The following is a 115343-nucleotide window of genomic DNA, read 5'->3' as shown; positions in this document are numbered from 1 at the left end:
GCTGCATATAAATTCAATAACATACCTAGTTTTGAAACTGTAATGCTATGTTTAATTTAAAAATGTGGGGAGAAGTCCGTAGATAGGCTTTTCTCAGCATTTATGTGATAAAATTTAAAATAGTACATAAAGGGAGAAAAGCCTTAATAAGTTTATTATACTAATGTTAAAGTATATTCAGTTGCAAATGTAATAGTACAAATTGAGATTTTTATTTTTATATTATCATTTGCAACAAAGTTAACTCCTGCAGCATTTACTTCAGTAATTTTAACTCTTAATTCTCCTTGGTTAATAAGAGCAACAATACTTTTTGTTTTGACAAATGGAATATTAGTATCACTATTGGGTACTACTAAATCTGCACCAATAGTGAATGAGTTTTTAGGTTCGCCAATTTTAAAATTACGTAAATTAAAACTACTTAAGGTAATTTCACCAGCACTAGGTAAAATAGACGCAATTATTCCAACAGTTGGTTTTCCTAAAATGTTTAATGTATAATCAGCACCTAATTGTTCTGTTCCTTTTTTTTAATTGTACAACTGCTGTTCCACCACTAATAACATAATCTGTAGTTCCTACTTTAGCAATAGTAGGTGATCAAGTTTTAACTAACATAGCAATAAGTTCTGCTTCAGAACGTGTGAATGTTCTATCTGCTCCTGTTCTAGCAACTACTTTTAGTTTAAATGCATTAACTAAAAAATCACCAGCAGCAACAGAAACTGCTTTAGGAGTATCTTCACTACCAATTGCTAATAGTTTTGCTGCTGTAATAGTAGCTAATTGAAGTGAATTTCATGATGCAACATTTCCAGCAAAACTTACTGTAACTTCTACTTTTGAAGTACCAGCAGCATCTACAAATCCAAAATATTGTGACACTTTTGCATTCATTGCTACTCCTGAATTACTATTCTTGCCACCCCTACAAGCAGCAACTGTTGTTAAAACTCCTACCCCTAATAATCTTAATAATGTTTTCATACTCGCCATACTTTTCATGTATGTATACCCCGTTATATGATTCTTTTGAATTAACTTACAATGACCATTGTTTTAACTTTATATAGATAAACAAAATATTGCAAGTAATTCCTAAGTAGTATTATATCAACATATTCAAAGTATAAAGAAAGGCTCGTACATTCACACTTTTAATAAACGTGAAGAGAAAGGAGTCTAACTGCTCTAATTAATAGTATGGTATTACGCTAGTTAAATTGAAAATATTAAGAAAATAAAAAATGATACAGCTAACTGTATCATTTAGTAGTTATTATATTTTAATAAGTTTATTATACTAATGTTAAAGTATATTCAGTTGCAAATGTAATAGTACCAATTGAGATTTTCACTTTTAAAGTATCGCTATTTGCAAAGTTAGTTTCTGCAGCATTTACCTCAGTAACTTTAACTGCTAATGCTCCTTGTTTAATAAGGTCAACAATACTTTTTATTCCCTTTCCTGGAGTTGCATCAACTTTAAAATTACTTACTAAGTCTTGACCAACTGTAATTCCTGTTTTAGGTTTACCAGCAGCAAAGTTAGCTATTGTATTAAAATTAGATAGAGTAATACCAGCAGTGGCAGGTAAAAGAGATTGGATTATTCCATCATTTGGTTTTGCTAAAATATTTAATGTATAATCAACACCTAATTGATCTGTTCCTTTTTTGAATTGTACAACTGTTGTTCCACCATTAACAGCATAATCATCAGTTCCTTTTTTAGCAATAGTAGGTGATCAAGTTTTAACTGACATAATAATAGGAGTAGCATCAGCATGGTTAAATGTTCTATCTGCTCCTGTTCCAGCAACTACTGTTAATTTAAATACATTAACTAAAAAATCTCCAGCACCAACAGAAACAGCCTTATCAGCAGTATTTCCTCCCGTAGTTAATAACTTATCAGCAGTAATACCAGTTAATTGAGTTGAACTTCATGATGCAACATCAGTAGTAACTACTACTTTTGTTTCAACAGTTGAAACACCCTTATTATCTGTAAATCCAAAATTTTCAGAAACTTTTGCTTCCATTGCTGTCCCTGGGTTATTAGGACCACAAGCAACAACTGAAGTTGCAGCAACTGTAGTTAAAACTCCTGCCCCTAATAATCTTAATAATGTTTTCATACTCGCCATACTTTTCATATGTGTATACCTCCGTTATAAAACTTTTGAATTAACTTACAATGACCATTGTTTTAACCTTATATATAATAAACAGAATATTGCAATTAATTCATTAACAATATTATATCATCATATTTTTTCGTTATCCAAATAAAACTAAAAAATTCTTTTAGTATTACATACTGATCATTTTGTTCAATCTATGAAAGCATTAACAATGAATAACATCATAAATAATTCATTAATAGTAATTATACACCTTTCTAAATAAAAATTAATTTTTATAAAAAAAGCATTAGTTTTTAAACTAATGCTTTTTTAATTTATTCTTCATCCTCACGTCATTCGCCTTCTGATGCCAATAATTCATTACGGACATTTTTAGCAAAAGCATAATTAGGATTTTCTTTATTACCATTAATAAGAACATTACGTTTTAAGTAATTTTCAATTTCACTTTGCATATTTTTAGCAACAAAAGCTCAGTCATCTTTAACTCTAAAGTCTTCATCTAACACCGCTTGCGTTTTATTTGCTAAGCGAACTTTCAATTTAGGAGCATAATAAACGAAATATCAAACAATAGCGAACATAATAACAGCAAGTAAATAAACAATTTGTAAGATATTTGATGTTAACTGTGTAACACCACCAGCACTAACTGTTGCATTAGTGCTACTAATATCGTTAATTGATTTTATAAATCCTTCAATTAAACCAATAAATCACATTACTAACTGTCAACCTAAGAAAACAAATGCTAAACTTCAAATTGTAAATTCAAATTTATTATGACGCATTTTCTTTTGTCAAGATAATTTTAAAGCAATGCTAATAACAAACATATAAATTAAAATCATAATTAGTGATGCCTCCCCAGTAATTGTACCATAGTCAATAACAGCACTTGGTGATGTTATTCCTTTGCTCGTATCACTAATAGCTTGGATTAAATCTGGAATAATTAGCCACACAAGTGCAAAGGCAAAAGTAACAATTAAATTTAAAATAGAAGCACGGAACGGAATATTATCCTTATTTAATTGTTTATATTTAGCAGGTATATATCCTTCTATTGATAACGGTTCTAAAATACCACCACTATATAAAGCATTTTGCATTCCTGCATTAGCTTTTAGCGAAATAGTACAAACTAACATAATTAAGATACCTATAACTCCTAATCATGGAGCATTAGCTTTCTCGCCTAATTGATGAAAAATTTGTAAGTTAGGGTTATCACCAAAAATACCCGTAATTCCACCAATCATTAAAACAGTAACTAATACATAAAATAATGTTGATAAAGCCATAACAATAACAATAGAAAGACTAATATTCTTTTGTGGATTACGAACATTTTTCCCAATTGTCGAGTATGTTTCAAAACCTAAAAAAAAGAAGAAACAAGTAGTAAAGGCATTAGAAAAAGAACTAGTTGTTAAACTTTGATGGTTAATAACTTCTTTGAAATTACTTGTGCCTGCAATAATAAATAAAATAATAACAGCTACCATTAGTAAAGCAGTTGTTCCTCACTTTAAATAAGCAGAAATATTAACAAACTTTTTAAAAGCTCTCATTCCTAAGAATAGAACACAAGAAGCAAAACCATAAATAATGATTCCAATTAAGTCTAGTCCAAAGTTGCTTCATGCCCCTCAGTTAGCAAATAAAAATGAAGTTGAATCTGTAAAGTTAATTCTAATCATTGAAATGATTTGTGAAGTAACAATAACAGGTAATGTTGAATACTGAATAAACGCTATTAGTCAACCTCAGAAACGACCATAACTACTACGTACATAGATATAAGCAGCACCATTATTACCAGGATGAACTCGTGATAAACGAGCAAATGCTCAAGCACACGTACCAGCAATTAAACCTTCAACTAGAAAAATTCAAATCATATGCGTTCCCAAAGTAGCTCCTACTTTATTACTATATAACAAAGCAGCAAAAACAGCAGTAAATGTAACACCAACTGTATAGTTAAAACCAAATCAAACTAATTCAGGTAAACTTAACTTTTCATTAGTCTTTTCTTTTTTCTTGAATAATTTCAACATAAATTTTCTCCTTTCGATTTTATCTTATATTTCATCTGTATATCCTGAAAATTGACTTTATAATTTTAATAGAATCAACCTATTAATAAAATAATATGACAAACTAGATATGTTATTTATAATACCCAATTTTATGAAAAAATACTACTATTATTGAGTTTATTTTAAAAAAAGTGAAAAATAAACTTCAAAACCTTTTAAATAGCACAATAGATAGTGTATTATATAAAGTAATATTCTAAGATATATATTTTTAAAAAAGGAGGTATTAAATCTATTATGGGAAATATTAAAAAGAAGAAATTTCAGTTATTCCCTTTTAAATTACCCACTGCGATTACCATTTTATTTTTAATTACAGCATTAGTTATTGTAATTTCTTGAATTCCTGGCACAACAGGTAGCTGAGGTGGAACTACTGGCCATGATAAACCAGGTGGACCATTAGGAGTATTTGACTTATTCTTTGCTCCAATTCAAGGTTTCTTACGTAGTGATAGCATTATTGTTTTTGTTCTAGTAATTGGTGGATACATTGGTATTGTTACGAAATCTGGAGCTTTAGATGCAGGAATTGGTCGTTTAGTTAAACGTTTAAACGGGAAAGAAATTTGAATTATTCCTTCAATTATGACTATCCTTTCAATTGGTGGTACGGTAGAAGGAATGTGTGAAGAAACAATCCCTTATTATCTTATTATTATTCCTGCTATGTTAGCTGCTGGCTTCGATGTTGTTACTGCTGTATTAATGATTTTATTAGGCGCTGGAGTTGGAGTTATGTTCTCAACCCTTAATCCGTTTGCCATTGCTACAGCTTCTGCTGCTAGTGGAATTAGTCCTGGTAGTGGGATTATCTGACGTTTGCTTGGTTGAATATTAGCAACAACGGGAACTATTTGTTTTGTGATGTGATATGCGATTAAAGTTAAACGTCATCCAGAAAAATCAATTGTTTTTGATTTACAAGGTGAGCACCATGCTGAATTTATTATTACTGAAGAAATACCTGAGTTTACGAGAAAACGGAAAGTAATTCTTACGCTCTTTGGTCTTACATTCTTAATTATGATATTATGTATCATTCCTTGAGATAGTATTACTGGCACTACTACTTTTGCTGATTTAAGTGCTAATATTACTAAACATTTTCCTTACTTTACAAGCCAAATTGGTCAATTCGGGGGATGAGATGTCATGACATTAGCTTTCTTATTTTTCTTTGCTTCGATTGTCATTGCGATTATTGATTGAAGAGGTGAAGAACAATATGTTCGTACTTTTGTTAGTGGTTCTTCAGAATTACTAGGAGTTGCTTTAATTATTGCTGTTGCTTCTGGAATTGGTTGAGCAATTGAAACTTCAGGAATGCAACAAGTAGTGGTTAATGCGCTTGCAAGTAAAATTACTACTTTACCAAAATTATTAGTAGTTGTTATTGGTTTCTTTGCTTTTATTGTTATTGCGTTCTTTATTCCTTCAACTTCAGGATTTGCTTCTGCTGTCTTTCCAATAGTTGCACCACTTGTTAAAACAATCGGTTTATCATCAGGAGTGATTACGGCCTTTGTTATGGCTAGTGGTTGGGTTAATTTATTTGCCCCAAGTGCTGGAGTGATGATGGCTGGATTGTCAATTGCTAAAGTGCCATTGGGTCGATTTTATAAAGTAATATGGCCTTATGCTGTCGGTATTACTGCTTTTGCTGTTGTGATGTTAGCTGTTGGTTCATTATTACCGACAACGATATTCTAAGTAAATATGAAGGAAATTCCCTAGTTCATACAAACTAGGGAATTTTATTTAACTAATATGTTTACAAGGGAATTGCAACTGCTGCTGTAATACCTAATATAGCACCTACTACTGCTACTTTAAAGTTATTAATGCTCTTAATGTCATTTTCGGTTAATGATTTTATTTTTTTAGCATCTTTTGAATGTAATAATTTGGTTAATTTTTCATCTTCCATTCCTTCTGAATAAAATAATGCACTAGAACCATATGAGGGTGAATCGATTATTATATCTTTGTATTCACATAATTTATAAATCATTCTCTTATAAGGTATAATATCACTTGCTGTATTTTCTTTATTTGATAGTAATGCAAATGTAGCCATAATTGGTGTCATTCCAAATTTAATATCTTCATCAAATGCTTCTTTTTCATTAATTTTAATATTACAATAAGTTAATAAAAACTCTGCAACCTCAAAATATTTATAATTCAATGCTATAAAAAATAATGGCTTTTCTCCCTTTATGTACTATTTTTAAATTTTATCACATAAATGCTGAGAAAAGCCTAAAAGTTTTCTACTAATATTGGTCAAGCCATTTTTCTTACTCCTTAATTAAAATTATTAGTTTAAAAACAAAAAAATACTTACTACTTATAAACATAAATAGTTAAGTATTTTAAATACATTTCTTAAACTAATAATATTATAAACTATTTGTTGAATAATAGTAAACTTATTCGGTTACTTTTTACTTGACAAGTTGATTATTATACTAATCTATTCAAAAAAACTTTATTTTTAATACAATTACGTTAATAGTTTTATCAAGGAGGACATCAAATATGAAAATAGCATTATTTATCGCAACCGGATATGAAGAGGGAGAAGTAATAATTACTGGTGATTTATTACGTCGTGCCGGAATTACCGTTGATTTAATCACTATCAATGACCAACCATTAGTTACTAGTGCTAATAACTTTGTATTAAAAACAGATACTGCTTTTACTAGTGCTAAATATGAAGACTACAATGCCTTTATTTTACCGGGTGGCATGACAGGTGTTAATAATTTAAAAGCATCACCTAAATTAAAACAATGATTATTACAAGCACACAAAGAACAAAAAACCATTGCTGCAGTTTGTGCTGCACCAATTATCTTAGCTGAATTTGGAATTCTAACAAAAAAGACAGCATATGCTGTCTATCCTTCATGTGAAGAATTAATTACTGTTGGTAAACTAAATACGAAACTAGCTGTTGTCATTGATAAACATATTATTAGTGCCCCCTCTTTAGGATGTATTTTTGAATTTGCTTTAGCATTAGTAGAAATATTGCATAGTAAACCTCGTGCTACCGAGATGAAACATAATTTATTGTTTAAATAGTTATGTTTACATATTAGGAAAACTAACAATATTTGTTGATACATTTTCTTGTAAATTAACTAGGCTTTTCTCCCTTTATGTACTATTTTTAAATTTTATCACATAAATGCTGAGAAAAGCCTATCTACGGACTTCTCCCCACATTTTTAAATTAAACATAGCATTACAGTTTCAAAACTAGGTATGTTATTGAATTTATATGCAGCTTCTTTGGCATATAAATGAATATGATGTTTTGCAACTTTGATATGTGTTTTAAATGTTCTTCGTATATGTTTTCATACTGACTCAATTTGGTTGGTATTTACACCAGTTTTTGAAACATAGCCATCTTGATGGTTAACTGTTTCATGCTTAGTGAAAACCGATTTCAAATCGCGATATCCTTTTCAAGAATCAGTATGTACATCACACTTTGAAGAAATGTGGTTTATTGCAAACTGCAAAAGATTTTTACTGTTTGCGTTTTTCAATACTTTCACAATCAGATTGTTGGTTGTTTTTTCATAAATACCAACAATCAAGGTTTTGTTCAACAAGGATCTTCCTTGTTTTTTAAACCCATATGTGAAAGATACATTTCATCCATTTGCACTATGCCCTCAACAATGAATTGAGGTTCTTGTTTAGCAATGGCACTTCGGATTTTATGACCCATTCTTCAAGCTGTTTTCAAGGTCACTCCCAATTCTTTTGCAACATCAGTTGATGGAATTCCATGTTTGGTGTTTATTCATCTAAAGATGAGATAAAACCAAGATATTAAAGGTGTTTGTGACTTTGAAAATATAGTGCCCGTGAGAATACTGAATGTTTGATGACATTTCAAACATCTCATTTTTCTTAAATTAGAAGTATTCAAATTAAAACTAGAACACCTAATACATTTGCTTTGTTTCAAACTTGCTATATATGCAAGACATTGTTTTTCAGTTTGAAAAGTATTATTGAACTCATTCAATTTCATTGTTTCCTACACAAGTACATGTGGGGAGAAGTCCGTAATTTTCTTTTATAAATTGCTCCCTTCTATAAATAAAACAAACTTATTTGTTTATAAATAAGTTGGTTTCCATTTTTTATGTTATAACTAGTAACACTAATAATAGTATGAATATAATAATACCATATCTACAATAAGAAAAATATTTTTTTAATACTATACTTCGTCTTTATAAGCATTAACATTATTAAGCTGCATAGCAGTTATTTTTAATAATTGAAACTGCTCATGAACAGCAGCTTCAAATTCTAATACCACACCAACTTTGAATTTAATAAATGATTCATCAATAAACTTTTTATTATTTAAAATTAATGAAGCAAATTGATCAAAAGCATAATATAAAATTCGTTCAGAATTAGGTTCTAAAGCCAAAAAACAAAATACTTGTTCATTACGTAAATATTCACTAATCCATAGAACATTATTTAATTTACTCATTTCTTTTCATAACTTTGCTGTTAAAATAATTTTGCTAACACCTTTATCATTATAATTAATACCATATTGTTCGTAAGATAAACCATTATTAAAAATAATAGTATTCATTCCCATTTCACGATTATTAATACTATACTCAGCTTTTAAAGCACTAAAACTATTATTATTACCTACTCAATCAATTTCGATATTTAAATTTTTTGTTGCTGTGATAATTAAACCATACTTAATGGTTTTAACTCATTTCAAAAATAGATTTCATTGTTCAATAAAAACAAAAGCAATTTCTTCTGTTAAATTAATAGGAATAGTTGTAACTTCTCCTGCTACTGAGATTTTAGCAACAGTATTACTATTTAAAAAATTAGAAATAGCGCGTACTTGATCACTTTTTTCATACTTGCGATGCTTTCTATAAATTTTAATAATCTTTTTGCAAGTATTCTTTGTTATAACTAACTTCGCTGCGCCTCTATGTTGCACTGGTAAATATACAAATGTTAGTAAATTATAACCAAATTCTTTTGCCATAATAATTGCCCCTTATCTACTATAGTGAACTAATTAATTCTTCAAAATTAAACTAATTATCTTTATTATAACAGAACAAGAAACAGGAATTTTATTTGAACAATTTAAATTAGATTTTTTTTATAAAATCTTTAAGTGTAATTAGTGTAAATAAATAACACTTTATCGTATATAAATTAGTTGCATATAAATTTAGTGATTTTTACACAACTAGTTTGTATGAAATATAAAATTGACAGACAAATTTTAAAATTTCACACTAAAATTTGTTTGCGGATATTTTTGAACAGGCGCACAACTTTTGCGATGGTATTGACATGCACCATATTTTTCTAAAGCTAAAGCATGGTTTTTCGTATAATAACCTTTATGGTTTTTAAACCCATAAAGGGGATATTGTTGTTCATACTCAATCATCATTTGGTCTCGTACTACTTTTGCAATAATCGAAGCTGCAGCAATATTAAGTGATTTTTGGTCACCTTTAACAATCCCTTCCACAATTCCAGAAAAATTAGAAAACTGTGGTTTTTCAAAATCAACTAAACAAACTTCTGGAATAATTGATAATTTAGTAAATGCTTCTATCATTCCTAAAACACTACTTTGTTTGGGATTATGGATATCAACAAACTAATGAGATTTAATACTAACATTAACAGCAATCGCATTTTCACGAATGATTTCACACATCATAATACGTTGCTTATCACTTAATTGTTTAGAATCTTTAATTAATTGGTGACTAAATCCTGATTGTAAAATCACACAGGCAACTACTACCGGTCCAGCAATTGCCCCAAGTCCTACTTCATGAAATCCAGCAATTAATTGGTAATTTGGATAGTTTTCTAATTCATATTGTAAAATATTACTCATAAACAATTACCTACTTAGGAGCAATTTCAAATGAAATTAATCCTAATTTTCCTGATTGTAAATCACTAATAAATAAATTCATGGCACGATGCGTATTATCACCAGCATTGGCAACTTTTAAATGATACTTTTGCGCTAATAAAGTAAAATATTGTAATAAGGTTGTTTCATTAATATCATTAACTTCAAAACTAATTTCATAATATTTCATTAATCTTTCATAATAGTTGGTTAGTAAAAATACTAAAGCAAAATTAGCCATTTGTTCTAAAAATAAATGTTTAACAGGAATTGCTTTAATTAAGGCTAAAATCATTGTCACACGATTATCGTCCATTTTTGGTGGTAAAATGCCTGGACTATCTAATAAATCAATCATAGGATTTAATTTTACTCATTGTTGACCACGAGTAACACCAGGGGTATTAGCAGTTTGCGTAACTTTTCGTTGTAATAAATTATTAATGAATGTTGATTTACCAGTATTTGGTAATCCCATAATTAAAACTTTAATCTTCGGGTTAACAATTCCTTTGATACGTTGTTTTGCTACTTGTTCTTCCATCAAACTAGTAATAAGTGCTAGTAGTTGCGGTTTCATTTTGCTCGTTAAACTACGTGCTAACAGTACAGCACAACCACGGTTTTCAAAATAAGTAACTCAATCTTTGGTAATATTACTATCAGCTAAATCAACTTTATTCAGAACAACAATTCGAACTTTTTTTTCTAATAATCGGTCTAATAAAGTACTTCGCGTTGCTAAAGGGGCACGGGCATCTAAGATTTCAATGGCGACATCGATGATTGGTAATTTAGTTTCAATGGCTTTAATCGCTTTCATCATGTGACCAGGGAATCAATGGATTTGATTATGGGTATTATCGCTTGACATTTTATCGTGTCTCCTTAGTGTTAGTATGAATATGAGCAAACATTAATGTTGTTTCAATTAATGTTTGATAGTGAAGATGGCTAGTTTTAGTATGTTGCGCTTGGTCTAATAATAACAATTGACTAAGAGGTTGGGTTTCATATTTAATTTTAGTTTCATAAATATGTTTTCCCATTTCATGAATAATAAAATCATCATTTGTACTATGGATTACTAATAATGGTAAATGACTAATAGTGTCTAAATTAGCAATTGGTTGACACTTACTAGGAGCAAAACCATAGCATAATTTAGCAAATATTAGCATGCCATAAATTCCCATAACCGGAAAACAATGATATTTTCGTTTGACCATTAATTGGTATTGATGGGTTAAAGTAGTAAATGTACCATCAACAATCATAAAATTAATATTAGTAGGTTGATAATGCTTAGCATATTCAATAATTGTAGCTGCCCCCATACTATGCCCCATTAAACCAAAAGTTGTTGGCTGATAGTTATTAGTAATATAATTGACAATCGCATGTAAGTCATATTTTTCATTAATACCAATTGTGGTAATGCTAATAGTACTATTACCATGACCTCGGGCATCATATGTACAAACATTATAACCATTCTCGCGTCAATATCAAGCAATGTTTAAAACTTGATAGCAATTTTCAGTTCATCCATGGGCAATAATCATTCATTTTGTTGATGGAGTTGTTGCTCTTAACAATAAACCGTGGAGTTTAATTTTTTCATTATTAATGGTAAAGGTTTTGATGAGAGCATCATGAAACTGTTGATTAGTAATATTTAAATGGTGAAATGATTTAACATTATCTTCGTGATATTTTTGTAATTGTTGATTGTGCGTTTCATCATGGCATTGATAACGATAATGTTTAGTTTTGCTTTGTGTTCAAATGGAAAAATGAATACCAATAACAATATTACTAATGATAATAACTGGTAAACTAAGTGGTAATAAAATAATTATGATGGTAATTACTCATCATGGTGTACTAATTCGCGACATTATTGAAATTATTCCTTTACTATAAAAACCACCATCAGGTTAATAATGGTGGTTGTAATATTATTTAAACTGCTACTTGTTGTTTAACAGGTCTTGCTGTTTTAATTTCTTTAATTCTAGCTGCTTTACCGCTTAATTTACGTAAATAGAAAATACGAGCTCTTCTCACTTTACCTTTACGGACAATCGCAATTTTAGTAATTAATGGTGAATGTAAAGCAAAAGTTTTTTCTACACCTTTACCATTAACAATTTTACGAACGATAACGTTTTCCGTAATTCCTGAACCTTTACGGACAATTACTACTCCTTCAAACATTTGGATACGTTCTTTTTTGTCTTCTTTAATTTTGCAGTAAACTTGGATTGTGTCTCCTGCTTTAAAATTGGGAAGATCATGATTTAGTTGGTGTTTGCTAACTAATTCGATAATTGCATTTTGCATGGGTTATTGCTCCTTTCGTCGTGATTTTTTAATTGATAATTTGTATTGTTCAATAATTTGTTTATCTTTAACAGATAATGGGTACTTTTTTAATAAATCTTTACGTTTTTTGTAAGTGTTAAGTAAAGCTTGTTGGTGACGGTATTGTGTTATCTTTTCATGATGACCACTAGTTAGAACTGCTGGTACTTTCATACCAAGTACTACTTCAGGACGTGTATATGTGGGATAATCCAATAACGAATTGTTAAACGAATCATTAAGATGAGAATCTGTAACAATAACATCAGGAATAAGTCGTGTTATGCAATCTATTAATACCATTGCTGGTAATTCACCACCCGTTAGGACATAGTCGCCAATTGAGATTTCAACATTAATATAGGGCATAATACGCTCATCAATACCTTCATAATGACCACAAACTAAGATATAATTAATATCTTTTTGACTATATGAGTAGGCTAGTTGATGATTTCATTGTTGACCTTGGGGACTTAGTAAGATGACTTGGGCTGTGGGATGAATAGCTTTAATACTATTAATAGCTTTAATAACTGGTAAGGCTTGTAATACCATACCAGATCCACCACCATAGGGAGCATCATCAATTTGTTGCTGTTTATTATCAGCAAAAGTTCTAATGTCAACAATGTCAATATTGATTTGCTTTTTACTAATAGCACGTTTGACAATTGATGTTTGCATAAAATCATTAAAAGCATTGGAAAATAAAGTTACAATGGTAAATTGATTTTTAGTCATGTTGGATTAAACCTTCAATCATATTAAAATAAGCTTTTTTTGCTGTTTTATCAACTTTACTAATAAAGGCTTTATTGTTAGGAATAAAAAAGGTATTACCATCAATCATTTCAATTTCTCATAATCCTTGATGATTATTATCAACAAAGTCAATAACTTGTCCTAATGATATATTATTACTAGCATCAAATGCTTGGTAATTCATAACATCATTATAAGTTCAAGGTAAAGAATCAAGATTAATTTCATCAGTATCAATTACTATGTCTTTGGTTTTCATTGTTTCTACTAATTCAATTTTGTCATGCTTGGCAAATGTTAACAATAAAAATTGTTTATGATGTCGAACATTAGTAATGGTTAAGGGTTGATATTCATTGTTGGAATGTAAGTAAATTATTGATTTTGGCTGTCATGGAAAGTTATTACCATAATAATTACATAAAACTCTTACTTCACCTTTTAAACCATGGGTATTAACTATAGTTCCTAATTTTAAATATTTCATAATTATAACTCACTAATTACTAAACTAATAGTATTATTTTCTAGACGAGCCTTACTTTCAATAATTGTTGTAAGTGCATTTTTGGTAGTACTTTTTTTGCCAATTAAAATTGGTAATAATGATTTTGGTGCCATAATAATTAATTCATAATGTTGTTTTTCTGGTAATTCACGAATTTCAATTTCATCAATTTTTTCAAACAATATTGGTTCTATTAATTGTGTTAAAAGTGTTATATACATATTTTAATCATTTCAAGTTCTTAGTTTTATTAATTAGCAGGTGCTTCTTTTACTGTTTTTAATTTTTTATTTTTTGTTACTACTGTTTTAGGTGTTGTTTTTTTAATTGTAGTGACCTTTTTAGCTTGTTTTAATTCATGAAATTTAGTCATGATACCTAGTGTTGATAAAAGACTACGAACAGTATCAGTTGGTTGAGCACCAGTTGATAAGAAGTAGATTGCTTTTTCTTCGTTGATTGTTGCTTTTGCATCTGTCTTACTTGGATTGTAAGTACCTAAGATATCAATATAACGACCATTAAGTTTAGATCTTGCATCAATAGCAACGATTCTGTAACTTGGTTGTGCTGATTTCCCTGTTGGTATTAATCGTAATTTAACCATTAAATTACCTCCTTCTACAAAGTTTGTGGTAAGTAAACCTTCATAATGATAGCAATAAATATTAACTATGTCAAGTTTTTTTACTTAACAGATTAAAAATTATTTTGAGTGTGTCGTTATTTTATGATAATATCCTAATAGTTATCTTTTGATTATTTTAAACATGTATGGTGCAAAAGGAAAAAAAATAAAAAATCATGGTTAAGTCCTGAATCTTGTGTAAATTTATTTTTACAGAGCAAGATTTCTCATATCAAATAAATTTAGTTTAATTTATTGTACCATACTTAAAAGTTGGTAGGTTAATCTTATCTAAAATTAATTTTAAAATTCTTATAGTTAATAATTTTACAAAGTTTATAAATTATTTTTCGGACTTCTCCCCACATTTTTAAATTAAACATAGCATTACAGTTTCAAAACTAGGTATGTTATTGAATTTATATGCAGCTTCTTTTGCATATAAATGAATATGATGTTTTGCAACTTTGATATGTGTTTTAAATGTTCTTCGTATATGTTTTCATACTGACTCAATTTGGTTGGTATTTACACCAGTTTTTGAAACATAGCCATCTTGATGGTTAACTGTTTCATGCTTAGTGAAAACCGATTTCAAATCGCGATATCCTTTTCAAGAATCAGTATGTACATCACACTTTGAAGAAATGTGGTTTATTGCAAACTGCAAAAGATTTTTACTGTTTGCGTTTTTCAATACTTTCACAATCAGATTGTTGGTTGTTTTTTCATAAATACCAACAATCAAGGTTTTGTTCAACAAGGATCTTCCTTGTTTTTTAAAACCCATATGTGAAAGATACATTTCATCCATTTGCACTATGCCCTCAACAATGAATTGAGGTTCTTGTTTAGCAATGGCACTTCGGATTTTATGACCCATTCTTCAAGCTGTTTTCAAGGTCACTCCCAATTCTTTTGCAACATCAGTTGATGGAATTCCATGTTTGGTGTTTATTCATCTAAAGATGAGATAAAACCAAGATATTAAAGGTGTTTGTGACTTTGAAAATATAGTGCCCGTGAGAATACTGAATGTTTGATGACATTTCAAACATCTCATTTTTCTTAAATTAGAAGTATTCAAATTAAAACTAGAACACCTAATACATTTGCTTTGTTTCAAACTTGCTATATATGCAAGACATTGTTTTTCAGTTTGAAAAGTATTATTGAACTCATTCAATTTCATGGTTTCCTCCACAAGTACATGTGGGGAGAAGTCCGAAGAAATATTAGATTATCTTAATGATATGAATTTAAAAGATAAATGATTAGAAAAATTTTATAAATTTGGTTTACAAAATTCACTAATGGGTAAAGTATTTATTATGATTATAATTAATGAAGATAATAGTAAATCACTTAAAATATTACCTAATAGTTTTTGTGGTAGAGTTGCTAAATATAATGAACAAGAACAATCAGCAGAATTTTATTTTATTAATGAACAAGCAGATAGTGCTACTTTAACATGAGTAACAATACAAAATGGAAAAGTTAAATATGAAACATATAAAGATAATAATAAAGATATTATTTTAGGTTCTACAAGAACAAAATTAAAACCAAATATAACACCATTAAAAACTTATGAAATTAAAAATCCATTTAATTATATTCCTATTTTTGAAATAACTAATTTACCAATTATAAATTTATATGGTAATACAACTACTTTAAATGCATATCCAGATTGTACAGCAGTATGAGATTTAATATATGATTTAAATCGTGTTATTAGACAAAAAATATTAGAAAGAGAATTAAATGTTACTACTTTATTTGCTTCATTACCTAATGATGTAATTAAAGAAATGCAAGAAAATGGTAATATTGCAGAAAATCCTAAAAAAGATATGTTTGTTAATGTTGGTAGTGCATGGTATGATAAAAATGGTAATGGTGGTATGCAAATTATTCAAGGTGACCCTAAATTTAGTGAATATTGATTAGATTATAATGGTACTGCTAAAGCCATATTTAATGGTGCAGGTTATGATTATGATGAACATGGTAATGATGTTTATACAAATAAAACACAAAGTATGTTTAATAATAAATTTGATATGGAAACAACAGAAATTAAAATAGCATTTTATAGTGCTTATTTTTATCGTATATTTGATTTACTTCTTATTAGTGAAAATTTATGAAATGGTATTGGTGAAAGACCTTATTCATTTAAATTTATACCTATAGCAATGACTGACCAAATTATACAAGACCAAATTATTAATTCAAGATTAAATAATGGCACAATGACAGTAAATGAAGCCATTGGTGAATATGATAATATTGACCAACTTATGGCTGAAAATAAATTAGAAACTATTATTACAGAAAATAAAAAATTAAATAAAGAATTAGGAGATAATGAAAATGAGCAATCATCAAAGAATTCAATTAATGAAACACGCACATCTACATCTAAAGAGACAACAAGCAATAATTAAACGTTTAAGTCATTGAAAAATATTTCCATTTATAATTAATAATGGAGCAATACCTTTAACTGAAACTGGTTATAAACCTATTAATAGTAAAATTAGTGATTTTGGTCAATATGAATTAATACTTTCTGGTAATACTCCAGTTGTATGTATTTGAAAAAAAAGTACTAATATATATCAAAAAAATAAAGGTATTACAGACCTAACTACTCATAAAACAACAGGTCAAAATCAATATTATACTAAACAATATAAAATTGGTGATTATTGAAATGCTTATTTAATTGATAATACAAGTGGTGTAGATTTTGGTGGTTTAACTAATAATAGTTTATTTAAAACAATTTCTACTACAAGACAATATACATTAGTTATGTTTGAAGAACAAATTACAGTAGATGATTATTTACAATTTTTTTGTGTATTTAATGATAAAAATGAAAATATTGGTGGTAATACAGGTAAAAATAAAGATAGACAATTATTATATATTTCAAATGTAACTAATTATTATAGTCCTTATAATTGTGAATTTAGTATGCAAGTATGAACTTTTAGTTCAGTTAATGATAGAGCAGTAGCAAGTGGTCAAAATACACTTGATTATGTACAATATGCAAGTCCTGGTAGTGGTTATGCCTACTATTCAAGAAGGAGAAGTAACGTTTAATCGTACTTTAATGCGTGATATTGGAGTAAGATATAGTCATAGACAAAGTTATGGTTTAGAATTATTATCAAGTTGTTGTTATTATGGTAGACCAATAATACAAGGTCAAGCACCAATACAACAAGAAAATGAAGAAATATTTGAACAAAAAGTATTTGCTTCAAGAAGATTATTTATTGCTGGTAATAATGACCATTCAAGTACATCAGTTAAAAATATTGGTGGTTTATTAGCAGGTATTAATGATAAAATAACTACTAATAGTCATCCAGAAACTACATTTTATAATTTAATGGATGCAAAACCTACTGGTTATCTTAATTTTAAAAATTTTACAGAATGATTAAAAACTTCATTAAATTTTCAAGATAATTTATTTGTTACAAAAGATTTTAAAGGTATGTTAGCATTTGATAAAACAAAAGCAACTAATAGTAATGGTACAGCAATTGGAGAAGCTAAATTCTTTTGAGATAGTGAATGAAATATTAATAATTTAACTGGTAGCTATAATGTTGATATGTCTAGTAATTTTAAATATAAAGACCCAGATACTAATTTAATTATTGGTTCACCAACTGTAGATTATTCAAAAATAAGTCAAAAATATATGAGTGCTATATTAAATTTTAATTCAGTAGTATTTAGTAGGTTAATTCAAATGCCTTATGATTCAAATCAATGATTACCATTTGCATTAAGTGATATACCATTAATTGGTAAATTATTAAATGCTTTAACATTAGGTATTTGAAGTAGTTGAGTTATTACTCAAAATGTTCAACAATATAAAAAAATGTTATATTTTAATGGTTTTATGTCTGCATTTTTTACAAGTAATTTAGAAAATATTATCGGTAATGGTGGTTTAATTCCATTAAATGTATTTACAAATGAAAATGATTTTGCTATTGGTAAATTATTAGGTGCAAATGTTAGTACAACTGCTATGACTATGAAATTAAGTGATAGAGTTAGTGTTTATCCATGAGACCCTACTACTGGGAAGAAATTAAGTGTAAAAGAGCAAATATCAACTGTTGATTTATCACAAAAGAAAAATAATAAAGTTTATATTTTAGCAGAAGATACAGAGTTTTTAGATATAGCAAGTCCATTTACTAATGAAGATAAAGATTGTCAATGAAATCCTACCCCTAATGGAGTTAGTGATGGTTCAAATTATGCTTATATTATTGATACAATTGTAACTCAATCATTACATCAAGGTGAAGAAAGACATACATTTTATAGTGATAATCCATTTACTTATCAAGGTGATTATAATGAACTTTCAGTTGCACAATTTAGATATAAAAATAAATGTGCTTTAACTGGTAATGCTTTTAATTGAACTACTTTATATAAATTAAATCATGATGAATATGAAGAAAGTGAAGCAACTACATTTAGTTATCCAGCAGAAATATTACCACCAAGTCCACAAAACATAGCAAAATCAATAATTATTAATCCAGATTAAAAATAGAAATGACAGCAAATAATACACCACTAACAGATACAACAGATGTTCGTGAATACAAAAGTAATGATTATAATTGATGAATTAATAATAAAAATATTAGGCTTTTCTCCCTTTATGTACTATTTTTAAATTTTATCACATAAATGCTGAGAAAAGCCTTATTTTTTTATAATCATTAATTGCTTCTTCTAATATGTTAATTTCAGTAAATTTAAAACAATTCTCAATATGTAAATCAAAATCTCTATCAATTTTGATATCATGTTTTCTATATTTTTCATTAAATTCATTTCTAGTCATTTTATTTCTCCTTAAAAATTTTCTAATTGTAATTCATTAATATAATAGTTATATAAACTATCAGAATTATCACTTGTTAAATGTATATCTTCTTCAATCATTTCATTAATATCTTTATTACAATAATAAGAATTATCTATTTCACTAATTCAAATATATTTTTCATTATGAATATTACATTTCATTATTTTCACCCATTAATTTATAAAAACATTTATTACAAGTTCTATTAGCAACTGAAGATTGTTTATGACAAATATCACAACTATTAGTAATAATATTATTTAAATAAGTTTTTTTATATTCAAGGTTTTCTTTTCAATTAAACATTAGAATTAATTCCTTTCTTAATAAAATTATTTTTTTCTTGTAATTTTTCTCAAAAATTATTTTCAATTGGTAAACTTGTTTTTAATTTTTTTAATTTTAAAAGTAATTTATAACCTTTAATATTTTCTAATTTTTTATTTGTTTTATTTTTTAAATCATATTCATAAATAGTAAATTCATAATTTCTTTTAATACTTATTCTAATTTCATTTTTATCTTTACTTTTATGAATAAATTTTTTATTAATTCAAACTCCAATAATATTAGAATTATTTTCATTTAATAATTTAATAAAACTTGCTGAAGTAGTTTCATTAATAATTGCTATCTTTGATAAAAAAATAGAAGTAAAATTAGTTCTTGTTTTTTCTAATAATTCATTTATTTCTGGATTTGATAAATCTATCTTATATTTTTCATTTTGAGTAATAATATTATCTTTATCAAAATCTAAAAGTAAATTAGTAATTTCTTCTTGTGATAAATCTTTTTTAATATTTTCTTTAAACATAAAATATAATCCTTTCTTTAATTTAAGTCTTATTTAAAAGAAGTCTTAAAAGAGAAAACTTCTTTTCTCTTTCTTTTTGAAAAAAGAGGGGGTGTGGGGGAGAAAAAACTTTTTCTTTCTCTTTTCTTAAAAAGAACACACTAAAAATTACTATTAGTTATATCTGCACTATAGCCTTTAATAATTTTTTATCGGACTTCTCCCCACATGTACTTGTGGAGGAAACAATGAAATTGAATGAGTTCAATAATACTTTTCAAACTGAAAAACAATGTCTTGCATATATAGCAAGTTTGAAACAAAGCAAATGTATTAGGTGTTCTAGTTTTAATTTGAATACTTCTAATTTAAGAAAAATGAGATGTTTGAAATGTCATCAAACATTCAGTATTCTCACGGGCACTATATTTTCAAAGTCACAAACACCTTTAATATCTTGGTTTTATCTCATCTTTAGATGAATAAACACCAAACATGGAATTCCATCAACTGATGTTGCAAAAGAATTGGGAGTGACCTTGAAAACAGCTTGAAGAATGGGTCATAAAATCCGAAGTGCCATTGCTAAACAAGAACCTCAATTCATTGTTGAGGGCATAGTGCAAATGGATGAAATGTATCTTTCACATATGGGTTTTAAAAAACAAGGAAGATCCTTGTTGAACAAAACCTTGATTGTTGGTATTTATGAAAAAACAACCAACAATCTGATTGTGAAAGTATTGAAAAACACAAACAGTAAAAATATTTTGCAGTTTGCAATAAACCACATTTCTTCAAAGTGTGATGTACATACTGATTCTTAAAAGGATATCGCGATTTGAAATCGGTTTTCACTAAGCATGAAACAGTTAACCATCAAGATGGCTATGTTTCAAAAACTGGTGTAAATACCAACCAAATTGAGTCAGTATGAAAACATATACGAAGAACATTTAAAACACATATCAAAGTTGCAAAACATCATATTCATTTATATGCCAAAGAAGCTGCATATAAATTCAATAACATACCTAGTTTTGAAACTGTAATACTATGTTTAATTTAAAAATGTGGGGAGAAGTCCGTAGATAGGCTTTTCTCAGCATTTATGTGATAAAATTTAAAAATAGTACATAAAGGGAGAAAAGCCATAATTAATTATAATTGTTTAACAATTAAAAATGAGAGTATTATCTCTCATTTAAGTTCTTATTAAATTATAACCATTAACTTGATACGCCCTGATGGACATCGAAAGTTTTGAACGTTTAAACGTAAAGCTGGTAAATATTCTATGAGACTAGTAACATGATATACAGATAATATTAATCACAAATTAGTTAATAAAAGAGTGAAAACTATTATCAGACCAAATAAAACAAAAATCGGAGTTAAAAAAACTGCTGAATTTATTAAAGAACATGGTAAAAATTTTTTTGAAAATTTTGAACAAGCAAAAATCATTATTTGTGGTGATAGTGCAGGATGAATTAAAGATGTTGCAGATTTTCTTGGTGCTGAGTTTGTTTTAGATAAATTTCATTTAATTAGAACACTATATATTGGAATAATGGCTGGAAATAAAGACAAATATTTACAAGAATATATTAATTGTAAAAAATTAATTGCTAATGGTCAATATGATGAATTAATTGACTATTTATATAACAAATTAGATAATCATAAAAAATTAAAGAAAAGATATTTTAAAAATAATAAAAAAGGGATTGTTAATCAAGGTGCTAAATGAAATAAAGGTTGTTTTACTGAGACTAATATTTGACATATTTTAAAAGAAATGCTTGGTAATATTATTTACTCATTAACAAAATAAACCTCATTTTAGGGCTTGCAATATGTTACTGGTTATACATACTACTGCAGATACTATCTTGCCTCAATCCTTCAACATAATACCATTTTAATAATAAAACTACTGGTGTTAACTTTTACAAGTTAACACCAGTAGTTAATATTTATATTAGTTTTAAGAATTCTAAAATACGATTTAAATCATTATTATTAAGATAACTAATTACCAATTGATTATTTTTAATAATAACACGTGTATTTAAAGTTCTAGTTAAAGTATTTTCTAAATTTAATAAATGTATATCATCAGTTTTAAATTTATTCTTGTCTTTGTTCATCCTTACTTGTTGCATTTTAACAAAATCTTCAACTTTACGAACACTTCATTGTTCAGCTAATGCTTGTTTGGCAATGCTTAACATTAATTGAACATTAGCACCTAAACTTAATAATGGTTTTACATGTCCCATTGTTAATTCATTACGTTGTAACATTTGTAAAATTTCAACTGGTAATTGTAAAGTTCGTAATGTGTTAGCAATATGACTACGTGATTTATTAACTTTTTGTGCTAATTGTTCTTGTGTTCATTTCATTTTGCTAATTAATGTTTGATAAGCTTGTGCTTCTTCAAAGGCATTTAAATCAACTCTTTGAATATTTTCAATTAAAGCGAATTCCATTAGTTGTTGGTCATTTGCTTCAATCATAATAGCAGGAATTACTTCTAATCCTGCTAATTTCGCAGCCTTAGTTCGTCTTTCACCAGCAACTAATTGATAAATGCCATCTGTTAAAGTTTTTTTAACAATAATAGGTTGAATTAAACCATGCTCTTTAATTGATTGACTTAGTTCTAGGATTTCTTGATTGTTAAATACCATTCGTGGTTGATAAGAATTAGGAATAATTTTACTTAATAAAATAGTTTGCGCATAAGAGTTGGCCATTTCTGGTGAACTTTCAATGTTAGTTATTAATTCTGTTAAACCTTCACCAAAAATAGAAGATAAACCTTTAGTTGAAATACGATTTTTTTTATCATTACCCATTGTTTAACACCTCATTAACTAAATTTTTATATGCTATTGCTCCAACACATTTCGGGCGATAAGTGAAAATATTTTTACCATGACTAGGAGCTTCGCTTAATGTTACATTACGTGGAATGTAAGATTTATAAACTTTTTCACGAAAGTTCTTTTCAATCTCTTTTATAACTTCTACTGAGGATGTTGTCCTAATATTAACCATGGTTAATAAAATTCCTTCAATTTCCAAATTTGGATTAAATAATTGTTGCACTAATCTAATCGTTGATAATAATTGTACTAATCCTCCTAAAGCATAGAATTCAGCTTGTAAGGGAATAATAACTGAATTAGCAGCAGCTAATGCATTACGATTAACTAATCCCAAACTGGGAGGACAATCAATAATAATATAATCATACTTATCTTTAATAGGTGCTAATTTTTCTAATAAAATGTTACGTTTATTACGTGATTGTTCTAATAGGAAAATTTCAGCACCAGCTAGAGAAATTGTCGAAGGTAGTAAGTCAACACCCTGACAGACATCAGTCTTAATTACTTTTTCAACTTCAACATCATGAACTAAAACATCATAGATATCTTCTTCAATCGTATCACCAGCAAAACCAATTGAAATGGTAGCACTACCTTGTGGATCTAAATCAATTAACAATACTTTTTTATTTTCTCTGCCAATTCCAGCAGCTAAATTAGTAGCAGTGGTAGTTTTTCCGACTCCACCTTTTTGGTTAGCAATTGCAATAATTTTTCCCATAAATTTTACCTTTCTAAACCTAATTATTTAATATTTTATTTAGTAGTACTATTTAAGTTTAACACTAAATTAAACTAATATTCTTTACAAAGGTTTACTTTTAATTTGTTGGTAGGTTCTTGGGTATTTTAAGGCGCATAGTTTATATTTTTGACAGTGGACAAATGTTCTTTGACCATAATCATTTGGTAATTGATAAGTAAATTGATTAACTACTTTGGCACCCATAGTTTTAATGCTATTTTGGGCAAGAGTTAATTCTTCATCAACTTTTAAACCTTTATAGGCAATAAATAAACCGTCAATTTTTACTAATGCTAAACATAGCTCGCTTAAAACATTTAATGATGCTAAAGCTCTTGCTGTAACAATATCAAATGTTTCACGATATTGGTGGGCGAATACTTCTGCTCTTTGATTAATAATATAAACGTTTTCTAATTTTAATAGTGTTACTACTTGTTGTAAGAATTGGCATTTTTTACCATTAGATTCAACAATTGTTAATTGTAAACTTGGAAAACAAATCTTTAAAACAATACCAGGAATCCCAGCACCACTACCAACATCACAAAGGTTTTGGTCAGTTAAAATTATGTCATTAGTAATTAAAAGAGCATCATAAAAATGTTTATAATAAACATCAATTTCTTTAGTAATGGTAGTTAAATTATATTTTTTATTTTCGAAAATTAAGATTTCATAATATTGTTTTAATTGTTGCTCCATGATTGGAGTTAGATTTAGGCTAGTTAGATCTTTTGATCAGTTGTTCATTGGTTTACTCCTAGATTTTCATGAATATTTTTTGGATATCAGAACCTGTTATGGGTTCTATTTTTTATAATTCTTTTTTCTTTTAAAATTTTATTAACAAAATGAAAAAACTATGTAATTTGGAACTTATGCAAAATTAATTATTTAAATAATTTTTCTAAAACTCCATTTTCTAAATCAAGTAAAGTATAAAAATTTTCTATTTCATCATATGCTTCTTTTAAATTAGGTTTAGCTGTTTTTCAACCTATACCATCAGTTATTCACACAAAGGTTACATTATCCAATTTACTAATAGTTTTAGATAGCGTTTTAAATCTTGAAGCTTCGCTATTTAATTTTGAGCCACCAGCATTATAAAAGTTAACTTCTATTAAAAATAAACGCTCTTTTGTTTTAACAACAAAATCAATTTTTTTTCTGCTTCTTTATTATTTTTATCTACTAGCAACTTATTTATATCTATTCCATATTTATTAGCAATATCTATTTTTTTAATTTGTTTAAAAAAATAAACATAATTTGTTTTTTTAATAAAATTTTCTACTATCTTTTCCATAATAAAACCAGTTCTATTTTTTCTTGCATGAGAATCTAAACCAACAACAATGCCTGTAACATAATCTACTAAATTTTTGATTTTGTTGTTTTCAAATAAATCAAATAACTTAGTTTTTTTCATGAAATTAACATATTCATTATTTGACATACTTTTTGTTTTAAAATTATATGTTATTAAATAATGATCAATAACTGGTATATCAAATTTTGTAACTGCTAATAATAATGGAAGAACTGAAATTACTTTCGGATAATCGTTAATAATTTTTGGCTTTTCTCCCTTTATGTACTATTTTTAAATTTTATCACATAAATGCTGAGAAAAGCCTATCTACGGACTTCTCCCCACATTTTTAAATTAAACATAGCATTACAGTTTCAAAACTAGGTATGTTATTGAATTTATATGCAGCTTCTTTGGCATATAAATGAATATGATGTTTTGCAACTTTGATATGTGTTTTAAATGTTCTTCGTATATGTTTTCATACTGACTCAATTTGGTTGGTATTTACACCAGTTTTTGAAACATAGCCATCTTGATGGTTAACTGTTTCATGCTTAGTGAAAACCGATTTCAAATCGCGATATCCTTTTCAAGAATCAGTATGTACATCACACTTTGAAGAAATGTGGTTTATTGCAAAATGCAAAAGATTTTTACTGTTTGCGTTTTTCAATACTTTCACAATCAGATTGTTGGTTGTTTTTTCATAAATACCAACAATCAAGGTTTTGTTCAACAAGGATCTTCCTTGTTTTTTAAACCCATATGTGAAAGATACATTTCATCCATTTGCACTATGCCCTCAACAATGAATTGAGGTTCTTGTTTAGCAATGGCACTTCGGATTTTATGACCCATTCTTCAAGCTGTTTTCAAGGTCACTCCCAATTCTTTTGCAACATCAGTTGATGGAATTCCATGTTTGGTTTTTATTCATCTAAAGATGAGATAAAACCAAGATATTAAAGGTGTTTGTGACTTTGAAAATATAGTGCCTGTGAGAATACTGAATGTTTGATGACATTTCAAACATCTCATTTTTCTTAAATTAGAAGTATTCAAATTAAAACTAGAACACCTAATACATTTGCTTTGTTTCAAACTTGCTATATATGCAAGACATTGTTTTTCAGTTTGAAAAGTATTATTGAACTCATTCAATTTCATTGTTTCCTCCACAAGTACATGTGGGGAGAAGTCTGTAATTTTTATAAAATCTTCCTCAATATTTTTTGAGCCAATTAGTAAATTCAAAATATTTAATTCAACAAGGTAATTTCAAACTTGATAGTAAATTTTTTCAAAGTTAACATAATATTCATAGTCAACTATTGTGGTTTTAAGATTATCAATAATACTTGTAAATGCTCTTTTCATATCTATTATCCCTTCATTAATAGTTGTATATAATAGTCTCTATTCCCACTCTGCCTTCTCCATTAGAGTTAATCATTCTTTTTACAGGAACTACATCAATAGTAAATCTTTATATAACTCATTTATTAATGGTGTATTGTGGTTTGTTATCATAACATAACAGCCTTTTTCTTTTAACTTATGAGCCAAATTAGATAGTCTTTTTTGACCTTCAATACCAAATTTATCTTTTGTATAATTATCAAAAGTATCTTTCTTTATTAAATCATATGGCGGATCGAAAAAAATAAAATCTCCTTTTTGTGCATAATTACAGACATTTTCAAAATCACTATTTAAAATCTCAACATTACTATTTAAAATTCTACTTAAATTTAAAATATTGTTTTTTTCATATAACTTAATTTTTTCCTTTTTATTTCAAGGAACATTAAAATATCCAGATTTATTAACGCGATACAAACCATTAAAGCACGTTTTATTTAAATAAATTAATCTAGCAGTTTTAATAAAAATATTTTTTTTATTTCAATTTATATCCCGATCTTGCTCTCTAATAAGAAAATAATATTCTTTAGAGTTTAAACCATGATTTAGTTCATGTTCATCTAATAATTTCATTCATTTTTGTGGATTTTCTTTTATTGCTTTATATGCATTAATTAATTCAGAAGAAATATCATTGATTATAAAAGGCTTTTCTCCCTTTATGTACTATTTTAAATTTTATCACATAAATGCTGAGAAAAGCCTATCTACGGACTTCTCCCCACATTTTTAAATTAAACATAGCATTACAGTTTCAAAACTAGGTATGTTCTTGAATTTATATGCAGCTTCTTTGGCATATAAATGAATATGATGTTTTGCAACTTTGATATGTGTTTTAAATGTTCTTCGTATATGTTTTCATACTGACTCAATTTGGTTGGTATTTACACCAGTTTTTGAAACATAGCCATCTTGATGGTTAACTGTTTCATGCTTAGTGAAAACCGATTTCAAATCGCGATATCCTTTTCAAGAATCAGTATGTACATCACACTTTGAAGAAATGTGGTTTATTGCAAACTGCAAAAGATTTTTACTGTTTGCGTTTTTCAATACTTTCACAATCAGATTGTTGGTTGTTTTTTCATAAATACCAACAATCAAGGTTTTGTTCAACAAGGATCTTCCTTGTTTTTTAAAACCCATATGTGAAAGATACATTTCATCCATTTGCACTATGCCTTCAACAATGAATTGAGATTCTTGTTTAGCAATGGCACTTCGGATTTTATGACCCATTCTTCAAGCTGTTTTCAAGGTCACTCCCAATTCTTTTGCAACATCAGTTGATGGAATTCCATGTTTGGTGTTTATTCATCTAAAGATGAGATAAAACCAAGATATTAAAGGTGTTTGTGACTTTGAAAATATAGTGCCCGTGAGAATACTGAATGTTTGATGACATTTCAAACATCTCATTTTTCTTAAATTAGAAGTATTCAAATTAAAACTAGAACACCTAATACATTTGCTTTGTTTCAAACTTGCTATATATGCAAGACATTGTTTTTCAGTTTGAAAAGTATTATTGAACTCATTCAATTTCATTGTTTCCTCCACAAGTACATGTGGGGAGAAGTCCGTAAAATTATTATTACTATTATGCATATTAAAAAACAATGCCCCACCACCTATGAATGGTTCTAAATAATTGTTAAAGTTTTTTGGCATTCTTTTTTCAATTTCTTTTATTAACTGTGTTTTTCCTCTAACTCATTTTAAAAAAGGTCTAATTTTCATAAAGCACCAACTTTCTTAAATTATCTTAACATATGATTTTTAATATAATAAATTATTAATTACAAAGCTTTATTTATAATTCTTTAAGACAAATTATAATTAATCACCCCTTAACAAACCTACTAGTTTTGACAGTTTTATCCTAACTTGTATTTTTTACTGTATTGAGTATCTAGTTCAAAGACAATAATTGTAAATGGAAAATACCAACAAAAACAGGGCTAATAATGATTAGTAGTATAATGCCATCTTTAATTTCTTCTAGAAAACTAGCGACAACAGTTATACTATCAGGAGCATGTGGTTCAATCAACCTTAACAGAGAGTGATTATAAATAAATTCTAACAATATATAACTAGCATGCTGATTATTTAATACTTGAACATTTTCTATTCTTTGGTTAGGCGAAAAGAATAAGGTTTTAATGCTTTCACCGTGAAAAAACGCTTTTGTTAAAAATATAAAACCATTACTATTATTATATAGTAAATAATCTTTTTTAATATCTAATTTTATTGAATAATTGAGAGAAACAATTTATTCTTTAAATTCAATAACAACATGCTATTGTCATCTTCGTCCAGTTTTAACATATGGTACACCTCAAGATGGTGGTAACATCGTATCAGGTCGAAATATCATCAGTGCCCCTAAAGCAATTAAGTACGGCAGCATACCTCATAGTCAAGATGGAATATTTTTACTAATCAAACTAAAACTTTGTGTTGCATTACCAACTTGATAAATAAAAGAGAAAATTAAACAAATAATAGTTGTTAACACAAATCTACTACGTGCCATCATTCATAGCGGGATTACTAAAAACCCAATGCCATTAAAGTTATTAGTATCAATAAAACTACTAGGTAGTATATAAACAAAGAATGCTCCTGCAAAACACGCTAATGAACTAGAAATTAAAGAAATATACATTCGTGATCTTCTAACATGAATATAGTTCAAAGCAACTGCTGTAGGATTTTCACCAATACCTCTAATATATAATCCCAGTTTTGTTAAAAATAACAAAGCAGAAAATAAATAAATAACTATCAATGTTACTAAAAATGAAGGTCATGGAAATAAAGGAATATAAATGCTTGATAATGAATAATTAATTGTGCCTGTAAAAGATAATGGTAAAACAACTGCTAAGCCATATCCTAAATAATTAATCACCATAGAAACTAGAAACTGATTAGCACGAAAGATTAATGTGGCCAAACTATGTAATAAACTAAAAACCATACCGACAATAATAGCAACAAAAAAAGCTAGAATCGCAACAGAACTACCCATACTGCTCTTTAATTGAGAAACAATAATACAATAGAATGTTGCACCAACACACATGATGCCATCAAATCCTAAATTAACAATTCCAGCACGCGTATTTAAAATACCACCTGTACATAACAATAATAATGGACAAGCAAATAGAATAGTATTAATTAAAACAGTGGAATATGAGAAAACCATAATTATTTTTCCTTTTCTTTCTTACGTATAATCTTATCTTTTAATGATGATAATTTATTTTTAGAAAGTTTTTTATTTGCAGTTTGCAAGTGAATTACTGATATTTTTTTTGGGGGAATTTTATGTCGTGATGCTTTTTTCTTAAATTGCTCTCACCGTTCTTTAATGAAAACTGAATGCCGTAAATAATGTCAAATAAATGGATAAATACCCATTAAATATATTGTTATTCCTAAAATAATTAACGCCACTTCAGGATTTTTTAAATAAATAAAAGCATTATGTTCAATAGGACTAACAAATAAACTAACAAAGATAGTAGAAGGTAAAACAAGCAATGGTGCATAACCTGCCATGGTCGCCACAACAATACTGTAAAATCCTTCTTGAATAGTAACTGATAACACTGGCAAATGATTATTAATTCCTAAAAAATATAAGTAACCAGCAACACCAGAAATTGCTCCAGAAATTGGTAGAATAATTAATCCTTGAAATTGCGGATTTAATCTTGCTTGTTTTGCTGCCATCGGATTTTTAGCAATCGCATTAAGTTTAAAACCTAAAGTACGATTATTAAACATAATAAACGCCATAATGAAAATTAATAGGGCAATAATAATGGCAGACGAAAATAAATTAGTGACACTAAACGGTCCACTAACTAATGAAAACCGTAAATTAGTAATAGCAGTAGGAATTTTTAAATCTTCATATATCTTACTACTAATAATTCCTTTGTATCCTTCTCAAGCAATGAAATTAAATAAAATGGTACTAATTACTTCATGAACTTTAAAATAAGCTTTTAAAACAGCAATCATTAAACCTGATAAACCACCAATTACAATCGCAACTAATATCAAGAAAGGAGTAATTCATTGGGTATGACCACCACTTTTAGCAATCGTAACAGCTAAGACATACGCAACCATAGCACTGAACATCATCTGCCCCGATACACCTAAATTATAAATTCGATATTTAAAAGTAATAGCAACAGCTAATCCTGTCAATAAGAGCACACAAAATGTTTCCACTAAATTACTAAAAGTTACTAAATTACTTAACGGCTGAATAAAAATGGTATTTCAAAATGATAAAGGGTTAACTTTAGATATCAATAAAATTAAACTAACTACAAAAATCGTAGTAATAAATAATACTCCACCTACCAATCAAAAATTCCATTTTTTAAAATTCTCTAACATAGTTCTAACCTAACCTTGACTTAATATTTGCCAATTTCTTATTAATTCAATTATGCAATTTAACCATTGGCTTACTAATATAATTAATAAACTTTTTTAATTTTTCCTTTTTTACTGACCATTTTGTTTGTGGTAAGCGATACATTTTATCAGTCTTAATAACTATTTCATTAGTGATAGGAAATTCTTGTCATCGTGCTGGATTATTCATAATTTCCACTTTAACACTATTATTTGCTAACTTACAAACAAATTGTTTATGATACATAACAGCCACACGCTGACATAACAATTGTAATAAATAAGGATCTGTATCAATAATTAAAATACTAGAGCCTGCTTCTCGTAATGCTATTAATTTTTCAAGAATTAATCTTGCTGATTTTTCATCTAAGTCACAAAATGGATTGGATAAAATTAATAATTGAGGATTTTCTTCAATACTACGAGCTAATACAAATTTTTGTAATTCACCTTTTGATAACTTTTGAATTTTTATATACATATCATTGTCATCAAAGATTTTATAATCTTTAATAATTTCTCTTACTTTTTTATTAACAATAGTAGTCTTTACAACGCCTGATTTAGTTACATATTTGGGGTTATTATAATTTCAAAATGTAAAATTTTCAAATAACGTTGAATCAGGAATAACCCCTTTATGGATATATTGGCCTGATACTCAATCAATACCTAAATTACTAATATCTTGTGGTTTCAATTTGGTTATTTCTGATTCTTTAAAAAAGATACGTCCCGTTTTAGTTTTATTAATTCGCACTAAACTATCAATTAACACTTCACTATAAAGGTTTTCAAAATCATAAATTCCATAAATTTCACCAGGAGCAATTACAAATTCAATGTCATGAAAATCAGAAAGATTAGGGTTATTTTCTGCTAAATTATCAACATACAATAATGGAACACCAGTAACTGCTTGTGGTTTATGATAGTTAATAACATTGCTTCAATAATCAGTGGCAAACATTTTAGTGTTTTCACTCAATTTCATAATTTTGGTATTAGTAATTTGATAATCTTTAATCCAAGAAACACGATCAGAAACAGCTTTGGCAAATTCTTCATCTCTAGTTGTAAATATTACCGTTATTTCTTCACTGCGTAATGTTTTAAAAATCATTCAAAATTCTAATTTTTGACTATCTGATAAACCAACAGTTGGTTCATCTAGTAATAAAATTTTTGGTTCTTTAAATAAGGCTCGTAGTAATGATAATTTTTTTAATTCTTCAATGGCAAGTGTTGATACTTTTTTATCTAAATTAAGTTTAATTTTATATTTAGTCATTAAACTATTAATTCTAAATTCTGCTTCTTTTCAATTAGGAAAGATTTTAGCAACTAATGGTTCATTACCTAAAACAATGTTTTGTTTAACATTGAAATCATTTAAGAAAAAATCATCTTGACCAGCATATGCCATTTTAAACTTTGACATTTCACTAAGATCGCGGGGATATGACGTTCCTTTTTTAGCACTTGAAATTATAATTTTCCCTTTGGAAGGACTATCAAATCCAGCAAACATTTTAAGCAATGATGTTTTGCCAGCAGCATTGCTCCCGACAATGGCATGAACTTCTTGACCAATTTCTAAATTAACATCTTTAAAAATAGCACGGTTATTATAGTACTTAGTAAGATTAGTTAATTTCAATATCGCTTTTCCCATAATTACATCCTTGTCTTACTTAATAAAAATTAATAAGATTAACACCATAGGTCTGAGTTTTGCTTTCTGGTAATCCCAAGTTGGGAGTAATTTTGTACTTAACATCAATTTCAGATTTTACTGTTTCATCAATAATTTCTAATCCTGCACTAAAACTAAATGCTAAATAATTGTTATTATCATAAACATAATCATTTTTATTAATAACATCATAACCGATGAATTTAATAGTTTTACTAAATGTTGATCTTGTGGCGATTAAACTAGCAGAATGAGAAATGATATTATTATATCAAGAATTAGTATTAACAATAAAATTAACACCATGATGTTCATATAATTCTTGGGCAATTTCACCCACAGCACGGATACCATCGGAACTATGAACATTGCTAGTAACAAAATTATTATGAGTATTAACTTCAATGATTTTATAAATAACAGACCTACTAGTAGTATTAATAATCTCAATTTCGGTTTTAAATTGTTCTAAAATTTTCTGATCATAAGCAATGCCAATATTATTAATAACTCCAATTTTTACAATGGAATGTCCGTTTAAATCACTATCAAAACTATATTCACTATTAGCAATTCCTGCTTGAATATTAGCAACAAAATGTTGTGCTAATTGTTTTCCAAAGTCTGGATTGATAGGACTAGTAGCGTTAGCACTATTAAATCTAATGTCATAAACATTATTGTTTACTTTTACTAAATCAGCAATGATATTTTTGAAAAAATAAAATCTTACATCTTGAAATTGTTGCATAACACGAACGATATTGCTAGTGTAATAAACATTTGTATCATTACTATGAGGAAGATATTTTTGAAAACTAGGATTTAAAACAAAAACCTTTTTAATATTGTAAGTTGTTAAAAAATTTCTTAACATAGTTGCATATTGATTATCATCTTGGGAAGTAAATAAAGTTACAACATGATTATTTCCATAAATTGTTTGTAGTTTTTTAAAAATAATCTGATCGCTATCATTTTGATATTGGGAGTTTTCATAACTTGATAGCATTAACACTGTGGGTTCTAAATTCCAACTACAAGCAAAAAGACTACTAGCAGTGGTAGTTAATGTTGGTAAAGTTATTGCTACTATTAAAAACCGACGAAACATGCTAACACCACCAAATATTACTTATTAACATTATACTAGAAAACTCGTTTTAAAAGAAATGAAGCACTAATTGTGTGAAATGTAAATTCAATGATTTAGTTTAGGTTTAAGTTTAGTTATTGACTTTAATGATATTAAGTTTAATTTAAAGATGGATAAATTACAAATCTATTTTTTAAGTAAAAAGCAAACTGGTAGTAAAGTAACTAAAATACTGCCAACAAAAATAGCACCATTAATTATTCAAAACTCAACAAGATTAGAACTATAAACATTATTTAGTCCATTGTGGCTACTAAACTGTAAGTTAAAATAAATGGTAGGTACAACACTAAACAAAAAAGCAATACTACTAATTATTGTTCCTTCAATCAAACAAGCACTAACAACAGTTTTTTTTACAATAACCTAAAATTCGTAATGTTTTAAATTCTTGTTTTTTTTCTAAAAAATATTGACAAATACCATTAAGGGCAGTAATTGAATTAAATACACTAATAATAATTGCTAATAAGGAAATAATTCGTATATTTGCACTGTTGTCAATCTTAAATAAATTAGGAATAGTAATAGTATAATTCACAAATAAACTTAAAGATACTAATAACGCAATAGGAAAGAAGATTTTTTCAATATTATCTAATATTGATTTACTAGCAACTCTAATTAAATAATAACAGCCTACAAATTGAAACATAAAAACTATCGCGCCAATTAAATATTTTCCTAGTAATCCAAAGGCAATAATATAACAAAAAATAGCACATAAAACCATACCCTCGCCTAAACCTGAAACCATTAATTCTGGAATAACAGTTAATGCAATTGCGCCTAAAAATGAAACAATTCCCAAACTAACTCTGATAATACTTTTATATAAAACTACTTTTTGATAAAAATTATCAATACTACTAATCTCAATTTTCTTAATCGGACTTCTCCCCACATGTACTTGTGGAGGAAACAATGAAATTTAATGAGTTCAATAATACTTTTCAAACTGAAAAACAATGTCTTGCATATATAGCAAGTTTGAAACAAAGCAAATGTATTAGGTGTTCTAGTTTTAATTTGAATACTTCTAATTTAAGAAAAATGAGATGTTTGAAATGTCATCAAACATTCAGTATTCTCACGGGCACTATATTTTCAAAGTCACAAAAACCTTTAATATCTTGGTTTTATCTCATCTTTAGATGAATAAACACCAAACATGGAATTCCATCAACTGATGTTGCAAAAGAATTGGGAGTGACCTTGAAAACAGCTTGAAGAATGGGTCATAAAATCCGAAGTGCCATTGCTAAACAAGAACCTCAATTCATTGTTGAGGGCATAGTGCAAATGGATGAAATGTATCTTTCACATATGGGTTTTAAAAAACAAGGAAGATCCTTGTTGAACAAAACCTTGATTGTTGGTATTTATGAAAAAACAACCAACAATCTGATTGTGAAAGTATTGAAAAACGCAAACAGTAAAAATCTTTTGCAGTTTGCAATAAACCACATTTCTTCAAAGTGTGATGTACATACTGATTCTTGAAAAGAATATCGCGATTTGAAATCGGTTTTCACTAAGCATGAAACAGTTAACCATCAAGATGGCTATGTTTCAAAAACTGGTGTAAATACCAACCAAATTGAGTCAGTATGAAAACATATACGAAGAACATTTAAAACACATATCAAAGTTGCAAAACATCATATTCATTTATATGCAAAAGAAGCTGCATATAAATTCAAGAACATACCTAGTTTTGAAACTGTAATGCTATGTTTAATTTAAAAATGTGGGGAGAAGTCCGAAAATTAATTTGTAAAGGAGCTGTTGAAGAAGTTATTAAAAGTTGTAATCGTATTTTTTACCAAGGTAAAATTGTACCCTTAACATCAGATTTATTAATAATGGCTAATGCAACGATTACTAACTTAAATCAAAAAGGACTACGATTATTAGGAGTAGCTTATGAAGATCAAAATCTTACTGCTAGCAAATATAATGAAGAAAACGAAAAAGATTTAATTTTCTATGGATTTGTAAGTTTCTTAGATATACCTAAACCATCAGCAGTTAAAATGATCAAACTCCTAAAAGCACATGGTGTAGATTTAAAAATTTTAACTGGTGATAATGAATTAGTAACACGTGCTATTTGTAATCGTGTTAATTTAGAAATTAAAGGTTTAATTTCCGGTGAACAATTAATAGGGCTAGCAGAATACGAATTAAAACAAATTGTTGAAAATAATAATATTTTCGTTAAACTGAACCCATTACAAAAAGCTAAAATTATTGAAGTATTAAAAAGTAATGACCATGTTGTTGGCTTTATGGGTGATGGTATTAATGACGCTTTAGTGCTACGTCAAGCTGATGTTGGTATTTCTGTTGATAATGCTACTGATATTGCTAAAGAAGCATCTGATATTATTTTATTGGAAAAATCAGGATTAGTATTAGAAAATGGCATTGTTGAAGGTCGTCGTATATTTAAAATACATTAAAATTACGATCGCTTCTAATTTTGGAAATGTATTTAGTATACTAGTATCATTAGCATGATTTAGTTTCAGCCCCATGTCTCCAATTCAAATATTATTTCAAAATCTATTGTACGATATTTCACAATTTGCTATTGCTTTTGATCGGGTTGATGATGCATTTTTATTAAAACCACAACGCTGAAATGCGAAAGATATGTTACCATTTGCCTTTGTTAATGGACCAATAAGTAGTATTTTTGATCTTACTACCTTTGCCATTTTAGGAATTGGATTTGGAGTATTCGCTAATCCTACTGAACATAATGTTAATATGTTCAATTCAGGATGATTCATTGAAGGCTTATTAACACAAACATTAGTTGTACAAATGTTTAGAACTGAAAAAATTCCATTTATTCAAAGTCGAGCAACTTGACCTGTTAATGTCATGGCCATTTTCATTTGTATGACTGGTTTAGTTCTACCCTATACTTACCTTGGTAATCAAATGAATATGGTAGGACCACCACCAATTTATATTCCTATTGTCTTAGGAATAGTTGCCAGTTATTGTTTATTAAGTCAAATTATAAAAATGGGTTATATTAAAGTATTTAAAACATGATTATAATAATACAATAATAATTTTTATGTATCTACTTACTAAGTACATATAATAAACTTGATTTAGAAAAAATATTAATTGCACCAAAAACAAAAAGTTGTAATCTTATGATTACAACTTTTATTATTAACTATTTAAATGAGGATATTTACGTTTTAAGAAAAATAATAAAACTTGAATATCAGCAGGACTAACGCCAGAAATTCTAGTGGCATGGGCAATGGTTAATGGCCGTACACGCTTTAATTTTTCACGTGCTTCACCAGTAATACTTTCTATTAAATCATAATCTATATCAGTAGGAATCTGTTTCTTTTCTAAACTATTAGCTTGTTGTGCCATTTTTAATTGTTGATTAATATACCCTGAAAACTTAATAGTAATTTCTAATTCCATAAGTTCATGATATAGTAAATTATTTAATTGTGGTAAAACATCACTTAACATTTTTAGACTAACGCCAGGACGTTTTACTAATTCATAAGCCACAATATGATTATGAGGAATTGGTCCTAAACCATTACTTACTAAGAATTGTGCTAATTGTGAATCAGGACTAATTTTAGTATTTTTTAAATCTTCAGTAATACTATTCATTAATTGTTGTTGTGATTGGAATTTAGCATAACGTTGTTCACTAATTAAACCAACACAATACCCATGTTTAATCAAACGTGTTTGGGCATTATCGTTACGTAATAATAAACGATGTTCTGCTAATGATGTTAATAAACGATATGGCTCAATAGTACCTTTTGTTACTAAATCATCGATTAAAACACCAATATAACCTTCATCACGTTTTAAAATTAATGGTTCTTGTTTTGTTAATTTTAAATGGGCATTAATAGCAGCCATTAAACCTTGACAGGCAGCTTCTTCATAACCACTAGTCCCATTAATCTGACCAGCACTAAATAAGTTTTTAATAATTTTAGTTTCTAAAGTTGGTCATAGTTGTGTTGGTTCAAAAGCATCATATTCAATCGCATATGCTCATTTTAATACTTCACAGTTTTCTAAACCTGGTAGTGTTCTTAACATTTTATCTTGAATATCAATCGGCATTGAAGTTGAGAAACCTTGAACATAAATAGAATCTAAATGTACTGATTCAGGTTCTAAAAAAATTTGATGGCGTGGTTTATCAGAAAAGCGAACAACCTTATCCTCAATACTTGGACAGTAACGAGGACCTGTCCCTTGAACTTCGCCATTGTACATTGGTGATTTATCTAAACTATTATTAATAAGGGTATGAGTTTTATCATTTGTATACATCAAGTAACAAGGTAATTGTTTACTTAATGGTAAGAAGTCAACAGTTTCATGAGAAAAAGCTAATGGTAAATCACTACCTAGTTCAATACTAGATTTACTAAAATCAATACTATCTTTTTTAACACGTGGAGGAGTACCAGTTTTTAAGCGAATCATATTAAACCCTAAGGTTTTTAATTGATTTGAAATACCATTACTAGTTCTTTGACCATCTGGGCCTTCAGTTTTCTTATTATGGCCTTGTCATGTTAAAGCAGTCATATAAGTGCCAGTTGTTAAAATAACAATTTTACTTGTAATTTGTTTTCCATTTTCTAAATTAACGCCTTGTACAATACCCTCATTAATAATTAATGATTGAACCATTACTTCTAAAACAGTTAAGTTTTTTTGGTTACTAATAATGTCTTGCATATATTGTGAATAAGCGATTTTATCAGATTGCACACGAATAGCTCACACAGCAGGACCACGAGAATTATTTAATAGTTTCATTTGCAAAGCAGTAGCGTCTGCTGCTTTAGCCATTTCACCACCTAGGGCATCAATCTCCCTAACAACAATTCCTTTGGCAGGGCCACCAATAGAAGGATTACAAGGCATTAAAGCAATTTTAGTTTTATCAAGGGTAATTATTGCTGTTTTATGTCCAGTTCGAGCAGCAGCTAAAGCAGCTTCAACACCAGCATGACCAGCACCAACCACAATGATTTCATAATTGTATTTCATAGATTTCACCTCCAATTAGATGAGTTAGTATTTTAAAAACTGATAACATTAAAATTAACTACTGTTAATAATAAATTTCAATAGTAATGCTATCATAAAATTTAAAAATATAATAGATGGGTATTTAAGAATTTGTTAAAATTATCGGTGTCTTTTAGAAAAAATAAGATGGGATAAAGTATAATTTTTAACATAAGAAAAACTATGCTATTTTACATAGTAAAATATTTTTGTTTTATATAATTAAACTAAAGTCTTAACTTTCAAATAATTTATTAATTAAATCAAGATGAGTTTTAATTGAGTAAATACTTTTATTTTTTTTATCAAGGTTTTCAGTAAATTCTAGTTTAATAGCAACACGGTAATTCACATCTTTTTCCATAATTTTATCCTCTTGTATTCTAAAAATTTTTTCATTTAAATCCCTATACATATTAATTATATTACTATTTTTATAATTTGCAAATAAGTTTTACTATTAAATACACTTATTGACTTAATTTAAGGGAAAAATTTTGTGGAATAAAAATATTTTTTTATTTTTATTAAAAAAATATTGCCTAATTTTCAATTTTATATAAAATCATGACAAAAAATTAAAAAAATGTATAAATGAATTAGTGTTGTATATGAGATTAATTATCCTAAGAGAAGAAAGGGACGGAGATTAATATTTCATGAAAAGCAGTGATTATAAAAAAATCAGAAAAAATATCATTAAAACAAAATCAACTTTGTATTACTACTGACAAAAAAGAATCATTATTTAACTTAAATGATATCAATTGTATAGTTTTAGAGAATAATTATACTTACATTACAACACAGATTTTAGCTAAACTAGTGACAAATGATATCTTTGTTATTGTTTGCGATGATAAATATGATCCAGTAGGTATTACTATGTCATTAAACCAACATTGACAACCACTAACAGTATTCGAAAAACAAATAAACATGAAAAAGAATTTTAAAATATTCAAAAACTTATGCAAAAAATAAAAAATACTCTAATCATTATGAAATATTTAAAGTGTTCGGAAAAAAGCATTATGATGATAGAAAATTTCTATAATGATATTGCATTTGGTGATGCTAATAATCGTGAGGGATTAACTGCCAAGATTTTTTTCCGTGAATTATATGGTAGCGGTTTCATTAGATTTAATGATGATGGTATTAACAGTGCACTAAATTATGGATACAAAATTTTAATGAGTGCTATTTCTAGAACAATTAGTAAATACGGTCTAAATAATTATTTGGGCATTTTCCATATTGGTAAAAGTAACCCCTATAATTTAGCTTGTGATTTTATTGAACCATTACGACCAATAGTAGATTACTGAGTTACTAAAAATATTGATACTATCAACAACAGTATTTCATATAATCATCGATTAGAATTAATTAAGGCTTTTCTCAGCATTTATGTGATAAAATTTAAAAATAGTACATAAAGGGAGAAAAGCCATTATAAATTTCAAATTTAACACGTTCTTGTAGAATTTTAGTAGCAAATTTACTGTAAAAACACTGCCTTCAATAATTTTAATTAAATTAGAAAGTAAGAAATATATAGTATTAAGTTTTTCTTGGTCTTTACTTCAAACAAAGTCATACTTTAATATCAATTTTTTCATATCAAAACGGCCTTGATAAAATTCTTTGCTGTAAATAACATTGAAAGCATAGTTTAAATAAGTATAACTATTATAAAACCAATCATGTCACCAGAGATAGTATCTGTTACTTCATATTCTTTAGTGGATTTAACAGTAATAAAGTTAGTGAAATCTTTAATTGCAATTTTTAAGTTGTATAGAAATACATTATTATTTTCTTTCATTGTTACTCCTTGGTTTATAAAAATTACTATAAACATATAATACCAAATATGACATATAATTTGTATCATATTTGGTAAATAATGTTTGATATTAAGGAGTTAATTTAGAAAAAAATTGATCTTTCTCGAGATGAGTTAGAAGCTTCTTTTCAAGAATCGTTAAGATTGGACAAGTCTTGTAAATTTTGTGTACGTTTATTATCTTTTTTTAAACTAGTAATATTGAATTCATCTTGTTTGATCAAAGATTCAAACTCAAAAATACTTTTTTCTTTTTCATTAATATCATCTTCTAATTGTTTAGTTCTACTTAATTTTTCTTCTTTTAAACTCTTGATTTTTTTGCTTTTTCAAATACCAAAAGTTAAAATTTTAATTATTTTATATGAAAATTTCTTTTTTATTATTTTTTGATTTTTGTCATTTTCTTCAATGTACTCAATATGTTTTTGTCTTAATCCACTAATTTGTTTTTTAAGATCTGTTTTTGTCTTAAGATTTAATATTATCTTTTCATTTAATTTTTCTATTTTCTCTTTTTTTTGTACTAAAATATTTAAATCAGTAATTTTTGCTTCTAATTCTACTATTTTTTCTTCATTTTTGGCGTTAGTTTCATTTAGAGATTTTATAGTATTTTGAACAGTTTGAAGTTGTGAAGTTAATTCTTTATTTTCTTCTTCTAATTTTTGACTTCTCTGTTTTTCTGTTTCTAGTGAAGTTGAAAGATTATTACATTCTGCTGTTTTTGAAATAATTTGCTCTTTTAAGTTTTCATTTTCTTCTTGTAATTTTTGATTTTTATCAATGAGTTGACCATTAGGGTTTGTTGCTAAAGTACGTTGAAAACTTTCAGCATTTAAACTAGTAGTAATATTATCTTTATTTTCTTCACTAACTTGTGTTTTTTCCATGGAAGAAACTTCACTAGTATTTTTTTCGTATGTGACACTAACTTCATTATTAGTGATCTCTAAATTTCTTTCTTTTTCTTTGGTGTTAGTTTTAATTTCTTTAAAAATAATTTCTACTTTTGTTGTTCTTACTAAGTGGTTAGTTAAATCTGCAACATTAATATTTTCATATGAAACTCTAGTGTCATTATTACTTCTTTTTAAATCAAAAAATTTTATTTTTTTAAGTCTATCCTTCACATCATAACTATTGTTAATGCTAATCTTTCCTTTACTCTCATCTGATATTGTAATTTGATATTTTTTATTAATTTCACTAATATTATCATCTTCAACAACAAAACATGTTTCACTAGAGTAATCTGAATTATTACAATACCTAATATTGTATTCATCAAGTTCATTTTTATTCTCTGCTTTTTTTATCTCAACTGGTAAAATAAGCCATTTCTTATTTTTATCAACTGTACATTGCATAAATAAAGCATCATAAGTAACACTGTCCTTAGTCACCTTATAAATACTTAAATGTTGTAAATTTGCCATATCTTTTATACCTCCGTTTCATTCAAGTTAAACAAAAAATAACCTATTTTAAAATCAACGTTCTAAAGCAGGTTATTAATTTAACAATTATTCTATTCTACGTAAATATTACCACTTTTTATTATTTATGTATACTTTTTAATTTTCATAAAGGCTTTTCTCAGCATTTATGTGATAAAATTTAAAAATAGTACATAAAGGGAGAAAAGCCTTAATAATAAACCTTTAAAAGCAAAAAACAAGATATTATGACCCATTACATTGAAAAAATTTTAATTATAAGGCAGTTATTTTCGCACTTGGAGAGAAAATACATTAGACACTAATATGTATAACAATAAAATAGTTAATTGAAAAGTTGTTTTTAGTAAAAAATTCTAAAACTAAAAATGAATAGTTCACAATTAATAACTAAAATAAGATAAAATTATACCAAATGGTTAATAATAAATTAGAATAGGTGGGATTAACCAATGAATGCCAAAGAACTAATTGAAAAAATATCTGACAAAACAAACTTTAATCTTGAAGATATAGAATTAGTTTTTGCAACACTAATTGAAGAAATTATGAACACTAATCAATTTCAAAAAAATATTACAATAAAAGGCTTTGGAACTTTTAAAATCAGTCGTGTTAAATCATTCGTTAGAACATGTAAAGCAACAAATACACAACATACTGTTAGTAACTATAAATATGTTAGATTTGTACCTCATAAAAAATTTAAAAAACGTATTCGTACTAAACCACCAACCGATTAAAAATAATGATTTTATTTACAGATATGAGGAAGTAAATGATGAAACAAAGTACTATCAATCACTGAAAACTAAAAACTAAAGTTGACATTAATTCTATTTACATGTTTAAAGCTTGTTTAGAATATAACTCACAATTTCAACCTAAAGTTAAACTTGAATTAGCAAAATGACCTATGTACTTAGAATATTGACAATATTTAGAAAACCATCAAAATGTTATTACTTTTACTATAAAAACCTCAACTGACAACCTAACATTGCGTGGAGACTTTATTAAAAGCCCTTTAAACAATGATAATAAAAATAAAACTATGATTCTATTGCATGGAATTACTAATACTAGATTTTGAATTTTTAAACAAACCTTTATTTTTTTACAGGATGGCTACAATGTCGTTTGATATGATGCTCGTAATCATGGCACAAGTGATGCTTCACCAACTACTTTTGGTTTAAAGGAATCGCAAGATTTACAAGATATCATTAACTATGTTACTACTAATTATGAAACTGCTACCGATACAATTGGATTATATGGCTTTTCTTTAGGGGGTGCCACTGTTATTATGTGAGCTGAACTTTATTTAAAATATGAGGTTAATAATAAAGTTAAACTAATTATTTCAGACTGTACTTTTAGCCGTTTAGACCGCATTTACAGCGAAAAACTAAATAACTATGCATTTTTGCCTACTAAATTTATGAATAATTGAGCTCTTAAAAAAGTTCAAAAACAAATTGGGGTAGAAAAACTTCAAGAGTTACAACCGATTAAATATTTAAAATTTATTCCTAATGTACCAATGTTATTTTTACATGGAGAAACTGACCATTTCATTAATTACACTAATACCAGTGAGTTATATCAAGAAAAAATCCGTTATGAAATAACCATTAAAAGTGTTATTTATACAATTCGTAATGCTAATCACGGTCAAACCTTTTTAATTGGTGACCAAGAAGATTCAGTTGTTAATGAACATAAATTATTATTAACACAAACAATAACTAATTTAGTACTAGAATTCATTCATAAATGAATTAATTCATAAAAACAAGTTATTAATTTGTTTTTTAGAAAATAATGATTTAGAATTAATATAACTGATAGTTAACAAGAATGGGGCGATGATTTAGAATGATGATAAAAGTTGTTATTATTGGCGCTGGTGCGACCGGAATGGGGGTTGCTAGTAAATTACTCCGCAGTGGAAAAAATAGTAATAAAGAATTTGATATTCATGTTTATCAAGACCAAAATTATATTTCTTTAGGATCATGCAGCATCCCTTATTTTATTGCCAATGAATTTAAAGATGCTAAGTTATTAAATGCGCGAGTTAAAAATGATTATTTATATAAAACTAACGGTAAAAACAAGATTAAGATTCATCTAACCCAGAGAGTTGTAAAAGTAGATTCATTAAAGCAAGAAGTTCATGTTAGTAACGTTAAAAATTTAAATAATAAAGTGAAACCTAAAGTTGTACATTATCAAGCATTAGTAATTGCTACTGGAGCACTACCTAAAATACCACCACCATTTAGTCATGGTGCTTTACCGCACAATGTTTATAATGTTTTTACAAAACAAGATGCAATTAATTTAAAAGCTGCTTTAAAAACTGCTAAGAAAGTAACGATTGTTGGGGGTGGATTTATTGGTTTAGAAATGGCTGAAACTTGTTTAAAACAAAATAAAGATGTTACAATTATTGAAATGAAAGACTGTTTAATGGCCGATGTTGTTGATAAAGAATTTAGTCAACTAATCCTTGATGAACTTACTGGTAAAAGTAAAATTGTTAACCCTAAGAAAACAATAAATCATGCTCGTGTGATACTAAACAGTCAAATTGAAGAGTTAATGATGACACACAATAATATTAAAGATTTACGTTTACGAAATCTAGAAGATGAACAAAAGGGTACGACTGTTCCTTGTGATATTGTAATTTTGGCGGTTGGTTTTGCTCCTAATACCCAGTTCTTGCATGATAGCAATATTCTATTAAATAAAAATAAATCCATTGTTATTAATGAGTATTGTCAAGTTCCTTCTCAACAAAATATTACAAAAAAGATTTCCAATATTTACAGTGGTGGTGACTGTGCACAAGTATTTAGCCAGTTTGATAAAACACCACAATATATTCCTTTAGCAACTAATGCCAATAAGATGGCCCGTATCATTGCTGAAAACATTCAAAATCCAATCCATAAATATTCAGGAACACTAGGTTCAAGTATCGTCCGTATTGGTAATTTAGAAATTGCTAAGACTGGTAGTTTTGGCACAATTAATAAAAATGATATTGGTAGTGTTTATATTGAAGACTATGACTTACCAAAATATTTACCACAATCTCGTAATTTATATTTAAAACTGTTTTATCATAAAACTACTTTCCAACTACTAACTGCCCATATGGCAGGGTACAATCATGCTACATTGAGAATCAATGCTTTGGCAACTGCCATTTGAAATAAAATGGATGTTCGTGACTTACAAAACTTAGATTTAGTATACTCACCACCATTCTCACGTACTACTGATATTATTCACTTAGCAAGTAGAAAAGTAAAATCATAAGAAATTAAATGAGGAATTAACAATGAACACTTTAGCTTCTAATAATATTAACCTCTTACGAGATTTCATTGGAATCTCACATTGACAAAGTCTTGTTGCCATTATTATCTTTTTTGGTGCCATTATTTGTCTTAGTATTTTTATTAGAAAAGTTAAACCTAAGTTCCCGATTCGCATTTTTATTGGAATGACATTAGGTTTAACTTTCGCCATTGTTATTCAAGCCATTACTGGTTTTAAAAGTAATAAGATTAGTAACCATGGAGATGCTACTAATCCTAATCCCTACTATATTGAATGAGTAGGACAAATTGCTTGTTGAATTGAGTTATTACGAAATATCTTTATTACCGGTATTACGATGTTAACAATTCCATTAGTATTTTTAGCGATTGCACGCATTACTAGTAAGAAAAATAGTAATTCTAAAACCATTGCCAAAGTATCGGGAATTGGAATTACTATTTTATTAGTAAATGTAGCCATTGCCTTTTGTATTGCCTTTGGTTTAGGCATTTTTTTCAAAATTGGTCAAGGATTTGATTTATCTGGTAGTGGTACTTATGATAAAACTGCTGCTAAAACGATTCCAGAAATTATTGTTAGTTATATTCCTAGCAGTTTAATTGGTGTCTTTACCCAAGCATTAATTATGCCTTTAATTGTGTTGGGAGCATTAATTGGGTTTGCTATAAAAAAACTAACTAAACATAATGAAGAACGGATGGATAAAGTTCGTCATAGTTTAGAAACTATGTGAAAAATAGTTATTTCCATTTTAATGATGTTTATTAAAATTATGCCGTTTGCCGTTATGAGTATGTTAGCAGCAGCTATTATAAACCAACCAATTGGTGCCTTAGCTAATATCGGAATTATTATTGGTGTGGCTTACTTAGCATTACTATTAACATTCTTATGACATTTATTATCACTATACTTATTTGGAATTAATCCATATCGCTGATTAGCAAAAGCACAAAGACCAATCATTGCTGGATTTACATCACAATCTTCTAATGCTGCACTACCAATTGCTATGACTACTTTGAAAGAAGATTTAAAAATTAAAGACGAAGGCGCAGATACAGTTATGCCACTTTCAACAACTATTGGTTTAAGTGGTTGTGCTGGTGTGCAAGCAGGAATTATTTTATCATTCTTATGATTCAGTGTTATTATTCCTGGTAATTTTAGTAACTGAACTATTGCTATCCTTTTTATTAATGGTATCTTTGTAACTTTAGTAGCATCTTTAGGGATTGCTGGAGTTCCTGGAACTGCTGCTGTGATGACAGCTGGAGTATTAGGTGGTTTAGGATTTGGTGGCTTTTATTTACCTGTCTATGGGGTAATTGGTGCATTAGATGGATTGTTTGATATGGGAAGAACGGCCGTTAATATTTCTGGTGGATTACAAGCAACCGTCATTGCCTCGCGCAATCAAGATTTAATTGATGATGAAAAACTATTATTAAAAAGATATCCGTTTAAACCTTTCCACATGTTTACTAAAAAAGTAGGTGCTAAGTTGATATTTAGAAATGATAAAATAAATCAAATTCAAACTTTAAAACGAGATACTAAGATTAAAATTGAAGTCTTGAAAAAAACTAAAAACAGTGAGAATGATATTAAGTTTTTGAAAACACAATTAAAAAGTCAAATTAAAGATATTAAAAATCAAAAAGAACAGAGTAAGTAATGGGTATTAAATTAATCAAATTTTAACATTGAAAACTCAAAATTTTCAGATGAGAAAACTCTATTGTTTGTTTTTAGAAAATCTTTTGCCTTATAAATTTCTTTGGCCGTATTGCATTTTAAAACAACCAGTTATTTTAAATTGATATAATGCATCTATCGCAGGAACTCCTTTAACTGGTAATTTTACTAATAATGCGAACAATTATTTATCAATTAATTTTGGAACTATACTAGTTACTACTAGTAGAATTGATTGTAGCCAAAAACTACTACTTAATCATATTATTAGTTTATTTTACTTATTAGTATTAAATTTAGGTTATTTTTCTAAATTCTTCAGTATAATAGTTTTAGAGTGAAATTAATGTAAAGTAGGAACTAAATCATGGTGGAAATCTTAAATATTAATAATAACACTATATTTATTAAGATTTTAAGTAACAAAAGAACTATTTTAGATAGTTTAGGTATCAAACCTGATGGTAGCAATGAATTCAACATCTATACTAATTTGTTTGCTATTAAAACCCTACTTAATTATTGCAATAACAATAAATTAAAACTTAAACATGATGAACTACTAACCACATGAACAAATTTACAAAAAGCAAAAAGTTTAAGTGATACTAGTGGTAATCCTAAACTAAGACATTACCAACGAGTTGATGTAGCGATTTTAAAAAATAACAAAAGATTTGGTTTATTTAATGAAATGCGAACAGGGAAAACGCCTAATATTTTAACTGCTCTATCAGAAATGAAAGTTAATAAAGTTTTGCTTGTTGTCCCCAAATCAACAATTTTGCTAACTTGAATTCCTGAGCTTAAAAATTGAACTAACTTTGAATGCATTGCTATTAAAGATGACACTATTAAAATTAGAACAAAAAAATATTTAGATTTTGCTAATAGTACTAATTGTGCCTTAGTAGTTAGTAAAAATACTTTTAAAATGACGTTAAGAATCAATTATTAACTAACTTTGATTTTACATTAGTTATTGATGAAGCTCATTTTTTACGAAATTATAAAACTGCTCAAAGCGAATCAATTTTAGATATTGCTAATCATGTTTCATCAGTTTACTGTTTAACAGGAACACCTGCCAATAATCATCCCAGCGATGTTTTTGGAATTTTAAAAGTCATTGATAATAAATTGTATAAAGATATAGATTATTGAGATTTTGTATAACGTTATTTTGGTATTATTAGAAAACGAATTACTAATTTTGTTACTATTAATCTACCTAAACCAAATATTAAATCACAACTTGCTGATGAATTTGATTATTTAGTTAAAAAAGTATCAATCATGCGTAAGCAAGTTGATGTTCGTGATGAAATGCCAACTATTATGAAAAATGATTTAATTCTAACTATGCCCAAAGAGCAAATGAATCTTTATCATGAAACATTTGAAGGCATGAAAGAAGATTTATTTTATAATAAAAAAACAAAAATCACTTTCTTACAAATTTTTACAAAACTACGAACAATTTGTTCAACTCCTATTAACGAAGGTATGAAAGAATTAGGTGCTAAATTTGATTGAGTATTAGATTATTCAACAGATAATGAAACTGATTCTGTTATCATTTATAGCACTTTTAGTGATAAAGGTATTCATATATTAAGTGAAATTTTAACTAAACACAAACTAAAACATCAAGTTATGACTGGTAAAAATACTCAAGATCAAAGAGTAAAAGCTATCAATGATTTTCAAAATGGTGCAGTTAAAATAATATTATGCAACATTAAAACAGCTAATGTAGGGGTTACATTAGATAAAGGTGACGTTATGATTTTCCTTGACCGCGAACTAAATCCGACAGAAAACGAACAAGCCGAAAGTCGTTTTTTTCCAACTCAATTAAATGACAACAAACCACGACAAATTATTAACGGACTTCTCCCCACATTTTTAAATTAAACATAGCATTACAGTTTCAAAACTAGGTATGTTATTGAATTTATATGCAGCTTCTTTTGCATATAAATGAATATGATGTTTTGCAACTTTGATATGTGTTTTAAATGTTCTTCGTATATGTTTTCATACTGACTCAATTTGGTTGGTATTTACACCAGTTTTTGAAACATAGCCATCTTGATGGTTAACTGTTTCATGCTTAGTGAAAACCGATTTCAAATCGCGATATCCTTTTCAAGAATCAGTATGTACATCACACTTTGAAGAAATGTGGTTTATTGCAAACTGCAAAAGATTTTTACTGTTTGCGTTTTTCAATACTTTCACAATCAGATTGTTGGTATTTATGAAAAAACAACCAACAATCAAGGTTTTGTTCAACAAGGATCTTCCTTGTTTTTTAAACCCATATGTGAAAGATACATTTCATCCATTTGCACTATGCCCTCAACAATGAATTGAGGTTCTTGTTTAGCAATGGCACTTCGGATTTTATGACCCATTCTTCAAGCTGTTTTCAAGGTCACTCCCAATTCTTTTGCAACATCAGTTGATGGAATTCCATGTTTGGTGTTTATTCATCTAAAGATGAGATAAAACCAAGATATTAAAGGTGTTTGTGACTTTGAAAATATAGTGCCCGTGAGAATACTGAATGTTTGATGACATTTCAAACATCTCATTTTTCTTAAATTAGAAGTATTCAAATTAAAACTAGAACACCTAATACATTTGCTTTGTTTCAAACTTGCTATATATGCAAGACATTGTTTTTCAGTTTGAAAAGTATTATTGAACTCATTCAATTTCATTGTTTCCTCCACAAGTACATGTGGGGAGAAGTCCGATAAATAATTAAAGCCATTTTCCATTAATTTACTTTGAAAAACAACTTTTTTCATTAACTGATCAGATAAAACTAAAGCAAAATTACAAAGTTCATCAACTATTAATTTATTAGTAATTATTATTTTAATCATTTCATTTTCTTTAATTTTATCTTGATAGAACTTTTCTTGTTTTTTCTTTTCAATTTCATCAAGTACTACTTGTTTGTGCATCAAAGTGATTTAATTCTGACTTATCAATAATAAAACATTTAAAAAGAATATAATATTAAACTTGATAATAATTAAATGATTTTGAAGTTAAAATTTTAACAACTTCTCTTTTTGATAAAACTACAGCATTAGTGACTCTTTTAGTGTTAGGATTATATAGTCTTACCTGTTTTTCTCTTGGTCAATAGCCTACTACAACGAGGTATTCCACTTAAATTCAGTACCTGGTATTGAAAAATAACTTTTAAATAAAACAAAAAGTCAGAAAACATGCAGATTTTGTCCTTCATTAACATAATATTTTAATCTTTCTATTTTATTTTATACCAAAAGTATAGCATAATTATTATTTTTTATATATAAGTATGGTTTTTCTTTTTGCGTGAAAAAACTAATAAACTGTTATTTTAACCTTAGGTTAAGACATAATCAAAAGATAACAACATTCCTGAAAAAATCTTTTTGATAGTTTTTGAATATACTATAAAAATTTAATGGAGTCATATACTCTCCTTATCAAATATAATTAGTTTGAAAATAAAAACTAGATAGGATGAGAAATATATGACTCCATTAAATTTTACAATAGATTCTGAAATAATTAAAAAATTTCTTTAGATAAAAAACATTAAAAACTATAAAAAATATTATTAATTAAATTGCAAATAAACATCTATTTAATAATTTCTGAAACATGAGGTAAATTAAAAGCTTTTCATGCTAAACTATCTGCTTCATCGTTTAAAACATTACCGGAATGCCCTTTAACTCATTTAAAATAAATGTTTACATCTTTAGCAGCTTTATCATAAAATGCTTTATAAGCTTTAGTTTCTGGTTTTGTGGTTTTTCACTCACCAGTACATCATTTTTTAATACCATCATAATCATGACAAATAAGCAATGATTTCACATTATTTTTTAAAGCTAACTGCATAGCTTTTTGCGCACCCATAATTTCACCAGCAACATTTCTTAATTTTACTCAATTCTCATCATTAAATTTTTCACAATAAGTAGTTTTTTTACCTTTGTTAATAAAAACTAATCCATATGAAAATTGGTTTAGTTCTTCATTAAAACTCCCATCAGTATAAGCAACTACTTCATAATGATGATTATAACTTGGTTGATTGTGGGAAATTGGAGATGGTTTGGTATCATCTATGTACCCTTGAGCATCAGTTGCATTATCAAATCGTTTGTATTGTGCTCCAGAGAAGCCACTTACTTGTTCTAAACATTCTTCTCATGTTTTATAGATTCCAATTCTACGACCTTTTTTTACTGCATAAAATTTATTTGCCATCTTAGTTACTCCTTTTCTACTTCTTCTTGATTAATACTATTTAAATTAGCGTTTTTTGTGATTAATCCTAATTTAAATTTAAATTGCTTCTTTAATTCTTCCATTTCTTTTTCCAAATTAGCTATTATATTTTCTTGTTGCTTATACCTTTGTATATTTATGTCTAAGCCAAGATTTTCTTTAATTTCCATTTCTTGAACTTTGGTAAAGAATGTACTGTTTTTATTTAAAACTATGGGTTGATTTGCAAAATCTTTTCAAATATCAGTAATTTCATTAAATTTAATTGTCCTACAATAAATTGGTCTTATATGTTGAATTTGATTATCAATTTTTATTTTAAAGTAATCATGATGACTTGATTCAGTTGTCATTAATTGTACTTTTACATGACTGGGATAAGATTTAATAACAATTGCTGGACGGTATTTTTGTGTATTAGAATCTGTACCAATATCGCCTTGAATACAAACTCTAATTCCTGTTCCTTTTTGTAATTTTCTTCATTGTTTTTTGTCATTATTTTCTCCTAATAGTTGACTTTTAATTTACATAATATATACTTATATATGTAAGAGAGAATAAGCTCTCGAGTTCCCAACCCTAGCTGTTGGGGTTTTGATTTTTAAATTGCTCATTTAACTACTCCTCTTCTACTTCTTCTTGATTAATACTATTTAAAATAATGTCTTTTTCAATTAAACCTAATTTAAATCTAAGTTGATTATTTTAGATTTTTAAAATATTAATTTGTTCTTCTAATTGATAAATATCTTTTTCTAAATTCTTAATTTTAAAATAAGGATTTTGTTCAAAAGTAAAACTAACAAATTTAGATATTAATCCTTGCTGTTCTTTACTATTTAATTGATAAACATCATTTGTTGAATAATCAACCCATTTAGATTTTAAAAATATAGTTTCAACTTTTTCAATTCCACTTGAGTAAAAATATCCAGTAACATTATTTATTTTTAAAATGAAGGGATTTTCATTTTTTTTAAATCTATTTGAGTGGTTCCATATCAAACCAAAGCATTTTTATTTTTAAATTTTAACAAAATAGAAGGTCTACCTTTTTTATGATCTAAATTATTGGAACGATGTAAAGTATAAACGTGCATACTTTTATAAATAATTTTTGACATTTTAAATCCTTTCAAGTTTACATGTGCAATTACTTATAAATATCTTAATATTTTATCAATATAAAATATTAGTTATGTTACAATAATTATGTACAGTTTCATTATTCATGTTCTCCTGTACTTGATATGGCAAAGCAGTTATGTGTGATGTCTTGCTGGGTAACCAAACCTAGTGCAAAACAGATAATTAGAACCGCAAGGTTCTTTTTTTATTTTATAATTTCATTCAAAAACCCACATGTAATCTATTAAATCTTATCATATCATTATCCTATTTTATGAAAAAACAAAATGTTTTTAATTTACATTTCCATTTTTTGTAGTATGATATTCTTACAACTAAATAAACCTAAAACTTTAGATGTTCGGGAAAAGGGTGAGAATCCCTTGCTGTCCCAGCAACTGTAATGCTGATGAACGTTATATAACCATTGAAGATAAATCTCTTTGAGAAGGGTAACTAGTAAAATGAAGCTAAGCCAGTAGACCGGTCTAAATTTTTAAATAGTAGTTATTCCTGGGGATGAATCAACGATTGTTATAGTAACGATATTTTCATACTTTAATAGTAAAAAAAATGTATCTTTATTTTTAATAATTAATGATAAATTTGTGCAAACACCGACAGGAAACTTAGGTGTTTTTTAGTTCTTTTTTCTCTTATATAGGGGTTATTAAATATCAAACTGTATTAATTTATTTATAAATGAAAGGAAAAATATATGACAAAAGGCAATAAATATTATCAAAAATCATTATCACCTTTAGCATATGCTATGAATAATTTTCAAGGAAAAATGCGTTCTATAAATTGAAATGTTATTAATGATGATAAAGATTTAGAAGTATGAACTAGAATTACACAAAACTTTTGATTACCAGAAAAAATTCCTGTATCAAATGATTTAACATCTTGAAGAACATTAAGTCCAGAATGGCAACAACTCATAACACGAACTTTTACTGGTTTAACATTATTAGATACTATTCAAGCAACAGTTGGTGATACAGCCCAAATTCCTAACTCATTAACTGACCATGAACAAGTTATTTATGCTAATTTTGCTTTTATGGTTGGTGTTCATGCACGATCATATGGAACAATATTTTCAACGCTATGTTCAAGTGAACAAATTGAAGAAGCACATGAATGAGTTATTAATACAAAAAGTTTACAAGCTCGTGCTCGTGTTTTAATTCCTTACTATGTTGGTGATGATGCTTTAAAATCAAAAGTAGCTGCATCACTTATGCCTGGTTTTTTACTATATGGTGGATTTTACTTACCCTTTTATTTATCAGCACGTGGAAAATTATCAAATACCTCAGATATTATTAGATTAATTTTAAGAGATAAAGTTATCCATAATTATTATAGTGGTTACAAATATCAAAGAAAAATTGAAAAATTACCATTTGAAAAACAAGTAGCAATGAAAAAATTCGTATTTGATTTGTTATTTGAATTAATAGAATTAGAAAAAACTTATTTACTAGAACTTTATGAAGGATTTGGTTTAGCTGATGATGCTATTAAATTCAGTCTATATAATGCTGGTAAATTTTTACAAAACTTAGGTTATGATTCACCATTTACAGAAGAAGAAACAAGAATTAAACCAGAAATATTTACCCAATTATCAGCCAGGGCAGATGAAAATCATGATTTTTTTTCGGGAAATGGTTCATCTTATGTGATGGGGGTAACAGAAGAAACAACCGATGAAGATTGAGAATTTTAATTAAAAAGGAGAACAAAAAATGCATGATGATGTTATAAAAGTTTCAAATGAAAACATAGTAAAACCAATTGGTGAAATTCATCTAGTTTATTTTTCATCACTTTCAAACAATACTCACAGATTTATTCAAAAATTAGAAATACTAAATTCACGAATTCCTTGTGATTTAGAGGAAGAAATTGAAGTTAATAAAGACTATGTTTTAATAACACCAACATATAGTGGTGGCGGCGATATAAAAGATGGTGCTGTTCCCAAACAAGTAATTAAATTTTTAAATAATAAACAAAATCGTAATTTTTGTCGTGGTGTCATTGCTTCTGGTAATACTAATTTTGGTGAAACATTTGCGATTGCTGGACCAATCATTTCTAAAAAGTTAAATGTTCCTTTGCTTTATCAATTTGAATTATTAGGAACCCAACATAACGTTAATAACATTAAAGATATTTTAATTAATTTTTGAGGAAAAAATACTAATAATAAAGAAAAAAAAGAAATAACAAATACCCTAGATTCTGAAGCATACATTACTCTTAATGCTCAAGCAAAACTTTTTACTAAAGGCCAAGACAATTTTCAACTTGATATTGTTGCTGCAAAATCATATATGGAACATCATGTTATTCCTAACTCAAAAAAATTTAAAAATACTAAAGAAAGAATTGAATACTTAGTTACAAATCAATACTACGACGAACAACTAATTAATAAATATACGATGGAAGAAATTGAACAATTAACTAAGTATGCTTATGAATTTAAACATGAATTTCCTAGTTTTATGGGTGCTTTGAAATTTTATAATGCTTATGGTTTAAAAAGCTTTGATGGTAAACAATATTTAGAACATTACGAAGAACGTGTTGTTATGAATGCATTATTTTTTGGTGATGGAAATATTAAAAAAGCTCAAGCAATTCAAAAGCAAATGATGTTAGGTAGATTTCAACCTGCCACACCAACATTTTTAAATGCTGGCAAAAAACAACGTGGTGAATATGTATCTTGTTATTTATTGCGAGTTGAAGACAATATGGAATCAATCGGTCGTGCTATTACAAGTTCTTTGCAACTCTCAAAACGTGGTGGCGGTGTTGCTTTATGTTTAACAAATTTAAGAGAATTTGGAGCCCCCATTAAAAATATTGAAAATCAAGCAACAGGAGTTATTCCAGTTATGAAAATTTTAGAAGATTCATTTTCCTATGCCAATCAATTAGGACAAAGACAAGGTGCAGGTGCTGTTTATCTAAATGTTCATCACCCAGATATTATGCTATTTTTAGATACAAAACGTGAAAATGCAGATGAAAAAATTAGAATTAAATCACTATCACTAGGAATTGTCATTACTGATATTACTTTTGAATTAGCTAAAAATAATGAAAAAATGGCGCTTTTTAGTCCCTATGATATTCAAAAAGTTTATGGCAAACCAATGACTGATATCGCTATTACTAAAGAATATTACAATATGTTAAACAATCCGCAAATTAAAAAAACTTTTATTAGTGCTCGAAAATTATTTCAAACAATTGCTGAATTGCATTTTGAAAGTGGTTATCCTTATTTATTATTTGATGATACAGTAAATAATCGTAATGCCCATCCCGGAAGAATTGTGATGAGCAATTTATGCAGCGAAATTGTCCAAGTAAGTTCTGCTAGTGAATTTAATGCTGATTTAAGTTTTAAAAAAATTGGTGATGATATTTGTTGTAATTTGGGAAGTGTCAATATTGCTAAAATGATGGAAAGTGGTGAAGAATTTTCACAAACAATATATGATGCCATCTATTCATTAGACCATGTTTCACGAAATAGTGATTTTGCTAGTGTTCCTTCTATTCAACAGGGTAATAGTAAAAATCATGCTGTTGGATTAGGTGCTATGAATTTACATGGTTTCTTAGCAACAAATCATATTTTTTATAATTCCAAAGCAGCAGTTGATTTTACAAATATTTTTTTCTATGCAATGGCATTTCATGCTTTTAAAGCATCAAATAAACTAGCAATTAATGTTGGTGCTTTTCATGGATTTAAAAATTCAAAATTTGCTGATGGTTCATATTTTGATAAATATACTAAATGCGAGAAGGAAAAATGAACACCAGAAACAAAAATAATTAAAGAACTATTCACCAAGTATAATATTAAAATCCCTTCACAAGCAGATTGACAATCGCTAGTTGCAGATATTAAAAAAATAGGAATTGCTAATTCACATTTGATGGCTATTGCTCCAACTGGTTCAATTAGTTACTTATCTTCTTGTTCTGCTAGTTTACAACCTGTTGTTGCACCAGTTGAAGTCAGAAAAGAAGGTAAATTAGGGAGAGTTTATGTACCTGCTTATAAAATTAATTTTGAAAATAAAAAATATTATATGTTAGGAGCGTATGAAGTGGGACCAGATGCCATCATTGATATCGTAGCAACAGCACAACAACATATTGATCAAGCAATATCATTAACCTTATTTGTGGATGGTTCAGTTACAACTCGTGATTTGAATAAAGCCTATATTAAAGCTTTTAAACAAGGGTGTTCATCTATTTACTATGTTCGTGTCCGACAAGAAGTTTTACAAAACAGTGAAAATTATGAATGCGATGCTTGTATTATATAAGAAAGGAAAGCAAAAAAATGAAAAAATTTTACAAAATTATAGCAATATTTTTAACAACTAGCTTACCAGTTTTAAATGTTTTAGCTTGTGACAATGATACCAAAAACATAAAACCAATGATTGCTGAATCTTGGGTAGAAAAATGATTCAAGAACAATCAACAACATCCACAATTGGGTATGACCATTATTTCTTAACTAATAAAACTAATGATGATGATAGTTTTAATCAACATGATTGAATTGATTTAGATAGTAAATCAGAAATGTATATTTACTTGCCTGATGTTAATAATATTAAAGATGCTATTTCACTACTAACACTTACAGATAGTGCCAAAACTATAAATTTACCTAATCCTATTAGTTGAAAACAAGTTAATAATACTACTTACACCAATAATAATTTCATTACTGAAGATACTTCTGTTGGTACTAGTAGTTTAATGGATAGTGAAAAATTTAATCAAATTTTAGCTAGTAATAAAAGTAAAACTTGAACTAATAAAGAAATGAATAAGGCTTTTCTCCCTTTATGTACTATTTTTAAATTTTATCACATAAATGCTGAGAAAAGCCATTTTAATTTTATCAATATGAGTACTATTTTTATTAAATCAAATCTTATTTAATCTTTTATATTCTTTATTATCTTTACTTAATGGATTAATAGTATTTCATATACCAATTGGTTTAATTGGTTTATCTAATTCAATAATAATTACCACCTACTTTCATGTTTTATATTTACTTTTATTTTTATAAATAGAAATGCCAATATTTTTATTTAAATTATTAGTTTTATGAAAAGTTAAATATTCTTTTCTTTCTACTCTTCATGCTCTACTACCTAATTCAGTTTTTGGTAATGTTTTAAATTCTTTAAGTTTAAAAAATCCACGTTCTAATCTATTAATAAATGCAGTTGTTTTTAATACATTAATATTCGTTGATTTAAGCACATTATAACGTTGTTTACCTTTACTAATACCTTTCTGTTCTTTAAGTTGTTTCTTAACATATTTACGTATCTGTGATGGTAAAAAACCCCTTAAAAAATATCTTCAAAATATTGTTCCAGCACCACTACCATTTTTACCTTTTTGAACTTTCATTAAGTTTCAAGTTTCTTCACTTACATTAGGATAAGTATATGGTCCATATCAACGTTTATTTTTACTTGTATCACTTTGTATTAATACTTGTAATAAACCTAATTTTAATGATTTATTAGATTTATAAAAATTACCTTTTTTTAATCATGAACTAGATAATACTACTCAACCTTTTTCATCTTTATTATTAGTTTCTTCTATATCTTTATCATTTAAATCTTTAGTATTATCTTTTAATAAATTATTAATTTTTTTAGCAGGATTAACAAATAATTTATTTAATTCATTTTTTAAAATAGTTAATTCATTAGATTTTAATATAGATAATAATTTTTTAGCAATATTTGGATTAAAAGTGGAATATGGTTGGTCAAGTTCTTCTTCACTAACATTTTCACTATCTAAAACTGCTTTTAATCCTGTATCTTTACTATAATTTTTTAATAAACTAACAATTAATACACGAATATCATCACTTGCTAATGCTGAGTATATAAGTCTAATAATTAAAGGTAACATTATAAACTCATATGGTTATAATCTCAATTTAATGAAGCATTATCATGATTTAATGGTACTTCACTCATATTATCACTACCATATTGACTAGATGTTTCACTATTAATAGTAAATCTATTATCATTAATTAATCTTGCAGTTTCATTATTAAATGGTGTTTCTTGCATTTCTTGGTTATGATGTGTAATTTCAATAGGTAGTAAATTATGGATAATTTCAGAAGCACCAGCAACTATGGTAGGTACTGCATAAGCATTATTAAAATCATTATTAATACCCATTGCAACACCACTTGAAATCAAACATCCACCATTTGCCATATTTGCTACTTTACGAATAGTTTCAAATCTATTAGGTATTAATTCAGTAATTCCTGCCATAAGATTTGAAATACCATAAACATTTAATGAAATATAAGTATCTCAATCCATTAAATGATTATCATTATTAACTAATAATACATTATCTGGAAATGGGTCTACTGTTGTTGTAGTTATTGGATTTTCAGTTGGATTTGGATTAATAGAAGAGTTAGTAAATTTACTATAATTTACTAACCCAATTATTCCTAAACCTAATAATATTTTTTTAGAACTATTAATTAGTTTAGTTTTAGCAGAAGGTCTTTGATTTAAATTTCAAATATCTAAACCTAATTTTTTACCAAATAATAAACTATTAATTGAACCTAATATTGGATTACCTATTAATTGACCATAATAAGCACTAGTTCCAATCATTGCTGAAATTGGACTTATACCAGTTCTCATTAATTTAGTTAGTGTATAGTTATTTGATTGTGTATTCTCAACATGTGGCATTTTTAACATCCTTTAAATTAGTTTGTTTTTTAACTTGAATTCTAACTGTTCCTTGACAATTTATATTATCTCCAACACATATAGCAAAATTATCATGAACATCACTTACTATAAAATAATCATTTCTTAATTTAGGATATTCATCTAATAAAATTGTTCTTATATCATTACTTGTAGTTAAATCTTCTGGTTTGGCTGAATAAATAGTAATATGTGCTTTTTCATCAAAATATTTATAAATATATTCCATAATTATTTTTTAGTAAATTCTAATTTTACTGTTCCATAATATTCTTTATTATTACCAGTCATAGTAGCACTTGTTGATGTAATATTACTAAATTCTGCTTTACCTTTTTCATAGCCATTATTACCAATATTTACTATTATAGTTTCTAATTCATCATTAGTAGGTATTGCACCAGCCATAGTAATTTTTCCTAAATTTTTATAATAAATTATATTTTGTAAATCTAAAATATTCATATTATCATAATCTGTTGATTGATAAGTAGCATTAACATTAGTTGGTTCTATTTTATAATTTTTTGCTCTTGCTGTTTTAATTTCATCAATTGTTGGCATTTTTTCTTGAATAATATACATTAAATCTGGTCTAATTGCACTTGGTAATGCATATAATGCTTTCCCAATAATACGAATATTATCTGTTGCATTATCTAATTTATTTCTTACTTTAGTAAATGAAATAGGCATACCTCACATATATCTGTTATAAACTACACCAAATAAATCTAATAATTTATCGGACTTCTCCCCACATTTTTAAATTAAACATAGCATTACAGTTTCAAAACTAGGTATGTTATTGAATTTATATGCAGCTTCTTTTGCATATAAATGAATATGATGTTTTGCAACTTTGATATGTGTTTTAAATGTTCTTCGTATATGTTTTCATACTGACTCAATTTGGTTGGTATTTACACCAGTTTTTGAAACATAGCCATCTTGATGGTTAACTGTTTCATGCTTAGTGAAAACCGATTTCAAATCGCGATATCCTTTTCAAGAATCAGTATGTACATCACACTTTGAAGAAATGTGGTTTATTGCAAACTGCCAAAGATTTTTACTGTTTGCGTTTTTCAATACTTTCACAATCAGATTGTTGGTTGTTTTTTCATAAATACCAACAATCAAGGTTTTGTTCAACAAGGATCTTCCTTGTTTTTTAAAACCCATATGCGAAAGATACATTTCATCCATTTGCACTATGCCCTCAACAATGAATTGAGGTTCTTGTTTAGCAATGGCACTTCGGATTTTATGACCCATTCTTCAAGCTGTTTTCAAGGTCACTCCCAATTCTTTTGCAACATCAGTTGATGTAATTCCATGTTTGGTGTTTATTCATCTAAAGATGAGATAAAACCAAGATATTAAAGGTGTTTGTGACTTTGAAAATATAGTGCCCGTGAGAATACTGAATGTTTGATGACATTTCAAACATCTCATTTTTCTTAAATTAGAAGTATTCAAATTAAAACTAGAACACCTAATACATTTGCTTTGTTTAAAACTTGCTATATATGCAAGACATTGTTTTTCAGTTTGAAAAGTATTATTGAACTCATTCAATTTCATTGTTTCCTCCACAAGTACATGTGGGGAGAAGTCCGTTAAATAATTTATAAGTGTTTTTATAAGAAAAATAAGATTTGAATATAAAAATCCTTCATAGTTATAAACTATGAAGGAAATGTATTGTTATTTATTACCCATGAATAAAAAGAATGAAAATATTAGTTTTCAAAGTTATTTTACGGTGTTTTTGGAGTTGGTCCAACCTTACTTTCACTACCTGCATCTAACACTATATTTCCTGCTTTAAATTGAACAACCATAAAATCTGTAAGCTCAACTCTCGTACTATTAACTGTTGAACCTGCTTCAATTGTAGTAAAAGTAGGAGTTTGATTAATTAAACCCATAAGTAAATTTAACTTTTTAGCCTTATCACTATTACCTATTTCAACTGGTTTGCCAGCTAATGAAGCTGCTGTGACACCAGCAGCTTCTTCAACAAATCCTGGAATATTAGTCTTAAATCCATTTTTTGAAAAGCAATATCACTCGCCAGAGCGGTATTAATAGCATCCTTAACACCAGCACCTATTTTAATACTAACAGTGTAAACAGGACCTATGTTTTCTTTATTAGTATAATTATTAAATTGTAAATCAAAAGTTCCACTAGTAATAGTAAAGTCATTTGCTGTTGGTGTTAGTTCAAGAACTGTATTTGTTGAAGTGGCCCTAATCTCCCTTATTTTTCCCGCTGAATTAAAAAGACCATCAGCAAAAGTAGAACCATAATCAGGTTGAATTTTTAAAATAGTAGTAATAAAATCAAATGACTCTTGATTTTGTGCTTGTGAAAGATCAGCACCTAAAGTTTTTAAAAGATGAGAAGCACTTACAGTTAAAACATCTCATTTCATTTCACCATTAACCGCAGGTAATTTAATCCCTTTTGTGCCATTATCAGTTGTTAATCCTAAAGTATCAGAAACTACACCATTCATAGTTGTAATCGTAGCTGTTTTAACAGGACCACAAGCAACAACCGTTGTTACAGATAAACCCGTTAAAGTAACTGCACTCAATATTCTAAATAAATTTTTCATACTTTTCACAATTTCTACCTCCTCTATATTACGTATATATGTTTTAAAAAAAAGTTTTTTTATCTACAAAAAACCTTCATAATTATGAAGGTAAGAATTATATTATCCAATTTTTGTTTTTGTTTCAACATTAGCAGCAAGTACTGTATCAAGCACATCTTGACCACCGCGAATTTGTTGTTGGTCTGGGTCAATACTATGTAACATAATAATAACTTGATGAGCAACATTAACTTTCATACGATTAAATAATTTTGATGCTTCTTCAATATAAGCTTGTAATGGGTTTAATTGGGCATAACCACGTAAGTGAATTCCTGCACGTAGTTTACTTAAACTATCAATATGATCAGTTCAATATTGATCAAAAGTTTGAAGGATAGCATTATGTTCAATTTGTCTAATAATTACTGGATTTAATTTTTCTCGTTTTTCAAGATAAAAGGTATTAGATTTATCTCTTATTAAATCAATAACGTCTTCATAACTCATGCGTTTTAATTCATCAATTTTTAAATCATCAGGTTTAATAATGCGTTTTTCAATTCCTTTAACTAACTGTTCGTAATCAACAAACTGTTCTTTACCAACTTTTTTATTAAAAATATTTAACAAATCTCTGGCTACTGTTCTATGCATACTTTTAATTAAATCTAAAAGAATCTCAGAAAGTAAAATATTATCACGTTGATGATATGTTGCTTCACGATGTTGGGCAATAACATTATCATAATCTAACAAGTTTTTACGAGCATCAAAGTTTAAACCTTCAATTTTTTGTTGTGCTCTCGTGATAGAACGTGTTAACATTTTGGATTTAATAAAATCCTCACCTAAACTGGCAAAAACTTTTTTTAATTTCTTACCACCAAAACGTAACATTAAATCATCTTCGATTGAAACATAGAAACGTGAAAATCCAGGGTCACCTTGTCTTCCAGCACGTCCTCGTAATTGACTATCAATTCTTCTTGCTTCATTTCGTTCTGTTCCTAAAACTGCAAGTCCACCAACTTCAATTACTCCCTCACCAAGTTTAATATCTGTTCCACGTCCTGCCATATTAGTAGCTAGGGTAATAGAACCTTTTTCACCAGCACGACCAATAATCTCAGCTTCACGGGCATGGTTTTTGGCGTTTAAGATTTCATGTTTAATTCCTTGTGCTTCTAACATGTTGGCAATTCGTTCTGAAACATCAACATTAGCAGTACCAATTAAAATTGGTTGTCCTTTTTCATGACGTTCTTTCACTTCAGCAATTAATGCTTTAAATTTAGCATTTAATGTAGCAAAGACATGGTCAGGCTTATCTTCACGAATAATTGGTTTATTAGTTGGTATTCTAATTACACGCATGTTATAGATTTTGACAAATTCTTCTTCTTCAGTTTTAGCAGTTCCTGTCATCCCACTTAATTTATTATATAAACGAAAGAAGTTTTGATATGTAATAGTAGCAACAGTAGTTGTTTCTTGTTGAATGGTAACATGTTCTTTTGCCTGTAACGCTTGGTGTAGCCCATCACTGTAGACACGTCCTGGCATTAAACGACCAGTAAATTGATCAACTAAAACAATTTCGCCATCTTTAATAACATACTCAACATCCAGTTTAAAGACGTGATTAGCACGTAATGCATTTTGAATATGGTGAAATAATTCAGAACTATCAATGTCAAATAGGTTTTTTAAGTTAAAAGATTTTTGCGCTTTATTAACACCACTAGTTGTTAGGGCAATTTGACGTGATTCTCAATCAATTTTATAGTCATCAGGAATTAATGTTTTAGCAAAGACATCTGTTGCTTGATATAAAGGCGTTCTATTTTTTGCGCCTCCAGAAATAATCAATGGAGTTCTTGATTCATCGATTAACACCGAGTCAGCTTCATCAATAATCGCAAAATTAAGTTGACGTTGTACTTTATCATTAAAATTTCTAGCCATATTATCACGTAAATAATCAAATCCTAACTCAGAGTTAGTTGTATAAGTTACATCTTGTAAATATGCATCACGTTTTTGTTGAGGATTATTATCACGCAAACTAACACCAATAGTAATGCCTAAAAATTCTAAAATTGGTCGGTTTAGTTCTGCATCTCTGGCAGCTAGATATTCATTAACGGTAATAACATGAACACCTTTACCACTTAAGGCATTTAAATAAATAGGCATAACTGCAGTTAAGGTTTTACCTTCACCAGTTCTCATTTCTGCAACATCACCGTTGTGTAAAACAATTCCACCAATTAACTGAACCGGATAGGGATGCATACCACTAACTCTTCGTGCAACTTCTCTAATTGTAGCAAAAGCTTCTACTAAAATATCCTCTAGTGTTTCTCCTTCTGCTATTCGTGTTTTAAAAACAACAGTTTTATTAGATAATTCTTCATCACTAAGTTTACACATAGTTTCATCAAGAACAACAATAGCTTTTACTTGTTTATTAATTTTTCGTAAAATTTTACGGTCTCACATAGATTAAATCACCATTTATTTTCTGTATTACTTTCTAATAATATTTATTACTTTTTGTAATAAAACCTTTATCATTTTAACATAAAAATTAGGAAATTTTTAGTGCTGAGACAAATTATTTTGTTTTCATTTAATTACTATACTACAATTATTAATTAGTGTTCATTAATAACGTTAATTATTTTTTTACTAACATTATTTTCTTTAACAAACTGGTAAATTTTTGTTGGATTAACACGTGCTGCATTTCGTAATGCTCATCCAATACTACGAATTAAATAAAAATTATTTGTTAATAACAATGGTTTAATTAATGTAAAAAGTAAATCAATATCAGTTTTTGTTTTAAACATTAATTGTGACTGAATAGCAATTCTTTTAATTCAATCATTTTCATCATTAATTAATTTACATAAATATTCATTTCTAACATTTTTTAGTATCATCACTACTAAAAATTAAGACTCCAAAAATATCATCAAAATAATCAGTTGCATCTCATCAAATATTATGTTTAATAATTGTTAATAATCAATTTAAATCATTAAAAGTTAAATTTTTCTTTCATCATAAATTTAAAAATTCCATAGCTTTAGGTTAAGTCTAAGATTGTGTGTAAATTTAAAAAAGTAATAAAAAATGAGCCATATACCCCTCCTTATCAAATATAATTAGTTTGAAAATAAAAACTAGATAGGATGAGAAATATATGACTCCATTAAATTTTACAATAGATTCTGAAATAATTAAAAAATTTCTTTCAAAAGAGACTAAAAATGAAGGCATAAAATTGCTTATTGAATTATTTTTCGGACTTCTCCCCACATTTTTAAATTAAACATAGCATTACAGTTTCAAAACTAGGTATGTTATTGAATTTATATGCAGCTTCTTTTGCATATAAATGAATATGATGTTTTGCAACTTTGATATGTGTTTTAAATGTTCTTCGTATATGTTTTCATACTGACTCAATTTGGTTGGTATTTACACCAGTTTTTGAAACATAGCCATCTTGATGGTTAACTGTTTCATGCTTAGTGAAAACCGATTTTAAATCGCGATATCCTTTTCAAGAATCAGTATGTACATCACACTTTGAAGAAATGTGGTTTATTGCAAACTGCAAAAGATTTTTACTGTTTGCGTTTTTCAATACTTTCACAATCAGATTGTTGGTTGTTTTTTCATAAATACCAACAATCAAGGTTTTGTTCAACAAGGATCTTCCTTGTTTTTTAAACCCATATGTGAAAGATACATTTCATCCATTTGCACTATGCCCTCAACAATGAATTGAGGTTCTTGTTTAGCAATGGCACTTCGGATTTTATGACCCATTCTTCAAGCTGTTTTCAAGGTCACTCCCAATGCTTTTGCAACATCAGTTGATGGAATTCCATGTTTGGTGTTTATTCATCTAAAGATGAGATAAAACCAAGATATTAAAGGTGTTTGTGACTTTGAAAATATAGTGCCCGTGAGAATACTGAATGTTTGATGACATTTCAAACATCTCATTTTTCTTAAATTAGAAGTATTCAAATTAAAACTAGAACACCTAATACATTTGCTTTGTTTCAAACTTGCTATATATGCAAGACATTGTTTTTCAGTTTGAAAAGTATTATTGAACTCATTCAATTTCATTGTTTCCTCCACAAGTACATGTGGGGAGAAGTCCGATTAGGAATTAGTGGATATTTGATTTATATTGCTAATGATAATCTATATTTTCAATTAGTAGATATACAACAAAGAAATTATGATATTACTGGTAAATTAATTTAATGTACTATTTTTTATGAGAATTATCAAAAAAATGCTCAAACAGTAAGATTATTTGAAATTTATACTTTAAATAATGAACAAGTAACTATTAATCGTGCAATTTATAGTATTAGTGATAATAAAAAACAATTTGTATTAGATTATAGAACATTTAATAATAATCCTAATTTAGAACAAGAACAAGTATTAAACATTAATTATATACCAATAGCAATTATGCGTAATCGTGCTAATGAAGAACCTGACTGTAATAAAGTAATGGATAAAATTAAAGTATTAGATATTTTCTTTGAACAAATCATTTTAGATGTAATATTAAACTCACCTAAATTTGTTTTTAATAATATTTATGGTAATAATCAACAATTAATTGATGATGCTATAAGAAAATTAATTGCTAAAAAATATTTATTTACTGATAAAAGTCCTAATGATGCTCCTAATGGTTTAGTAACTATTATTCAAGGTAATTTTAAAGGTAAAACATTAAGCGATGTTTATGATTGATTAATTAATGAAATATCTAAGCGTTGTGGTTTACATATACCAAGTCAAAAGAAATCAGCACAACAATCAGTTCCTGAAAGTACTGCTGTAAATATTTCAACAGTTAATTATATTGAACAAAAACTATGACAATTTAATATTGATACTCTTAAATTTATTCAATTATTAATACGAATTGATAAAGATTTATTAGATAGTAAAACATTTGAAATTAATGATGAACAAGCAATTGAAAATTTAACTGTTAAATTAACTTTATTTAATCCAGTAAATAACCAATTAGTAGGAGAAAATGACAATGGACAACAACAAACCACAAACTAAGTTTCCACAAAAACAAACGAAAATTAATCAAACAGAAAATGATTATTTAATAGATAATATACCAAATGATTTTTCAAACCTTATGGGCAATACTAGTGACCCTGATATTAATAGAATATACGATAAATTTAAAAAACGAACAATTTATATTTATGAAATTGAACGTTTATTCAAAAATAATGAGAATAATACTTTAAAATTCTCACCTAATACTATTAAGATTGGTTTTGTTGATATTGAGAAAGTATTAACTACTAATGCTGTTGAAACATCAGACTTTAATATGCAACTAAACCAAAGGGCAAGCACTAATATTAATGATAATGCCATTGAATATAGTATGACTGATATTAAAAATTTAATCTTTCAAGAAATAGATTTATTAAATCAATTTAAGTTATATGCTGTTAGTATAAATGAAACTTTAACTGAAAGTAATATTGATAACTTATATATCATTAATAGTTATTCACAACCTTATCAAAATCCAAAAACAAGAAGTACCAAAAGCATTACTATCATAAAAATTAAAGATTTTAAAACAAGAGATGGTTATCATATTATTATTAAATTACAAAAACCATTAGATAAAGATACTAAGGTTAAGAGTATAACCTTAAAATTTCCTAAAACAATGTTATTTGGTAATATAAAAGTAAATGGTGAAATTAATGGATTAAAAGTATCACCAAATTTATTAATTGCTGATGATAACCAATTATTTCCGTTATATGCTTTACCAATCCAAACACAACCAAAAGTTAATATTTTACAACAATGATTTAGTGACCAAGTTTTATCATGAGATATTGCTAAAAATTTCATGAATCAAAATTCAATTTTAGATTATTTAGATATTGGTGAGATTTTACCTAATCAACCATCACAAGAATTTAAACATGTTAAAAAGATTGAATTAAAACAAGTTAAAGCAGTAGCTAATAGTTACTTTAAAGAAACGGGATATGATATTAATAAAAACTTTGATAATATTTTAATTAGTAAAGATGATAATAGTAGTTACTTATCAGGTTTTTGAAATGATAACATACAACAATACGATTTAAGCGAAAAACAAGAATATAGTTATGTTGGTGAAGTTAAAAGTGGAACTTGAAAATTAACAAGTGTGGATAGTGTAGTTTTAACTTATGACAAAGTAAAACCTAATACAACATTAGGTAAAGTATTATTGGATATGTTAACTTATACATATAATTACCAAAGAAATTTTGATGGAATATCTTTTCAGACAGACCCACAAAAAATTACAGATTTAGATAAATTACATGCTAAATTTGAAAATCAAAAACCACATGATGTTATTACTAATCTTTTTGAACATTGAAAATTAGATAATCCTGATTTTGTTAATCATCCAAAAATTAAAACATTTAAACAAATAGTAATGATGTTATCTAATTATATACTTTCTTATTTGTCAATAAATAAAGGTTTAGATGATGATTATAAAATTCTATTACCTTACTATTTTGAATTAAAATCAAAACCTACAAGAACATCAAGCTATAAAATTTGAGGATTTGAAAATGTTTATGTTATTTTAAAATCTGAGTATTTTGATTTTACAGATTTAAATAATATTAAAATAAAAAATAAAAATATTAGTCAAAATGAATGATTTAAATTAAATGATAATCAATATAATTGATTATCATTAACGAATGAATTAGAAAGTAATAATATACCGTCATTATTACCACAAGATATGAGTTTAAGTAATGGTGAATATGGAAAATATATGCTTAAAGGTATAGTTAATAATGTCTTACAATTATTAAAACTATTTAATACTCAAAAACAATATTTTTCAAGTTGAGATTGATTTAATTTTACGGACTTCTCCCCACATGTACTTGTGGAGGAAACAATGAAATTGAATGAGTTCAATAATACTTTTCAAACTGAAAAACAATGTCTTGCATATATAGCAAGTTTGAAACAAAGCAAATGTATTAGGTGTTCTAGTTTTAATTTGAATACTTCTAATTTAAGAAAAATGAGATGTTTGAAATGTCATCAAACATTCAGTATTCTCACGGGCACTATATTTTCAAAGTCACAAACACCTTTAATATCTTGGTTTTATCTCATCTTTAGATGAATAAACACCAAACATGGAATTCCATCAACTGATGTTGCAAAAGAATTGGGAGTGACCTTGAAAACAGCTTGAAGAATGGGTCATAAATCCGAAGTGCCATTGCTAAACAAGAACCTCAATTCATTGTTGAGGGCATAGTGCAAATGGATGAAATGTATCTTTCACATATGGGTTTAAAAAACAAGGAAGATCCTTGTTGAACAAAACCTTGATTGTTGGTATTTATGAAAAAACAACCAACAATCTGATTGTGAAAGTATTGAAAAACGTAAACAGTAAAAATCTTTTGCAGTTTGCAATAAACCACATTTCTTCAAAGTGTGATGTACATACTGATTCTTGAAAAGGATATCGCGATTTAAAATCGGTTTTCACTAAGCATGAAACAGTTAACCATCAAGATTGCTATGTTTCAAAAACTGGTGTAAATACCAACCAAATTGAGTCAGTATGAAAACATATACGAAGAACATTTAAAACACATATCAAAGTTGTAAAACATCATATTCATTTATATGCAAAAGAAGCTGCATATAAATTCAATAACATACCTAGTTTTGAAACTGTAATGCTATGTTTAATTTAAAAATGTGGGGAGAAGTCCGTTAATTTTAATGTTACTTTCTTTTGTACCAACATTTTTTCATTTAATAACATTTAAAGATTTTATTTTTTCATCAACATATTTTTTATTTGGAATATCATTATCATCTGTTACTGAAGGACCACTTTTATTTTTATAAATTAATGTTCTATTTCCAACATTTATAACATCATTAACTAATCTTGTTGTATTATCTTTATCATTTTTATTATTAAATATTCTATTTTCATCAACTGAACTACCACCAGTAGCACTAATTTTATTATCTTTATCAATAGTTATATTAGTACCAGCAATTAACTTATTTTGTAATTTATCATCTGCATATTTTTTAGGAATTAAAGTTCCATTTAAATAACTTGAGTAATCTTCTGTAAAAGGATCAAAATTTTTATAAGCAACTCTCATTTATATATAAAATTAGGTACTAAAGTATGTTTTAAAATTTCAATAGCATTTTTTCTATCATCAAGGTCATCAAAATAAATTACTTTATCACTAACATCACTATTAACTATATGAGTTTCTTTATCATATTTAATATCAATAGTTTCTTTTGGAATTTTAAATTCAGGTACTGTAGTAGATGTATTAATACCTCTAGTATCAATATTAATAACCGGTCTTGATCTATTTTGTGGATGAGTAATAGTGATTTTAGTTCTAGTATCTGATGATTCTAAATTAGTATAAGGAATATATTCATTTAAAGGACTATCTTCACCACAATTTGAAATAAATTTATTAAAATAATTATTTTTTTGTGGTTCTATTCCTTTTAAATCAAAACCTTTAATATTTGGATATTCTTTAATTTTTCTTAAATAATTAAATACTTCTGGTGGGATAAAATAAGGGTCATCTGGATTAGTTTCACTATAAGTTAATCCACCTTGACTAATTGAACCTTGACCACGTAAATAATCTACATCTTTAGTTAATAAAAATCTAACATAATTAGTAGTTGCTGTTTGAATATTATCTGTAAAATCTGTTGGTGTTATTTCTGGTCATTTTTTACTAATAGTAAAACCACTTAAATAATCAATATTACTACTAGCTACAGATATTGCAAATCAAATTTCATTATCTGGAGTAGTAACTTTATCAAATAATAATTCATTAAAATATTTAGAATTTTTAAATTCTTCAACTGTTATAAATAAAATTGGATCTTTAATAGCCATAATTTACTCCTTAATGTAAAAATAAAGGGTATTTAAACCCTTTAAATTTTAATTTTAGTTACTTTTTTCTTATCTTTATTTGTTAATGCTTGACGTTTTGCTTTTTGAGCAATAATAAAATCTTCAAAATCTTTTTCATCAACATCAAAAGCATCTAATTTTTGTGCAATAGTAGTTTCTGTTAATTGTAATTTATCATTTAATTGTTTAGTATTTAAAATAATATATTCAATTAATTTATTAAATTTAAGTTCTTTTGCAACTATATCTTGTTTATTTTTTTTAATTTTTTTTGAAATAATAGATAATATAAAAGTAATAATAACCCCACTAGTAACTGCTCCTCCTATAATTCCACTTAATAAATATACTGTTAAATTCATGATTTATTCCACCTTTTCTATTTGAATTTTATTTGAATGTTGTTTACATAAATTACATTCTTTTTTATGTTTTTTAATTTGTTGATATTGATAAATTAAATAAGGACTTGTAATAATAATTGGTATAGTAATTAATCCATATTTAATTTATTTAATTCAGTTTTTAAAGTGGTTAATTCATTAGGTTTTAATATAGATAATAATTTTTTAGCAATATTTGGATTAAAAGTTGAATATGGTTGGTCAAGTTCTTCTTCACTAACATTTTCACTATCTAAAACTGCTTTTAATCCTGTATCTTTACTATAATTTTTTAATAAACTAACAATTAATACACGAATATCATCACTTGCTAATGCTGAGTATATAAGTCTAATAATTAAATGTAACATTATAAACTCATGTGATTATAATCTCAATTTAATGAATGATTATCTAAAATTACATCACTCATATTACTACCGTATTGACTACTTGTTTCACTATTAATTGTAAATCTATTATCATTAATTAATCTTGCTGTTTCATTAGTAAATGCTGTTTCTTGCATTTCTTCATTATGATGTACTGTTTCTATTGGTAAAAGATTATGTATAATTTCACATGCACCAGCAACAATAGTAGGTACTAAATAAGAATTAATAAAATCATTATTAATACCCATAGCAACACCAGTTGATATTAAACATCCACCATTTGCCATATTTGCTACTTTACGAATAGTTTCAAATCTATTAGGTATTAATTCAGTAATTCCTGCTATAAGATTTGAAATACCATAAGCATTTAATGAAATATAAGTATCTCAATCCATTAAATTATTATCAGCAGTATTATTACTAAATAATAAATCATCTGGAAATGGGTCTACTGTTGTTGTAGTTATTGGATTTTCAGTTGGATTTGGATTGATATTTGTATTAGTAAATTTTGCATAATTTACTAAGCCAATTGTTCCTAAACCTAATAATATTTTTTTACTACTATTAATTAATTTAGTTTTAGCATTTGGTCTTTGATTTAAATTTCATATATCTAAACCTAATTTTTTACCAAATAATAAACTATTAATTGAACCTAATATTGGATTACCTATTAATTGACCATAATAAGCAATAGTTCCAATCATTGCTGAAATGGGACTTATACCAGTTCTCATTAATTTAGTTAGTGTATAGTTATTTGATTGTGTATTCTCAACATGTGGCATTTTTAACATCCTTTAAATTAGTTTGTTTTTTAACTTGAATTCTAACTGTTCCTTGACAATTTATATTATCTCCAACACATATAGCAAAATTATCATGAACATCACTTACTATAAAATAATCATTTCTTAATTTAGGATATTCATCTAATAAAATTGTTCTTATATCATTACTTGTAGTTAAATCTTCTGGTTTGTCTGAATAAATAGTAATATGTGCTTTTTCATCAAAATATTTATAAATATATTCCATAATTATTTTTTAGTAAATTCTAATTTTACTGTTCCATAATATTCTTTATTATTACCAGCCATAGTAGAACTTGTTGCTGTAATATTACTAAATGTTGCTTTACCTTTTTCATAACCATTATTACCAATATTTACTATTATAGTTTCTAATTCATCATTAGTAGGTATTGCACCAGCCATAGTAATTTTTCCTAAATTTTTATAATAAATTATATTTTGTAAATCTAAAATATTCATATTATCATAATCTGTTGATTGATAAGTTGCATTAACATTAGTTGCATCAACTTTATAATTTTTTGCTCTTGCTGTTTTAATTTCATCAACTGTTGGCATTTTTTCTTGAATAATATACATTAAATCTGGTCTAATTGCACTTGGTAATGCATATAATGCTTTCCCAATAATACGAATATTATCTGTTGCATTATCTAATTTATTTCTTACTTTAGTAAATGAAATAGGCATACCTCACATATAGCGGTTATAAACTACACCAAATAAATCTAATAATTTATAATCTTTTTCTAAATGCATACCAGAAACAGTATCATGAATAAAATCTTGTTCTAAATAAAAACTTTCATAAAATTCCATACCCATAATTTGATTTGTATATCTTTTACCAGTTGCTAAAGTATTTGCTGCAATTTGACCATAATTTAATAATGTAAATGCTTTTGCTAAATTAAAACTACTATCAATACCACAAGCACCCGTTAAATCTGCTTTATTAATACCAACTGTAATATCATCTACTTTTTTAATTAATTTATTATTTCTTTCTCCAATTATATAATAAGCATTTAATGCTTGTTCTTTAGTCATATTATTTAAATTTAAAGGTAATACTAATGATTTAGCAATTGCATAATCTTTTGTACCTTGTAAAAATATTAATTCAAAATTTTCTCTTAAATTTCTCATAAATGAACTTGTTAAATTTGAAACAATTTGAGTTGCTACATTTGCTGGTGAAGTCATAAATCTTTCAATATCAAATTCTGGAATATTAAAATCAATTGTTAATTCTTTATCAATAATTAATGTTGTTGTTTTAACTGTTCCTTTTTGTCTTTTAGTACCTGTAAATTCATCTCATGTTGAGCCTCATAATACCCGTACTGTTGCTCTATATATTGCCATTGCTACACCACTAATATTTGCTATTTGGTCAGCATTAACAGTATTTCTCATAAATAAAGTACTTAATTCAGCAGTTAATTCACCACGAACTTGTGCTTCAAGTACACTTAAAACAGCATTTTCAGTAAGTGTATTACCACCAATAATAAATGCTTCTGGAATTTTTGGAATTGCCATTTTATCCTCTTTCTATTTAATAGATTTAAGTGCAGTTCCTCTTGCTAAATTTACAAGTTTTTCTAATTCGTTAGGGTCAGTAATACCTGTAGTTTTAGCTTTTTCATTTAATTTTCTTTCTAATTCTTCTGGATTAATACTATTTGTATGTAAATCTAAAAGAGTTTTAGGATTAAAATCATTTGAATTAGGTTTATTTTCTTGTTTAATAGATTCTGATGTTTTATCAATAAGAAATTCTTTATAATCTTCATTTATTTTATTAAATGCTTCTTGTTTAGATAAAGATTTATAATTATCAGTACTCATTAAATTTTTAATTAAATTTACTTTTTTAGTATCTTTAATATTAGAAAACGGACTTCTACCCACATGTACTTGTGGAGGAAACAATGAAATTGAATGAGTTCAATAATACTTTTCAAACTGAAAAACAATGTCTTGCATATATAGCAAGTTTGAAACAAAGCAAATGTATTAGGTGTTCTAGTTTTAATTTGAATACTTCTAATTTAAGAAAAATGAGATGTTTGAAATGTCATCAAACATTCAGTATTCTCACGGGCACTATATTTTCAAAGTCACAAACACCTTTAATATCTTGGTTTTATCTCATCTTTAGATGAATAAACACCAAACATGGAATTCCATCAACTGATGTTGCAAAAGAATTGGGAGTGACCTTGAAAACAGCTTGAAGAATGGGTCATAAAATCCGAAGTGCCATTGCTAAACAAGAACCTCAATTCATTGTTGAGGGCATAGTGCAAATGGATGAAATGTATCTTTCACATATGGGTTTAAAAAACAAGGAAGATCCTTGTTGAACAAAACCTTGATTGTGAAAGTATTGAAAAACGCAAACAGTAAAAATCTTTTGCAGTTTGCAATAAACCACATTTCTTCAAAGTGTGATGTACATACTGATTCTTGAAAAGGATATCGCGATTTGAAATCGGTTTTCACTAAGCATGAAACAGTTAACCATCAAGATGGCTATGTTTCAAAAACTGGTGTAAATACCAACCAAATTGAGTCAGTATGAAAACATATACGAAGAACATTTAAAACACATATCAAAGTTGCAAAACATCATATTCATTTATATGCAAAAGAAGCTGCATATAAATTCAATAAAATACCTAGTTTTGAAACTGTAATGCTATGTTTAATTTAAAAATGTGGGGAGAAGTCCGTAGATAGGCTTTTCTCAGCATTTATGTGATAAAATTTAAAAATAGTACATAAAGGGAGAAAAGCCTTATTTTTTTCTAAATAATCACAACAAAAAGTCATTTTAAAGAAATGCAGTGGAAAGCTTAAAATTGCTAAAGCATCATCAAATCCATTTTCAAGAATTCGTAATGCCGAGTCTAAAAGATGGGAATAATTATCTTTCATTTCTTTAAGAATTATTCTAGCCATTTTAATACTACTAGCGTTGAAAATGGCATTAACATCTCTTTCGACTTTTTCTCTATCCTTTTTAGGTGTTTTATCCAAGATATTACTCATAAAATGTGCTTGACATCTTTGTCATTGCACGCCTTGAAAATGTTTTTGAACTGCTTTAACTAACCCTTTATGTGCATCAGAAACAACTAAATCAAGACCAGTTAAGTTACGTTCTTTCAATGAAGAAAAGAATTCACTTCATGTAGTTTCTGATTCTGAATCACCAACCATCATTCCTAAAATATCTCTATGACCTTGGTCATTTATACCTAGGGCTATAAAAACTGCTTTAGAGATTACTTGATTATTTTCTCGAACCTTAACATGTACTCCATCAATAATTATAAAAGGATAGGAATTTGCGCTTAAATCACGGTTTTTTCATGTGCCTATTACTTCAGTTAATTCTTTACAAATATTAGAGACAGTAGATTTAGAATAATTAATACCGCACAATTCTCTTGTTATGTTATCAACTTTCCTTGTTGATACACCGTCAATTACCATTTGCATCATGGTAGATAATAATGATTGTTCTGAACGTTTAAACTTTTCGAAAATTTCAGTTTCAAAAGATTTATTACGATGTCTAGGGACATTTAAATTCAAAATTCCATTTACAGATTTTAAATCACGCTGATAATAACCGTTACGGCAATCTGTTCTTGCTTCATTTCGTTCATAATTATTAGCACCAATTTGATCATCTGATTGATTTTTTAAAAGTTTATTTAAAAATAATTCAATAAGCAATCTTATGCCTTCATTTTTAGTCTCTTTTGAAAGAAATTTTCTAATTATTTCAGAATCTATTGTAAAATTTAATAGAGTCATATATTTCTCATCCTATCTAGTTTTTATTTTCAAACTAATTATATTTGATAACGAGGGGTATATGGCTCATTTTTTATTACTTTTTAAATTTACACACAATCTTAGACTTAACCAAAATTGAAATTAAATCACTTATTTCTAGTGGTATAGAAAAGAAACGCCGTAAACTTGCGCCTAACGTCCATTCATTTTTTAAGTTGTATTTTTCATATAAACATTTAAATGCCATTTCTTTATATTCAATACAATATAAATAAATCAATTCATTATCTTCCATGTTTGCTACCTCCCTTTTTACGAAGATACACTAATTATGAAACAAGAAAACAATAATCAAAAAAATTTATGAGATATTAGTATTTAATTTTACAGTTTGAATGTAAATATGATTGGCAATAATACCACAAGCGACACTAGCATTAAATGATTCAATGTTATTAGACATCGGAATTTGGACAACAAAATCAGTATGAGTTAATAATTTGGGACTAATCCCTTCTCCTTCATTGCCAATAATCAATCCTAAATTACTATCACATTTCACATCAAGGTAATCAATAGCTTTATCAGTTTTAGCTGCTGCTAAAATCCAAAAATTATGTTCATTTTTCAATTTATTAATAGCTGTTGTTAGATTTTTAACTTGACAAATAGGAATGATACTTAAAGCACCTGCTGAGGCTTTAGCAACTGCACCATTAATTTCTGATTGATTACGGTTCAGAATAATTACGCCATCAAAATCATTACCAGCACCAATCCTTAACATTGAACCAAAGTTATGAGGATCAGAAATACGGTCTAAAATTAAAAAACGAGCAAATTTATTGATTGGTTGTAAACTTAATAATTGATCTAAAGTAAAATAATCATAATTTTTAACATAGGCAGCAATATTTTGATGTTTTGTTGTTTTTAACAAATTATTCATTGCTTCTAAACCGATAATTTCATATTCAATTTTATTTTTGCTTAATTCTGGTTTTAATTCACGATATTTATCTTGAACTAAAAAAACCTTTCGAACTTTAATTAATGATTGCGGGTTAATTGCTGCAACAACGGGATGATAACCGTAAATGTATTCTAATGCCATGTTTTGCTCCTTAAATAATGTTAAGATTTTGTAGTTTTTTTCGAATTTTATCGGCTGCTTGGTAATCTTTTTGTGATTTTAATTGTTCTCATAATCTAATTTGGGTTTTAATCTCTGGTGTATAGTCACCAAATTTAAAATCAAATCCTAAGATTTTTAGAGTGAAAGTAAAGGTATAAAAAATATTTTGGTTGATTTCACTAAAGTCTTTTTTAACCATTGCTTCATTAATCTGTTTAACCATAGTTTCTAGTAAGGTTATAGTATTAGTGGTATCAATACTATTTGATAAAAACTTAATAACTTGGACATAATGAGGTTTATGATGTTTTTTATTTGTTTTAATATTATTGATAAATAATTGATAGGTTCATTGTTTTAATACTTGCTCGTATTTTTTCATTGATGATAAACCATTAACAATGGTTTCATCATTAAAATCTATGGGTTGTTGATGGTCACGATTTAAAATTAAGTAACGTAAAATATGAGGATGATATTGTTGACAAAAATCTTTTACTAAAACGAAATTGTTTAATGATTTTGACATTTTTTCATTGTCAATATTAACATGACCATTGTGTCATCAAATATTTGCTAATTCTTGATTATGACATCCCATAAATTGCGCACGTTCATTTTCATGATGAGGAAATTTTAAATCAATACCACCACTATGTAAATCAATCGTTTTTCCATTAAATATAGTTTCAATAAAAGTAGTACATTCTGTATGTCAACCAGGGCGACCTTTGCCTCACGGACTTTTTCAATTCATACCAACAGTTGTTGCCTTTCATAATACAAAATCTAAAATATCAACTTTAGGATTTTGATTTTTAACACGAAAATTAGGAATTAAATCAATAATTTTTTTATGCGCTAATGAACCATAGTTTTTAATTTTATTAACTTTAAAATAAACATCATTATTAGTAACATATGCATAATCGTTAATTATTAATTGTTCAATAAACTTAATAATGCTGTCTATATATTGACTTACTTTTGGCAAACTATTAGGCAAAATAATATTTAATGTCTTTAAGTCATGTAAATAAGCATCACTATACTTACTAGATAATTGCGATTCTGTAGTTTTTAATAATTCTGCTTGCTTAATAATTTTATCATCAATATCAGTAATGTTATGAACATAATTAACTTGATATTTTTGATGAATTAATAGACGATGTAAAACATCCATGACAATCACACCACGAACGTTACCAATATGGACATAATTATAAACGGTAGGACCACATAAATATATATTTACTTGGTTATCATTAGTTACTAGTGGTTTTAATGTTTGTGAAAAACTATCATAAACTTTAATCATATTATATTTTTGCTCCTCAATAGATAAAGTATTAATTATTATCTACTATATTATATTCTAAAGTTTGCGGATTAGTAGCAAATTGGCGGTTTTGAAATTGGTTTTGTAAATTTAGTGATTTATTTAATGCTTTATAACAACTAATAATTAAAGTTGTATTTACAATTAAATCAATAGGGTATTTTATAATTCTTAGAAAATACATTGGTAATATTGGCATTGCATACATTTCACCTAAAATAATAGTATCGGTACTAGTAATTAGTAAAGAAGTAAGACCATAAGCAAATGGTAAATAACAATAAATTGTTCATTTACGATAGTATATTTTACTTAAATTAGTAACAATATAATATGGTAGTACACACCATAAAACACTAGTAAAAGTAAAGAATAAAGTAGGTACAGCATTACCTGCAAATAAAAGACCTAAAAAGTCAGCAGCAATACCACTAATAAATCCTAACATTCCACCACAGAAGAAACCAATTAGCACTAATACAAAGTCACCAATTCTAATTTCAAAAATTTTAAATGGTAAAATAGTACCTAAAACAGCACCACCAACGCCATTTAAAATAACAGCTAATGAAACTAACATTCCACTTAAACAAATTAATTTAATTTGTTTTAATTTAATTTTATTATTTTTATGATCTAAAATAGCAATTAAAGCAAATGTACCTAAAATCAACACTCCACTTATTACATTAATTAATGCTAATGCCATTTAGTTATTTTACCTACCTTTTTTAATATTTATTCAAGACATCTATTCTGCATATAATTATAAACATCTGCTAAAAAATAACAAGAACCTGTAATCAAAATAATTTTATTTTTACTATTTTTTATCATACTTTCATAATTAAATTGCATTGCATTGATACTTTGTACATGACTGTTTTGACAAACAGTGATATTATTAGAGATTTTTTTTAAAAGAGTAAGTAATTGATTAGGATACTTATTTTTTAAACAAGAAAATATAATCTCATCAGGAACGATATTGTTAATTTTTAAAGTTTTGATTAAAGCATTAATACCTTCACGATTATGAGCTGCATCAAAATAAACTATTTTATTATAAATCTTATATTTTTCAAAACGAAATTTGATTTTCAGATTTTTAATAATCCTATTTGCACTAACAAGAGCAATGTTAGGAAAAGCATTTTTAATAACAGTTAATGCTAATGATTTATTTTCTTCATAATAGGATTGATTAATTAATTTTGGTGAATAACAAGGTTGATACCCTTGTTTGCGAATCTCATGTTTTAAATTACTATTTAAATTTCCTGACACAAATAGAATCTTGGTGCTTGGTTTAACAATTCCAATTTTTTGATATAAAATCTGCTTTAATGTATTACCTAATATTTCTTGATGGTCTTTACCAATTGAAGTAATAACAGCATATGTAGCATCAATGACACTAGTAGTGTCGTATCTACCGCCAATACCTACTTCAATTACTGCTCATTTTACTTTTTGTTCTTGAAAATAAATTAAAGCAATTAATGTTAAAATGGCAAAAAAACCTAATTGATAATGTTCAATATCATGATTAATTAGATTCTTAATGCGAATTAAATCGTGATTACTAATCATAGTATCATTAATAATAATTCTTTCGTTTATCACAGTAATATGTGGTGAAGTAAAAAGACCAACTTTAATATTACTAGTTTTTCATAATATAGCATGAATCATTCTTGAAACAGAACCTTTACCATTAGTTCCTGTTACTTGAATATATTTAATATTATTATTTAAATATTTAGAGGAAAGTAATTTTAATTTAGTTAAACTTTCAATTCCTGGATATTTATATATATCTTCTAAAAATTCATCATTCATAGTTAATCAACATCTAATTTAATAATTATTATTGTCAATATTAATTAATGGACTTACTGTTCTTCATGTAATGTAAATAATAATTGAGTTAACAATAATTTTAAATGGTGCCATAATAATTCGAGCCATTGCTGTTAAACCATATTCTTTGACATTAGAACTAAATAAGGTCATATCGGCATATGAAGCAATTAGTACAGTAACTACATATTCTGCTACAACTGCTAACAGTATAATTGGCAGTATTTCTTTAATTCTTTCAGATTGTCTTTGCCATAAGTAATAAAATAAAACACTATAAATACTTAGTAACGCAAAGGCGCCACCACCAGCAATAATACCAGCAGTCGCATATTTATTAAAATTAATACCTGAAACAGAATATGAAGATTGATCACCACATAAAACAATATAAGCACCACCAGCAGCAAAAAATATAATAAAAATATTAATTAAAATAAATATAATTCATGGATAATTTTTTAGTTTAACATTTAAAATGCCAGCAACACCAGCTAAAAATCCAGTGAAAACAATACAAAACATGTAGACTGGACTAATATAAGATGGGACAAATAAAGTTACTAAAATATCGGTTACTGCAGCACAAATAATCCCAATGACAGGGCCAAAAAGATAACCAGTAATCTTAATCATTAATCCTTCAATGGCAATCCTAATCGGAGGTAACACAGTAAGCGGGATAGTAATAGAAATAATAATAGTGGCTACTACAGATACTGAAGACAGCATGGTAATATAGGCAATATTTTTAGTAGTAAAGCGAACACCCTTATACTTATCTTTTTTAAATAATTTTCAAAAACTATTTAATAAAATATAGGATAACATTGTAGCACCCAAGGCAATAATTAAATAAATAGCAGTGCTTTTACTAAATAAAGGTAGTGTTTCTGTTGCTACTTTGGAAACTAAGTTATTTATTATTAAATTATTTGGCATTTAAATAACCACCATTCCCATATTATTATTTAAAACTAGATTAATTTTAACAAATATATCATAACATTGTTTATTCATTTACACACAAATAATATTGGCAAAAATATACTTTTATCATAATATAGATGAAATAGATTTTGATATTAATCAATCATTTGTTTTACTGAAAGGCTTAGAATTAAAGAATCCTCCATATGCGCTTAAAGGTGAGGGGTGAGCACTTTCAATAATATAATGTTTAGCATTATCAATAAATATTTTTTTACTACGAGCATTTTTACCTCATAAAATAAAAACCAAATTAGAACAATTTAGATTTAAAAATGATAAAACATGGTCAGTAAAGATTGTTCATCCATATTGTAAATGACTATTTGGTTGGCCTTGTCTAACTGTTAAAGTTGTATTTAATAAAAGTACGCCTTGTTTAGCCCAACTTGTTAAATTGCCATTATTACCCTTTTCAATATTTAAATCATTTTTTAATTCTTGAAAAATATTTTTTAAACTTGGTGGTAAAGGGATTTTATCTTTTACACTAAAGGCTAAGCCGTGAGCTTGTTCTGGTTGATGATATGGATCTTGTCCTAAAATAACTACCTTTACTGTTTCTAAAGGGGTTAGTTTAAAAGCAGTAAAAATCTCTTCTCACATGGGAAAACAAGTGTAAGTTTGATATTCATTTTTAATGTCTTTTAGTAATTTTGGAAAATATAATTGATTATTTTCATTTTGAAAAAATTTCATTCATGATGTATCAACAAATAAAGTTTTATTATACATAGTTTTCACCTGCGCTTTTACTTATGATAGGGTTGATTATTAATAATTTGTAATGAACGATATATTTGTTCTAACAATACTACATAACACAATTGATGTGGTAAAGTGATTTTGCCAAATGCAATTTTAATTAATTTAGAATTAGCCTTTAATTCTTGGTTAACACCATTACTACCACCAATGATAAAACCAATTTTACCTTGTTGATAATTTTGATTTTTAACAATGATTTGTGCAAGTTGTTCACTTGTTACAAGATTTCCAGTTAAATCTAATAGCATTCATTGATAATCAATATTTTTATCTAAATATTCAATAATTTTATTTGATTCAATATTAATATTAACAGTTATTAAATTTAATTTAGATTCTTTTATATTTTGTATAATAATATTTGCTTGTTTTTTAACTCTTGTTAAATAATCATTGGTCGCTAATTTTCAATATTGTTGTGATAACTCACCAACACAAATAATTTTAATACTTAACATTTTAACTTTTAGAAATAACCATATCGCTAATGCGACCTGCTTTACCATTATAATCATCAAATGTTCTTTCTGGATGATAAAAATCAACATGTCCTAATGAATATTGAATAGTATCTGGGTCCATGCGAACTATTTCTTGACTATTTTTATCTGAATATAAAACAAAACCAAAATCAATTCTAATATTAAAATCAATTCTAAAGTTACCCATTGTTAAATCCAAGTGGATTCATCCTTGACGAATAATTTTTTGATTATTGCTTGTAAATTCATCGATTGTTGGTGCTACGATACTAGTAACAGCATTTGGATCAGCTGGTGCAACATTTGCTTGTGCAGCTGAATTAAAAGTAACGAATCAGTAGACAAATTGTGGTTTCTTTATATCATTATCAACCAATTGAGCAGCAATTGGTACACTGTTTTTATCAGCAAAAGTAAATGGGTGTGTTAAACTATCTGTGCCTCAATTATTATAATCAAAACTATCAAAATGTCATGATTTATAGTTTTTGCTATTATAGAATTCATTAACAGTCTTTTGACCAGGATCATTAGGATTAGTTGTTTTTAAAATTTTTTCATCAATTCTAAGTTTATCTACTGCTAATTGTTGGTATGCTTCTAAGGCAACATATATTCCATTTGGTTTTTCAAAGATATAGCTATCATTATAAACATAGTTTGTTAGTGGATCTTCATTGGAAACTTGTTTTTTTGGTTCATTAATAAGATTAACCTTAATTTGAGTACCATCTCCAACACCACAGGCAAATATAGTACTACTTGAAGTAGCAAGTAGCCCAATCGCTGAAAAAAGACTAATTATTTTACGCATTTATTTTTATTCTCCTTACATTAAGAAATTATTTATAATAATTAAATATTCAATAGCAATTGTAACTTATTTTTGATGAAAAAGCAAAAAGTAATTTTGAAAAGATTGAATAAAGTTTTTGGTGCATTAAGAATTGTTAGCAAATATAACTAGTTTAAATTAGTTATATTTTAGAATTTATTAACTTAACATATTCCTTAATCCCATTTAAGTTACTTATATTAAACCACACTTTAAGCAGTGATACAATATTTTAGATTATTTTAAGAATAAAAATAATACAAAAATTGATATCTGATTTCAATATCTTTAGTAGGAATATAAAATGGCTTTTCTCCCTTTATGTACTATTTTTAAATTTTATCACATAAATGCTGAGAAAAGCCTATCTACGGACTTCTCCCCACATTTTTAAATTAAACATAGCATTACAGTTTCAAAACTAGGTATGTTATTGAATTTATATGCAGCTTCTTTTGCATATAAATGAATATGATGTTTTGCAACTTTGATATGTGTTTTAAATGTTCTTCGTATATGTTTTCATACTGACTCAATTTGGTTGGTATTTACACCAGTTTTTGAAACATAGCCATCTTGATGGTTAACTGTTTCATGCTTAGTGAAAACCGATTTCAAATCGCGATATCCTTTTCAAGAATCAGTATGTACATCACACTTTGAAGAAATGTGGTTTATTGCAAACTGCAAAAGATTTTTACTGTTTGCGTTTTTCAATACTTTCACAATCAGATTGTTGGTTGTTTTTTCATAAATACCAACAATCAAGGTTTTGTTCAACAAGGATCTTCCTTGTTTTTTAAACCCATATGTGAAAGATACATTTCATCCATTTGCACTATGCCCTCAACAATGAATTGAGGTTCTTGTTTAGCAATGGCACTTCGGATTTTATGACCCATTCTTCAAGCTGTTTTCAAGGTCACTACCAATTCTTTTGCAACATCAGTTGATGGAATTCCATGTTTGGTGTTTATTCATCTAAAGATGAGATAAAACCAAGATATTAAAGGTGTTTGTGACTTTGAAAATATAGTGCCCGTGAGAATACTGAATGTTTGATGACATTTCAAACATCTCATTTTTCTTAAATTAGAAGTATTCAAATTAAAACTAGAACACCTAATACATTTGCTTTGTTTCAAACTTGCTATATATGCAAGACATTGTTTTTCAGTTTGAAAAGTATTATTGAACTCATTCAATTTCATTGTTTCCTCCACAAGTACATGTGGGGAGAAGTCCGTATAAAATTAATGGTTATGATTAGAACTTTTCATCAAAAACTAAGTTATAAATGAACGTTCTTAATTTGGAAACTTTAGTTTGGAGAATGGGGAATACTGCTGGTTCAATTATTTCTTGGTAGTCTTCTGGTTTATTTTTTCATCAAATATTTTCAGAAAAATAAGCTTTCTTAATTTCAGCATCTTCCATAACTCTATCAAATAGGGCGTATCAAGTTAATGGTTAGATTAATAAGAACTTAAATGAGAGATAATACTCTCATTTTTAATTGTTAAACAATTATAATTAATTATTTTGATAAATCTGTACTTTATGAAAGTAATTAATTATTACATAACTAAATAAAAAATTATTAAAGGCTATAGTGCAGATATAACTAATAGTAATTTTTGTCATGCTCTTTTAAAATTTAAGAAATTTTGGTTCCCTTCCCCCTACAACCCCCTACCCTTGGCTTTGCTACTTACAGTAGCATAAGCCTTACGTAGTAGTAGAAGATATAAGTATTTAGTATATAAGCCTATTATCACTGTAAGTGATAAGGCTTATACGTAATAGAAAGGAAATATATATGACAACTATTAATTTAGAATTAAAAAGTAAAGTTAGAGAAACAGAGAAAGGTATATTATTAGAAATTGGTGAATATGAAACATGATTTTCTACACAATATACTACTATTGATAATAAAAATAAAAAAATATTAATAAAAATATTTGAAGATTGAAATTATAAATTAGGTAAAAAATCTATTACAAATGATATTTCTAGTATTAAAGGTAGTGAAATTTTAAAATATGTAAAAAATATACCAAATGTTACTGATAATGAAAATGAATTAATATCTTGTGAATTTTATGAACAATATAATGGTTATTATATTTTTAAAAATGATAAAGAAGAAGAATGTTTTAAATATAACATTACATGAGAACAAGATAGAAAAAGTTTTAAAATAAATAATCCATATAATCATAATGATTTATTCATAAATTATATAGTAACACCAATGAAAGATATATTAACTCATAATGAAAAAATATTTTATTTAAAATATTAGAAAGGAATGAATATCTATATGTATTTATGAAAAGAAAACCTTGAATATAAAAAAACTTATTTAAATAATATTATTACTCATAGTTGTGATATTTGTCATAAACAATCTTCAGTTGCTAATAGAACTTGTAATAAATGTTTTTATAAATTAATGGGTGAAAATAATGAAATGTAATATTCATAATGAAAAATATATTTGAATTAGTGAAATAGATAATTCTTATTATTGTAATAAAGATATTAATGAAATGATTGAAGAAGATATACATTTAACAAGTGATAATTCTGATAGTTTATATAACTATTATGTTAATGAATTACAATTAGAAAATTTTTAAGGAGAAATAAAATGACTAGAAATGAATTTAATGAAAAATATAGAAAACATGATATCAAAATTGATAGAGATTTTGATTTACATATTGAGAATTGTTTTAAATTTACTGAAATTAACATATTAGAAGAAGCAATTAATGATTATAAAAAAATAATTAATGAAATGCCACAATTAGTTAAAGATTGATTGTTATTTTTAAAATAATTAAGAAAGGAGAAAAGATAATGCAATATGCTTATTTATTAAAATATAAAGTTAATTATACTGATGAAATAAAATATAAAGTATTTACTAAAATTGAAAATGCTATTAATTTTCATAAAAATTATAAACATCCTATATTAAATGATACTTATGAAAGAATAGTTACTACAAAAGCATTTATTACAAATTATGAAATATTAGTAATGGAATTAGATATTAAAGGAGTGAATAATAATGGATAAATTAAGAAATTATTTAGAATTACAACTTACAGTGAAAGAATATATTAATATTAAAGATTTATTAAAAGATATAGAGGATGGTGATTTTAATGCCAGCACATAAGAAAAAAATAGAAGATTTAATTAATAAACAAATTTTTGTTAGATTAACTAAAGAAGAACATTATGAATTAAAAAAACTTTGCTTAGAAAATAATAATATGTCAATTACTAATTTTGTAAGGAATTTAATTAAAAATGCAATTAAACAATCAAAATAATAATTTAATTTTTAAAAAAGATACACATCAATATTTTTTAAATAATCAAGAAAAAATATCAGTATCTAAAATTATTCAATATTATTTATATAGTAATAAAAATCCTTATGAAAATGTACCTTTTGATAGATTAGAAAATGCTAGATTAAGAGGAGAAACTGTTCATAAAGTAGCAGAATTATATTTTAAAAATATAAATATTAATAATATTAAAGATAAATTAATAAATAATATTAAATATTTATTTAATGAAAATTATTTACAATATTGTGAAAATTTATTAAATAATTTATAAGAATTTAAAGTAAATACTAAATATATATGTGAACAAGTATTTACTTATGATATTGTTGCTGGAACACCTGATTTAATTTATGAAGAAAATAATTTATATACAATAATTGATTTTAAAACATTATCAAATATGTATAAAGAAAATAAAGAAAAATCAATATTACAATTAATTGCTTATTATTGAATATTAAAAAATAATGGTTTTAATTTATCAAATATACATTATATTTATTGAATTCAAAAAGATAAAGTAGAAAAAATATTAGTAGAAATAACAGATGAATTATTACATGAATGAGAAATGGCAATTGCCCTTTGAAAGGAAGATAAATATGGCAAATGAATTAATAATTAAAAATATTAATAATGGTAATGTAGAAAAATATATTAAAAATAAAGGAATTATTAATAATTTAGAAATACAAAAATTTAAAAGTAATGTATTAGCAATTTCAAATCAATATGGTTTAGATAAAGCACATCCAGAAACTATTATTAATAGTTGTTATCAAGCAGTATTATTAAATTTACCATTAGACAAAAACTTTGGTTATTGTTATGTTGTACCTTATTGAGATAATAAAGAAAAAATTAATAATGCTCAATTTCAAATGGGTTATAAAGGTTATATTCAATTATCATTACGTAGTCAACAATATAAAGAAATTAATGTAAGTGATGTTAGATTAACAGAAATTGAAAAAGTAGATAGACTTAAAGGAATTGAATTTAATTGAATACAAAATGATTTAGAAAGATTAAAACAACCTATTATTGGTTATGTAGCATATTTTCAATTAATAAATGGTTTTGAAAAAACTTTATATATGTCAAAAGAACAAATAGAAAAACATTTTTTAAAATATTCTAAAACTTATGCTAAAAATAAAGAATTTATTGTTAGTGATTTTGATAGTATGGCATTAAAAACTGTATTAACTCAATTATTAAGAAAATGAGGAATTATGAGTACTGAAATGCAAATAGCATATGAAAGTGACCAAGCAATTATTACTGAAACTGAAAAAATATATATTGATAATCCAAATAATGATAATAAAGAAATTAAATTAAAAGAAATTGAAGAAACAAAAGAAGAAATAAATATTAATTATGAACAAATACAAAATAATATAAATAATTTAGATAAGTTGGTATTTAGTAATGAATAAATACTTATTATCAGTAGACCCAAGTATGAAAAATACTGGGTTTACATTATGAGAAAAAAATATAAGTAAAGATTGAAAAAAAATCAAGATAATACACCATATGAATATTGAAAACCAATATTAATAGAAAGTTATAGTTTTAATAAGAAAAGTGAAGTTAATTCTTTTATTACAAATAATTTTAATGATTTAATTAATGATTTTATTTTTTCAATGTTAACTGTTAAAAAAAATACTTTTTTACAACAAAGTGATATTGATAATATACTGAGTAAATTAACTTTAATTATTGAACGTGGTATATTTAATCCAAAAATGGGTCGTGGTAAAGAAACTTTAGACCATTTAAGAGGTTTTATTGCTGGACAATTTAATAAATTATTAACTAAAGATATGTTAATTAGTAGTAGTGAATGAAAAAGTTGATATAGATTCAATTTTAATATTGACGATAATTTTTTAATTAAATGAACTAAAGAAATATCAATTAAATTAGCAAAACAAATAATTAAAGAACAATGTTGAAATATAACAATATCAAATCATGATGAAGCAGAAAGTTTATTAATTGGTTGATATTATATAAATAAGGAGAATAAATAATGAAATGTATTAATTGTAAATTATGTAAAAAACATAATATTATTGAAGATGATAAACCAGAATTAGATTATATGACTGTTGCACGATATTTATATAATAATGTTGAAAATTGTAATAATATGAAATTACAAAAACTTATGTTTTTTGCTTATATTGAATATTATAAAAAATATAAAAAAGAATTATTTAAAGATGATTTTGAAGCATGAGTTTATTAAAAATTAAGGAGAATAAATAATGAAAGATTTAAAAAAAGTAACAAGATTTGAATTAATAAATAAATATGAAAGACAAATTGTAATTTATAGTAAAGAACATAAAAATGGTAATAAAAATATTAATAAAATTGAATATGATTTACAAGATAATGAACAAACATTAAAAGTAGTTATTAGTTAGGAAGTGAAATAATGCAAAAACCAAAACAAGAAAAAGTATTATTAAAATGTATTGTTAAAGATTGTAATAAAAAAGTATTAATTAAATTACAATCTACAGATTTAGAAAATACTTCTATTCAATTTTTTAAAATGTGTAAAAAACATCAATTAGATTTTAATAATAAAGTAAAAGAAATAAAAGAATATTATGATAATAAAATTAAAATTAAGGAGTAAAAAATGAAAACTAAAGAAAAAATTGTAAATATTAATAATATTACAAAATATAAAAATGATATTGAAAATTTATATAATGATGGAATTAAAATTATAAATAATTTACAAAATAATAATTATATAAATAAAATTGATTATGAAATTATGAGTACTATTTTAAGGATGTTTAAAACTCAAGAAGATTTAATTTGTAATATTTCCATAAAACATAATAAAAAAGAACATAAATAATTAAATTATACATATTTAATAAATATTTATGATATAAAAGTAATATAAACTTAATAATAGTTTTTAACTCATTATTTTAATAAAAAAATAAATGAGTTTTTTTAATTTAGATAAGGAGAAAAACATGGAAAAAAAATGAGCATTTTAAAATCCGAAATATCACGATTAGAAAGTCAATTACTGCATTTAATAAATTAATTAGATAGTGTAAACCAAGAAATTAATAGATATGAATGTGAAATAAAAAATATTGAAAATTGAGAACGTAAATTCTACTATTATGCTACTCATGCGATTAGTATGAGTTCAGAGAAATCAATAGTAGATGATATTCATAGACCAGATGAAATACGAGCAAAAGAAATAGAGAACACTAATAAACAATATGAAAAACTGAAAATAAAATCTGATATTGATGATTTGAAAATAAAAATTATAATCAAAAAATGTGAATTATCAAGGTTAGAATATGATTATAAAAATAAAAATTCATTAAACAAATATAAATCACGTTCACCACAAATGTAAACATAAAAAAAGTTACCAATAAGGTAACTTTTTAATTAGGTGCCAACCTAATGAGACAATGAATTTAACACTTACATAAGTAAGTGTTTTTATTATATATTACTTTTATAGATTTTAAAATAAATTTTGGAAAATAAAAAGTTATCATTTCTGATAACTTTTAACCTTAAATTAATCTATTGTCTAATCTAATAGATTACTTAAATTATACATTAATATTTAAGATTGTGGGGGAATATTAGTTTCAAACAGTAAATGAAGCAACTAAAAGAGCAATAACTACCAACAAAACTACTACGGAAACTATAGAAATAGTAATTAAGAAAAATGTATTATTATAAATTTTATCAATAAATTTATCTTTTTTTATTTCATGAATTTTAACATTATTTTTTTCTGTATTCATAATTTACTCCTTTGTTAATTAACTTAATAATATAATATCATAATTATCTTACATTTAGTATTATTTTATATATTTTTACTTTAACATTATTAATGTATAATTTAGCATATGCTTTATCATCAGCTCCTATTTTTTCTTGAATGTATCACATATCTTCAATTTTTCCTAATGTTGCTTGCAAATAAAAGTTTCATTTTAAATTATTATTATAAATACAAAATCCTAAAAATTTATTATTTTCATAGTTTTGATTTCATCCTCCAACATTTCCATTATCATTTATAGAAAATTTATAACTATTTAAATTATAATTAGTATTTGTAATTCCATAAGCAGAAGATATACCGGTTTCATTTTTTAATTGTATTGGGTCGCCTTGAAAATTATAACCTCAACCATTACTAGATAAATCATTACGTGGTGGATTATCTTGGAATATTAAATCTTTTAAATCTATTTCTTGAAATACATCATGTTTTTTTGGGTTGGCAAAGTTTTCTATAATAGAAAATTTAGTAAAATAACTATCTAAAATAGTAGGTATTGAGTTATCATGTATTTCTTCTTTTGTCCCAATATCATAATCAAAATATATAGTTATGCTTTTATAATATCTTTGTAAATCATTAAAAGTATTAATTAATAACGTTGGGTCTAATAATGATTTTAAATTAACTTCATAGTTAACTAATTTATTTGGATTAACATTTCCTCAGTTATTAGTATTATCCTTTACTGGTATTGAACTTGTATCTGTTAAAGGAATATTATTTGCTGTCATATCTATTTTTAAATCTGGATTAATAATTATTGATTTTGCTATATTTTGTGGACTTGGTGGTAATATTTCTGCTGGATAACTAAATGTAGTTTCTTCAGTTTCTTTATATTCATCATGATTTAATTTATATAAAGTAGTTCAATTAAAAGCATTACTAGTTAATGCTCCTTTATTTTTATATCTAAATTGTGCAACTGAAAGTTCATTATAATCACCTTGATAAGTAAATGGATTATCACTATAAAAGGTATGTCTTTCTTCTCCTTGATGTAATGATTGAGTTACAATTGTATCAATAATATAAGCATAATTAGAACCGTCAGATACACCATTAGCAGTTGGATTTCATTGACAATCTGTATCTTCATTAGTAAATGGACTTGCTATATCTAAAAACTCTGTATCTTCTGCTAAAATATAAAATTTATTATTTTTCTTTTGTGATAAATCAACTGTACTTATTTGTTCTTTTGTAGTTAATTTATGACCTGTTGTAGGGTCTCATGGATATACTGATATTCTATCACTTAATTTCATAGTCATAGCAGTTGTAGAAACATTTGCACCTAATAATTTACCAATAGCAAAATCATTTTCATTAGCAAAAGCATTTAATGGAATTAAACCACCATTACCAATAATATTTTCTAAATTATTTGTAAAAAATGCAGACATAAAACCATTAAAATATAACATTTTTTTATATTGTTTAACATTTTGAGTAATAACTCAACTACTTCAAATACCTAAAGTTAAAGTATTTAATAATGGCTTTTCTCCCTTTATGTACTATTTTTAATTTTATCACATAAATGCTGAGAAAAGCCTATCTACGGACTTCTCCCCACATTTTTAAATTAAACATAGCATTACAGTTTCAAAACTAGGTATGTTATTGAATTTATATGCAGCTTCTTTGGCATATAAATGAATATGATGTTTTGCAACTTTGATATGTGTTTTAAATGTTCTTCGTATATGTTTTCATACTGACTCAATTTGATTGGTATTTACACCAGTTTTTGAAACATAGCCATCTTGATGGTTAACTGTTTCATGCTTAGTGAAAACCGATTTCAAATCGCGATATCCTTTTCAAGAATCAGTATGTACATCACACTTTGAAGAAATGTGGTTTATTGCAAACTGCAAAAGATTTTTACTGTTTGCGTTTTTCAATACTTTCACAATCAGATTGTTGGTTGTTTTTTCATAAATACCAACAATCAAGGTTTTGTTCAACAAGGATCTTCCTTGTTTTTTAAAACCCATATGTGAAAGATACATTTCATCCATTTGCACTATGCCCTCAACAATGAATTGAGGTTCTTGTTTAGCAATGGCACTTCGGATTTTATGACCCATTCTTCAAGCTGTTTTCAAGGTCACTCCCAATTCTTTTGCAACATCAGTTGATGGAATTCCATGTTTGGTGTTTATTCATCTAAAGATGAGATAAAACCAAGATATTAAAGGTGTTTGTGACTTTGAAAATATAGTGCCCGTGAGAATACTGAATGTTTGATGACATTTCAAACATCTCATTTTTCTTAAATTAGAAGTATTCAAATTAAAACTAGAACACCTAATACATTTGCTTTGTTTCAAACTTGCTATATATGCAAGACATTGTTTTTCAGTTTGAAAAGTATTATTGAACTCATTCAATTTCATTGTTTCCTCCACAAGTACATGTGGGGAGAAGTCAGTTAATAATTTACCAATTAAAGGTATATCACTTAAAGCAAATGGTAATCATTGAGTACTATCATAAGGCATTTGTATTAATGGAGAAAATACTACACTATTAAAATTTAAGATAGCAGACATATATTTTTGAGATATTTTAGAATAATCTACAGTTGGTGAACCAATAATTAAATTAGTATCTGAGTCTTTATATTTAAAATTACTACTCATATCAACATTATAATTACCAGAGATATTATTAATATTTCATTCACTATCTCAAAAGAATTTAGCTTCTCCAATTGCTGTACCATTACTTAATCTTGCTTTATCTTTATCAAAAGAAAGCATACCTTTAAAATCTTTTGTTACAAATAAATTATCTTGAAAATTTAATGAAGTTTTTAATCATTCTGTAAAATTTTTAAAATTAGTAAATCCAGTAGGTTTAGCATCCATTAAATTATAAAATGTTGTTTCTGGATGACTATTAGTAGTTATTTTATCATTTATACCAGCTAATAAACCACCAATATTTTTAACTGATGTACTTGAATGGTCATTATTACCAGCAATAAATAATCTTCTTGAAGCAAATACTTTTTGTTCAAATATTTCTTTATTATCAATTTGATTAGGTGCTTGACCTTGTATTATAGGTCTACCATAATAATAACAACTAGATAATAATTCTAATCCATAAGATTGTCTATGACTATATCTAACTCCAATATCACGCATTAAAGTACGATTTAAAGTTACTTCTCCTTCTTGAATAGTAGGGAAAGCATAACCACTACCTGGACTTGCATATTGTACATAATCAAGCGTATTTTGACCACTTGCTACTGCTCTATCATTAACTGAACTAAAAGTTAATACTTGCATACTAAATTCACCATTATAAGGACTATAATAATTAGTTACATTTGAAATATATAATAATTGTCTATCTTGATTTTTACCTGTATTACCACCAATATTTTCATTTTTATCATTAAATACACAAAAAAATTGTAAATAATCATCTACTGTACTTTTTTTTCAAACATAACTAATGTATATTGTCTTGTAGTAGAAATTGTTTTAAATAAACTATTATTAGGTAAACCACCAAAATCTACACCACTAGTATCATCAATTAAATAAGCATTTCAATAATCACCAATTTTATATTGTTTAGTATAATATTGATTTTGACCTGTTGTTTTATGTGTTACTGGGTCAGTTATACCTTTATTTTTTGATATATATTAGTACTTTTTTTTCAAATACATACAACTGGAGTATTACCAGAAAGTATTAATTCATATTGACCAAAATCACTAATTTTACTATTAATAGGTTTATAACCAGTTTCAGTTAAAGGTATTGCTCCATTATTAATTATAAATGGAAATATTTTTCAATGACTTAAACGTTTAATTATTGCTTGTTGTCTCTTTAGATGTAGATGTGCGTGTTTCATTAATTGAATTCGTTGATGATTGCTCATTTTCATTATCTCCTAATTCTTTATTTAATTTTTTATTTTCTGTAATAATAGTTTCTAATTTATTTTCAGCCATAAGTTGGTCAATATTATCATATTCACCAATGGCTTCAGTTACTGTCATTGTGCCATTATTTAATCTTGAATTAATAATTTGGTCTTGTATAATTTGGTCAGTCATTGCTATAGGTATAAATTTAAATGAATAAGGTCTTTCACCAATACCATTTCATAAATTTTCACTAATAAGAAGTAAATCAAATATACGATAAAAATAAGAACTATAAAATGCTATTTTAATTTCTGTTGTTTCCATATCAAATTTATTATTAAACATACTTTGTGTTTTATTTGTATAAACATCATTACCATGTTCATCATAATCATATCCAGCACCATTAAATATTGCTTTAGCAGTACCATTATAATCTAATCAATATTCACTAAATTTAGGGTCACCTTGAATAATTTGCATACCACCATTACCATTTTTATCATAACCTGCACTACCAACATTAACTATCATATCTTTTTTAGGATTTTCAATAATATTACCATTTTCTTGCATTTCTTTTGCTGTTTCATTAGGTAATGAAGCAAATAAAGTAGTAACATTTAATTCTCTTTCTAATCTTTTTTGTCTAATAACACGATTTAAATCATATATTAAATCTCATACTGCTGTACAATCTGGATATGCATTTAAAGTAGTTGCATTACCATATAAATTAATAATTGGTAAATTAGTTATTTCAAAAATAGGTATATAATTAAATGGATTTTTAATTTCATAAGTTTTTAATGGTGTTATATTTGGTTTTAATTTTGTTCTTGTAGAACCTAAAATAATATCTTTATTATTATCTTTATATGTTTCATATTTAACTTTTCCATTTTGTATTGTTACTCAAGTTAAAGTAGCACTATCTGCTTGTTCATTAATAAAATAAAATTCTGCTAATTGTTCTTGTTCATTATATTTAGCAACTCTACCACAAAAACTATTAGGTAATATTTTAAGTGATTTACTATTATCTTCATTAATTATAATCATAATAAATACTTTACCCATTAGTGAATTTTGTAAACCAAATTTATAAAATTTTTCTAATCATTTATCTTTTAAATTCATATCATTAAGATAATCTAATATTTCTTTTTTACTTGAATTAAATAAAAAACCTTTACCTAATCATAATTTAGTTGATTTTTGAGCAATAATCATTGGTATATCAATATATCATTTTGATTTATCACAACTTAAATATTCCATTGTATTTATCATATTAATCACCACCAAAATTATTTTTATGGCTTTTCTCCCTTTATGTACTATTTTTAAATTTTATCACATAAATGCTGAGAAAAGCCTATCTACGGACTTCTCCCCACATTTTTAAATTAAACATAGCATTACAGTTTCAAAACTAGGTATGTTATTGAATTTATATGCAGCTTCTTTTGCATATAAATGAATATGATGTTTTGCAACTTTGATATGTGTTTTAAATGTTCTTCGTATATGTTTTCATACTGACTCAATTTGGTTGGTATTTACACCAGTTTTTGAAACATAGCCATCTTGATGGTTAACTGTTTCATGCTTAGTGAAAACCGATTTCAAATCGCGATATCCTTTTCAAGAATCAGTATGTACATCACACTTTGAAGAAATGTGGTTTATTGCAAACTGCAAAAGATTTTTACTGTTTGCGTTTTTCAATACTTTCACAATCAGATTGTTGGTTGTTTTTTCATAAATACCAACAATCAAGGTTTTGTTCAACAAGGATCTTCCTTGTTTTTTAAAACCCATATGTGAAAGATACATTTCATCCATTTGCACTATGCCATCAACAATGAATTGAGGTTCTTGTTTAGCAATGGCACTTCGGATTTTATGACCCATTCTTCAAGCTGTTTTCAAGGTCACTCCCAATTCTTTTGCAACATCAGTTGATGGAATTCCATGTTTGGTGTTTATTCATCTAAAGATGAGATAAAACCAAGATATTAAAGGTGTTTGTGACTTTGAAAATATAGTGCCCGTGAGAATACTGAATGTTTGATGACATTTCAAACATCTCATTTTTCTTAAATTAGAAGTATTCAAATTAAAACTAGAACACCTAATACATTTGCTTTGTTTCAAACTTGCTATATATGCAAGACATTGTTTTTCAGTTTGAAAAGTATTATTGAACTCATTCAATTTCATTGTTTCCTCCACAAGTACATGTGGGGAGAAGTCCGATTTTTATTAATTAATAATTTATTATTAATACCATTAATTAATCATTTCATTTCATGCATTAAAGCATACATATCACTATCTCAAGTATCATCATGTAAATCTAACATTTGCGGAGTATTATTAGCATTATCTATTTTTACTTTAGATAATCATTGCATTAAATTATATTGTCTTTTAGTTTCTGGACATCTTTCTCAATTAAAACTAATAATATTTTTAAGCATACAAATTGTTGTAAAATCAATTCTATCATTTAAATATAAAGTTGATTTATCTACTGCTATAAATTTTAATCATGTTATATTACGTTTTTTAACTCAACTTTTTAAAACATCAATAAATACTAATCCACCATTACCATAATCAACATAACAAGTAAAACCAAATAACATTGCTATATAACGTTTACTTTCATTTATATAATAATTAATAATATCATTTGCTAATGTATCAGTATCTTTATATTGCATTGTTACATTACTATGATAAAATTCACTTTCTTTATGTGCTCTTCTACCATTATCATTTTCACCAATAAATCATAAACTAGCACTTGTAGGATGACCACTTGGACTTGTTGCCATACCTATATCTAAACCACCAGTTAATCTTTGTACTTGAAAATCTAATTTAGTACCAACTTTATCAAGATATCTTGCAAATATAGCACCAGTAAGAATACTTGGTACACCATAATATCAAGATTGTGCTTTAATTGGATCTAATACTTTTAATTCTTCTAAATCATTAATCATATCTAATGTAAGATTATGAGCATTTACTTTTCAATTACTATAATGAAATAATTTAAAAATATTATTATCAAATATTGATTTAATTTGTTCATTTTTTTCTTTCATTATTTCTAAATTAAAAGGTACAATTTTATTCATATATTCAATATAATATTGATAAATATTATCTGGATTACAACTTTTTATTTTTATTCTTTTTTTAGCATTACCTAATGCAAATGTTATTGCTTGAAATTCTTGCTGAGTAAATTCATTTGCTTCTTCACATCATTCAATTGCTAAATCAAAACCTTTTATTTCACTACGAGAAAGCCCTTTTAAAGGTATTCTATCATTTGAATTACTATATACACCCATTACTCTTATAAATGATTTAGAGCCTTTAAAACGAAAGTCTGCTTGCTTATTAGGGTATTTTAAAGTAAAATCTTTATAATCATTTAAACATATTGTTATTAAAGCATTATATATTTCTTTTACTAAATCATTAATATCTTTATTTAATTTTCTAAAACAATATATAGCAATTGATTTATTAACTTTAATTGAAATAGCTATTAATATTGCTAATTCTTCTGCAATACTATATGTTTTACTACTATATCGTGAACCACTAAGATTATATTCACTATGAGTAAAATCACTTTTATTTAATAATCAATAACTAATTTCATTAAGATAAGTAAATTCTTTATTCATAATATTATTCCTGTAATTCTTCTAATTTTAAAATATTACCTTTATATACACTAGTTGCAGTAACTATTCTAATTATATTATCCATAACTTCTAATCTTAATAATTCAATTTTTAAACCTGAATTTAGATTTCAATTTCTTACACAACTATCTAATATATATACACAATCATATTTATTTGATAATAATTTATTAAATTCTTTACTTATAGAATAAGCAATAGGTTGCGTATCTCCATCCCATATATAAGTAACTCTATATTTTTTCCCGGAAAAAAATTTATAATTAATTTGGTTTTTTGTTATCCTTGTTCCTACTTCTTTTCATTGTGGAACACTTGGGTTAGGAGGATTTGGTGTTGGATTATCTTTTAATTCAATATCTCAACAATTGTCTTCTATTTCATTAGTTTCTAAACTTTTTGAATTAATTTTAATTGGTTTATCTATATTAATTATACTTGGTGAAGTAATATCTAATGTATTACTAGTGATTTTATAAGTATTTTCTTTTAATTCTTCTTCTAATGAATATATTTTACCTTCATCATCATTAAATCTATCCATTGCAATAGCATTTGAAATAACTACTAAATCAACATAAGATTCAGTAATTCTTTTACCACTAATTCCTTTAAAAAAACTAGCTAATACAGCACCTTCACCTTGTCATAAAAATTGCATATATATAATTGGACTTTTTTCTACATTTTTTCAACAATAACCAACTCTATATAAAGTATTTACTTTAAAATCATAATTAATTTTAATGTTACTTTCTTTTGTACCAATATTTTTTCATTTAATAACATTTAAAGATTTTATTCTTTCATCAACATATTTTTTATTTGGAATATCTAAATCATCAGTTATAACTGGATTATTTCTATAAATTAAAGTTTTACCACCAACATTAGTTTTAATAATATCATTAACTAATCTTGTTGTATTATCTTTATCATTTTTATTATTAAATATTCTATTTTCATCAACTGAACTACCACCAGTAGCACTAATAACATTATCTTTAATAGTTATATTAGTACCAGCTGTTAATTTATCTTGTTTTAAAACTAAAACACCTTGTACATTAGTTACTTCAGTCTTAATTTGACTAATATGTAAATCTTGTGTATCATTACATTTTTAACTTCATTAATAGCACCAGTAATAGTTTTATCTGTTGTTATTAATGCATTATCAGTTTTATCTTGTTTTTTATCTAATAGTTCATTAGTTTCTTCTTTTTTATAATAATCAGTTAAATCAGTTTTACCACCAGTAGCACTAATTTTATTATCTTTATCAATAGTTATATTAGTACCAGCAATTAACTTATTTTGTAATTTATCATCTGCATATTTTTTAGGAATTAAAGTTCCATTTAAATAACTTGAGTAATCTTCTGTAAAAGGATCAAAATTTTTATAAGCAACTCATTTATATATAAAATTAGGTACTAAAGTATGTTTTAAAATTTCAATAGCATTTTTTCTATCATCAAGGTCATCAAAATAAATTACTTTATCACTAACATCACTATTAACTATATGAGTTTCTTTATCATATTTAATATCAATAGTTTCTTTTGGACTTTTAAATTCAGGTACTGTAGTAGATGTATTAATACCTCTAGTATCAATATTAATAACCGGTCTTGATCTATTTTGTGGATGAGTAATAGTGATTTTAGTTCTAGTATCTGATGATTCTAAATTAGTATAAGGAATATATTCATTTAAAGGACTATCTTCACCACAATTTGAAATAAATTTATTAAAATAATTATTTTTTTGTGGTTCTATTCCTTTTAAATCAAAACCTTTAATATTTGGTTATTCTTTAATTTTTCTTAAATAATTAAATACTTCTGGTGGGATAAAATAAGGGTCATCTGGATTAGTTTCACTATAAGTTAATCCACCTTGACTAATTGAACCTTGACCACGTAAATAATCTACATCTTTAGTTAATAAAAATCTAACATAATTAGTAGTTGCTGTTTGAATATTATCTGTAAAATCTGTTGGTGTTATTTCTGGTCATTTTTTACTAATAGTAAAACCACTTAAATAATCAATATTACTACTAGCTACAGATATTGCAAATCAAATTTCATTATCTGGAGTAGTAACTTTATCAAATAATAATTCATTAAAATATTTAGAATTTTTAAATTCTTCAACTGTTATAAATAAAATTGGGTCTTTAATAGCCATAATTTACTCCTTAATGTAAAAATAAAGGGTATTTAAACCCTTTAAATTTTAATTTTAGTTACTTTTTTCTTATCTTTATTTGTTAATTCTTGACGTTTTGCTTTTTGAGCAATAATAAAATCTTCAAAATCTTTTTCATCAACATCAAAAGCATCTAATTTTTGTGCAATAGGAGTTTCTGTTAATTGTAATTTATCATTTAATTGTTTAGTATTTAAAATAATATATTCAATTAATTTATTAATTTTAAGTTCTTTTGCAACTATATCTTGTTTATTTTTTTTAATTTTTTTTGAAATAATAGATAATAAAAAAGTAATAATAACCCCACTAGTAACTGCTCCTCCTATAATTCCACTTAATAAATATACTGTTAAATTCATGATTTATTCCACCTTTTCTATTTGAATTTTATTTGAATGTTGTTTACATAAATTACATTCTTTTTTATGTTTTTTAATTTGTTGATATTGATAAATTAAATAAGGACTTGTAATAATAATTGGTATAGTAATTAATCCATATTTAATTAATTTTCCATAATTACCTAATTTAGTAATAACATTTAATCCTATATGACTAAACATTGGAAATAAAGTTAATGCTACATGATCTGGTCAACTAAAATTATATTGAGTAGTATAATTACCTATTCCCATTTCTATTGGTATTTTAGGTATTAATCATGGTGTTATTGTAAAAAATAATGTTATTAATATACCAATAATATGACTAGTTATTTTTAAAATATTTGATATTAAAATTTTTATTTTATCAATATGAGTACTATTTTTATTAAATCAAATTTTATTTAATCTTTTATATTCTTTATTATCTTTTGATATTGGATTAATAGTATTTCATATACCAATTGGTTTAATTGGTTTATCTAATTCAATAATAATTACCACCTACTTTCACGTTTTATATTTACTTTTATTTTTATAAATAGAAATGCCAATATTTTTATTTAAATTATTAGTTTTATGAAAAGTTAAATATTCTTTTCTTTCTACTCTTCATGCTCTACTACCTAATTCAGTTTTTGGTAAAGTTTTAAATTCTTTAAGTTTAAAAAATCCACGTTCTAATCTATTAATAAATGCAGTTGTTTTTAATACATTAATATTCGTTGATTTAAGCACATTATAACGTTGTTTACCTTTACTAATACCTTTCTGTTCTTTAAGTTGTTTCTTAACATATTTACGTATCTGTGATGGTAAAAAATCCCTTAAAAAATATCTTCAAAATATTGTTCCAGCACCACTACCATTTTTACCTTTTTGAACTTTCATTAAGTTTCAGGTTTCTTCACTTACATTAGGATAAGTATATGGTCCATATCAACGTTTATTTTTACTTGTATCACTTTGTATTAATACTTGTAATAAACCTAATTTTAATGATTTATTAGATTTATAAAAATTACCTTTTTTTAATCATGAACTAGATAATACTACTCAACCTTTTTCATCTTTATTATTAGCTTCTTCTATATCTTTATCATTTAAATCTTTAGTATTATCTTTTAATAAATTATTAATTTTTTTAGCAGGATTAACAAATAATTTATTTAATTCATTTTTTAAAATAGTTAATTCATTAGATTTTAATATAGATAATAATTTTTTAGCAATATTTGGATTAAAAGTTGAATATGGTTGGTCAAGTTCTTCTTCACTAACATTTTCACTATCTAAAACTGTTTTTAATCCTGTATCTTTACTATAATTTTTTAATAAACTAACAATTAATACACGAATATCATCACTTGCTAATGCTGAGTATATAAGTCTAATAATTAAAGGTAACATTATAAACTCATATGGTTATAATCTCAATTTAATGAAGCATTATCATGATTTAATGGTACTTCACTCATATTATCACTACCATATTGACTAGATGTTTCACTATTAATAGTAAATCTATTATCATTAATTAATCTTGCAGTTTCATTATTAAATGGTGTTTCTTGCATTTCTTGGTTATGATGTGTAGTTTCAATAGGTAGTAAATTATGGATAATTTCAGAAGCACCAGCAACTATGGTAGGTACTGCATAAGCATTATTAAAATCATTATTAATACCAATAGCAACACCACTTGAAATCAAACATCCACCATTTGCCATATTTGCTATTCTACGAATAGTTTCAAATCTATTAGGTATTAATTCAGTAATTCCTGCTATAAGATTTGAAATACCATAAGCATTTAATGAAATATAAGTATCTCAATCCATTAAATTATTATCATTATTAACTAATAATACATTATCTGGAAATGGGTCTACTGTTGTTGTAGTTATTGGATTTTCAGTTGGATTTGGATTGATATTTGTATTAGTAAATTTTGCATAATTTACTAAGCCAATTGTTCCTAAACCTAATAATATTTTTTTAGAACTATTAATTAGTTTAGTTTTAGCAGAAGGTCTTTGATTTAAATTTCAAATATCTAAACCTAATTTTTTACCAAATAATAAACTATTAATTGAACCTAATATTGGATTACCTATTAATTGACCATAATAAGCACTAGTTCCAATCATTGCTAAAATTGGACTAATTCCAGTTCTTATTAATTTAGTTAAAGTATAGTTATTTGATTGTATATTCTCAACATGTGGCATTTTTAACATCCTTTAAATTAGTTGGTTTTTTAACTTGAATTCTAACTGTTCCTTGACAATTTATATTATCTCCAACACATATAGCAAAATTATCATGAACATCACTTACTATAAAATAATCATTTCTTAATTTAGGATATTCATCTAATAAAATTGCTCTTATATCATTAGATGTAGTTAAATCTTCTGGTTTGGCTGAATAAATAGTAATATGTGCTTTTTCATCAAAATATTTATAAATATATTCCATAATTATTTTTTAGTAAATTCTAATTTTACTGTTCCATAATATTCTTTATTATTACCAGAAATAGTAGCACTTGTTGATGTAATATTACTAAATTCTGCTTTACCTTTTTCATAACCATTATTACCAATATTTACTATTATAGTTTCTAATTCATTATTAGTAGGTATTGCACCAGCCATAGTAATTTTTCCTAAATTTTTATAATAAATTATATTTTGTAAATCTAAAATATTCATATTATCATAATCTGTTGATTGATAAGTTGCATTAATATTAGTTGCATCAACTTTATAATTTTTTGCTCTTGCTGTTTTAATTTCATCAATTGTTGGCATTTTTTCTTGAATAATATACATTAAATCTGGTCTAATTGCACTTGGTAATGCATATAATGCTTTTCCAATAATACGAATATTATCTGTTGCATTATCTAATTTATTTCTTACTTTTGTAAATGAAATAGTCATACCTCACATATATCTGTAGTTCCTAAAATAAACATGTTACTATTTTTACGTTGATTATTACGAACATTAATATCAAATAAAGTACTACTGCCAACTGAATTTAAACCTAAGAAAAAACCAGTTTCATCATTTAGTTCTTGGTTTAAAAATGGGAAAGAAGCACCTAATGTTTGTGCTGGAATTTCACGGCCATTAGTATTCAATAAAGGGTCATTAGGAATGGGAATAAATGATGTAAATACCTCTTTTTGTTGATATGAACATCTATCTGCTAAACATACCATGCTGGCGAATAACACTATTTAATTCACTATTAATTTCATTTAAATCCTCTTGATTATTAGCATAGGTCATTATCATTAAGTTAGTAATTTTTAATTGTTCTTCTCCTGCAATAATACTATTTAAAAGATTTTGAAAACTATCTTGATGTTGATTATAATTAACATCTTCAGAAGCTTTTGATATACTATGAGTTTTTAAATGACCCATGGCAGTATCAATTTGTTTTTTAGCAGTTGCTATGTCTAAAGTTTTTAAATTTAAAATGAACGTTGTATTTTTTAAAAGAGCTAGTGGCGCAAGTCAACCATCTAAAGTAGTTAAAGGGTAATCATATACATTTTTAATTTGAGCAATTGTAGATCCTAAATTAATATGGTTCTTAAAAAATTCAATTTTAGTTGGTGAAAGAAAGTCTTTTAATGAACGGTCTAAATATAAGTTAGGATTAGCTACTTCTCCTGGATTATATAAAGTATATAAAGTTTGAGCGATTTCAGTACCTGAATTTAATTTGGGATTTAAACCAATTTGTTTTAATAAAAATTCAAGGTTGGAATACAAACTAAGCAACTGTTTAATATTTTTCGCATAGATAAATAAATAAAATTTACTTTTAGATAAAGTACTAGATGTACTAATTTGATGATTAGTTAAAATTTGATTATCTAATTGTTTAACTCTTGAAGTATAACCTTTATCACTAATATTTTTATCAATAAATTGCTGTGATAAATAGGATTTTAAATCTTTTAAGTGATTTTGATTTTTTTGTAAATCAATGGGCATTTCAACTTTAACTAATGTGGCACCCTCTTTGATTGTACGAAAAACCTTTGATAATAAACCTATTTTATTATCACGTTCCTCATTAGAAAGTAAACTAATATCGAAACCATTTAATTCAATACTAATAAGATTAGTATCATCATCTAGGATGATTGATTGTTGACTAATTGCTTTATAAGGAATTAAATTTTTAGAACTTGTTTCTTTTTTGATTAACATATTATGAACATCCCTTTCATATGTTTTTAATTCTAATTTAAACTGAAAGATTATTAAGAATGAGTGTCATCCTTTCTTTCGTGGTAATATTGGCATTAGTAATAAAGAAACAACAATTAATGTAACTAGCAAAATTGGAAATTTAACATATATTGATAAATCTTTAATAAAAATAAAGATAATAAAGTCAATGATTAAAGGTATTCCAATAATAACTATAGTTTCTTTATCTTATATAATTTTTTCACATATAAAACCTTATGAAAAAAATGAATTAACAATAAAATTATTGAAATTAGATTTTTTTAATAAATTAGAATTAAAAAGTAAAAATCGATATCCAAGATATCAAAAATTAATTAAAGGATTAGTTAATAAAACTTTTGTTGAGTTGAAGAATGAGCAGAGTCAAGAAGTTTTAGGAAATGTTATTACTGCTTCAATATGAGATGATAGCTCTTCATTTTTTGAGGTTGATTTAAATCATAGATTTATGCCTTTTTTAGAATTATGAAAGGATAAATTTACTAAAGTAGATTTATTTAATATTTTAAGTTTTCAATCTAAATATTCATTAACTTTGTATAAATAAATACTTGGATAAAACACCTAAAAAGGATAGAGAAAAAGTTGAAAGAGATGTTAATGCCATTTTCAACGCTAGTAGTATTAAAATGGCTAGAATGATTCTTAAAGAAATGCAAGATAATTATTCCCATCTTTTAGACTCGGCATTACGAATTCTTAAAAATGGATTTGATGATGCTTTAGCAATTTTAAGCTTTCCACTGTATTACCATAAAAAATTAAGAACTAGTAATCACATTGAACGCCTAAACCTTGAAATTCGAAGAAGAGAAGGTGTTGTTACCATATTTCATGGAGTTGATAGTGTATATCGAATAATAGGTTCAATTTTAATGAAATTTAATGAAAAATGAATGATAAATCGTGTTCATATTAATATGGACGAATATAATAATTTTAAAATTAATTTTAGATAAGATTAACCTAGCAACTTTTAAGTATGGTACAATAAATTAAACTAAATTTATTTGATATGAGAAATATTGCTCTGTAAAAATAAATTTACACAAGATTCGGGACTTAATCTATAGCTGTATATTGTCATTCACGATTTGGTTGTTTATACATTTCTTCAAATAAATTTTTCTTTTCTTGCAATGTTAAAATTTTATTATAATTAGTAATAACGGGTTTTACTAATGATTTACGTTTACTAGTTAAAATACCATAAAAAAGAAAATTATTTACTAAAAATTTTCTTGTTTGATTTTAGTGGTGCTATTAGCATTATTATTAAAAATAGTTGTTAATTCATTTATGGTATTAGTAAATTTATCCATTTTATGTTTCCTTTCAAATAATTTCTACTATAGATACTAATTATAATACGGACTTCTCCCCACATGTACTTGTGGAGGAAACAATGAAATTGAATGAGTTCAATAATACTTTTCAAACTGAAAAACAATGTCTTGCATATATAGCAAGTTTGAAACAAAGCAAATGTATTAGTTGTTCTAGTTTTAATTTGAATACTTCTAATTTAAGAAAAATGAGATGTTTGAAATGTCATCAAACATTCAGTATTCTCACGGGCACTATATTTTCAAATTCACAAACACCTTTAATATCTTGGTTTTATCTCATCTTTAGATGAATAAACACCAAACATGGAATTCCATCAACTGATGTTGCAAAAGAATTGGGAGTGACCTTGAAAACAGCTTGAAGAATGGGTCATAAAATCCGAAGTGCCATTGCTAAACAAGAACCTCAATTCATTGTTGAGGGCATAGTGCAAATGGATGAAATGTATCTTTCACATATGGGTTTAAAAAACAAGGAAGATCCTTGTTGAACAAAACCTTGATTGTTGGTATTTATGAAAAAACAACCAACAATCTGATTGTGAAAGTATTGAAAAACGCAAACAGTAAAAATCTTTTGCAGTTTGCAATAAACCACATTTCTTCAAAGTGTGATGTACATACTGATTCTTGAAAAGGATATCGCGATTTGAAATCGGTTTTCACTAAGCATGAAACAGTTAACCATCAAGATGGCTATGTTTCAAAAACTGGTGTAAATACCAACCAAATTGAGTCAGTATGAAAACATATACGAAGAACATTTAAAACACATATCAAAGTTGCAAAACATCATATTCATTTATATGCAAAAGAAGCTGCATATAAATTCAATAACATACCTAGTTTTGAAACTGTAATGCTATGTTTAATTTAAAAATGTGGGGAGAAGTCCGTAGATAGGCTTTTCTCAGCATTTATGTGATAAAATTTAAAAATAGTACATAAAGGGAGAAAAGCCTTATAATAATAACATTTTCTAAAATTAATACTTAAAAAATCTTCAAATGTATAAACAACATTTGAAGATTTTTAATAATAATTAATAATTTATTTTGGTGTTCAAGTTTTTAATAAATCATTTTTTATGTTACCTACTTGTGGACCATAGATTACTTGCACAGCTGTACCCTTTTTAAAGATACCTGCTGCTCCTGTTGATTTTAAGATTTTATCATCAACTTTAGTTTCATCAATAACCGTAACTCGTAGTCTTGTTGCACAATTATCTAAAAGTTTAACATTATCACGACCACCTAGACCTAAAAAAATATTTTCTAACATAACGTTATTTTTATCTTTTGAAGTTTCAACTGGTGCTTTTGTCATTTCTTCTTGTAACTGTGTATGCATAGAATCTGCACCATCAGCATAAATAATTTCTATTTTATTACCAGCTATTTTTACTGATTTAGTACCACTTAGTCTTAATAATGCTTTTGAAGATATATTAACATCTTTTAAAGTAGCTGTTAGTACTTTATCTTTAGCATCAATATCAACAATATTTAATGCTCCACCAAGTCCAAGTAATAAGTTACCTGCTTTTGTTTTTCCTTTTTTAGAAGATTTGTCCAGTGAAGCTTCAACACCTTGCATAGCAATGTTTGTAGCAAGTTCACCTTCTTCACGTCCTAAAGTTTTGTAGTTTCGTCACTTAATAATGTAATAGAAACCAAAGTAGTAAGCTGGTGCCATTATTAACCCTGTAACAAAGATTCAGTAGAATCCTGTTGCTTTACCAAGCGCAGCTGGTAAAATTCCGAAGAATGAGAAATCAATAAATCCAGCAGCAAACCCTTGACCGACAACAACATTTAGTAAGTATGCCATCATGAAACTAATTCCGGCCATAAAGGCATGGAAGGCAAAACATAACGGTGCCACAAACAAGAATGAGAATAGCATTGGTTCAGTAATACCTGTTAAGAATGAAGTTAGCGCAGCAGAACCTAAGATTCCACCAACCAGTTTTTTATTTTCTGGTCTTGCTAATTTTCACATTGCTAAGGCAGCAAATGGATAACCATACTGCATGAAAGCAAAACGACCACTCATAAACATTGTCCCTGGTGTTTGGTTCATATGACCAGTTGCTCCAGAAGCAAATTGAGCAAAGAAAATATTGTAAGCACCAACAAAAGTTTTACCAGTTTCATCAGTTCAAGTACCCCCAACTGATGTATATCAAAATGGTGTGTATTGTACGTGATGTAATCCTGTTGGGATTAATAAACGTTCAGTAATACCAAAGAACATCGCAATAAACGCTCCACAAACTGTTGGATGAAATGCTCCACCAGTTAATGACCCATCAGTCATTGTCCCTGTATTCATACCTGTTGATAATCCTTGACCTATGGCTTTAAATGCAACTAATAATGCTGGTCAAATAAAGAAGAACGCTAATCCCATCCCTAACCCAAGAAAAACAGCAAGAATTGGTACAAATCTTTCACCACCAAAGAAAGCTAATACTCTTGGCATACGGATGTTATAAGAACGACTGTGAACAATAGAAATTAATCATCCAACAAGAATACCACCTAAAACTGAAGTATCAATCGTTGGAAATAGTCCTAAAACATTACCAAATACTCCTGACTTATCATCTTTGATACTTGCACCACCACCTAAATTTCAAGGATCAAATCCTAAAATTCCTGTGTCAGAATCATAAAAGAACAAACCATTAATAACTGATGTCATAACAGCAAACGTAATAAATCCAGATAACGCTGCTACACCTTTACTTGCTTTAGCAAAACCAAAAGCAATAGAAATAGCAAAGATTAAACCTAAGTTTGCAAAAACAACATTACCTGCTGCTTGCATAATCCCAAAAATTCTAATCAATGCTGTTAAATGATCAGCGTTATGTAATTTCCCTAAAGCAGTAGCAACACCTCCACCAATACCTAATAATAGACCAGCAATTGGTAAAGTAGCAATTGGCAAGACAATAGCTCTTGCTAAATTTTGCATACGACCAAACATATAACCACCTAGTTTATTAAAAGAACCTTTAAAACTAAAACTAGGATTACTATCTCCAGATGAGTCTCTCTTGTGAAAAAATTTTTTCATTTTTTTCACCCCCTTTCTAACCTATTATAAAAAAGATTATACCTACACTTTTTTTGTTTAGCAATACCAATAAAGAAATATTATATATTTTTTTCAAAAAAACATAAAAAATCCATTTAAAATGGATATTTATTATTATTTATAAAATTCAAGTTAAAACTACAATAATATCTAACTAAACCAAATATCTAAACCAATAAAATTAATAATTAAAGTACCGATACAATATGTAAAAACCAATGTTGTTAACATATATAATACTCATGCTTCTTTAAATCGATTATGATTTAAAAATTTATTAAAAGAAACTGATCTAATAGCAAAAGCGCTAGCAATAAAACTAAAAAGATAAATTGATATTTCAATAAATCATTTAACTAAAGCAGGATCTTTAACCATAACTAAGCCCCACTAACACGTTTAATACGCTCATCTGATACTTGCGTTTCTTTTGCTTTTAAAATTGATGTATATTCAACTTTATCACTAATAATACGAACAGAGTGTAAATCTGTAACTAAAAGACCACCTGAAATTGTTAAATTACGTACTTTTTGTTTGGTTTTAAATGACATCTTAGAGATTTGAATATTAGCAATTAATGGTATGTGTCATTCAAAAATACCAATATAACCTTCCGTAGTTTTAACGTTAACTCATTGGACTTCACCATCAAAGAGAATACCGTTGGGAGTAATAATTTTTAAATTTAATGCCATATTATTCACCAACCATTATTTTAAATTTTTAGCTTTTTCAAGCACTTGGTCAATTGTTCCGACATATAAGAATGCTTGTTCTGGAATATCATCACATTTACCATCTAAAATTTCTTTAAAACTAGCAATTGTTTGTTCAATAGAAATATAAATTCCTTTTAGTCCAGAAAACTTTTCAGCTACATGGAATGGTTGTGAGAAAAAGTTACGTATTCTTCGAGCACGTGCCACTACTTTTTTGTCTTCTTCACTTAGTTCATCCATACCTAGAATAGCAATAATTGGTTCAAGTTCAGAAAAACGCTGAATCATTTCTACTACTCTTCGTGCTGTATCATAATGGTCTTGACCAACAATAGCAGGGTCTAGCATTCTTGAAGATGATTGTAACGGATGAACAGCTGGATAAAGTCCTAGAGCAGCAATATTACGGTCTAACACAATCTTAGCATCTAAGTGCGTAAAGGTTGTAGCAGGAGCTGGGTCAGTCAAGTCATCAGCAGGCACATAAACGGCCTGTACTGAGGTAATTGAACCACGTTTAGTTGAAACAATACGTTCTTGTAAAGCTCCCATTTCTGTTGATAAGGTTGGTTGGTATCCAACAGCAGAAGGCATTCTTCCTAACAAGGCTGAAACTTCACTACCAGCTTGTGTGAAACGGAAAATATTATCAATAAATAATAAAACATCTTGTTGTTTTTCATCACGGAAATATTCAGCAACTGTTAAACCCGTTAAAGCAACTCGCATACGAGCACCTGGAGGCTCAGACATTTGACCAAAAACTAAAGCTGTTTTATCAATGACACCTGATTCTTGCATTTCATAGTACAAGTCATTTCCTTCACGTGTTCGTTCTCCAACTCCAGCAAAGACAGAAATTCCACCGTGTTCTTTAGCAACATTATTAATTAGTTCTTGGATTAATACGGTTTTACCAACTCCAGCACCACCAAATAAACCAATTTTTCCACCCTTAGCATAAGGTGCTAGCAAATCAATAACTTTAATTCCAGTTACTAAAATTTCAGCTTTTGATTGAATTTCATCAAAACTAGGGGCATTGCGGTGAATAGGATAACGTAATTTAGATTTGATTGCTGGTTTTTCATCAATTACATCACCTAAAACATTTAAAAGACGTCCTAGAACTTCTTCACCAACAGGAACAGAGATAGGACCATCGAGGTCAATAGCATCTAAGCCACGACGTAATCCTTCAGTAGGTCCCATAGAGATACAACGTACGGTATCATCACCAATATGTTGTGAAACTTCAACAATTAATTCTTGACCTTGGTTGTCAATGCTAATAGCATTATTTAAATTAGGTAAACTGTTGTCATCAAAACGGATATCAATAACGGGTCCAGAAATTTTAGTAATTTTTCCAATATTTTTTGTGGGTGTAACTTTGACGCTATCTTTTGATTCAGTTTTAGATTTAACTTCAACAACTGGTTTTTTTTCAACTTTTTGCTTACTAGTATCTTTTGACTTTGTTTTCAAATCTAATTTTGATTTTGTTATCTTAAGTTCATTATCAACTGTTTTAACTAAAGTTTCAGGTTTACTTGTGTCAATGATTTCAACAGTCATTTTTTTATGATCAAAAATTGTTTGAAAGTTTTTTTCTTTAACAAAGGTTTTATTATTTTCTGGTAAAGTAGGATTTTCATATTTTTCTTTAGTTTGTTTTGTTGTTTTTGGTTTTATACTTGCCATTTTGCTCTTCTCCTTTAATTACTATTATGATTCTTGGGCATTGGCGCCACCAATAATTTCTGATATTTCTTGGGTAATAGCTCCTTGACGGGCACGATTATATGTCACTAGTAAATTATTTTTAATATCATTAGCATTATTAGAAGCATTTTCCATGGCTAATCTTCGGGATGCTTGTTCTGATATTTGTGACTCTACTAGAACACCATAAATAATTGAACCAACGTATAAGGGAATAGCACTAGCAATCACCGTTTCAGGGTCTGGTTCAAAATCAGTTTGAATTAGTGTTTTTTGATTAGTTTTAATAGGAACAATTGGTAGTAAATCAATAATAGTAGGAATTGTGGTAACAGTATTTACATATTTAGTATATGCGACTTTAATGCAATCAGTTTCTTTGTTATTGAATTTAGAAAGCAATAGTAATGATATTTCTTGGGAATCATTATATGAAGATTCAGTATTAAAATCAATATAACTTTGAATAATATTACAATGATTATTTGTGAAATACGAAACTCCCTTACTACCAATAATAACTATTTCATCTTGGGGTTGATACTGTTCCATTACTAATTTATTTAAATTATTATTAAAACCACCACATAGTCCCAAATTAGAATTAAAGATTAATCAAATGGTTTTATTAATTACTTGGTCTTTTGATTTTAAATAAATGGAATTATTTAGTTTAGGGATTAGTTGGTTAAAAGTATTATAAACTTCATAATAGTAAGGTTTAATAACTTCAATTCTTTTACCAACTTTTTTTAATTTAGCAGTTGAAACTAATTGCATGGCTTTAGTTATTTTATAACTAATATTAACTGATTTAATTCGTTGACGAATTTGTTCCATGCTTTGTGCCATAAATTACGCCTTACCTTTCTGATTAATTATCTGAAGTTCTTAGTTAATTCTTCTCATTGTTCTGGATTACCATATAGTTTAGGATTATAGTTATTAAGTTTCTTAACTAAATTATAAACAACATTCATAATCCCTTCACTAATAGCTATTTGTAAATCAGGAGAAAATGCTTGCTCTTGTTGTAATTTTAAATAGTTTTTACGTTGTTGTTTTTGGAAAAAAAGAATAACTTCTTTTTTAAACGTATCCATCATTTCTACTGGTAATCATCTAGTAGCTTTATTTTTAACTGCTAATAAAATAATTGCTTGATCAATTTGATTTAACGGTTCATTTTGTTTTTGTTTTAAAATTTCAATTGAACGTTTTCCATGTTCAATAATCGCTCTAGTGTTTTCATCTAAATCAGAACCAAATCGCGAAAAGTCTTGTAATTCACGAAATTGGGCTAGTTCTAATTTTAACGTTCCACCAACTTGTTTAATGGCTTTAATTTGTGCTGATGAACCTACCCGTGATACTGATAAACCAACATCAACGGCAGGGCGAATTCCAGCATTAAACAATTCCGACATTAAAAAGATTTGACCATCAGTAATTGAAATAACGTTAGTAGGGATATAGGCAGAAATATCACCTGCTTGTGTTTCAATAATAGGCAAGGCAGTAATACTTCCACCACGATGTTTTTCATTTAAACGAGCTGCGCGTTCTAATAAACGTGAATGCAAGTAAAAAACATCTCCAGGATATGCTTCACGTCCTGGTGGTCTTCTTAATAGTAATGAAATAGCACGATAAGCAACGGCATGCTTACTTAAATCATCATAAACAATTAGTACATCTTGTCCTTGTTCCATTCATTCTTCGGCAATCGTAATTCCAGTATATGGAGCAATGTATTGAAGTGGTGCGACTTCACTAGCAGTGGCACAAACAATAGTTGTATATTCCATAGCGCCTAACTGTGTTAGTTTATCAACAATTTGGGCAACTGTTGATGCTTTTTGCCCAATGGCAACATACACGCATTTAACATTCTTACCTTTTTGATTAATAATTGTATCAATAGCAATTGTTGTTTTACCAGTTTGACGGTCACCAATAATCAATTCTCTTTGTCCTTTTCCAATAGGAATCATAGCATCAATTGATAATAGTCCGGTAGCTAATGGTTGTGAGACTGATTTTCTTGTCATAACTCCTGGGGCAATTCTTTCCACAGGACGAGTTTTTGTTGTTTTAATAGGTCCTTTACCATCAATTTTTTGACCTAAGGCATTAACAACTCGACCTAGTAAAGCATTACCAACTGGTGTTTCTACAACATTACCAGTTCTTTTAACACTATCACCTTCGCGAATTTCTGTATCATTACCCATTAACACCACACCAACAGCAGTTTCTTCTAAACTAAGAACCATACCATAGACATTACTTTTAGGGAATAACACTAATTCACCATTAATAGCCTTATCTAAACCATGAACTAAGGCAATTCCGTCACCCACAGTAACAACTGTACCTTCTTCATTGACACTAATTTTTTTACCATAATTTTTAATTTGGGTTTTAATAATTTCTGAAATTTGATTAACATTTAGGGACACTTAA

At 26.7% G+C, this 115343-nt stretch carries 151 protein-coding genes, 2 pseudogenes and 1 riboswitch (1 of these 154 only partly in view); of the genes and pseudogenes, 53 read left to right on the top strand and 100 right to left on the bottom strand.

What is annotated here, in order from left to right; translation table 4 throughout:
- Positions 1–60, top strand: the 3' end of a protein-coding gene (locus ACFEL4_RS01140) for an IS1595 family transposase (protein ID WP_375317754.1). The gene continues 762 nt to the left of window position 1, outside the view; the window shows 60 of its 822 coding nt (coding positions 763–822); the start codon falls outside the window, past its left edge; the stop codon is at positions 58–60.
- A 384-nt stretch (positions 61–444) separates the two neighbouring features.
- On the opposite strand, the gene ACFEL4_RS01135 is transcribed toward ACFEL4_RS01140, so the two are convergent.
- The 4 genes from ACFEL4_RS01135 to ACFEL4_RS01120 all read right to left on the bottom strand — a co-directional run bounded on the left by ACFEL4_RS01135 (position 445) and on the right by ACFEL4_RS01120 (position 4752).
- Positions 445–1008, bottom strand: a complete 564-nt coding sequence (locus ACFEL4_RS01135) for a hypothetical protein (RefSeq protein WP_375317753.1) — start codon at positions 1006–1008, stop codon at positions 445–447.
- Positions 1009–1301: 293 nt separating this feature from the next.
- Positions 1302–2162, bottom strand: a complete 861-nt coding sequence (locus ACFEL4_RS01130) for a hypothetical protein (protein WP_375317752.1) — start codon at positions 2160–2162, stop codon at positions 1302–1304.
- Positions 2163–2467: 305 nt separating this feature from the next.
- Positions 2468–4213: an APC family permease gene (locus ACFEL4_RS01125; RefSeq protein WP_375317751.1), complete on the bottom strand. Its 1746-nt coding sequence runs from the start codon at positions 4211–4213 to the stop codon at positions 2468–2470.
- Positions 4214–4437: 224 nt separating this feature from the next.
- Positions 4438–4752: a hypothetical protein gene (locus ACFEL4_RS01120; RefSeq protein WP_375318388.1), complete on the bottom strand. Its 315-nt coding sequence runs from the start codon at positions 4750–4752 to the stop codon at positions 4438–4440.
- Here ACFEL4_RS01120 and ACFEL4_RS01115 point away from each other — a divergent pair.
- Positions 4661–5971: a YfcC family protein gene (locus ACFEL4_RS01115; protein ID WP_375318346.1), complete on the top strand. Its 1311-nt coding sequence runs from the start codon at positions 4661–4663 to the stop codon at positions 5969–5971. The two genes, ACFEL4_RS01120 and ACFEL4_RS01115, sit on opposite strands and share 92 nt — an antisense overlap.
- Positions 5972–6032: 61 nt before the next feature.
- Here the strand turns inward: ACFEL4_RS01115 and ACFEL4_RS01110 are convergent, their stop codons facing one another.
- Positions 6033–6449, bottom strand: coding sequence for a hypothetical protein (locus tag ACFEL4_RS01110; RefSeq protein ID WP_375317750.1), 417 nt, complete (start codon positions 6447–6449; stop codon positions 6033–6035).
- A 353-nt stretch (positions 6450–6802) separates the two neighbouring features.
- On the opposite strand from ACFEL4_RS01110, the gene ACFEL4_RS01105 reads away from it, so the two are divergent.
- Positions 6803–7354, top strand: a complete 552-nt coding sequence (locus ACFEL4_RS01105; RefSeq protein ID WP_375317749.1) for a DJ-1 family glyoxalase III — start codon at positions 6803–6805, stop codon at positions 7352–7354.
- A 146-nt stretch (positions 7355–7500) separates the two neighbouring features.
- On the opposite strand, the gene ACFEL4_RS01100 is transcribed toward ACFEL4_RS01105, so the two are convergent.
- The 12 genes and pseudogenes from ACFEL4_RS01100 to ACFEL4_RS01045 form a co-directional block, all read right to left on the bottom strand.
- Entirely contained in the window at positions 7501–7890 is a 390-nt protein-coding gene (locus ACFEL4_RS01100; protein WP_375316929.1) for an IS1595 family transposase, read from the bottom strand.
- On the bottom strand, positions 7785–8321 hold the full coding sequence (locus ACFEL4_RS01095; RefSeq protein ID WP_375317285.1) for a hypothetical protein: 537 nt from the start codon (positions 8319–8321) through the stop codon (positions 7785–7787). Before ACFEL4_RS01095 ends, ACFEL4_RS01100 begins: the two co-directional genes overlap by 106 nt.
- Positions 8322–8513: 192 nt before the next feature.
- Complete coding sequence (locus ACFEL4_RS01090) at positions 8514–9329, bottom strand: hypothetical protein (protein ID WP_375317748.1); 816 nt, start codon at positions 9327–9329, stop codon at positions 8514–8516.
- A gap of 246 nt (positions 9330–9575) precedes the next feature.
- Positions 9576–10208: pseudogene (locus tag ACFEL4_RS01085) on the bottom strand (ribonuclease HII).
- 10 nt (positions 10209–10218) lie between these two features.
- Positions 10219–11103: a ribosome biogenesis GTPase YlqF gene (gene ylqF / locus ACFEL4_RS01080; RefSeq protein ID WP_375317747.1), complete on the bottom strand. Its 885-nt coding sequence runs from the start codon at positions 11101–11103 to the stop codon at positions 10219–10221.
- 1 nt (position 11104) lies between these two features.
- Positions 11105–12130 (bottom strand): alpha/beta hydrolase, encoded by a 1026-nt coding sequence (locus ACFEL4_RS01075; RefSeq protein WP_375317746.1) that lies wholly within the window; start codon positions 12128–12130, stop codon positions 11105–11107.
- Positions 12131–12194: 64 nt separating this feature from the next.
- Positions 12195–12575 (bottom strand): 50S ribosomal protein L19, encoded by a 381-nt coding sequence (gene rplS / locus ACFEL4_RS01070; protein WP_375317745.1) that lies wholly within the window; start codon positions 12573–12575, stop codon positions 12195–12197.
- A gap of 3 nt (positions 12576–12578) precedes the next feature.
- Positions 12579–13340 carry a tRNA (guanosine(37)-N1)-methyltransferase TrmD gene (trmD, locus tag ACFEL4_RS01065; RefSeq protein ID WP_375317744.1) on the bottom strand — a complete coding sequence of 254 codons (762 nt, stop codon included), beginning with the start codon at positions 13338–13340 and terminating at the stop codon, positions 12579–12581.
- Positions 13333–13848, bottom strand: coding sequence for a ribosome maturation factor RimM (rimM, locus tag ACFEL4_RS01060; protein ID WP_375317743.1), 516 nt, complete (start codon positions 13846–13848; stop codon positions 13333–13335). Before rimM ends, trmD begins: the two co-directional genes overlap by 8 nt.
- A 2-nt stretch (positions 13849–13850) precedes the next feature.
- Positions 13851–14090, bottom strand: coding sequence for a hypothetical protein (locus ACFEL4_RS01055; protein WP_308149638.1), 240 nt, complete (start codon positions 14088–14090; stop codon positions 13851–13853).
- 29 nt (positions 14091–14119) lie between these two features.
- Positions 14120–14476, bottom strand: coding sequence for a 30S ribosomal protein S16 (rpsP, locus tag ACFEL4_RS01050; protein ID WP_375317742.1), 357 nt, complete (start codon positions 14474–14476; stop codon positions 14120–14122).
- Between the two features lie 391 nt (positions 14477–14867).
- Positions 14868–15689 carry an IS1595 family transposase gene (locus tag ACFEL4_RS01045; RefSeq protein WP_375316797.1) on the bottom strand — a complete coding sequence of 274 codons (822 nt, stop codon included), beginning with the start codon at positions 15687–15689 and terminating at the stop codon, positions 14868–14870.
- Between ACFEL4_RS01045 and ACFEL4_RS01040 the strand changes: the two genes are divergently transcribed.
- Genes ACFEL4_RS01040 through ACFEL4_RS01025 form a run of 4 tightly spaced genes read left to right on the top strand, consistent with a single transcriptional unit; the run spans position 15670 to position 19249 of the window.
- Complete coding sequence (locus ACFEL4_RS01040) at positions 15670–16953, top strand: hypothetical protein (protein WP_375317741.1); 1284 nt, start codon at positions 15670–15672, stop codon at positions 16951–16953. The genes ACFEL4_RS01045 and ACFEL4_RS01040 overlap by 20 nt on opposite strands.
- The gene (locus ACFEL4_RS01035; RefSeq protein ID WP_375317740.1) at positions 16907–17620 is read left to right on the top strand and encodes a hypothetical protein; all 714 of its coding nucleotides are present in this window, start codon (positions 16907–16909) and stop codon (positions 17618–17620) included. Before ACFEL4_RS01040 ends, ACFEL4_RS01035 begins: the two co-directional genes overlap by 47 nt.
- A complete protein-coding gene (locus tag ACFEL4_RS01030; protein ID WP_375317739.1) occupies positions 17586–19103 on the top strand; it encodes a hypothetical protein in 1518 nt (505 codons plus the stop codon). The genes ACFEL4_RS01035 and ACFEL4_RS01030 overlap by 35 nt, the downstream gene beginning before the upstream one ends.
- A gap of 8 nt (positions 19104–19111) precedes the next feature.
- Positions 19112–19249, top strand: coding sequence for a hypothetical protein (locus ACFEL4_RS01025; protein ID WP_375317738.1), 138 nt, complete (start codon positions 19112–19114; stop codon positions 19247–19249).
- On the opposite strand, the gene ACFEL4_RS01020 is transcribed toward ACFEL4_RS01025, so the two are convergent.
- From ACFEL4_RS01020 to ACFEL4_RS01005, 4 genes are read right to left on the bottom strand one after another with little or no spacing between them, the layout of a single operon-like run.
- Positions 19239–19406 (bottom strand): hypothetical protein, encoded by a 168-nt coding sequence (locus ACFEL4_RS01020; protein ID WP_375317737.1) that lies wholly within the window; start codon positions 19404–19406, stop codon positions 19239–19241. The genes ACFEL4_RS01025 and ACFEL4_RS01020 overlap by 11 nt on opposite strands.
- A gap of 11 nt (positions 19407–19417) precedes the next feature.
- The gene (locus ACFEL4_RS01015; RefSeq protein ID WP_375316906.1) at positions 19418–19591 is read right to left on the bottom strand and encodes a hypothetical protein; all 174 of its coding nucleotides are present in this window, start codon (positions 19589–19591) and stop codon (positions 19418–19420) included.
- On the bottom strand, positions 19581–19736 hold the full coding sequence (locus ACFEL4_RS01010) for a hypothetical protein (protein WP_375317736.1): 156 nt from the start codon (positions 19734–19736) through the stop codon (positions 19581–19583). The genes ACFEL4_RS01015 and ACFEL4_RS01010 overlap by 11 nt, the downstream gene beginning before the upstream one ends.
- Positions 19729–20247, bottom strand: a complete 519-nt coding sequence (locus ACFEL4_RS01005) for a hypothetical protein (RefSeq protein ID WP_375317735.1) — start codon at positions 20245–20247, stop codon at positions 19729–19731. The genes ACFEL4_RS01010 and ACFEL4_RS01005 overlap by 8 nt, the downstream gene beginning before the upstream one ends.
- A 227-nt stretch (positions 20248–20474) precedes the next feature.
- On the opposite strand from ACFEL4_RS01005, the gene ACFEL4_RS01000 reads away from it, so the two are divergent.
- From ACFEL4_RS01000 to ACFEL4_RS00990, 3 genes are all read left to right on the top strand, one after another.
- On the top strand, positions 20475–21053 hold the full coding sequence (locus ACFEL4_RS01000) for an IS1595 family transposase (protein WP_375317734.1): 579 nt from the start codon (positions 20475–20477) through the stop codon (positions 21051–21053).
- Positions 21029–21295, top strand: a complete 267-nt coding sequence (locus ACFEL4_RS00995) for a transposase (protein ID WP_375317733.1) — start codon at positions 21029–21031, stop codon at positions 21293–21295. The genes ACFEL4_RS01000 and ACFEL4_RS00995 overlap by 25 nt, the downstream gene beginning before the upstream one ends.
- Before the next feature lie 228 nt (positions 21296–21523).
- Complete coding sequence (locus ACFEL4_RS00990; RefSeq protein WP_375317732.1) at positions 21524–22063, top strand: UPF0236 family transposase-like protein; 540 nt, start codon at positions 21524–21526, stop codon at positions 22061–22063.
- Positions 22064–22205: 142 nt separating this feature from the next.
- On the opposite strand, the gene ACFEL4_RS00985 is transcribed toward ACFEL4_RS00990, so the two are convergent.
- From ACFEL4_RS00985 to ACFEL4_RS00955, 7 genes are all read right to left on the bottom strand, one after another.
- On the bottom strand, positions 22206–23093 hold the full coding sequence (locus tag ACFEL4_RS00985) for a ParB/RepB/Spo0J family partition protein (RefSeq protein ID WP_375317731.1): 888 nt from the start codon (positions 23091–23093) through the stop codon (positions 22206–22208).
- On the bottom strand, positions 23086–23850 hold the full coding sequence (locus ACFEL4_RS00980; protein ID WP_375317730.1) for a ParA family protein: 765 nt from the start codon (positions 23848–23850) through the stop codon (positions 23086–23088). Before ACFEL4_RS00980 ends, ACFEL4_RS00985 begins: the two co-directional genes overlap by 8 nt.
- An 84-nt stretch (positions 23851–23934) precedes the next feature.
- A complete protein-coding gene (gene rsmG, locus ACFEL4_RS00975) occupies positions 23935–24627 on the bottom strand; it encodes a 16S rRNA (guanine(527)-N(7))-methyltransferase RsmG (RefSeq protein WP_375317729.1) in 693 nt (230 codons plus the stop codon).
- Between the two features lie 140 nt (positions 24628–24767).
- Entirely contained in the window at positions 24768–25001 is a 234-nt protein-coding gene (locus ACFEL4_RS00970; RefSeq protein ID WP_375318345.1) for a DpnII family type II restriction endonuclease, read from the bottom strand.
- Complete coding sequence (locus ACFEL4_RS00965; RefSeq protein WP_375318344.1) at positions 25001–25408, bottom strand: DpnII family type II restriction endonuclease; 408 nt, start codon at positions 25406–25408, stop codon at positions 25001–25003. Before ACFEL4_RS00965 ends, ACFEL4_RS00970 begins: the two co-directional genes overlap by 1 nt.
- A gap of 133 nt (positions 25409–25541) precedes the next feature.
- The gene (locus tag ACFEL4_RS00960; RefSeq protein WP_375317728.1) at positions 25542–25931 is read right to left on the bottom strand and encodes an IS1595 family transposase; all 390 of its coding nucleotides are present in this window, start codon (positions 25929–25931) and stop codon (positions 25542–25544) included.
- Positions 25826–26362 (bottom strand): hypothetical protein, encoded by a 537-nt coding sequence (locus tag ACFEL4_RS00955; RefSeq protein WP_375317159.1) that lies wholly within the window; start codon positions 26360–26362, stop codon positions 25826–25828. Before ACFEL4_RS00955 ends, ACFEL4_RS00960 begins: the two co-directional genes overlap by 106 nt.
- On the opposite strand from ACFEL4_RS00955, the gene ACFEL4_RS00950 reads away from it, so the two are divergent.
- Positions 26343–26471, top strand: coding sequence for a hypothetical protein (locus tag ACFEL4_RS00950; RefSeq protein ID WP_375318387.1), 129 nt, complete (start codon positions 26343–26345; stop codon positions 26469–26471). The two genes, ACFEL4_RS00955 and ACFEL4_RS00950, sit on opposite strands and share 20 nt — an antisense overlap.
- On the opposite strand, the pseudogene ACFEL4_RS00945 reads toward ACFEL4_RS00950, so the two are convergent.
- From ACFEL4_RS00945 to ACFEL4_RS00910, 8 genes and pseudogenes are all read right to left on the bottom strand, one after another.
- Positions 26435–26572 (bottom strand): annotated as a pseudogene (locus tag ACFEL4_RS00945) (DpnII family type II restriction endonuclease); the annotation flags it as partial. The gene ACFEL4_RS00950 and the pseudogene ACFEL4_RS00945 overlap by 37 nt on opposite strands.
- Positions 26573–26662: 90 nt before the next feature.
- Positions 26663–27217, bottom strand: a complete 555-nt coding sequence (locus ACFEL4_RS00940) for a DNA adenine methylase (RefSeq protein ID WP_375318343.1) — start codon at positions 27215–27217, stop codon at positions 26663–26665.
- A gap of 132 nt (positions 27218–27349) precedes the next feature.
- Positions 27350–28294 carry an IS1595 family transposase gene (locus ACFEL4_RS00935; RefSeq protein WP_375317727.1) on the bottom strand — a complete coding sequence of 315 codons (945 nt, stop codon included), beginning with the start codon at positions 28292–28294 and terminating at the stop codon, positions 27350–27352.
- 634 nt (positions 28295–28928) lie between these two features.
- Positions 28929–29843, bottom strand: coding sequence for an ABC transporter permease subunit (locus ACFEL4_RS00930; protein ID WP_375317726.1), 915 nt, complete (start codon positions 29841–29843; stop codon positions 28929–28931).
- Between the two features lie 2 nt (positions 29844–29845).
- The gene (locus ACFEL4_RS00925) at positions 29846–31054 is read right to left on the bottom strand and encodes an ABC transporter permease subunit (protein ID WP_375317725.1); all 1209 of its coding nucleotides are present in this window, start codon (positions 31052–31054) and stop codon (positions 29846–29848) included.
- Positions 31055–31058: 4 nt separating this feature from the next.
- The gene (locus tag ACFEL4_RS00920) at positions 31059–32738 is read right to left on the bottom strand and encodes an ATP-binding cassette domain-containing protein (protein ID WP_375317724.1); all 1680 of its coding nucleotides are present in this window, start codon (positions 32736–32738) and stop codon (positions 31059–31061) included.
- A gap of 34 nt (positions 32739–32772) precedes the next feature.
- Positions 32773–33888 carry a hypothetical protein gene (locus ACFEL4_RS00915; RefSeq protein ID WP_375317723.1) on the bottom strand — a complete coding sequence of 372 codons (1116 nt, stop codon included), beginning with the start codon at positions 33886–33888 and terminating at the stop codon, positions 32773–32775.
- Between the two features lie 382 nt (positions 33889–34270).
- A complete protein-coding gene (locus tag ACFEL4_RS00910; protein ID WP_375317722.1) occupies positions 34271–34855 on the bottom strand; it encodes a hypothetical protein in 585 nt (194 codons plus the stop codon).
- Between ACFEL4_RS00910 and ACFEL4_RS00905 the strand changes: the two genes are divergently transcribed.
- The 3 genes from ACFEL4_RS00905 (at position 34855) to ACFEL4_RS00895 (ending at position 37005) form a co-directional block, all read left to right on the top strand.
- On the top strand, positions 34855–35676 hold the full coding sequence (locus ACFEL4_RS00905; protein ID WP_375317721.1) for an IS1595 family transposase: 822 nt from the start codon (positions 34855–34857) through the stop codon (positions 35674–35676). The two genes, ACFEL4_RS00910 and ACFEL4_RS00905, sit on opposite strands and share 1 nt — an antisense overlap.
- Before the next feature lie 2 nt (positions 35677–35678).
- On the top strand, positions 35679–36395 hold the full coding sequence (locus ACFEL4_RS00900; protein ID WP_375317720.1) for an HAD-IC family P-type ATPase: 717 nt from the start codon (positions 35679–35681) through the stop codon (positions 36393–36395).
- A 73-nt stretch (positions 36396–36468) separates the two neighbouring features.
- Positions 36469–37005, top strand: a complete 537-nt coding sequence (locus ACFEL4_RS00895; protein WP_375317719.1) for a cation transporting ATPase C-terminal domain-containing protein — start codon at positions 36469–36471, stop codon at positions 37003–37005.
- Between the two features lie 120 nt (positions 37006–37125).
- On the opposite strand, the gene mnmG is transcribed toward ACFEL4_RS00895, so the two are convergent.
- Complete coding sequence (gene mnmG / locus ACFEL4_RS00890; protein ID WP_375317718.1) at positions 37126–39009, bottom strand: tRNA uridine-5-carboxymethylaminomethyl(34) synthesis enzyme MnmG; 1884 nt, start codon at positions 39007–39009, stop codon at positions 37126–37128.
- Between the two features lie 256 nt (positions 39010–39265).
- Positions 39266–39394, bottom strand: a complete 129-nt coding sequence (locus ACFEL4_RS00885; protein WP_308149844.1) for a hypothetical protein — start codon at positions 39392–39394, stop codon at positions 39266–39268.
- A 305-nt stretch (positions 39395–39699) separates the two neighbouring features.
- On the opposite strand from ACFEL4_RS00885, the gene ACFEL4_RS00880 reads away from it, so the two are divergent.
- A complete protein-coding gene (locus ACFEL4_RS00880) occupies positions 39700–40014 on the top strand; it encodes a CRISPR-associated endonuclease Cas1 (protein ID WP_375317717.1) in 315 nt (104 codons plus the stop codon).
- Positions 40002–40472, top strand: coding sequence for a type II CRISPR-associated endonuclease Cas1 (cas1, locus tag ACFEL4_RS00875; RefSeq protein ID WP_375317716.1), 471 nt, complete (start codon positions 40002–40004; stop codon positions 40470–40472). Before ACFEL4_RS00880 ends, cas1 begins: the two co-directional genes overlap by 13 nt.
- 236 nt (positions 40473–40708) lie before the next feature.
- On the opposite strand, the gene ACFEL4_RS00870 is transcribed toward cas1, so the two are convergent.
- Complete coding sequence (locus ACFEL4_RS00870) at positions 40709–40861, bottom strand: hypothetical protein (RefSeq protein ID WP_375317715.1); 153 nt, start codon at positions 40859–40861, stop codon at positions 40709–40711.
- A 104-nt stretch (positions 40862–40965) separates the two neighbouring features.
- Positions 40966–42321 carry a hypothetical protein gene (locus ACFEL4_RS00865; RefSeq protein WP_375317714.1) on the bottom strand — a complete coding sequence of 452 codons (1356 nt, stop codon included), beginning with the start codon at positions 42319–42321 and terminating at the stop codon, positions 40966–40968.
- 473 nt (positions 42322–42794) lie between these two features.
- Here ACFEL4_RS00865 and ACFEL4_RS00860 point away from each other — a divergent pair, with 473 nt between their 5' ends.
- From ACFEL4_RS00860 to ACFEL4_RS00830, 7 genes are all read left to right on the top strand, one after another.
- Positions 42795–43085, top strand: coding sequence for an HU family DNA-binding protein (locus ACFEL4_RS00860; RefSeq protein WP_375317713.1), 291 nt, complete (start codon positions 42795–42797; stop codon positions 43083–43085).
- A gap of 35 nt (positions 43086–43120) precedes the next feature.
- Positions 43121–44137: an alpha/beta hydrolase gene (locus ACFEL4_RS00855; RefSeq protein WP_375317712.1), complete on the top strand. Its 1017-nt coding sequence runs from the start codon at positions 43121–43123 to the stop codon at positions 44135–44137.
- An 86-nt stretch (positions 44138–44223) separates the two neighbouring features.
- A complete protein-coding gene (locus tag ACFEL4_RS00850) occupies positions 44224–45678 on the top strand; it encodes an FAD-dependent oxidoreductase (RefSeq protein ID WP_375317711.1) in 1455 nt (484 codons plus the stop codon).
- A gap of 22 nt (positions 45679–45700) precedes the next feature.
- On the top strand, positions 45701–47383 hold the full coding sequence (locus tag ACFEL4_RS00845) for a dicarboxylate/amino acid:cation symporter (RefSeq protein WP_375317710.1): 1683 nt from the start codon (positions 45701–45703) through the stop codon (positions 47381–47383).
- Positions 47384–47770: 387 nt separating this feature from the next.
- Positions 47771–48361 (top strand): hypothetical protein, encoded by a 591-nt coding sequence (locus tag ACFEL4_RS00840; RefSeq protein ID WP_375317709.1) that lies wholly within the window; start codon positions 47771–47773, stop codon positions 48359–48361.
- Positions 48355–48579 carry an SNF2-related protein gene (locus tag ACFEL4_RS00835; RefSeq protein WP_375318342.1) on the top strand — a complete coding sequence of 75 codons (225 nt, stop codon included), beginning with the start codon at positions 48355–48357 and terminating at the stop codon, positions 48577–48579. Before ACFEL4_RS00840 ends, ACFEL4_RS00835 begins: the two co-directional genes overlap by 7 nt.
- Before the next feature lie 120 nt (positions 48580–48699).
- Positions 48700–49320 carry a helicase-related protein gene (locus ACFEL4_RS00830; RefSeq protein WP_375317708.1) on the top strand — a complete coding sequence of 207 codons (621 nt, stop codon included), beginning with the start codon at positions 48700–48702 and terminating at the stop codon, positions 49318–49320.
- Here the strand turns inward: ACFEL4_RS00830 and ACFEL4_RS00825 are convergent.
- The 5 genes from ACFEL4_RS00825 to ACFEL4_RS00805 all read right to left on the bottom strand — a co-directional run bounded on the left by ACFEL4_RS00825 (position 49312) and on the right by ACFEL4_RS00805 (position 52719).
- The gene (locus ACFEL4_RS00825) at positions 49312–49701 is read right to left on the bottom strand and encodes an IS1595 family transposase (RefSeq protein WP_375317707.1); all 390 of its coding nucleotides are present in this window, start codon (positions 49699–49701) and stop codon (positions 49312–49314) included. The two genes, ACFEL4_RS00830 and ACFEL4_RS00825, sit on opposite strands and share 9 nt — an antisense overlap.
- Complete coding sequence (locus tag ACFEL4_RS00820; protein ID WP_375317706.1) at positions 49665–50381, bottom strand: hypothetical protein; 717 nt, start codon at positions 50379–50381, stop codon at positions 49665–49667. The genes ACFEL4_RS00825 and ACFEL4_RS00820 overlap by 37 nt, the downstream gene beginning before the upstream one ends.
- A gap of 673 nt (positions 50382–51054) precedes the next feature.
- A complete protein-coding gene (locus tag ACFEL4_RS00815) occupies positions 51055–51690 on the bottom strand; it encodes a viroplasmin family protein (protein ID WP_375317705.1) in 636 nt (211 codons plus the stop codon).
- A 5-nt stretch (positions 51691–51695) separates the two neighbouring features.
- Positions 51696–52064 carry a hypothetical protein gene (locus tag ACFEL4_RS00810; RefSeq protein WP_375317704.1) on the bottom strand — a complete coding sequence of 123 codons (369 nt, stop codon included), beginning with the start codon at positions 52062–52064 and terminating at the stop codon, positions 51696–51698.
- Between the two features lie 355 nt (positions 52065–52419).
- Positions 52420–52719 (bottom strand): hypothetical protein, encoded by a 300-nt coding sequence (locus ACFEL4_RS00805; RefSeq protein ID WP_375317703.1) that lies wholly within the window; start codon positions 52717–52719, stop codon positions 52420–52422.
- Between the two features lie 461 nt (positions 52720–53180).
- Positions 53181–53349, top strand: a riboswitch (cobalamin riboswitch).
- Positions 53350–53560: 211 nt separating this feature from the next.
- On the opposite strand from ACFEL4_RS00805, the gene nrdF reads away from it, so the two are divergent.
- From nrdF to ACFEL4_RS00790, 3 genes are all read left to right on the top strand, one after another.
- A complete protein-coding gene (gene nrdF / locus ACFEL4_RS00800) occupies positions 53561–54580 on the top strand; it encodes a class 1b ribonucleoside-diphosphate reductase subunit beta (protein ID WP_308150076.1) in 1020 nt (339 codons plus the stop codon).
- Positions 54581–54599: 19 nt separating this feature from the next.
- Positions 54600–57215, top strand: coding sequence for a class 1b ribonucleoside-diphosphate reductase subunit alpha (gene nrdE / locus ACFEL4_RS00795; protein WP_375317702.1), 2616 nt, complete (start codon positions 54600–54602; stop codon positions 57213–57215).
- 142 nt (positions 57216–57357) lie between these two features.
- The gene (locus ACFEL4_RS00790) at positions 57358–57846 is read left to right on the top strand and encodes a hypothetical protein (RefSeq protein ID WP_375317701.1); all 489 of its coding nucleotides are present in this window, start codon (positions 57358–57360) and stop codon (positions 57844–57846) included.
- A 96-nt stretch (positions 57847–57942) separates the two neighbouring features.
- Here the strand turns inward: ACFEL4_RS00790 and ACFEL4_RS00785 are convergent, their stop codons facing one another.
- From ACFEL4_RS00785 to ACFEL4_RS00740, 10 genes are all read right to left on the bottom strand, one after another.
- The gene (locus ACFEL4_RS00785) at positions 57943–58848 is read right to left on the bottom strand and encodes a hypothetical protein (RefSeq protein WP_375317700.1); all 906 of its coding nucleotides are present in this window, start codon (positions 58846–58848) and stop codon (positions 57943–57945) included.
- Positions 58848–59669, bottom strand: a complete 822-nt coding sequence (locus ACFEL4_RS00780; RefSeq protein ID WP_375317699.1) for a hypothetical protein — start codon at positions 59667–59669, stop codon at positions 58848–58850. The genes ACFEL4_RS00785 and ACFEL4_RS00780 overlap by 1 nt, the downstream gene beginning before the upstream one ends.
- Complete coding sequence (locus ACFEL4_RS00775; RefSeq protein ID WP_375317299.1) at positions 59638–59919, bottom strand: hypothetical protein; 282 nt, start codon at positions 59917–59919, stop codon at positions 59638–59640. The genes ACFEL4_RS00780 and ACFEL4_RS00775 overlap by 32 nt, the downstream gene beginning before the upstream one ends.
- A gap of 2 nt (positions 59920–59921) precedes the next feature.
- On the bottom strand, positions 59922–60386 hold the full coding sequence (locus tag ACFEL4_RS00770; protein WP_375317698.1) for a hypothetical protein: 465 nt from the start codon (positions 60384–60386) through the stop codon (positions 59922–59924).
- A 69-nt stretch (positions 60387–60455) separates the two neighbouring features.
- Entirely contained in the window at positions 60456–61277 is an 822-nt protein-coding gene (locus ACFEL4_RS00765; RefSeq protein ID WP_375317697.1) for an IS1595 family transposase, read from the bottom strand.
- 176 nt (positions 61278–61453) lie between these two features.
- Complete coding sequence (locus tag ACFEL4_RS00760) at positions 61454–61624, bottom strand: hypothetical protein (protein ID WP_375317696.1); 171 nt, start codon at positions 61622–61624, stop codon at positions 61454–61456.
- A gap of 56 nt (positions 61625–61680) precedes the next feature.
- Positions 61681–62328, bottom strand: a complete 648-nt coding sequence (locus ACFEL4_RS00755) for a hypothetical protein (protein WP_375317695.1) — start codon at positions 62326–62328, stop codon at positions 61681–61683.
- 93 nt (positions 62329–62421) lie between these two features.
- Positions 62422–64806, bottom strand: coding sequence for a preprotein translocase subunit SecA (secA, locus tag ACFEL4_RS00750; protein ID WP_375317694.1), 2385 nt, complete (start codon positions 64804–64806; stop codon positions 62422–62424).
- 155 nt (positions 64807–64961) lie between these two features.
- Entirely contained in the window at positions 64962–65255 is a 294-nt protein-coding gene (locus ACFEL4_RS00745; protein ID WP_375317693.1) for a DNA alkylation repair protein, read from the bottom strand.
- Positions 65233–65394: a hypothetical protein gene (locus tag ACFEL4_RS00740; RefSeq protein ID WP_375317692.1), complete on the bottom strand. Its 162-nt coding sequence runs from the start codon at positions 65392–65394 to the stop codon at positions 65233–65235. Before ACFEL4_RS00740 ends, ACFEL4_RS00745 begins: the two co-directional genes overlap by 23 nt.
- A 121-nt stretch (positions 65395–65515) precedes the next feature.
- Between ACFEL4_RS00740 and ACFEL4_RS00735 the strand changes: the two genes are divergently transcribed.
- Positions 65516–65644 carry a hypothetical protein gene (locus ACFEL4_RS00735; protein WP_375317691.1) on the top strand — a complete coding sequence of 43 codons (129 nt, stop codon included), beginning with the start codon at positions 65516–65518 and terminating at the stop codon, positions 65642–65644.
- On the opposite strand, the gene ACFEL4_RS00730 is transcribed toward ACFEL4_RS00735, so the two are convergent.
- Both ACFEL4_RS00730 and ACFEL4_RS00725 read right to left on the bottom strand, forming a co-directional pair.
- Positions 65636–66025, bottom strand: a complete 390-nt coding sequence (locus ACFEL4_RS00730) for an IS1595 family transposase (RefSeq protein WP_375316929.1) — start codon at positions 66023–66025, stop codon at positions 65636–65638. The two genes, ACFEL4_RS00735 and ACFEL4_RS00730, sit on opposite strands and share 9 nt — an antisense overlap.
- Positions 65920–66456 (bottom strand): hypothetical protein, encoded by a 537-nt coding sequence (locus ACFEL4_RS00725; protein WP_375317690.1) that lies wholly within the window; start codon positions 66454–66456, stop codon positions 65920–65922. Before ACFEL4_RS00725 ends, ACFEL4_RS00730 begins: the two co-directional genes overlap by 106 nt.
- Before the next feature lie 18 nt (positions 66457–66474).
- On the opposite strand from ACFEL4_RS00725, the gene ACFEL4_RS00720 reads away from it, so the two are divergent.
- The 5 genes from ACFEL4_RS00720 to ACFEL4_RS00700 all read left to right on the top strand — a co-directional run bounded on the left by ACFEL4_RS00720 (position 66475) and on the right by ACFEL4_RS00700 (position 70139).
- Positions 66475–66597, top strand: coding sequence for a hypothetical protein (locus tag ACFEL4_RS00720; RefSeq protein ID WP_375317689.1), 123 nt, complete (start codon positions 66475–66477; stop codon positions 66595–66597).
- 216 nt (positions 66598–66813) lie between these two features.
- The gene (locus tag ACFEL4_RS00715; protein WP_375317688.1) at positions 66814–67428 is read left to right on the top strand and encodes a hypothetical protein; all 615 of its coding nucleotides are present in this window, start codon (positions 66814–66816) and stop codon (positions 67426–67428) included.
- Complete coding sequence (locus tag ACFEL4_RS00710; protein WP_375317687.1) at positions 67403–69691, top strand: hypothetical protein; 2289 nt, start codon at positions 67403–67405, stop codon at positions 69689–69691. Before ACFEL4_RS00715 ends, ACFEL4_RS00710 begins: the two co-directional genes overlap by 26 nt.
- Positions 69691–69825 carry a hypothetical protein gene (locus ACFEL4_RS00705; RefSeq protein ID WP_375317686.1) on the top strand — a complete coding sequence of 45 codons (135 nt, stop codon included), beginning with the start codon at positions 69691–69693 and terminating at the stop codon, positions 69823–69825. The genes ACFEL4_RS00710 and ACFEL4_RS00705 overlap by 1 nt, the downstream gene beginning before the upstream one ends.
- Positions 69765–70139 (top strand): transposase, encoded by a 375-nt coding sequence (locus ACFEL4_RS00700; RefSeq protein WP_375318341.1) that lies wholly within the window; start codon positions 69765–69767, stop codon positions 70137–70139. Before ACFEL4_RS00705 ends, ACFEL4_RS00700 begins: the two co-directional genes overlap by 61 nt.
- On the opposite strand, the gene ACFEL4_RS00695 is transcribed toward ACFEL4_RS00700, so the two are convergent.
- The 8 genes from ACFEL4_RS00695 to ACFEL4_RS00660 form a co-directional block, all read right to left on the bottom strand.
- A complete protein-coding gene (locus ACFEL4_RS00695; protein WP_375317685.1) occupies positions 70131–70565 on the bottom strand; it encodes a hypothetical protein in 435 nt (144 codons plus the stop codon). The two genes, ACFEL4_RS00700 and ACFEL4_RS00695, sit on opposite strands and share 9 nt — an antisense overlap.
- Positions 70508–71344 (bottom strand): hypothetical protein, encoded by an 837-nt coding sequence (locus ACFEL4_RS00690; RefSeq protein WP_375317684.1) that lies wholly within the window; start codon positions 71342–71344, stop codon positions 70508–70510. The genes ACFEL4_RS00695 and ACFEL4_RS00690 overlap by 58 nt, the downstream gene beginning before the upstream one ends.
- A 41-nt stretch (positions 71345–71385) precedes the next feature.
- A complete protein-coding gene (locus ACFEL4_RS00685) occupies positions 71386–71727 on the bottom strand; it encodes a hypothetical protein (RefSeq protein ID WP_375317683.1) in 342 nt (113 codons plus the stop codon).
- A 131-nt stretch (positions 71728–71858) separates the two neighbouring features.
- A complete protein-coding gene (locus ACFEL4_RS00680) occupies positions 71859–72119 on the bottom strand; it encodes a hypothetical protein (protein ID WP_375317682.1) in 261 nt (86 codons plus the stop codon).
- Entirely contained in the window at positions 72119–72937 is an 819-nt protein-coding gene (locus ACFEL4_RS00675; protein ID WP_375317681.1) for a hypothetical protein, read from the bottom strand. Before ACFEL4_RS00675 ends, ACFEL4_RS00680 begins: the two co-directional genes overlap by 1 nt.
- Entirely contained in the window at positions 72906–73187 is a 282-nt protein-coding gene (locus ACFEL4_RS00670) for a hypothetical protein (RefSeq protein ID WP_375317680.1), read from the bottom strand. Before ACFEL4_RS00670 ends, ACFEL4_RS00675 begins: the two co-directional genes overlap by 32 nt.
- Before the next feature lie 2 nt (positions 73188–73189).
- A complete protein-coding gene (locus ACFEL4_RS00665; protein ID WP_375317679.1) occupies positions 73190–74509 on the bottom strand; it encodes a hypothetical protein in 1320 nt (439 codons plus the stop codon).
- 12 nt (positions 74510–74521) lie between these two features.
- A complete protein-coding gene (locus ACFEL4_RS00660; protein WP_375317678.1) occupies positions 74522–74902 on the bottom strand; it encodes a hypothetical protein in 381 nt (126 codons plus the stop codon).
- On the opposite strand from ACFEL4_RS00660, the gene ACFEL4_RS00655 reads away from it, so the two are divergent.
- Both ACFEL4_RS00655 and ACFEL4_RS00650 read left to right on the top strand, forming a co-directional pair.
- Entirely contained in the window at positions 74902–75402 is a 501-nt protein-coding gene (locus ACFEL4_RS00655; protein ID WP_375317677.1) for a hypothetical protein, read from the top strand. The genes ACFEL4_RS00660 and ACFEL4_RS00655 overlap by 1 nt on opposite strands.
- The gene (locus ACFEL4_RS00650; protein ID WP_375317676.1) at positions 75333–75686 is read left to right on the top strand and encodes a transposase; all 354 of its coding nucleotides are present in this window, start codon (positions 75333–75335) and stop codon (positions 75684–75686) included. The genes ACFEL4_RS00655 and ACFEL4_RS00650 overlap by 70 nt, the downstream gene beginning before the upstream one ends.
- Here the strand turns inward: ACFEL4_RS00650 and ACFEL4_RS00645 are convergent.
- The 12 genes from ACFEL4_RS00645 to ACFEL4_RS00590 all read right to left on the bottom strand — a co-directional run bounded on the left by ACFEL4_RS00645 (position 75683) and on the right by ACFEL4_RS00590 (position 85406).
- Entirely contained in the window at positions 75683–76798 is a 1116-nt protein-coding gene (locus ACFEL4_RS00645; RefSeq protein ID WP_375317675.1) for an IS256 family transposase, read from the bottom strand. The two genes, ACFEL4_RS00650 and ACFEL4_RS00645, sit on opposite strands and share 4 nt — an antisense overlap.
- 76 nt (positions 76799–76874) lie before the next feature.
- Positions 76875–77075: a hypothetical protein gene (locus ACFEL4_RS00640; RefSeq protein ID WP_375317674.1), complete on the bottom strand. Its 201-nt coding sequence runs from the start codon at positions 77073–77075 to the stop codon at positions 76875–76877.
- A 66-nt stretch (positions 77076–77141) separates the two neighbouring features.
- Positions 77142–77894, bottom strand: coding sequence for a 23S rRNA (guanosine(2251)-2'-O)-methyltransferase RlmB (gene rlmB / locus ACFEL4_RS00635; RefSeq protein ID WP_375317673.1), 753 nt, complete (start codon positions 77892–77894; stop codon positions 77142–77144).
- Positions 77895–77904: 10 nt separating this feature from the next.
- On the bottom strand, positions 77905–79236 hold the full coding sequence (cysS, locus tag ACFEL4_RS00630; protein WP_375317672.1) for a cysteine--tRNA ligase: 1332 nt from the start codon (positions 79234–79236) through the stop codon (positions 77905–77907).
- A 31-nt stretch (positions 79237–79267) separates the two neighbouring features.
- A complete protein-coding gene (locus ACFEL4_RS00625) occupies positions 79268–79966 on the bottom strand; it encodes a folate family ECF transporter S component (RefSeq protein ID WP_375317671.1) in 699 nt (232 codons plus the stop codon).
- Between the two features lie 29 nt (positions 79967–79995).
- Positions 79996–81099 carry a bifunctional folylpolyglutamate synthase/dihydrofolate synthase gene (locus tag ACFEL4_RS00620; protein WP_375317670.1) on the bottom strand — a complete coding sequence of 368 codons (1104 nt, stop codon included), beginning with the start codon at positions 81097–81099 and terminating at the stop codon, positions 79996–79998.
- 18 nt (positions 81100–81117) lie between these two features.
- Positions 81118–82062, bottom strand: coding sequence for a hypothetical protein (locus tag ACFEL4_RS00615; RefSeq protein ID WP_375317669.1), 945 nt, complete (start codon positions 82060–82062; stop codon positions 81118–81120).
- 111 nt (positions 82063–82173) lie between these two features.
- Positions 82174–82845 (bottom strand): uracil-DNA glycosylase, encoded by a 672-nt coding sequence (locus tag ACFEL4_RS00610; RefSeq protein WP_375317668.1) that lies wholly within the window; start codon positions 82843–82845, stop codon positions 82174–82176.
- Positions 82846–82862: 17 nt separating this feature from the next.
- Positions 82863–83336, bottom strand: a complete 474-nt coding sequence (locus tag ACFEL4_RS00605; protein ID WP_308149929.1) for a 23S rRNA (pseudouridine(1915)-N(3))-methyltransferase RlmH — start codon at positions 83334–83336, stop codon at positions 82863–82865.
- A gap of 1 nt (position 83337) precedes the next feature.
- The gene (locus ACFEL4_RS00600; RefSeq protein WP_375317667.1) at positions 83338–84174 is read right to left on the bottom strand and encodes a hypothetical protein; all 837 of its coding nucleotides are present in this window, start codon (positions 84172–84174) and stop codon (positions 83338–83340) included.
- 411 nt (positions 84175–84585) lie between these two features.
- Complete coding sequence (locus tag ACFEL4_RS00595; RefSeq protein WP_375316929.1) at positions 84586–84975, bottom strand: IS1595 family transposase; 390 nt, start codon at positions 84973–84975, stop codon at positions 84586–84588.
- Positions 84870–85406: a hypothetical protein gene (locus ACFEL4_RS00590; RefSeq protein ID WP_375317666.1), complete on the bottom strand. Its 537-nt coding sequence runs from the start codon at positions 85404–85406 to the stop codon at positions 84870–84872. Before ACFEL4_RS00590 ends, ACFEL4_RS00595 begins: the two co-directional genes overlap by 106 nt.
- 608 nt (positions 85407–86014) lie before the next feature.
- Here ACFEL4_RS00590 and ACFEL4_RS00585 point away from each other — a divergent pair.
- From ACFEL4_RS00585 to ACFEL4_RS00515, 15 genes are all read left to right on the top strand, one after another.
- Positions 86015–86503 (top strand): hypothetical protein, encoded by a 489-nt coding sequence (locus ACFEL4_RS00585; protein WP_375317665.1) that lies wholly within the window; start codon positions 86015–86017, stop codon positions 86501–86503.
- 6 nt (positions 86504–86509) lie between these two features.
- Entirely contained in the window at positions 86510–86677 is a 168-nt protein-coding gene (locus ACFEL4_RS00580) for a hypothetical protein (RefSeq protein WP_375317664.1), read from the top strand.
- The gene (locus tag ACFEL4_RS00575; RefSeq protein ID WP_375317663.1) at positions 86667–86840 is read left to right on the top strand and encodes a hypothetical protein; all 174 of its coding nucleotides are present in this window, start codon (positions 86667–86669) and stop codon (positions 86838–86840) included. Before ACFEL4_RS00580 ends, ACFEL4_RS00575 begins: the two co-directional genes overlap by 11 nt.
- A gap of 11 nt (positions 86841–86851) precedes the next feature.
- A complete protein-coding gene (locus ACFEL4_RS00570; protein WP_375316822.1) occupies positions 86852–87043 on the top strand; it encodes a hypothetical protein in 192 nt (63 codons plus the stop codon).
- Between the two features lie 20 nt (positions 87044–87063).
- Positions 87064–87285, top strand: coding sequence for a hypothetical protein (locus ACFEL4_RS00565; protein WP_375316904.1), 222 nt, complete (start codon positions 87064–87066; stop codon positions 87283–87285).
- Between the two features lie 89 nt (positions 87286–87374).
- Complete coding sequence (locus tag ACFEL4_RS00560; RefSeq protein ID WP_375316903.1) at positions 87375–87545, top strand: hypothetical protein; 171 nt, start codon at positions 87375–87377, stop codon at positions 87543–87545.
- Entirely contained in the window at positions 87523–87840 is a 318-nt protein-coding gene (locus tag ACFEL4_RS00555; protein ID WP_375317662.1) for a hypothetical protein, read from the top strand. Before ACFEL4_RS00560 ends, ACFEL4_RS00555 begins: the two co-directional genes overlap by 23 nt.
- 129 nt (positions 87841–87969) lie before the next feature.
- The gene (locus ACFEL4_RS00550; protein WP_375317661.1) at positions 87970–88194 is read left to right on the top strand and encodes a hypothetical protein; all 225 of its coding nucleotides are present in this window, start codon (positions 87970–87972) and stop codon (positions 88192–88194) included.
- The gene (locus ACFEL4_RS00545) at positions 88172–89011 is read left to right on the top strand and encodes a recombinase RecT (protein WP_375317214.1); all 840 of its coding nucleotides are present in this window, start codon (positions 88172–88174) and stop codon (positions 89009–89011) included. The genes ACFEL4_RS00550 and ACFEL4_RS00545 overlap by 23 nt, the downstream gene beginning before the upstream one ends.
- 72 nt (positions 89012–89083) lie before the next feature.
- Complete coding sequence (locus ACFEL4_RS00540) at positions 89084–89614, top strand: hypothetical protein (protein WP_375317660.1); 531 nt, start codon at positions 89084–89086, stop codon at positions 89612–89614.
- Complete coding sequence (locus tag ACFEL4_RS00535; RefSeq protein ID WP_375317216.1) at positions 89614–89832, top strand: hypothetical protein; 219 nt, start codon at positions 89614–89616, stop codon at positions 89830–89832. Before ACFEL4_RS00540 ends, ACFEL4_RS00535 begins: the two co-directional genes overlap by 1 nt.
- Before the next feature lie 19 nt (positions 89833–89851).
- A complete protein-coding gene (locus ACFEL4_RS00530; RefSeq protein ID WP_375317217.1) occupies positions 89852–90013 on the top strand; it encodes a hypothetical protein in 162 nt (53 codons plus the stop codon).
- A gap of 11 nt (positions 90014–90024) precedes the next feature.
- On the top strand, positions 90025–90231 hold the full coding sequence (locus ACFEL4_RS00525; protein WP_375316818.1) for a hypothetical protein: 207 nt from the start codon (positions 90025–90027) through the stop codon (positions 90229–90231).
- A 3-nt stretch (positions 90232–90234) separates the two neighbouring features.
- Complete coding sequence (locus ACFEL4_RS00520) at positions 90235–90462, top strand: hypothetical protein (RefSeq protein ID WP_375317659.1); 228 nt, start codon at positions 90235–90237, stop codon at positions 90460–90462.
- A gap of 300 nt (positions 90463–90762) precedes the next feature.
- Positions 90763–90990, top strand: coding sequence for a hypothetical protein (locus tag ACFEL4_RS00515; RefSeq protein ID WP_375317658.1), 228 nt, complete (start codon positions 90763–90765; stop codon positions 90988–90990).
- 238 nt (positions 90991–91228) lie between these two features.
- Here ACFEL4_RS00515 and ACFEL4_RS00510 read toward each other — a convergent pair whose 3' ends face one another.
- From ACFEL4_RS00510 to ACFEL4_RS00430, 17 genes are all read right to left on the bottom strand, one after another.
- Positions 91229–91396 (bottom strand): hypothetical protein, encoded by a 168-nt coding sequence (locus ACFEL4_RS00510; protein ID WP_375317657.1) that lies wholly within the window; start codon positions 91394–91396, stop codon positions 91229–91231.
- Between the two features lie 43 nt (positions 91397–91439).
- Positions 91440–92873, bottom strand: coding sequence for a hypothetical protein (locus ACFEL4_RS00505; RefSeq protein WP_375317656.1), 1434 nt, complete (start codon positions 92871–92873; stop codon positions 91440–91442).
- A 156-nt stretch (positions 92874–93029) separates the two neighbouring features.
- Positions 93030–94754 carry an IS1595 family transposase gene (locus tag ACFEL4_RS00500; RefSeq protein WP_375317655.1) on the bottom strand — a complete coding sequence of 575 codons (1725 nt, stop codon included), beginning with the start codon at positions 94752–94754 and terminating at the stop codon, positions 93030–93032.
- 340 nt (positions 94755–95094) lie between these two features.
- A complete protein-coding gene (locus tag ACFEL4_RS00495) occupies positions 95095–95334 on the bottom strand; it encodes a hypothetical protein (protein ID WP_375317654.1) in 240 nt (79 codons plus the stop codon).
- The gene (locus ACFEL4_RS00490; RefSeq protein ID WP_375317653.1) at positions 95288–96643 is read right to left on the bottom strand and encodes a hypothetical protein; all 1356 of its coding nucleotides are present in this window, start codon (positions 96641–96643) and stop codon (positions 95288–95290) included. The genes ACFEL4_RS00495 and ACFEL4_RS00490 overlap by 47 nt, the downstream gene beginning before the upstream one ends.
- A gap of 111 nt (positions 96644–96754) precedes the next feature.
- Positions 96755–97576 carry an IS1595 family transposase gene (locus ACFEL4_RS00485; protein ID WP_375317652.1) on the bottom strand — a complete coding sequence of 274 codons (822 nt, stop codon included), beginning with the start codon at positions 97574–97576 and terminating at the stop codon, positions 96755–96757.
- Positions 97516–99066 (bottom strand): hypothetical protein, encoded by a 1551-nt coding sequence (locus ACFEL4_RS00480; protein ID WP_375317651.1) that lies wholly within the window; start codon positions 99064–99066, stop codon positions 97516–97518. Before ACFEL4_RS00480 ends, ACFEL4_RS00485 begins: the two co-directional genes overlap by 61 nt.
- A 4-nt stretch (positions 99067–99070) precedes the next feature.
- Positions 99071–99748, bottom strand: a complete 678-nt coding sequence (locus ACFEL4_RS00475; RefSeq protein WP_375317650.1) for a hypothetical protein — start codon at positions 99746–99748, stop codon at positions 99071–99073.
- A 1151-nt stretch (positions 99749–100899) separates the two neighbouring features.
- The gene (locus tag ACFEL4_RS00470; protein ID WP_375317649.1) at positions 100900–101283 is read right to left on the bottom strand and encodes a hypothetical protein; all 384 of its coding nucleotides are present in this window, start codon (positions 101281–101283) and stop codon (positions 100900–100902) included.
- A 41-nt stretch (positions 101284–101324) separates the two neighbouring features.
- Positions 101325–101666, bottom strand: coding sequence for a hypothetical protein (locus ACFEL4_RS00465; protein WP_375317224.1), 342 nt, complete (start codon positions 101664–101666; stop codon positions 101325–101327).
- Positions 101667–101669: 3 nt separating this feature from the next.
- Positions 101670–102194, bottom strand: coding sequence for a hypothetical protein (locus ACFEL4_RS00460; RefSeq protein ID WP_375316884.1), 525 nt, complete (start codon positions 102192–102194; stop codon positions 101670–101672).
- Positions 102195–103100, bottom strand: a complete 906-nt coding sequence (locus ACFEL4_RS00455) for a hypothetical protein (protein ID WP_375317226.1) — start codon at positions 103098–103100, stop codon at positions 102195–102197. It abuts the gene before it with no gap.
- A complete protein-coding gene (locus ACFEL4_RS00450) occupies positions 103100–103921 on the bottom strand; it encodes a hypothetical protein (RefSeq protein WP_375317648.1) in 822 nt (273 codons plus the stop codon). The genes ACFEL4_RS00455 and ACFEL4_RS00450 overlap by 1 nt, the downstream gene beginning before the upstream one ends.
- Positions 103890–104171, bottom strand: coding sequence for a hypothetical protein (locus tag ACFEL4_RS00445; protein WP_375317229.1), 282 nt, complete (start codon positions 104169–104171; stop codon positions 103890–103892). The genes ACFEL4_RS00450 and ACFEL4_RS00445 overlap by 32 nt, the downstream gene beginning before the upstream one ends.
- Before the next feature lie 2 nt (positions 104172–104173).
- Positions 104174–104638 carry a hypothetical protein gene (locus ACFEL4_RS00440; RefSeq protein ID WP_375317647.1) on the bottom strand — a complete coding sequence of 155 codons (465 nt, stop codon included), beginning with the start codon at positions 104636–104638 and terminating at the stop codon, positions 104174–104176.
- Positions 104614–104922, bottom strand: a complete 309-nt coding sequence (locus tag ACFEL4_RS00435) for a hypothetical protein (RefSeq protein WP_375317646.1) — start codon at positions 104920–104922, stop codon at positions 104614–104616. Before ACFEL4_RS00435 ends, ACFEL4_RS00440 begins: the two co-directional genes overlap by 25 nt.
- A complete protein-coding gene (locus ACFEL4_RS00430) occupies positions 104903–105928 on the bottom strand; it encodes a hypothetical protein (protein ID WP_375317645.1) in 1026 nt (341 codons plus the stop codon). The genes ACFEL4_RS00435 and ACFEL4_RS00430 overlap by 20 nt, the downstream gene beginning before the upstream one ends.
- Positions 105929–106118: 190 nt before the next feature.
- On the opposite strand from ACFEL4_RS00430, the gene ACFEL4_RS00425 reads away from it, so the two are divergent.
- The 4 genes from ACFEL4_RS00425 (at position 106119) to ACFEL4_RS00410 (ending at position 108199) form a co-directional block, all read left to right on the top strand.
- Entirely contained in the window at positions 106119–106520 is a 402-nt protein-coding gene (locus ACFEL4_RS00425) for a replication initiation protein (RefSeq protein WP_375317644.1), read from the top strand.
- Between the two features lie 4 nt (positions 106521–106524).
- Complete coding sequence (locus ACFEL4_RS00420; RefSeq protein WP_375317643.1) at positions 106525–106932, top strand: transposase; 408 nt, start codon at positions 106525–106527, stop codon at positions 106930–106932.
- 446 nt (positions 106933–107378) lie between these two features.
- Entirely contained in the window at positions 107379–107915 is a 537-nt protein-coding gene (locus ACFEL4_RS00415; protein ID WP_375317642.1) for a hypothetical protein, read from the top strand.
- Positions 107810–108199 carry an IS1595 family transposase gene (locus ACFEL4_RS00410; RefSeq protein WP_375316929.1) on the top strand — a complete coding sequence of 130 codons (390 nt, stop codon included), beginning with the start codon at positions 107810–107812 and terminating at the stop codon, positions 108197–108199. Before ACFEL4_RS00415 ends, ACFEL4_RS00410 begins: the two co-directional genes overlap by 106 nt.
- 173 nt (positions 108200–108372) lie before the next feature.
- Here ACFEL4_RS00410 and ACFEL4_RS00405 read toward each other — a convergent pair whose 3' ends face one another.
- The 6 genes from ACFEL4_RS00405 to atpA all read right to left on the bottom strand — a co-directional run bounded on the left by ACFEL4_RS00405 (position 108373) and on the right by atpA (position 115339).
- Complete coding sequence (locus ACFEL4_RS00405) at positions 108373–110409, bottom strand: PTS transporter subunit EIIC (RefSeq protein ID WP_375317641.1); 2037 nt, start codon at positions 110407–110409, stop codon at positions 108373–108375.
- 171 nt (positions 110410–110580) lie between these two features.
- Positions 110581–110808: a hypothetical protein gene (locus ACFEL4_RS00400; protein WP_375317640.1), complete on the bottom strand. Its 228-nt coding sequence runs from the start codon at positions 110806–110808 to the stop codon at positions 110581–110583.
- A gap of 2 nt (positions 110809–110810) precedes the next feature.
- Complete coding sequence (gene atpC / locus ACFEL4_RS00395; RefSeq protein ID WP_308149739.1) at positions 110811–111128, bottom strand: ATP synthase F1 subunit epsilon; 318 nt, start codon at positions 111126–111128, stop codon at positions 110811–110813.
- Positions 111129–111143: 15 nt separating this feature from the next.
- On the bottom strand, positions 111144–112856 hold the full coding sequence (gene atpD / locus ACFEL4_RS00390) for a F0F1 ATP synthase subunit beta (RefSeq protein ID WP_375317639.1): 1713 nt from the start codon (positions 112854–112856) through the stop codon (positions 111144–111146).
- 24 nt (positions 112857–112880) lie between these two features.
- The gene (gene atpG / locus ACFEL4_RS00385) at positions 112881–113729 is read right to left on the bottom strand and encodes an ATP synthase F1 subunit gamma (protein WP_375317638.1); all 849 of its coding nucleotides are present in this window, start codon (positions 113727–113729) and stop codon (positions 112881–112883) included.
- Between the two features lie 26 nt (positions 113730–113755).
- Entirely contained in the window at positions 113756–115339 is a 1584-nt protein-coding gene (atpA, locus tag ACFEL4_RS00380) for a F0F1 ATP synthase subunit alpha (protein WP_375317637.1), read from the bottom strand.
- Between the last annotated feature and the right edge of the window lie 4 nt (positions 115340–115343).

Origin of the sequence: Spiroplasma endosymbiont of Virgichneumon dumeticola (assembly GCF_964264745.1) — a bacterium.
In the GTDB taxonomy this organism is placed as follows: domain Bacteria; phylum Bacillota_I; class Bacilli_A; order Mycoplasmatales; family VBWQ01; genus Spiroplasma_E.
This window is presented reverse-complemented; position numbering and strand designations above follow the sequence as displayed.